At 73.5% G+C, this 109,724-nt stretch carries 113 protein-coding genes, 1 tRNA gene and 3 pseudogenes (2 of these 117 running past the window's edge); 48 read left to right on the forward strand and 69 right to left on the reverse strand.

Annotated features, from left to right (window positions below):
• Positions 1-1,134, reverse strand: the 5' portion of a protein-coding gene (locus A2CP1_RS18255; protein WP_015934730.1) for an ATP-binding protein. Its footprint begins 438 nt before the window's first position; only the first 1,134 of its 1,572 coding nucleotides appear in the window; its start codon is at positions 1,132-1,134; the stop codon falls past the left edge of the window.
• Between the two features lie 168 nt (positions 1,135-1,302).
• A complete protein-coding gene (locus A2CP1_RS18260) occupies positions 1,303-2,271 on the reverse strand; it encodes a diguanylate cyclase (protein WP_015934731.1) in 969 nt (322 codons plus the stop codon).
• A gap of 133 nt (positions 2,272-2,404) precedes the next feature.
• On the opposite strand from A2CP1_RS18260, the gene A2CP1_RS18265 reads away from it, so the two are divergent.
• Entirely contained in the window at positions 2,405-3,166 is a 762-nt protein-coding gene (locus A2CP1_RS18265) for an HAD family hydrolase (RefSeq protein WP_015934732.1), read from the forward strand.
• Positions 3,167-3,175: 9 nt separating this feature from the next.
• Here A2CP1_RS18265 and A2CP1_RS18270 read toward each other — a convergent pair whose 3' ends face one another.
• Positions 3,176-4,516 carry a hypothetical protein gene (locus A2CP1_RS18270; protein WP_015934733.1) on the reverse strand — a complete coding sequence of 447 codons (1,341 nt, stop codon included), beginning with the start codon at positions 4,514-4,516 and terminating at the stop codon, positions 3,176-3,178.
• A 58-nt stretch (positions 4,517-4,574) separates the two neighbouring features.
• Between A2CP1_RS18270 and A2CP1_RS18275 the strand changes: the two genes are divergently transcribed.
• From A2CP1_RS18275 to A2CP1_RS18290, 4 genes are all read left to right on the forward strand, one after another.
• Positions 4,575-5,132, forward strand: a complete 558-nt coding sequence (locus A2CP1_RS18275; protein ID WP_015934734.1) for a cob(I)yrinic acid a,c-diamide adenosyltransferase — start codon at positions 4,575-4,577, stop codon at positions 5,130-5,132.
• 4 nt (positions 5,133-5,136) lie between these two features.
• Positions 5,137-5,838, forward strand: coding sequence for an SDR family oxidoreductase (locus tag A2CP1_RS18280; RefSeq protein WP_015934735.1), 702 nt, complete (start codon positions 5,137-5,139; stop codon positions 5,836-5,838).
• 119 nt (positions 5,839-5,957) lie between these two features.
• Positions 5,958-6,341: an iron-sulfur cluster insertion protein ErpA gene (gene erpA / locus A2CP1_RS18285; protein WP_015934736.1), complete on the forward strand. Its 384-nt coding sequence runs from the start codon at positions 5,958-5,960 to the stop codon at positions 6,339-6,341.
• 85 nt (positions 6,342-6,426) lie between these two features.
• A complete protein-coding gene (locus A2CP1_RS18290; RefSeq protein ID WP_015934737.1) occupies positions 6,427-7,083 on the forward strand; it encodes an MBL fold metallo-hydrolase in 657 nt (218 codons plus the stop codon).
• 106 nt (positions 7,084-7,189) lie between these two features.
• On the opposite strand, the gene A2CP1_RS18295 is transcribed toward A2CP1_RS18290, so the two are convergent.
• Entirely contained in the window at positions 7,190-8,014 is an 825-nt protein-coding gene (locus A2CP1_RS18295) for an enoyl-ACP reductase FabI (RefSeq protein WP_015934738.1), read from the reverse strand.
• Positions 8,011-8,346: a tetratricopeptide repeat protein gene (locus A2CP1_RS18300; RefSeq protein WP_012527547.1), complete on the reverse strand. Its 336-nt coding sequence runs from the start codon at positions 8,344-8,346 to the stop codon at positions 8,011-8,013. The genes A2CP1_RS18295 and A2CP1_RS18300 overlap by 4 nt, the downstream gene beginning before the upstream one ends.
• 62 nt (positions 8,347-8,408) lie before the next feature.
• Between A2CP1_RS18300 and mobA the strand changes: the two genes are divergently transcribed.
• Positions 8,409-9,011, forward strand: coding sequence for a molybdenum cofactor guanylyltransferase (gene mobA, locus A2CP1_RS18305; RefSeq protein WP_015934739.1), 603 nt, complete (start codon positions 8,409-8,411; stop codon positions 9,009-9,011).
• 9 nt (positions 9,012-9,020) lie between these two features.
• Here the strand turns inward: mobA and crcB are convergent, their stop codons facing one another.
• Entirely contained in the window at positions 9,021-9,401 is a 381-nt protein-coding gene (crcB, locus tag A2CP1_RS18310) for a fluoride efflux transporter CrcB (RefSeq protein WP_015934740.1), read from the reverse strand.
• 43 nt (positions 9,402-9,444) lie between these two features.
• The gene (locus A2CP1_RS18315; protein ID WP_015934741.1) at positions 9,445-9,822 is read right to left on the reverse strand and encodes a DUF1841 family protein; all 378 of its coding nucleotides are present in this window, start codon (positions 9,820-9,822) and stop codon (positions 9,445-9,447) included.
• Positions 9,823-9,912: 90 nt separating this feature from the next.
• Between A2CP1_RS18315 and A2CP1_RS18320 the strand changes: the two genes are divergently transcribed.
• A complete protein-coding gene (locus A2CP1_RS18320) occupies positions 9,913-10,296 on the forward strand; it encodes a hypothetical protein (RefSeq protein ID WP_012527551.1) in 384 nt (127 codons plus the stop codon).
• A gap of 17 nt (positions 10,297-10,313) precedes the next feature.
• Here A2CP1_RS18320 and A2CP1_RS18325 read toward each other — a convergent pair whose 3' ends face one another.
• The 4 genes from A2CP1_RS18325 to A2CP1_RS18340 form a co-directional block, all read right to left on the reverse strand.
• Entirely contained in the window at positions 10,314-10,826 is a 513-nt protein-coding gene (locus A2CP1_RS18325; protein ID WP_015934742.1) for a hypothetical protein, read from the reverse strand.
• Between the two features lie 404 nt (positions 10,827-11,230).
• Positions 11,231-11,992 (reverse strand): class I SAM-dependent methyltransferase, encoded by a 762-nt coding sequence (locus tag A2CP1_RS18330; protein ID WP_015934743.1) that lies wholly within the window; start codon positions 11,990-11,992, stop codon positions 11,231-11,233.
• Positions 11,993-12,058: 66 nt separating this feature from the next.
• The gene (locus A2CP1_RS18335; protein WP_015934744.1) at positions 12,059-12,406 is read right to left on the reverse strand and encodes a TraR/DksA family transcriptional regulator; all 348 of its coding nucleotides are present in this window, start codon (positions 12,404-12,406) and stop codon (positions 12,059-12,061) included.
• 121 nt (positions 12,407-12,527) lie between these two features.
• Entirely contained in the window at positions 12,528-13,451 is a 924-nt protein-coding gene (locus tag A2CP1_RS18340; protein WP_015934745.1) for a pirin family protein, read from the reverse strand.
• Between the two features lie 111 nt (positions 13,452-13,562).
• Here A2CP1_RS18340 and A2CP1_RS18345 point away from each other — a divergent pair, with 111 nt between their 5' ends.
• Positions 13,563-16,430 carry a DUF748 domain-containing protein gene (locus A2CP1_RS18345; RefSeq protein ID WP_015934746.1) on the forward strand — a complete coding sequence of 956 codons (2,868 nt, stop codon included), beginning with the start codon at positions 13,563-13,565 and terminating at the stop codon, positions 16,428-16,430.
• Between the two features lie 65 nt (positions 16,431-16,495).
• Positions 16,496-17,779 carry an IS1182-like element ISAde2 family transposase gene (locus A2CP1_RS18350; RefSeq protein ID WP_012633071.1) on the forward strand — a complete coding sequence of 428 codons (1,284 nt, stop codon included), beginning with the start codon at positions 16,496-16,498 and terminating at the stop codon, positions 17,777-17,779.
• A gap of 173 nt (positions 17,780-17,952) precedes the next feature.
• On the opposite strand, the gene A2CP1_RS18355 is transcribed toward A2CP1_RS18350, so the two are convergent.
• From A2CP1_RS18355 to A2CP1_RS24095, 7 genes and pseudogenes are all read right to left on the reverse strand, one after another.
• Entirely contained in the window at positions 17,953-19,524 is a 1,572-nt protein-coding gene (locus tag A2CP1_RS18355) for a DUF3943 domain-containing protein (protein ID WP_015934747.1), read from the reverse strand.
• A gap of 156 nt (positions 19,525-19,680) precedes the next feature.
• A complete protein-coding gene (locus tag A2CP1_RS18360; protein WP_015934748.1) occupies positions 19,681-20,136 on the reverse strand; it encodes a M67 family metallopeptidase in 456 nt (151 codons plus the stop codon).
• A 13-nt stretch (positions 20,137-20,149) separates the two neighbouring features.
• Entirely contained in the window at positions 20,150-21,322 is a 1,173-nt protein-coding gene (gene moeB / locus A2CP1_RS18365; RefSeq protein WP_015934749.1) for a molybdopterin-synthase adenylyltransferase MoeB, read from the reverse strand.
• 3 nt (positions 21,323-21,325) lie between these two features.
• Positions 21,326-21,601 (reverse strand): MoaD/ThiS family protein, encoded by a 276-nt coding sequence (locus tag A2CP1_RS18370; protein ID WP_015934750.1) that lies wholly within the window; start codon positions 21,599-21,601, stop codon positions 21,326-21,328.
• Between the two features lie 133 nt (positions 21,602-21,734).
• Entirely contained in the window at positions 21,735-22,100 is a 366-nt protein-coding gene (locus A2CP1_RS18375; protein WP_015934751.1) for a metal-sensitive transcriptional regulator, read from the reverse strand.
• Positions 22,101-22,110: 10 nt separating this feature from the next.
• Positions 22,111-22,386, reverse strand: a pseudogene (locus tag A2CP1_RS18380) (heavy metal translocating P-type ATPase); the annotation flags it as partial.
• Positions 22,362-22,604 (reverse strand): annotated as a pseudogene (locus A2CP1_RS24095) (Mu transposase domain-containing protein); the annotation flags it as partial. The pseudogenes A2CP1_RS18380 and A2CP1_RS24095, both read right to left, overlap by 25 nt.
• Positions 22,605-22,660: 56 nt before the next feature.
• Here A2CP1_RS24095 and A2CP1_RS23835 point away from each other — a divergent pair.
• Positions 22,661-23,041 (forward strand): annotated as a pseudogene (locus tag A2CP1_RS23835) (transposase); the annotation flags it as partial.
• Positions 23,042-23,416: 375 nt separating this feature from the next.
• Here A2CP1_RS23835 and A2CP1_RS18390 read toward each other — a convergent pair.
• The 4 genes from A2CP1_RS18390 to A2CP1_RS18405 form a co-directional block, all read right to left on the reverse strand.
• Positions 23,417-23,629 carry a hypothetical protein gene (locus tag A2CP1_RS18390; RefSeq protein WP_150106362.1) on the reverse strand — a complete coding sequence of 71 codons (213 nt, stop codon included), beginning with the start codon at positions 23,627-23,629 and terminating at the stop codon, positions 23,417-23,419.
• A 1,388-nt stretch (positions 23,630-25,017) separates the two neighbouring features.
• Complete coding sequence (locus A2CP1_RS18395) at positions 25,018-25,383, reverse strand: metal-sensitive transcriptional regulator (RefSeq protein ID WP_015934752.1); 366 nt, start codon at positions 25,381-25,383, stop codon at positions 25,018-25,020.
• Between the two features lie 10 nt (positions 25,384-25,393).
• On the reverse strand, positions 25,394-27,811 hold the full coding sequence (locus A2CP1_RS18400) for a heavy metal translocating P-type ATPase (RefSeq protein ID WP_015934753.1): 2,418 nt from the start codon (positions 27,809-27,811) through the stop codon (positions 25,394-25,396).
• Entirely contained in the window at positions 27,808-28,200 is a 393-nt protein-coding gene (locus tag A2CP1_RS18405) for a cupredoxin domain-containing protein (protein WP_012527567.1), read from the reverse strand. The genes A2CP1_RS18400 and A2CP1_RS18405 overlap by 4 nt, the downstream gene beginning before the upstream one ends.
• Before the next feature lie 224 nt (positions 28,201-28,424).
• Between A2CP1_RS18405 and A2CP1_RS18410 the strand changes: the two genes are divergently transcribed.
• Positions 28,425-28,946: a YybH family protein gene (locus A2CP1_RS18410; protein WP_015934755.1), complete on the forward strand. Its 522-nt coding sequence runs from the start codon at positions 28,425-28,427 to the stop codon at positions 28,944-28,946.
• A 732-nt stretch (positions 28,947-29,678) separates the two neighbouring features.
• Here the strand turns inward: A2CP1_RS18410 and A2CP1_RS18415 are convergent.
• On the reverse strand, positions 29,679-30,959 hold the full coding sequence (locus tag A2CP1_RS18415; RefSeq protein WP_015934756.1) for an RNA polymerase sigma factor: 1,281 nt from the start codon (positions 30,957-30,959) through the stop codon (positions 29,679-29,681).
• Between the two features lie 28 nt (positions 30,960-30,987).
• Complete coding sequence (locus A2CP1_RS18420) at positions 30,988-31,431, reverse strand: YciI family protein (RefSeq protein ID WP_015934757.1); 444 nt, start codon at positions 31,429-31,431, stop codon at positions 30,988-30,990.
• 229 nt (positions 31,432-31,660) lie between these two features.
• Here A2CP1_RS18420 and A2CP1_RS18425 point away from each other — a divergent pair, with 229 nt between their 5' ends.
• On the forward strand, positions 31,661-32,668 hold the full coding sequence (locus tag A2CP1_RS18425) for an alkaline phosphatase family protein (protein ID WP_015934758.1): 1,008 nt from the start codon (positions 31,661-31,663) through the stop codon (positions 32,666-32,668).
• Here the strand turns inward: A2CP1_RS18425 and A2CP1_RS18430 are convergent.
• From A2CP1_RS18430 to A2CP1_RS18450, 5 genes are all read right to left on the reverse strand, one after another.
• Positions 32,652-33,575 (reverse strand): alpha/beta hydrolase, encoded by a 924-nt coding sequence (locus A2CP1_RS18430; protein ID WP_041450553.1) that lies wholly within the window; start codon positions 33,573-33,575, stop codon positions 32,652-32,654. The genes A2CP1_RS18425 and A2CP1_RS18430 overlap by 17 nt on opposite strands.
• 54 nt (positions 33,576-33,629) lie before the next feature.
• Positions 33,630-34,856, reverse strand: coding sequence for an acyltransferase family protein (locus A2CP1_RS18435; RefSeq protein ID WP_015934760.1), 1,227 nt, complete (start codon positions 34,854-34,856; stop codon positions 33,630-33,632).
• 15 nt (positions 34,857-34,871) lie between these two features.
• On the reverse strand, positions 34,872-35,975 hold the full coding sequence (locus tag A2CP1_RS18440; RefSeq protein ID WP_015934761.1) for a glycosyltransferase family 4 protein: 1,104 nt from the start codon (positions 35,973-35,975) through the stop codon (positions 34,872-34,874).
• Positions 35,976-35,997: 22 nt separating this feature from the next.
• Positions 35,998-36,183: a hypothetical protein gene (locus A2CP1_RS18445; RefSeq protein WP_012527575.1), complete on the reverse strand. Its 186-nt coding sequence runs from the start codon at positions 36,181-36,183 to the stop codon at positions 35,998-36,000.
• Positions 36,184-36,287: 104 nt separating this feature from the next.
• Positions 36,288-37,322 (reverse strand): aldo/keto reductase, encoded by a 1,035-nt coding sequence (locus A2CP1_RS18450; RefSeq protein WP_015934762.1) that lies wholly within the window; start codon positions 37,320-37,322, stop codon positions 36,288-36,290.
• Positions 37,323-37,463: 141 nt separating this feature from the next.
• Here A2CP1_RS18450 and A2CP1_RS18455 point away from each other — a divergent pair, with 141 nt between their 5' ends.
• Positions 37,464-38,417: a LysR family transcriptional regulator gene (locus tag A2CP1_RS18455; RefSeq protein ID WP_015934763.1), complete on the forward strand. Its 954-nt coding sequence runs from the start codon at positions 37,464-37,466 to the stop codon at positions 38,415-38,417.
• Between the two features lie 86 nt (positions 38,418-38,503).
• Positions 38,504-38,956, forward strand: coding sequence for a thioredoxin TrxC (gene trxC, locus A2CP1_RS18460; protein ID WP_015934764.1), 453 nt, complete (start codon positions 38,504-38,506; stop codon positions 38,954-38,956).
• Between the two features lie 3 nt (positions 38,957-38,959).
• Here trxC and A2CP1_RS18465 read toward each other — a convergent pair whose 3' ends face one another.
• The 3 genes from A2CP1_RS18465 to A2CP1_RS18475 form a co-directional block, all read right to left on the reverse strand.
• Positions 38,960-39,475 carry a L,D-transpeptidase family protein gene (locus tag A2CP1_RS18465; RefSeq protein WP_015934765.1) on the reverse strand — a complete coding sequence of 172 codons (516 nt, stop codon included), beginning with the start codon at positions 39,473-39,475 and terminating at the stop codon, positions 38,960-38,962.
• A 138-nt stretch (positions 39,476-39,613) separates the two neighbouring features.
• Positions 39,614-40,558 (reverse strand): lipid kinase, encoded by a 945-nt coding sequence (locus A2CP1_RS18470; RefSeq protein ID WP_015934766.1) that lies wholly within the window; start codon positions 40,556-40,558, stop codon positions 39,614-39,616.
• Positions 40,525-40,800 carry a hypothetical protein gene (locus A2CP1_RS18475; RefSeq protein ID WP_015934767.1) on the reverse strand — a complete coding sequence of 92 codons (276 nt, stop codon included), beginning with the start codon at positions 40,798-40,800 and terminating at the stop codon, positions 40,525-40,527. Before A2CP1_RS18475 ends, A2CP1_RS18470 begins: the two co-directional genes overlap by 34 nt.
• 225 nt (positions 40,801-41,025) lie before the next feature.
• Here A2CP1_RS18475 and A2CP1_RS18480 point away from each other — a divergent pair, with 225 nt between their 5' ends.
• A complete protein-coding gene (locus A2CP1_RS18480; RefSeq protein WP_015934768.1) occupies positions 41,026-41,748 on the forward strand; it encodes a DUF2249 domain-containing protein in 723 nt (240 codons plus the stop codon).
• Entirely contained in the window at positions 41,745-41,951 is a 207-nt protein-coding gene (locus tag A2CP1_RS18485) for a hypothetical protein (protein ID WP_015934769.1), read from the forward strand. Before A2CP1_RS18480 ends, A2CP1_RS18485 begins: the two co-directional genes overlap by 4 nt.
• 19 nt (positions 41,952-41,970) lie before the next feature.
• Here the strand turns inward: A2CP1_RS18485 and A2CP1_RS18490 are convergent, their stop codons facing one another.
• Positions 41,971-43,500: a methyl-accepting chemotaxis protein gene (locus A2CP1_RS18490; RefSeq protein ID WP_015934770.1), complete on the reverse strand. Its 1,530-nt coding sequence runs from the start codon at positions 43,498-43,500 to the stop codon at positions 41,971-41,973.
• A 312-nt stretch (positions 43,501-43,812) separates the two neighbouring features.
• Between A2CP1_RS18490 and carB the strand changes: the two genes are divergently transcribed.
• From carB to hflC, 8 genes are all read left to right on the forward strand, one after another.
• Positions 43,813-47,016 (forward strand): carbamoyl-phosphate synthase large subunit, encoded by a 3,204-nt coding sequence (gene carB / locus A2CP1_RS18495; RefSeq protein WP_015934771.1) that lies wholly within the window; start codon positions 43,813-43,815, stop codon positions 47,014-47,016.
• Between the two features lie 73 nt (positions 47,017-47,089).
• Positions 47,090-47,929: a sulfurtransferase gene (locus A2CP1_RS18500; protein WP_015934772.1), complete on the forward strand. Its 840-nt coding sequence runs from the start codon at positions 47,090-47,092 to the stop codon at positions 47,927-47,929.
• Positions 47,930-48,078: 149 nt separating this feature from the next.
• Entirely contained in the window at positions 48,079-48,468 is a 390-nt protein-coding gene (locus A2CP1_RS18505; protein WP_245529836.1) for a response regulator, read from the forward strand.
• The gene (locus A2CP1_RS18510) at positions 48,465-49,226 is read left to right on the forward strand and encodes a YaiO family outer membrane beta-barrel protein (RefSeq protein WP_015934774.1); all 762 of its coding nucleotides are present in this window, start codon (positions 48,465-48,467) and stop codon (positions 49,224-49,226) included. Before A2CP1_RS18505 ends, A2CP1_RS18510 begins: the two co-directional genes overlap by 4 nt.
• Positions 49,204-50,256, forward strand: a complete 1,053-nt coding sequence (locus A2CP1_RS18515; RefSeq protein WP_015934775.1) for a HEAT repeat domain-containing protein — start codon at positions 49,204-49,206, stop codon at positions 50,254-50,256. Before A2CP1_RS18510 ends, A2CP1_RS18515 begins: the two co-directional genes overlap by 23 nt.
• Complete coding sequence (locus A2CP1_RS18520) at positions 50,253-51,692, forward strand: glycosyltransferase family 2 protein (protein ID WP_015934776.1); 1,440 nt, start codon at positions 50,253-50,255, stop codon at positions 51,690-51,692. The genes A2CP1_RS18515 and A2CP1_RS18520 overlap by 4 nt, the downstream gene beginning before the upstream one ends.
• A 120-nt stretch (positions 51,693-51,812) precedes the next feature.
• Complete coding sequence (gene hflK / locus A2CP1_RS18525) at positions 51,813-52,865, forward strand: FtsH protease activity modulator HflK (RefSeq protein ID WP_015934777.1); 1,053 nt, start codon at positions 51,813-51,815, stop codon at positions 52,863-52,865.
• Positions 52,862-53,803, forward strand: a complete 942-nt coding sequence (gene hflC / locus A2CP1_RS18530) for a protease modulator HflC (RefSeq protein WP_015934778.1) — start codon at positions 52,862-52,864, stop codon at positions 53,801-53,803. Before hflK ends, hflC begins: the two co-directional genes overlap by 4 nt.
• Before the next feature lie 71 nt (positions 53,804-53,874).
• Here hflC and A2CP1_RS18535 read toward each other — a convergent pair whose 3' ends face one another.
• Positions 53,875-54,588, reverse strand: a complete 714-nt coding sequence (locus A2CP1_RS18535; RefSeq protein ID WP_015934779.1) for a hypothetical protein — start codon at positions 54,586-54,588, stop codon at positions 53,875-53,877.
• A gap of 238 nt (positions 54,589-54,826) precedes the next feature.
• Here A2CP1_RS18535 and A2CP1_RS18540 point away from each other — a divergent pair, with 238 nt between their 5' ends.
• The gene (locus A2CP1_RS18540; RefSeq protein ID WP_015934780.1) at positions 54,827-55,636 is read left to right on the forward strand and encodes a hypothetical protein; all 810 of its coding nucleotides are present in this window, start codon (positions 54,827-54,829) and stop codon (positions 55,634-55,636) included.
• A gap of 122 nt (positions 55,637-55,758) precedes the next feature.
• Positions 55,759-56,142, forward strand: coding sequence for a hypothetical protein (locus A2CP1_RS18545; protein ID WP_015934781.1), 384 nt, complete (start codon positions 55,759-55,761; stop codon positions 56,140-56,142).
• A gap of 137 nt (positions 56,143-56,279) precedes the next feature.
• On the opposite strand, the gene A2CP1_RS18550 is transcribed toward A2CP1_RS18545, so the two are convergent.
• On the reverse strand, positions 56,280-56,693 hold the full coding sequence (locus tag A2CP1_RS18550; protein ID WP_015934782.1) for a cytochrome c3 family protein: 414 nt from the start codon (positions 56,691-56,693) through the stop codon (positions 56,280-56,282).
• Between the two features lie 84 nt (positions 56,694-56,777).
• On the reverse strand, positions 56,778-58,460 hold the full coding sequence (locus A2CP1_RS18555) for an FAD-dependent oxidoreductase (protein ID WP_041450554.1): 1,683 nt from the start codon (positions 58,458-58,460) through the stop codon (positions 56,778-56,780).
• A gap of 641 nt (positions 58,461-59,101) precedes the next feature.
• Here A2CP1_RS18555 and A2CP1_RS18560 point away from each other — a divergent pair.
• Positions 59,102-60,289, forward strand: coding sequence for a YjgN family protein (locus A2CP1_RS18560; RefSeq protein ID WP_015934784.1), 1,188 nt, complete (start codon positions 59,102-59,104; stop codon positions 60,287-60,289).
• Entirely contained in the window at positions 60,286-61,437 is a 1,152-nt protein-coding gene (locus A2CP1_RS18565; protein ID WP_015934785.1) for a M48 family metallopeptidase, read from the forward strand. Before A2CP1_RS18560 ends, A2CP1_RS18565 begins: the two co-directional genes overlap by 4 nt.
• 19 nt (positions 61,438-61,456) lie before the next feature.
• On the opposite strand, the gene A2CP1_RS18570 is transcribed toward A2CP1_RS18565, so the two are convergent.
• The 3 genes from A2CP1_RS18570 to A2CP1_RS18580 all read right to left on the reverse strand — a co-directional run bounded on the left by A2CP1_RS18570 (position 61,457) and on the right by A2CP1_RS18580 (position 62,908).
• Positions 61,457-61,768, reverse strand: a complete 312-nt coding sequence (locus A2CP1_RS18570) for a helix-turn-helix domain-containing protein (RefSeq protein WP_015934786.1) — start codon at positions 61,766-61,768, stop codon at positions 61,457-61,459.
• Between the two features lie 183 nt (positions 61,769-61,951).
• Positions 61,952-62,218, reverse strand: coding sequence for a hypothetical protein (locus A2CP1_RS18575; protein WP_015934787.1), 267 nt, complete (start codon positions 62,216-62,218; stop codon positions 61,952-61,954).
• A gap of 129 nt (positions 62,219-62,347) precedes the next feature.
• The gene (locus A2CP1_RS18580) at positions 62,348-62,908 is read right to left on the reverse strand and encodes a recombinase family protein (RefSeq protein WP_081444555.1); all 561 of its coding nucleotides are present in this window, start codon (positions 62,906-62,908) and stop codon (positions 62,348-62,350) included.
• Positions 62,909-63,345: 437 nt separating this feature from the next.
• Here A2CP1_RS18580 and A2CP1_RS18585 point away from each other — a divergent pair, with 437 nt between their 5' ends.
• The gene (locus A2CP1_RS18585) at positions 63,346-63,651 is read left to right on the forward strand and encodes a hypothetical protein (RefSeq protein ID WP_015934789.1); all 306 of its coding nucleotides are present in this window, start codon (positions 63,346-63,348) and stop codon (positions 63,649-63,651) included.
• A gap of 41 nt (positions 63,652-63,692) precedes the next feature.
• Here the strand turns inward: A2CP1_RS18585 and istB are convergent, their stop codons facing one another.
• Complete coding sequence (istB, locus tag A2CP1_RS18590; RefSeq protein WP_012632796.1) at positions 63,693-64,472, reverse strand: IS21-like element ISAnsp5 family helper ATPase IstB; 780 nt, start codon at positions 64,470-64,472, stop codon at positions 63,693-63,695.
• Positions 64,469-65,746 (reverse strand): IS21 family transposase, encoded by a 1,278-nt coding sequence (istA, locus tag A2CP1_RS18595; RefSeq protein ID WP_012632795.1) that lies wholly within the window; start codon positions 65,744-65,746, stop codon positions 64,469-64,471. Before istA ends, istB begins: the two co-directional genes overlap by 4 nt.
• Before the next feature lie 36 nt (positions 65,747-65,782).
• Here istA and A2CP1_RS18600 point away from each other — a divergent pair, with 36 nt between their 5' ends.
• On the forward strand, positions 65,783-66,886 hold the full coding sequence (locus tag A2CP1_RS18600; RefSeq protein ID WP_015934790.1) for a hypothetical protein: 1,104 nt from the start codon (positions 65,783-65,785) through the stop codon (positions 66,884-66,886).
• A 112-nt stretch (positions 66,887-66,998) separates the two neighbouring features.
• Here A2CP1_RS18600 and A2CP1_RS18605 read toward each other — a convergent pair whose 3' ends face one another.
• Entirely contained in the window at positions 66,999-67,469 is a 471-nt protein-coding gene (locus A2CP1_RS18605; RefSeq protein ID WP_041450556.1) for a hypothetical protein, read from the reverse strand.
• A 303-nt stretch (positions 67,470-67,772) separates the two neighbouring features.
• On the opposite strand from A2CP1_RS18605, the gene A2CP1_RS18610 reads away from it, so the two are divergent.
• Positions 67,773-68,522, forward strand: a complete 750-nt coding sequence (locus A2CP1_RS18610) for an RNA-dependent RNA polymerase family protein (protein WP_015934791.1) — start codon at positions 67,773-67,775, stop codon at positions 68,520-68,522.
• Between the two features lie 253 nt (positions 68,523-68,775).
• Here the strand turns inward: A2CP1_RS18610 and A2CP1_RS18615 are convergent, their stop codons facing one another.
• Positions 68,776-69,702, reverse strand: a complete 927-nt coding sequence (locus A2CP1_RS18615) for a hypothetical protein (RefSeq protein ID WP_015934792.1) — start codon at positions 69,700-69,702, stop codon at positions 68,776-68,778.
• A complete protein-coding gene (locus A2CP1_RS18620; RefSeq protein WP_015934793.1) occupies positions 69,695-71,398 on the reverse strand; it encodes a hypothetical protein in 1,704 nt (567 codons plus the stop codon). The genes A2CP1_RS18615 and A2CP1_RS18620 overlap by 8 nt, the downstream gene beginning before the upstream one ends.
• Positions 71,399-71,529: 131 nt before the next feature.
• On the opposite strand from A2CP1_RS18620, the gene A2CP1_RS18625 reads away from it, so the two are divergent.
• The 6 genes from A2CP1_RS18625 (at position 71,530) to A2CP1_RS18645 (ending at position 76,481) form a co-directional block, all read left to right on the forward strand.
• The gene (locus tag A2CP1_RS18625) at positions 71,530-72,075 is read left to right on the forward strand and encodes a hypothetical protein (RefSeq protein WP_041450559.1); all 546 of its coding nucleotides are present in this window, start codon (positions 71,530-71,532) and stop codon (positions 72,073-72,075) included.
• Positions 72,076-72,080: 5 nt separating this feature from the next.
• Positions 72,081-72,662 (forward strand): hypothetical protein, encoded by a 582-nt coding sequence (locus tag A2CP1_RS18630; protein ID WP_041450560.1) that lies wholly within the window; start codon positions 72,081-72,083, stop codon positions 72,660-72,662.
• Positions 72,663-73,381: 719 nt separating this feature from the next.
• The gene (locus A2CP1_RS24100; RefSeq protein ID WP_081444556.1) at positions 73,382-73,657 is read left to right on the forward strand and encodes a helix-turn-helix domain-containing protein; all 276 of its coding nucleotides are present in this window, start codon (positions 73,382-73,384) and stop codon (positions 73,655-73,657) included.
• Positions 73,654-75,012, forward strand: a complete 1,359-nt coding sequence (locus A2CP1_RS18635) for a hypothetical protein (RefSeq protein ID WP_150106366.1) — start codon at positions 73,654-73,656, stop codon at positions 75,010-75,012. The genes A2CP1_RS24100 and A2CP1_RS18635 overlap by 4 nt, the downstream gene beginning before the upstream one ends.
• Before the next feature lie 40 nt (positions 75,013-75,052).
• A complete protein-coding gene (locus tag A2CP1_RS24105; RefSeq protein WP_015934796.1) occupies positions 75,053-75,238 on the forward strand; it encodes a helix-turn-helix domain-containing protein in 186 nt (61 codons plus the stop codon).
• Between the two features lie 64 nt (positions 75,239-75,302).
• On the forward strand, positions 75,303-76,481 hold the full coding sequence (locus tag A2CP1_RS18645) for a tyrosine-type recombinase/integrase (RefSeq protein ID WP_015934797.1): 1,179 nt from the start codon (positions 75,303-75,305) through the stop codon (positions 76,479-76,481).
• Positions 76,482-76,515: 34 nt separating this feature from the next.
• Here the strand turns inward: A2CP1_RS18645 and A2CP1_RS18650 are convergent.
• Positions 76,516-76,590, reverse strand: a tRNA-Gly gene (locus A2CP1_RS18650).
• 126 nt (positions 76,591-76,716) lie between these two features.
• Between A2CP1_RS18650 and A2CP1_RS18655 the strand changes: the two genes are divergently transcribed.
• Positions 76,717-77,925 carry a glycosyltransferase family 9 protein gene (locus A2CP1_RS18655; protein ID WP_245529838.1) on the forward strand — a complete coding sequence of 403 codons (1,209 nt, stop codon included), beginning with the start codon at positions 76,717-76,719 and terminating at the stop codon, positions 77,923-77,925.
• Between the two features lie 175 nt (positions 77,926-78,100).
• On the opposite strand, the gene pgsA is transcribed toward A2CP1_RS18655, so the two are convergent.
• From pgsA to A2CP1_RS18670, 3 genes are read right to left on the reverse strand one after another with little or no spacing between them, the layout of a single operon-like run.
• A complete protein-coding gene (gene pgsA, locus A2CP1_RS18660; RefSeq protein WP_015934799.1) occupies positions 78,101-78,751 on the reverse strand; it encodes a CDP-diacylglycerol--glycerol-3-phosphate 3-phosphatidyltransferase in 651 nt (216 codons plus the stop codon).
• Positions 78,748-80,028, reverse strand: coding sequence for a tetratricopeptide repeat protein (locus A2CP1_RS18665; protein WP_015934800.1), 1,281 nt, complete (start codon positions 80,026-80,028; stop codon positions 78,748-78,750). Before A2CP1_RS18665 ends, pgsA begins: the two co-directional genes overlap by 4 nt.
• 3 nt (positions 80,029-80,031) lie before the next feature.
• Positions 80,032-80,661 carry a lytic transglycosylase domain-containing protein gene (locus A2CP1_RS18670; protein ID WP_015934801.1) on the reverse strand — a complete coding sequence of 210 codons (630 nt, stop codon included), beginning with the start codon at positions 80,659-80,661 and terminating at the stop codon, positions 80,032-80,034.
• Positions 80,662-80,733: 72 nt separating this feature from the next.
• On the opposite strand from A2CP1_RS18670, the gene nadB reads away from it, so the two are divergent.
• Positions 80,734-82,341 carry an L-aspartate oxidase gene (nadB, locus tag A2CP1_RS18675; RefSeq protein WP_015934802.1) on the forward strand — a complete coding sequence of 536 codons (1,608 nt, stop codon included), beginning with the start codon at positions 80,734-80,736 and terminating at the stop codon, positions 82,339-82,341.
• Between the two features lie 61 nt (positions 82,342-82,402).
• Here the strand turns inward: nadB and A2CP1_RS18680 are convergent, their stop codons facing one another.
• The 8 genes from A2CP1_RS18680 to A2CP1_RS18715 all read right to left on the reverse strand — a co-directional run bounded on the left by A2CP1_RS18680 (position 82,403) and on the right by A2CP1_RS18715 (position 87,710).
• Positions 82,403-83,029 (reverse strand): hypothetical protein, encoded by a 627-nt coding sequence (locus A2CP1_RS18680; protein WP_015934803.1) that lies wholly within the window; start codon positions 83,027-83,029, stop codon positions 82,403-82,405.
• Positions 83,026-83,598, reverse strand: coding sequence for an orotate phosphoribosyltransferase (gene pyrE / locus A2CP1_RS18685; protein WP_015934804.1), 573 nt, complete (start codon positions 83,596-83,598; stop codon positions 83,026-83,028). Before pyrE ends, A2CP1_RS18680 begins: the two co-directional genes overlap by 4 nt.
• Positions 83,595-84,431 (reverse strand): ParB N-terminal domain-containing protein, encoded by an 837-nt coding sequence (locus A2CP1_RS18690; protein WP_015934805.1) that lies wholly within the window; start codon positions 84,429-84,431, stop codon positions 83,595-83,597. The genes pyrE and A2CP1_RS18690 overlap by 4 nt, the downstream gene beginning before the upstream one ends.
• Positions 84,432-84,521: 90 nt before the next feature.
• Entirely contained in the window at positions 84,522-85,061 is a 540-nt protein-coding gene (locus tag A2CP1_RS18695) for a bactofilin family protein (protein WP_012527617.1), read from the reverse strand.
• A gap of 3 nt (positions 85,062-85,064) precedes the next feature.
• Positions 85,065-85,433, reverse strand: coding sequence for a bactofilin family protein (locus A2CP1_RS18700; protein ID WP_012527618.1), 369 nt, complete (start codon positions 85,431-85,433; stop codon positions 85,065-85,067).
• Between the two features lie 122 nt (positions 85,434-85,555).
• A complete protein-coding gene (locus A2CP1_RS18705) occupies positions 85,556-86,428 on the reverse strand; it encodes an alpha/beta hydrolase (RefSeq protein WP_015934806.1) in 873 nt (290 codons plus the stop codon).
• Between the two features lie 32 nt (positions 86,429-86,460).
• The gene (locus A2CP1_RS18710) at positions 86,461-87,033 is read right to left on the reverse strand and encodes a ribonuclease E (RefSeq protein ID WP_015934807.1); all 573 of its coding nucleotides are present in this window, start codon (positions 87,031-87,033) and stop codon (positions 86,461-86,463) included.
• A 53-nt stretch (positions 87,034-87,086) separates the two neighbouring features.
• On the reverse strand, positions 87,087-87,710 hold the full coding sequence (locus A2CP1_RS18715) for a MerR family transcriptional regulator (protein WP_015934808.1): 624 nt from the start codon (positions 87,708-87,710) through the stop codon (positions 87,087-87,089).
• A gap of 206 nt (positions 87,711-87,916) precedes the next feature.
• Between A2CP1_RS18715 and A2CP1_RS18720 the strand changes: the two genes are divergently transcribed.
• Positions 87,917-88,729, forward strand: a complete 813-nt coding sequence (locus A2CP1_RS18720) for a carbon-nitrogen hydrolase family protein (protein WP_015934809.1) — start codon at positions 87,917-87,919, stop codon at positions 88,727-88,729.
• A gap of 8 nt (positions 88,730-88,737) precedes the next feature.
• Here the strand turns inward: A2CP1_RS18720 and A2CP1_RS18725 are convergent, their stop codons facing one another.
• The 10 genes from A2CP1_RS18725 to uppS all read right to left on the reverse strand — a co-directional run bounded on the left by A2CP1_RS18725 (position 88,738) and on the right by uppS (position 99,511).
• Positions 88,738-89,448 carry an MXAN_2562 family outer membrane beta-barrel protein gene (locus A2CP1_RS18725; RefSeq protein ID WP_015934810.1) on the reverse strand — a complete coding sequence of 237 codons (711 nt, stop codon included), beginning with the start codon at positions 89,446-89,448 and terminating at the stop codon, positions 88,738-88,740.
• Positions 89,448-90,371: a fibronectin type III domain-containing protein gene (locus A2CP1_RS18730; RefSeq protein WP_150106367.1), complete on the reverse strand. Its 924-nt coding sequence runs from the start codon at positions 90,369-90,371 to the stop codon at positions 89,448-89,450. The genes A2CP1_RS18725 and A2CP1_RS18730 overlap by 1 nt, the downstream gene beginning before the upstream one ends.
• Before the next feature lie 162 nt (positions 90,372-90,533).
• Positions 90,534-91,553, reverse strand: a complete 1,020-nt coding sequence (locus A2CP1_RS18735) for an aspartate-semialdehyde dehydrogenase (protein WP_015934812.1) — start codon at positions 91,551-91,553, stop codon at positions 90,534-90,536.
• A gap of 65 nt (positions 91,554-91,618) precedes the next feature.
• Positions 91,619-92,515 carry a TIGR01777 family oxidoreductase gene (locus A2CP1_RS18740; protein WP_015934813.1) on the reverse strand — a complete coding sequence of 299 codons (897 nt, stop codon included), beginning with the start codon at positions 92,513-92,515 and terminating at the stop codon, positions 91,619-91,621.
• Between the two features lie 116 nt (positions 92,516-92,631).
• Complete coding sequence (locus A2CP1_RS18745) at positions 92,632-94,089, reverse strand: metalloprotease (protein WP_015934814.1); 1,458 nt, start codon at positions 94,087-94,089, stop codon at positions 92,632-92,634.
• Positions 94,090-94,124: 35 nt separating this feature from the next.
• Positions 94,125-94,895, reverse strand: a complete 771-nt coding sequence (tsaB, locus tag A2CP1_RS18750) for a tRNA (adenosine(37)-N6)-threonylcarbamoyltransferase complex dimerization subunit type 1 TsaB (protein ID WP_015934815.1) — start codon at positions 94,893-94,895, stop codon at positions 94,125-94,127.
• A gap of 9 nt (positions 94,896-94,904) precedes the next feature.
• Complete coding sequence (locus A2CP1_RS18755; RefSeq protein WP_015934816.1) at positions 94,905-96,590, reverse strand: site-2 protease family protein; 1,686 nt, start codon at positions 96,588-96,590, stop codon at positions 94,905-94,907.
• An 85-nt stretch (positions 96,591-96,675) separates the two neighbouring features.
• The gene (locus tag A2CP1_RS18760) at positions 96,676-97,848 is read right to left on the reverse strand and encodes a 1-deoxy-D-xylulose-5-phosphate reductoisomerase (RefSeq protein WP_015934817.1); all 1,173 of its coding nucleotides are present in this window, start codon (positions 97,846-97,848) and stop codon (positions 96,676-96,678) included.
• A gap of 52 nt (positions 97,849-97,900) precedes the next feature.
• On the reverse strand, positions 97,901-98,746 hold the full coding sequence (locus A2CP1_RS18765) for a phosphatidate cytidylyltransferase (protein WP_015934818.1): 846 nt from the start codon (positions 98,744-98,746) through the stop codon (positions 97,901-97,903).
• Between the two features lie 9 nt (positions 98,747-98,755).
• Complete coding sequence (uppS, locus tag A2CP1_RS18770) at positions 98,756-99,511, reverse strand: polyprenyl diphosphate synthase (RefSeq protein ID WP_012527632.1); 756 nt, start codon at positions 99,509-99,511, stop codon at positions 98,756-98,758.
• A 103-nt stretch (positions 99,512-99,614) separates the two neighbouring features.
• Between uppS and A2CP1_RS18775 the strand changes: the two genes are divergently transcribed.
• Genes A2CP1_RS18775 through A2CP1_RS18785 form a run of 3 tightly spaced genes read left to right on the forward strand, consistent with a single transcriptional unit; the run spans position 99,615 to position 102,298 of the window.
• Positions 99,615-100,670, forward strand: a complete 1,056-nt coding sequence (locus A2CP1_RS18775; protein WP_015934819.1) for a serine/threonine-protein kinase — start codon at positions 99,615-99,617, stop codon at positions 100,668-100,670.
• Positions 100,671-100,708: 38 nt separating this feature from the next.
• Positions 100,709-101,386, forward strand: a complete 678-nt coding sequence (locus A2CP1_RS18780; protein ID WP_012527634.1) for a hypothetical protein — start codon at positions 100,709-100,711, stop codon at positions 101,384-101,386.
• A 12-nt stretch (positions 101,387-101,398) separates the two neighbouring features.
• Positions 101,399-102,298, forward strand: a complete 900-nt coding sequence (locus tag A2CP1_RS18785) for an ATP-binding protein (RefSeq protein WP_015934820.1) — start codon at positions 101,399-101,401, stop codon at positions 102,296-102,298.
• 9 nt (positions 102,299-102,307) lie between these two features.
• Here the strand turns inward: A2CP1_RS18785 and A2CP1_RS18790 are convergent, their stop codons facing one another.
• On the reverse strand, positions 102,308-103,471 hold the full coding sequence (locus A2CP1_RS18790) for an aspartate kinase (protein WP_015934821.1): 1,164 nt from the start codon (positions 103,469-103,471) through the stop codon (positions 102,308-102,310).
• Between the two features lie 120 nt (positions 103,472-103,591).
• Here A2CP1_RS18790 and A2CP1_RS18795 point away from each other — a divergent pair, with 120 nt between their 5' ends.
• Positions 103,592-104,197, forward strand: a complete 606-nt coding sequence (locus A2CP1_RS18795; protein ID WP_245529840.1) for a DUF4340 domain-containing protein — start codon at positions 103,592-103,594, stop codon at positions 104,195-104,197.
• 57 nt (positions 104,198-104,254) lie between these two features.
• Positions 104,255-104,521 (forward strand): DNA-directed RNA polymerase subunit omega, encoded by a 267-nt coding sequence (gene rpoZ / locus A2CP1_RS18800; RefSeq protein ID WP_011422638.1) that lies wholly within the window; start codon positions 104,255-104,257, stop codon positions 104,519-104,521.
• A gap of 57 nt (positions 104,522-104,578) precedes the next feature.
• Here the strand turns inward: rpoZ and A2CP1_RS18805 are convergent, their stop codons facing one another.
• Both A2CP1_RS18805 and A2CP1_RS18810 read right to left on the reverse strand, forming a co-directional pair.
• Positions 104,579-105,250 carry a hypothetical protein gene (locus tag A2CP1_RS18805; protein WP_012527638.1) on the reverse strand — a complete coding sequence of 224 codons (672 nt, stop codon included), beginning with the start codon at positions 105,248-105,250 and terminating at the stop codon, positions 104,579-104,581.
• Positions 105,250-105,864, reverse strand: coding sequence for a hypothetical protein (locus A2CP1_RS18810; protein ID WP_015934823.1), 615 nt, complete (start codon positions 105,862-105,864; stop codon positions 105,250-105,252). Before A2CP1_RS18810 ends, A2CP1_RS18805 begins: the two co-directional genes overlap by 1 nt.
• A gap of 400 nt (positions 105,865-106,264) precedes the next feature.
• Here A2CP1_RS18810 and groES point away from each other — a divergent pair, with 400 nt between their 5' ends.
• The 3 genes from groES to A2CP1_RS18825 all read left to right on the forward strand — a co-directional run.
• Positions 106,265-106,558: a co-chaperone GroES gene (gene groES / locus A2CP1_RS18815; protein ID WP_011422641.1), complete on the forward strand. Its 294-nt coding sequence runs from the start codon at positions 106,265-106,267 to the stop codon at positions 106,556-106,558.
• 39 nt (positions 106,559-106,597) lie between these two features.
• A complete protein-coding gene (groL, locus tag A2CP1_RS18820) occupies positions 106,598-108,241 on the forward strand; it encodes a chaperonin GroEL (protein ID WP_015934824.1) in 1,644 nt (547 codons plus the stop codon).
• A gap of 127 nt (positions 108,242-108,368) precedes the next feature.
• Positions 108,369-109,724, forward strand: the 5' portion of a protein-coding gene (locus A2CP1_RS18825; protein ID WP_015934825.1) for a tetratricopeptide repeat protein. 162 nt of this gene lie beyond the right edge of the window; the window shows 1,356 of its 1,518 coding nt (coding positions 1-1,356); the start codon lies at positions 108,369-108,371; the stop codon falls past the right edge of the window.

The following is a 109,724-nucleotide window of genomic DNA, read 5'->3' on the forward strand; positions in this document are numbered from 1 at the left end:
CAGCGCGTCGTCCACGACCTGGCGCAGGTCCACCGGGCCGCGCTCCTCCTCGCGCGGGCGGCGCGAGAAGCGGAGCAGCGACTCCACGATGCGCTTGGCGCGGTTCGCGGCGTCCTGGATGAGCCGCAGGCTCTCCATGTCCTCGGGCGAGCGCTCCTCGCGGCTCATGAGCTGCGCGAACGCCAGGATCCCGCCGAGCGGGTTGTTGATCTCGTGCGCCACGCCGCCGGCGAGCTGCCCCACCGCGGACATCTTCTCCGCGTGGAACAGGCGCCGGCTCACCTCGCGCTCGTCGGTGACGTCCTTGAACGTGACCACCAGCCCGCCGTCGCCGAACGGGAACGAGCGAATCATCCAGGTGCGGTCGCCGAACGCGAGCTCGCGCTCGGCGGTGCCGCCGCGCGGCAGGTCGCAGCAGGCCGGGCACGGGAGCACGCCGAACGCGTGCTCGCGGCAGCGGAGGCCCGCGACCTGGGTGATGGCCACGCCGGCGGCGCGGGCGAAGGCGGCGTTGGCGCGCGCGATCTCGCACCCTCCGCCCCGGAAGATCGCGAGCGGGTCGCCGATGGCGTCGAAGCTGGCGCGCCACTCCTCGGCGGCCCGCACCAGCGCGACGGAGCGCGCCGCGAGCTGGCCGTCGAGATCGCGGTTCAGCCGCTCGAGCTGCGCGTTGCGCTCGGCGAGGAGCTGCTCGAGCCGCCGGTTCTCCTCGAGCATCCAGTGCTGGTCCACCGCGCTCTGGACGGTGATGCGCAGGTGCGCGTCGTCCCAGGGCTTCCAGATGAACCGGAAGATCTCCGACCGGTTCACCGCCTCCTCGATGACCGCCGAGTCGGCGTGGCCGGTGAGGAGGACGCGCTGCACGGTGGGCCAGCGCTCCTTCACGATCCGCAGCAGCTCCACCCCGGAGGTGCCCGGCATGCGGTGGTCGGAGACCACCACCTGCACCGGCTCCCGCTCCAGCAGCGCCAGCGCGCCGCTCGCGTCGCCGGCGTCGATCACCCGGCAGCGCGATCGGCGCAGCACGCGGGCGAGCGCGCGGCGCACGTGCTCGTCGTCGTCCACCACCAGGACGGTGGAGTCGGGGCGGGCTTCCAGGGCGCCGCTGCCGGCATGGAGCTCCGGAGGTACCATCGGATGCGCCCTCGAAGGTGCACAGAGGGGTCCAGCCGGTTCACGCGGAGAGCGCCCTGTTTCCGGGCGGTTGGGCGGCTCGTTCCCCGGGTCGTTCATCGCCCCCGGGTGATACCACACCCTCCGGGTTTCTGCGTACCGGACCCGCGGTACAGCGTCACCCGCCCTCTAACGGTCGCCCGCCTCGTACCGGTACGCCTGCGCCTGGTAGAGACAAATCGTGTTCCGTCCCGCCTTCTTGGCCTGGTACAGCGCCTCGTCCGCGTACCGGACCAGCGCCTCGGGCGAGCCGATGTCCTTCGAGGGGTAGAACGCGATGCCCATCGATGCGGTCACCTGGATGCTGGTCTCGGGTCCCGTCGACCCAGCCGGAACGGGGTAGCTCCGGGCGGACAGCTCCTTCCAGATCCGCTCCGCCACCGCGAGCGCGCCCGAGAGGTGCGTCTTGGGGAGGATCACCGCGAACTCCTCGCCCCCGTAGCGCGCGCAGATGTCGGGATCGCGGGTGGAGGCCCGGAGCTGCTCGGAGGCGCCGCGCAGCACGAGGTCGCCGAACGGATGACCGTAGCGGTCGTTCACGAGCTTGAAGTGGTCCAGGTCGATCATGATGAGCGACACGGGATCCGAGTAGCGGTGGGCGCGCCGGAACTCCTCCTGCAGCCGCTCGTCGAACGCGCGCCGGTTCTTGAGGCCGGTGAGGTCGTCGGTGAGCGTCTGCTCGCGGAGCCGCCGCTGCGTCTCGCGGAGCTGGTCCTGGAGCGTCTTGATGCGGAGCATCGCCGCGCAGCGCGCCAGGATCTCCGCCTCCGCGAACGGCTTCGCGAGGAAGTCGTCGGCGCCGATGCGCAGGCCCGCGACCTTCGAGTCCAGGTCCGACTTCACCGACAGGATGATCACCGGGATGAACTGGTCCTCGGGCCGCGCCTTCACGATGCGCAGCACCTCGAGCCCGTCCATGTCCGGCAGGATCATGTCGAGCAGCACCAGGTCGGGCGGCTCGCCGCGCACCTTGCGGATCGCGTCCTTGCCGTCCGCGGCGGTGCGGACGTCGTACCCCTCGCGCTCGAGCACCCGCACCAGCCAGTCGAGCTGGGTGCGGGAGTCGTCCACCACCAGGATCTGGGCGCGCTGGGGCATCCGAGCCCGGAAACATACCTGCTTCCGCGCACCTCCGCCACGCACCGGCCGCGCGGCACGGCGCGCCGTCCCCGGCCTGCCGCCCACATCGGGAGCGTTCCTCGAGCCCCGCCCAAGGGCATAGGTTCGCCCCATGCCGGGCCGGGCGCGCATCGAGGAGCAGGGGGCGATCCTGGCCGCGGTCCTGGCCCGCGCACGGGCCGGCGCGCCGGACGGCGTGGTGGTGTTCGACCTCGACTCGACCCTGCTCGACAACCGGCCGCGACAGGCGCGCATCCTGCGCGACTACGGACGCGCGGCGGGCGTGCCCGAACTGCTCGGCGCGCGCCCGGAGCACTGGACGAGCTGGGATCTCGCGGCCGCGCTCCACGCGGCGGGGCTCCCGCCGGACGAGGTGGCTCGCCACCTGCGGCCCGCGCGCGCGTTCTGGGCCGAGCGGTTCTTCACGAGCGCCTACTGCCGGCTCGACGTGCCGCTGCCGGGGGCGGGCGGGCTCGTGCGCGCGACCGCCGAGGCCGGCGCGATCGTCGCCTACGTCACCGGGCGCCCGGTGGCGATGGAGACGGGGACGGTGGAGGTGTTCCGGGCGGCCGGCTTCCCGCTGCCGGACGGCGCCCGCGCGCACCTGCTCATGAAGCCGGACGAGGCGCTGGGCGACGAGGCCTGGAAGGCGCTCGCCCGCGGCCGCGTGGAGCGCATCGGGCCGGTGGTGGCGGCGTTCGACAACGAGCCGGCCCACGTGAACGCCTACGCGCGCGCCTGGCCGGACGCGCTCTGCGTGCACCTCGACACCGACCACTCCGGCCGGCCGGTGGAGGTGCTCGCGCGCGTCCCCTCCATCCGCGACTTCCGCCTGGCGCCCGCGGCCGCCGAGGCACCCGCCGCCGGCGCCTAGGCGCCGCGCCTACCCCAGCGCCGCCATCACGTCCTCGGGGATCACCGGGGCGAGCCCGCCGCCGCCCAGGATGTTCACGATGGGCGACGCCGCGGCGCGCACCACCGAGCCGGACGGGCGCGACGGCCCGAGGCCGCAGTACGTGGACACGTCGCGGTACAGGTCGGACCGCGAGACGCCCTCGGGCGCGATGCGGGTGGCAGGCCGCCGCTCGGCGAACACGCGCTCCTGCGCCACCCACCCGCCGGCGCGGGGATCCGCGAGCGCCTCCTCCACCGCGCGGGCCCACGCCTCCGGCGGCGTCTCGGCGCCGAGGTGCACGCTCTTGCCGCCGTAGTCCCAGCTCCGCTTCAGCACGAACCGCTCGCGCGCGGCGACGAGCCGCGCCGCCACCTCGGGGGTGAGCCGGCGCGTCCAGGGCAGGCGCGCCGCGGCGGCCCGCTCCTCGGCGTCGAGCCCGGCGCGGTCGGCCAGCGCCACGTCCTCGGCGCACTCCGACAGGCGCGCGAACAGCGCCTTCGCCTCGAGCAGCCCGTTCACCGGGTTGAGGAGCACGTACCTGCCGGGCGCGCGCAGCGCCCGCGCGAACGGATCGGCCGGGTCCACCTTGTGCGCCCAGACGTGCCGGTACAGCACGTCCCACGCGTCGGGATCGCACTCCGCCGGCACCAGGTTCTCGGCGCGGTGGCCCATCTGCCGGAAGTGCGCCGCCAGCCGCCGCAGCTCGCCGATCTGGGCGTCTCCCGGCCGGGCCACCAGCGCGATCGACGGGCGGACCCGCCCGCCCCCGCGCGCCCGGTACGTGGCCACCAGCGCCTCGCGGAGCCGCTCCATGTGGCTGCCGCAGGCCGCCACCAGCGCCTCGGCCTCGCGCGGCGTCCGGCCGCGGGCGCGCGCGGCGGCCCGGATCCAGGCGAACGCGGCCAGGTCGGCGTAGGCGGACATGGCCGGGATGGTGGCGTTCAGCTCGAGGGCCCGCGGCGCGCCGCCGCCCTCCGGCACCAGGAAGTCCACCCGCGCCATCATCACCGCGAGCGGCGCCTCCTCGAACAGGCGCGCCATCGCCTCGGCCTCGAGGCCGGAGAACGGCTCCTCCAGCGCGGCCCGATCGCGGGCGTCGCCCGAGGCCACCAGCGCCCGCGCCAGCTTCACGCTGCCCGAGAGGATCCGCTCGGCCTCCCGCGCCAGGCCGTCGAGCGCCGCGCGCGAGCGCACCTCGGGCTCCGCCAGCAGCGGGATCGGCACCACCGTCCCGTCCGGCTTCCGCACGGTGAGGCCCTCGGCCCAGGCGCGCTCGGCGGCCTCGCGGCCGATGGCGGCGAGCGCCGCTCCCTCGAAGACGTCGGTCATGCGCCGGTCCTACCGCGGGCGTTGCGGCGCGTCCATCGCCTCTGATACGCACCCTCGGGTGAAGATCTACACGAAGACCGGGGACGCCGGAGAGACCGGCCTGTTCGGCGGGCCGCGGGTGCGCAAGAGCGACGCGCGGGTCGAGGCCTACGGCGAGGTGGACGAGCTGAACGCCTGCCTGGGCACGGTGCGCGCGGTGGTGGAGGACCCGGAGATCGACGCGCAGCTCGCGCGGATCCAGGACGAGCTGTTCTGCGTCGGCGCGGAGCTCGCCACCCCGCACGGCGAGAAGGCGCGCTCGGCCATCCCGGCGGTGGAGCCGCGCTGGGCGGAGCGGCTCGAGGCGGCCATCGACGCGTGGGAGGCGGAGCTGCCGCCGCTGCGCCAGTTCGTGCTCCCCGGCGGGACCCGGACCGCCGCGCAGCTCCACCTGGCGCGCTGCGTGTGCCGCCGCGCCGAGCGCCGCGTGGTCGCGCTCGCCGCCGAGGCGGAGGTCTCGCCGGTCGCGCTCGCCTACCTGAACCGGCTCTCCGACCTCCTGTTCGTGGCGGCGCGCGTCGCGAACCACCGCGCGCGCAAGCCGGAGACCGCCTGGGACCCGCACCGCGAGAGGTGACACCGTGGCCGACCGCATCGCGCTGGTGACCGGGGCCGGGGTCCGCGTGGGCGAGGCGATCGCCCGCGCGCTGGCGAAGGACGGCTGGACCGTCGCCGCGCACTACCGCACGCACCGCCCGCGCGGCTTCGCCTCCGCGCTGCAGGCCGACCTCGCCGCCGCCGACGGGCCGGCGCAGCTCGCGGCCGCGTTCCGCGCCCGGCACCGCCGCCTCGACCTGCTGGTGAACAGCGCCTCGGTGTTCGACGCGCTCCCGCTGGCCGGCACCGACGCCGCGGCGTTCGACTCGCAGATGGACCTGAACGCGCGGGCGCCGCTCCTGCTCGTCCGGGCGCTCGCGCCGCTGCTGGCGCGGGCCCGCGGCTCCGTCGTGAACGTCATCGACGTGGGCGGCGGGCTGGTGCCGTGGAAGGGCTATGCGGCCTACGCGGCGTCGAAGGCGGCGCTGGCGCGGCTGACCGAGTGCCTGGCGCTCGAGCTGGCGCCCCGGGTGCGCGTGAACGGCGTGGCCCCCGGCACCGTGCTCTGGCCCGAGCGCTACCCCGCGGCGCAGCGGCGCGGGCTCACCGCGCGCATCCCGCTCCGGCGGCCGGGCACGCCGGAAGACGTGGCGGCCGCCGTGCGTTACCTCGCCGACGCGCCGTTCGTCACCGGCGCCGTGCTGCCGGTGGACGGAGGGCGCCACCTGTCCGGACGCGCCGGCTGAACGATCGAAAAAGTGGTGTGGGTGCGCGGTCGAACCCGCGTTGAAGCGCCCCACCCTCCCTGTTAGACTCCTTGCGCCACGTCAACGAGGGTGCGCCCCTCGATGGAGAACTCGAAGAAATGGAAGCCACCACCATCGCCGCCCCGGCCGTATCCTCCCCCGATCTGGGCATCCCGAACTTCGTCAGCCTGACCTCGAAGGCGATCGAGATGGTGAAGGACGCCATCGCGCGCGAGGGCCTCGCGGGCTACGGCATCCGCGTCGGCGTGATGGGCGGCGGCTGCGCCGGGTTCCAGTACTCGATGGACTTCGAGAAGGACCCGCGCGACGGCGACCTCTCGCTCGAGCAGGACGGCATCAAGCTCTACGTCGATCCGATGAGCTCGATGTACCTCCAGGGCGTGACCATCGACTACGTCGTGGGCCTGCAGGGCGCCGGGTTCAAGTTCAACAACCCGAACGCCCGCACCACCTGCGGCTGCGGCTCGTCCTTCTCGTACTAGGCATTCGCCTCGCCGGCCCGCGTGGCCGGGCGGTGCGCGCGGGCCGGAGGGGAGACCCTTCGGCCCTTCGCGTCTGGAGGAAGCGATGCTCGTGGTCCGCCACGCGGTGGTCGGCCCGTTCGCGGCCAACTGCTGGCTCGCCGCCTGCGGGCGCACCGGCGAGGCCGTGCTGGTCGATCCCGGCGCCGAGGTGCACCGCGCGCTCGCGCTCGCCGATCCGTCCGGCTGGCGCATCACCCGGATCTTCTGCACCCACGGCCACATCGATCACGTGGGCGGCGGCGCCGAGGCCCGCGCCGCCACCGGCGCGCCGCTGCAGATCCACGCGGCCGACGACGCCTGGCTGGCGGCGCTGCCCCGCCAGGCCGAGATGTTCGGCTTCGATCCCGTGGAGGCGCCCGAGGTGGATCACCACCACGTGGACGGCGAGGCGTTCCGGGTGGGCGACTGCGAGGCGCAGGTGATCCACACGCCGGGGCACAGCGCCGGCTCGTGCAGCCTGTGGTTCCCCGGCGAGCAGATCCTGTTCACCGGCGACACGCTCTTCGCCGGCTCGGTCGGCCGCACCGACCTCCCCGGCGGCGACTTCGACGCGCTGGAGCGCTCGATCAAGGAGCGGCTGTTCCCGCTCGGCGACGCGGTGCGCTTCCACCCGGGCCACGGGCCGGCCGGCACGCTGGGCGAGGAGCGCCGCGCCAACCCGTTCGTCGGCGAGTCGCCGCGGCGCGGCCGGTTCATCTAGCGTCCCTCGACGCCGCTCCCTCGACTCCGCGCGGCCTCGCGGCCGCGCTACGCTCGGGATGAGCGAGCGGAGTCGAAGGGTCGGGATGAGCGGACCGAGTCGAGGGCTACGACATGCTCACCACGCCCATGATGTTCTGGCCGGCGTCCACGTGGAGGATCTCGCCGGTCACGTTGCGGGCGAGGTCAGAGCACAGGTAGAGGGCGGCGCGGGCGCAGTCGTCCTGCTCGATGTTCCGGCGCAGCGGCGTCTTGTCGGCGTTCTCGCCGAGCATGGAGCGCATGCCCTTGATGCCGGCGGCGGCGAGCGTCTTGAGCGGGCCGGCGCTGATGGCGTTCACCCGGATGCCCTCCTGCCCGAGGTCCTCGGCCAGGTAGCGCGTCGAGCACTCCAGCGCGGCCTTCGCGACGCCCATCACGTTGTAGTTCCGGACCACCTTCTCGGCGCCGTAGTACGTGAGGCACACGATGGAGGCGCCCGGCTTCATCATCGGCTTGAACGCCCGGGCGAGGCCGATGAGCGAGTAGGCGGAGACGTCCAGCGCGATGCGCCAGGTCTCGCGGGTGGTGACGTCGGCGAAGCGGCCGTCGAGCGCCTCGCGCGGCGCGTAGCCGATCGAGTGCACCAGCACGTCCACCTGCGGCCAGATCTTGCCGATCTCGGCCGCGGTGCGGGCGATGTCCTCGTCCTTCGCGACGTCGCAGTCGAGGATGGCCTTCGCGCCGGCCTGCTCGGCGAGCGGGCGCACCCGCTTGCCCATCGCCTCGCCGGGATAGGTGAACGCCAGCTCGGCGCCCTCGGCGCGGAACGCCTCCGCGATGGCCCACGCGATGGACCGCTCGTTCGCGACGCCGGTGATCAGCGCGCGCTTGCCCTTCATGATCCCGCCGAGCGGGAGGTGGGCAACCGCGGTCTCGTTCTGCTCGCTCATCCTTGAGCTCCTCTGGCGCGGACCGCGTCGAGCGCCTGGGTCAGCTCGCTCACCGCGTGTCCGTCCTGCTTGCGGGTCGCCACGGCGACCCCGTCCTGGTAGGCCTGCGCCGCCTCGCCGTCACGCCCCAGCGTCTCGAGCACCTGCCCGAGCATCAGGTAGGTCGGCACGTAGTCCGGAACGCGGCGGCCGAGCTCGCGGAACTCCTGCGCCGCCTCCTCGCCGTGGCCCGCGGATCGCAGGGCCATGGCGAGGGAGTAGCGTGCGAAGGGGTCGTCCGGGCTCTTCTCGACGAACTTGCGAAACGTCTCGAGCCGCTGGTCCGGGGTCATGAGCCGGCCGTTTTAACCCGGATCACCCCATCGGTTCCAGCGCTCCGCGCTACACTCGACGCATGGCGTCGATCCGCATCGCCGGCTGCACCGGGGCGCTCGTGGCGGGCGGGAAGGCCACGCGGATGGGCGGCCTCCCCAAAGGGCTGCTCCAGGTGGACGGCGAGCCCATCGCCGCCCGCGCGCTGCGCCTGTTCCGCGCCCTGTTCGACGACGCGCTCGTGGTCGCGAACGATCCGGTGCCGTACGCCGCGCTCGGCGCGCGCGTGATCCCCGACGCCCTCCCGGGCAAGGGCGCGCCGTCCGGCGTGCACGCCGCGCTCGCCGCCGCGTCCACGCCGTGGATCTTCACCGCCGCGTGCGACATGCCCTTCCTCGCCGAGGCGCCCATCGGGTTCCTGGCCGGGCTGCGGGCCGGCGCGCCGGCGGTGGTGGTGCGCTGGGGCGGGCGGTTGCAGCCGCTGCACGCGCTCTGGTCGCGCGCCTGCCTGCCGGTGCTCGAGGCGGAGCTGCGCGCCGGGGATCCCTCGCTGCAGGGCCTCGCGCGGCGCGTGGGCGCGCGGGTGGTGGAGGAGGCGGAGTGGCGCGCGGTGGATCCGCTCGGCCGGGCGTTCGAGAACGCGAACACGCCCGAGGACGCCGCGCGGCTCGGGCTCTCGCGCTGAGCGAGCCGCTCACCCCGCCAGCCAGCGCACCAGCAGCGTGGCGGCGAACGCGGCCGCGAGGCAGCCCAGGACCGTGGCGAGCAGGTAGGCGGCGGCGGCCGCCAGCCGGCCCTGCTCCACGAGCGCGAGCGTCTCGTAGTTGAAGGACGAGTAGGTGGTGAAGCCGCCCATGACCCCGGCCGCCAGGAACAGCCGCAGGTCGGGCGGGACCGCCTCGCTCTGCAGCGAGGCGGTCATGATCCCGGCGAGCAGGAACGAGCCGGACACGTTCACGAGCAGGGTGCCGCGTGGGAAGTCCGGGCCGAACGCCCGCAGCGCCCACGCGGACGTCAGGTAGCGCGCGCCGCTCCCGAGCGCGCCGCCGAGGCAGACGAGGAGGAGGCGGGCCACGCGTCCGTTTACCGCGGCGGTGCGCTCACGGCAACCGCGCGCCTCACTCCTTGCCGGCCGCGCGCCAGCCCTCGACCGTGAGCCCGTCGAGCTCGCGGGCGTAGGTGGTGGCGTCGAACGTGCGCCCCTCCAGCGCGGCGCTGGCGGCGTTCGCGACGAGCAGGCCGACGGCGTGCACGGCCTCGTGCCGGGGCAGCCCGCCCGCCACGAGCCGCTCCAGCGCGCGGCGCGCCTCCGGCGGCTCGCCGCTCGCGAGCTGCGCCTCGACCACCAGGTGCAGGGCCGCGTGCAGGCGCGGCTTCGGCATGCGCGCGTGCGAGGCCAGGCCGGCGTGGTGCGCCTCGACGGCACGGAGGCGCTCGTCCTCGTCCGCGGCGAGCCAGGCGCTCGGGTCGGGGGCGTGATCGGCGTCGTAGTCCACGGTTCCTCCGCGGGCGGGATCCTGCTCGGGAGCGCCCGCCGGGGCAAGGCCCGCACGGCGCGCGGGCGCGCTCCGCGATACCATGCCGCCATGCCCGGACGCACGCTCGCCGCCGCCGCCCTCGCCGCCGCCCTCGCGCTCGGCTGCCGCACGCCCGAGCAGAAGCTCCTCGACACCCGCCGCGAGCTCCGCACCACGCTCGACGACCTCTACGCCGACTACCGCGAGGCGGCGGCGCCGGAGGGCGGCGAGGACGGCGGGGTGATCGGCCGGCTGTTCGGCGAGGTGGACCGGAGCTGGTTCGAGCAGCAGTGCCTGGCGCTCGGGCGCGGCGAGCGTCCGGTGGGGATGTCGGGGCGGCTGGAGACGTTCCTGCGCGAGCGGGGCAACGCGCGCGCCTGCCGGAAGGCGGCCGACCTGCAGCTGGAGATCGACGGGCTCGAGCGCGAGACCGGCGGGCGCGAGGCGAGGTAGCCCCGAGGCGGGGCGGCTCAGCCGCCGGGCAGGTGCCGCCAGACGCTCGGGTACAGCTCGCAGGGCGCGCTGCCGTCCGGGTAGCCGATGCGGCCGGCCAGCTCCTGCGCCACGCGGTCGAAGTCCATCCAGCGCGGATCGCGGTGGTCGCGGTCGCCGATCACCGCGTGGCCGATCTCGTGCACGAGCACCGTCGCCTCCACGCAGCGGAACGTGCCGATCGACGGATCGCGCGTGGTGAGGCGGATGTCGCCGTCGAAGCAGCCGAGCGCGGTCCCCATGCCGCCGCAGGTCACGAACTGCTCGTCCTGGAACGTGATGGTCCGGTGCGCGAGCGCCTTCCAGTCGCCGCCCCAGTACGCGAGCGCGGCGGACATGGTGGACTCGAGGCGGCGCGCGAAGTCGGGGTGGTGCGCGAACGGCGCGGTGGTGTCGACCACGACCGCGGTCTGGTGCACGACGAGGTCCGGCCCCCGCCCACAGGACGTGGACACCGTCAGCAGGAGCAGGGCTGGAATCGCGACGCGCACCGCACGCACCCCGTGAACCGTGGAGTGAAGCGTAGGCGTCGGTGCGTGCAGCGGGTAGCCACTGCTACCGTGACACACGACCTCCGGACGCGATCCGGGTGCGGCACCACGGGACACCGCGGCGAGGTGACACGGATCGGCGGCATCACCGGGGCGATGCGCCACGATCCCGCGGTGCGTCACGGCCTCCGCCGCGCCGATCCGCCGGCGCTTCGCGGCTCATAGCGCCTCCCGTTCGCGTGGGGCCCGTCGCGAGGCACACGATGGCGTCGCCGAGCCGGGCACACGAGGACCGAGCAGCGCAGGCGTGCCCCTAGGCACGTCGAGCAGCGCAGGGACGAGTCTGCCCGGCGCAGGCAGCCAGCGTGCGCCGCAGCAGGGCTCCACGTGAATGGGCGGCGCTGTCAGACCCGGGCGCGCACCGCGATGGCCCGGGCCGGCAGCGTGAACGCGCCGGAGGGGCGCCCCAGCCGCTCCCAGCAGCCGTCGCGGAGCAGCGCCTGCTGGCCCGGCGGCTGGGCGGCCAGGTAGGCGCCCATGGGTCCGATGCCGGCGCCCAGCGAGCGCCACAGGTCCTCGTCGAAGTCCTCGTACCGCGCCTCGACCTCCAGCGTCCCGGCGCGGATCTCGCGGAAGCCGGCGCGGGCGAACAGCGCCTGCAGCTCCGGGAGCCGCCGGAACGGGATCCGCGCGTCGTCCGGCGCGGCGGGATCGAGCGCGATGGCCGCGTCCCAGAACGCGGTCGCGAGCGCGAGCCCGCTCGCCTCGAACGTGCACGCCGCCACCACGCCGCCCGGGCGCACCACGCGGCCGAGCTCCGCCGCCATCCCGTCCGGCTCCTTCACGAACGAGAGCACGAGCTGCGAGAGCGCCGCCGCGAACGCGCGGTCCTCGAACGGCAGGGCCTCGCCGGAGGCGCGCCGCACGTCGGCGCCGGGCACGCGCGCACGGCACGCCTCCACGAACGGCTCCGAGGGATCGACCGCCGCCACCTGCGCGCTCCCGAGCCGCTCCGCGAGCGCCGCGGCGAGGTTGCCCGGGCCGCAGCCCACGTCGAGCGCGGGCCCCTCCGCCACGCCGGCGAAGTCGATGAAGCGCGGCGCGAGCGGCCGCGAGTAGCGGCCCATGAAGCGGTCGTAGGCCGCGGCGGGGACGGCGAAGGTCATGCGCCGAGGGAGCGCACGGGGCGGTGCGCCGTCAACCGGCCTCCCCTGGCGAGTCGCCTCGCCGCCTCACTCCTCGTCTTCGGCCGCGACGCGGGTCCAGGGCACCGCCGCGAGGCGCGGGTACGCGATGGGCTCGCCGGTGCGCTCGCTCACGCCGTACGTGCCCGCGTCCAGCTTCGCGAGCGCGCGCTCGATGTCGGCGAGCAGCGCGCGCTCGCGCTCCGCCACACCCAGGTGGTGGGCGGCCTCGGTCGAGCGCTGAGCGACCTCCTCCGGCTCGGTGCGCTCGCCCTCTGCCGGCACGTCCTCGACCGGCGTCGCGAGCAGGCGCTGCACGCGCCTGCGCTCCGCCTCGAGCTTCCCGCGGAGCGTCTCGAGCTGCGCCGGGGTGAGCCCCGCTGCGCTGCGCACCATGACCGTCCTCCTCTCCGGCTCCCCTCGCGCGGGGGAACGTGATCAGCATAGTCTTCCGCGCCGCGTCCGCCGCGTCCCCCGCAGGCCTGCGCCATCGCGCACCTCCGCCCGCAGCGCGCGGTCAGCGGATCCGCACCCCTGGCGGCCGCTCCGGCAGCGGGATGGGGTCCCGCTCACCGGGGATGGACGCGAACCGCCCGGCCCGCCAGTCGGCCGCTGCCTGCTCGATCCGGTCCCTGGAGCTTGAGACGAAGTTCCACCAGACGTGGCGCTCGCCGTCGATGGGCTCGCCGCCGAGCAGCAGCACGCGCGACGTCGACGGCGCGCGCAGCACCACCGGCGCCCCGCGGCGCAGCACCAGGAGCTGCCCGGCCGGGAAGCGAGCCCCGTCCGCCTCGATCTCGCCGCTCGCCACCAGGATCGTCCGCTCCTCCTGGTCCGCCGGCACCTCGAGGCGCGCACCCGCGGCGAGCGCGGCGTCCACGTAGAGCGTCTCGGAGAGGACCCTCACCGGCGAGCGCGCGCCGGCGAACGCGCCGGCGATCACCCGCAGGCGCACCCCGCCCTCCTCCAGCGTCGGGAGCGCCTCGGCGGCGACGTGCGCGAACGACGGCTCGTCCTCCTCGTGGGCGCGCGGCAGCGCCACCCAGCTCTGGATCCCGGACAGCCGGCCGCCGGCCGCCCTCGCGGCGGGCGGCGTCCGCTCGGAGTGCGCGATCCCGCGCCCGGCGGTCATCCAGTTCACCGCGCCGGGCGCGATCACCTGCACCGAGCCGAGGCTGTCGCGGTGCAGCAGCTCGCCCTCGAAGAGATACGTGACGGTGGCGAGCCCGACGTGCGGATGCGGGGCGACGTCGAGCCCGTCTCCGCCGCGGAACAGGACCGGCCCCATCTCGTCGAGGAACACGAACGGCCCCACCATCCGCCGCTGCATGGCGGGCAGCACGCGCCCGACCCTCACCCCGGCGAGCTCGCGCGTGCGCGGGACCAGCACCGTCTCGATCGCCGGCCCGGCCCGGTCCGCCCTCGCCGCATCCTCCGCCATGGCAGTCACCTCGGCGCCGGGGCGCGTGCACCGGGCCGCCGCTCCGATGGTGCGGGGTCTCCCGGATCCCCGGCTTGCGCGCCGCGCCCTCCGGAGGTTTAAGGGGCGACCATGTCCGACACCACCCCGAAGGCGCCGCGCCGCCGCCGCTGGCTCCGCGCCGCCGCCCTCCTCGGCGGGCTCCTGTGCGCGTACACCGCGCTCGGCTTCCTGGCGGCGCCGTCGCTCGTCCGCCGGGTCGCGGTGAAGCAGGCGTCGGCCGCGCTGCACCGGCCGGTCGAGATCGACCGCGTGCGGATCAACCCGCTCGCGCTCTCGGTCACGGTGGAGGGACTCCGGGTGAAGCACGGCGACGGCGCGCCGTTCGCGGCCTGGGACTCGCTCTACGTCCGGCTCGCGCCGCTCCGCCTGCTCGCCGGGGACGTCGGGTTCGCCGAGATCCGCCTGGTGCGCCCGGCCCTGCACGTGGGCCTCGACGCGCGGGGCGCGCTCACGTTCGAGGACCTGCTGGCGGGCGATCCCGCGGCGGCGAAGGCGGGCGCCCCCGCGGCCCCGGCGAAGCAGGGCGGGCTGGGGCTCTCCATCCGGCGGCTCGCGGTGGAGGAGGCGCGGGTGGTGTTCCGCGACGCCACCCGCAAGCCGGCGTTCGAGACCACCCTCGGCCCGCTCACCGTGCGCCTGGACTCCTTCCGGACGCGCGGCGGCGGCGACAGCCCGTACTCGTTCACCGGCACCACCGAGTCGGGCGAGACGTTCCGGTGGACCGGCACGGTCCGGAGCGCGCCGCTCCGCTCCTCGGGCACGCTCGCGTTCGAGCGGATCCAGCTCCCCAAGTACGCGCCCTACATCCACGACCAGGCGCCGGTGGACCTAGCCGAGGGCGTGCTCGACCTCGAGACCGCCTACGAGCTGGCGTGGGGCGCCGACGCCCGCGTGCTGCGCACGTCCGGCGGCAAGCTGACCGTGGAGCGCCTCGCGCTGGCGCCGCGCGGCCAGGCCGACGCGCCGGTGCGGCTGCCGCGGGTGGAGGTCGCCGGGATCCAGGTGGACGCGCTCGCGAAGCAGGCCTCCGTCGCGACGGTGGCGGTGCGCGGCGGCGCGGTGCGGGCGCGCCTGGAGCAGGACGGCACGCTCGAGCTGGCGCGGATGGCGCCACCGCCCTCCCCGGCCTCTCCGGAGCCCTGGCGCTGGTCGGTGGGCGCGCTGGAGGTCTCGGGCCTGGCGGTGGACGTCGAGGATCGCTCCACCGCGCGGCCCGTCCGGCTCCCGCTCACCGAGGTGGCGGTGAAGCTGGAGGGGATCCGCCCCGGCCCGGAGACGGCCTGCCCGCTCGCCGCGTCGCTCGCCTGGAACGGGCGTGGCCGGCTCGCGGTGAAGGGCGAGGTCCGCCCGTTCGGCGATCGCGGCACGCTCGCGCTCGAGGCGGAGGCGCTCGACCTCGTGCCGCTCGCGCCGTACCTCGACACGTCGCTGGTGGCGCAGCTCACCGCCGGGCGCGCCGGCGCGAAGGCCACGATCGGCTACGACCTCGCCGGCCAGGCGCCGCGCTGGACGTTCGCCGGGGACGTCCGGCTCGACGCGCTCGCGGTGGCGGAGGCCGGCAACGAGGACCTGCTCCGCTGGCGGGCGCTGGAGGTGACCGGCATCGACGCCGCCTCGACCCCGCCGCGCGCCGCGGTGCGCCGGGTGCGCCTCCTCGAGCCGCGGGTGAAGGCGTACGTCTGGGAGGACGGGGCCACCAGCGTGGCGCGCGCGCTCCGCCCGGCGTCGGCTCCGGCGGCGCCCGCGCCCGCCGGACCGGCCTGGCGCACCTCGATCGGCAGCGTGGAGGTCGCCGGGGGGCGGCTCGCCCTGGTGGACCGCTCGGTGACGCCCGCGGCGGTGGTGAACCTGACCGGCGGCCAGGCGACGGTGACGCGGCTGTCCTCGGACCCGACGGTGCGCTCCAGCGTGGACGTGCGCCTGCAGGTGGAGGGCGCCTCGCCGGTGCGCGTCACCGGCACGCTCAACCCGCTGCAGAAGGAGGCGTACACGGAGCTCGTGGTCGCCTCGGAGGGCGTGGACCTGTCGCCGCTCGGCCCGTACGCCGGCAAGTTCCTGGGCTACGGCCTGCAGAAGGGGAAGCTCGACCTCGATCTCAAGTACACGGTGGTGAACCGCGCGCTCACCTCCACCAACGTGGTCCGGGTCAACCAGCTCACGCTGGGTGACAAGACCGAGAGCCCGGACGCGACCAAGGTCCCGGTGCGGCTGGCGCTGGCGCTCCTGCAGGACCGAGAGGGCGTGATCCTGCTCGACGTGCCGGTGGAGGGGAACCTCGACGACCCCGAGTTCCGCCTGGGCAAGGTGATCTGGCGCACCATCCTGAACGTGCTCGTGAAGGTCGCCACCTCGCCGTTCACCGCGCTCGCGTCGCTGGTGGGCGGCGACCAGGCCGACCTGTCGCTGGTGGAGTTCACCCCGGGCACCGCCGAGCCGCTGCCGGCCGCGAAGGAGCGCATCGCGCTGCTGGCGAGGTCGCTCGGGCAGCGGCCCACGCTCGGCCTCGAGCTGGAGGGCTCCGCCGACGCGGCCCAGGACGGCGCCGCGCTGCGCCGCGCCGCGCTGGAGCGCGCGCTCCGCCGGGCCAGGGCCGAGACGCTCCGCACCGCGCCGGCGAGCCTGGACGAGGTGACGCTCGGCGCGGAGGAGCGCGTGCGGCTGGTGAAGGCGGCCTACCACGCGGCGTTCCCCGCCGCGCCGCCCGCGCAGAAGGGCGAGGCCGCGCCGGCGCCCACGCCGCAGGAGATGGAGGAGCGGCTCGCGGCGGCGGCCCAGGTGCCGGAGGACGCGTACCGGGCGCTCGCGGCCGAGCGGGCGCAGCGCGCGCGGGAGGCGCTCATCGCGGCCGGCCTGGACCAGGCGCGGCTCTTCCTCGCGCAGGGCGGCGAGCGCGCCCGCAAGGAGGGCGGCGCGCGCGTCTACTTCAGCGTGCGCTGAGAGAGCGTGAAGGAATCGGCCGGTGCCCCATGGACTGGGGCCGCCGGCCGTGATCTTCTCGGGGCGTGAGCGAACACGACGCGCCGCGGGTGGTGAGGCCGGTCCGAAATCAACTCTCGCTGCAGCCGACGGACCTCGAAGCGCTGGTCCCGGACGAGCACCCGGTTCGCGCCATCTGGACGTTGGTCGAGCGGCTGGACCTGTCGGCGTTCTACGACGAGATCGCGTCGCGCGGCAGCAATGCTGGGCGGCCAGCAACGGACCCGGCGGTGCTGCTCGCGCTGTGGCTGTTCGCCAACTCGGAGGGCGTGGGGAGCGCGCGGTTGCTCGAGCGGCTGTGCGAGCGGGACGCGCCCTACCGCTGGATCTGCGGCGGGGTGCCGGTGAACCACCATACGCTCGCCGACTTTCGCGTGGAGCACGGGAAGAAGCTCGACCGGCTCATGACGCAGGTGCTGGCCGCGCTCATGAAGGAAGGCGTGGTGCAGCTCCGGCGCGTGGCGCAGGACGGGATGAAGGTCCGGGCGAGCGCCGGCGCGGCGAGCTTCCGGCGTCGTCAGTCACTGGAGCGCTGCCGCAAAGAAGCCGAGGAACAGGTCCGAAAGCTCAGGCGCGAGATCGAGAGCGATCCGTCAGCTTCGACGAAGCGTGTTCAGGCTGCGAAGGAGCGGGCCGCGCAAGCTCGGCTCGATGCCGTCGAGGCCGCACTTGCGGAGGTCGAAGTCGTCGAGAAGCAGCGCGTCGAGCGAGACGAGAAGAAGCCCTCGGACGCGAGGCGTCGCGGCGAGATCCGCGTCAGCACCACGGACGCGGAGAGCCGCGTGATGAAGATGGCGGACGGTGGGTTCCGGCCCGCCTACAACGTGCAGTTCGCGACGGACGAGAGCGGTGTCATCGTGGGCACCGACGTCACGAACAACGGTACCGACCAGCCGCACGTCGTGCCGATGCTCGACGAGATCCGGCGCCGAACGGGCGAGACGCCACGCGAGTACCTGGTCGACGGTGGCTTCGTGACGCTCGACAACATCGAGGCCATCGCAGAGCGGGGCGCGACTCCGTATGCGCCGCTGCCGAAGCCGAAGAGCAAAGCCGTCGATCCGCACGCTCCGAAGCGCAACGACACACCTGCGATCGGGGCCTGGCGCGTGCGGATGGGGACAGAGGACGCCAAGCGCGTCTACGTGCAGCGCGGCGTCCTCGCCGAGAGGACGAACGCAGATCTCCGTGTGCACCGGCGACTCGACCGGCTGAACGTCCGAGGGCTGGTAAAGGTGAAGACGATCGTGCTGCTCGCCGCGATCAGCTTCAACATCATGCGTCTCGTCGCGAGCAGACTCTCGGCCTAATCGCCTCCGGACGGGACTCCCGGCGCCGGACCGAGCTCCGCCGGCTGAACGAGCCCTCCGACGCCCCTGCGTCCCCGAAGGTGGGCGCGTCTCGACCCCGGGCGCCTGCCCGCGCCGCTTCCCTCAGCGCGGACGGATTACTTCACGGTCCCTGAGCCCGCGCCGGGGGACCGCTACAGCTCGACGGCCCAGTCCGCGGCGCGCGGGGCGACGCCGCCCTGGATCACCCAGGAGACCTGGAACGCCCAGCCGGCCTCGCGCACCGGGCCGCTCGCGTCGGCGCTGGCGTGGCGGAGGTGGCGGCTCACGTCCACCGCCACCGCGTGGGCGCCGAGGACGCGCACCGACCCGCGCGCGCCCAGCTCGGCGATGCGCTCGTCGCCGGCCACCTCGCCCTCGCCGAAGATCAGGTACTGGCGCGCGACCGCGCCCAGGCGGGCGCGCGTGCCGGCCACGAGGTCGAGGCCCGCCAGCGCCTGCGCGCCGGGACCGATCCGGTAGTCGCGGCCCTTGCCGTCGTCGCCGCGGTCCACCGTGCCGGCCGCGCCGAGGATCACGGCCGCGCCGACGAGGTCGCCCTCCAGCGCGAGGCCGCCGCCCAGGTCGGCGCGCGCGCTCGCGCCGGCGCCGAGCGCGCTGGTGGAGACGTGGAAGCGCTGCGGCGTGTCGAAGTCGAACAGCAGGAACAGCCCGTACAGCCCGCGCGCCGGGGCCGCCTCGAAGGAGCGGCCCGCGAGCAGGCCGCGCGCCCGCACCGTGGCGTCCGGGTCGCGCGCGAAGCCGTAGCGCGCCTCCAGCACGAAGTGGTCGAACGGCTGCTCCAGCTCCAGGTCGGGATCGCCCGGCAGGCCCCAGGCGAAGTCGAGCCCCACCCCGCCGCCCCAGGTGCCGCGGTCGCCGGTCGCGTCACCGGTCGCGCCGCCCATGGCGAGCGCCCAGCGCGAGGAGGTGGCGCGCTCCGGGCGCGTGGGCCCGAGCAGGCGCCGGTTCACCGCGCCCATGGGCGAGAGCACCGACGCGGCCACGCCGTTCCAGGTCCCGCCCTCCGCGCGCAGCGCGTCGGAGAAGCGCCCCAGGATCTCGCCCAGCACCATGCCGGCCACCGTGGTGGTGACCTGGTCGTTGCGCGAGGGCCGCTCGGTCTCGCCGGCGATCTCCCACAGGCCGCTGGCCGCGAACGCGTAGGCGGACGAGACCCAGAAGCCCTGGCCGGCCGAGCGCGCCGCCGAGAAGGCCCAGGTCCCCTGGTACGGGTGGCCGAACTGGTTCACCCAGAACTGGTCGTCGTCGAGCACCCACCGGCTGCGCAGGTTGCGGCCGATCGAGTCGCCGGAGATGTCGGCCCACGGGGCGGCGCCCACCCAGCGGTTCCAGCCCATCATCGCCAGGTTGACCGAGAGCGACTCGACCGCGGGTACCGTCCAGCGCGAGGCCGAGCCGCGGCGCGGGAGCGGGTCGTGCCAGGAGTCCTCGGGCAGCGTGCCCACGCCGGGCCCGTCCTCCCGCGGCGGGATGCGCAGGTCGGGAAGGCCGGCCGCGAGCCCTTCGCGCGCGGGCGCCACCCCGGCCGCCGCGACGCCGCGGGCGCTCCGGGAGGCGGGCGCGGGCGGCTTCAATCCCGTCCGGCCCTGCACCGCCAGCGGCGTGGCCGCGGACGCCTCGGCGGCCGGGGTGGCGTGGGGGGCGGCCAGGCAGGCGATCGCGGCGATCGCGGCGAGGGCGGCGTGGGGGCGACGATTCTGCACGCCCGCGGCCTGTGCAAGCGGGCTGCCGCGCGGAAAGCCGCGTGATCTCGGAGGGGTCGAACCGGGCTGTCGGAATTCCACCAGCGCGAGTGAGCGCCGGTGTCGCCGCGCCGGCGGGCGCGCTTGCGCGCCATCAAGCGCGCGGCGGGGCTCCGCTCAGGCGAGCGCGGACTCGACGAAGTCGCCGCCCTGGAAGCGGAAGCGCCTCGCCTCGGTGACCTTCCCGGCCCGGACGCCGAACACCAGGTACTCCGCGCCGGGCACCACCGGCACGCCGTCGGCGAGCGCGTCGGCGCGGTCCTTCGCGGAGAAGGTCGCGCCCACGTCGACGTGCGAGTGCCACACCGCCAGCACCTCGCCGCCCTCGGCGTCGAGCGCCTGGAGGAGCCGGAGGTGCGCGTGCGGGTCCATGAGGTAGCTGTCGCGGCTCGACCGCGGGAAGCCGAGCGGATCGACGGCGTGGTAGCGGTCGGCCGCGTTGGGGATGGGCTCGACCTCCAGCACGCCGCGGCGCCGCACCACGAACCCGCACACCTCGCGCCCCGGGTCCGCCTCGCACAGCGCCGCGATGCGCGCGAGCAGCGCCGCGCCGTATTCGATCGGGACGCTCACCGGGCGGTCCGGCCTAGTAGCGCGGGACGGAGGGATCGATCTCCTCCGACCAGCGGAGGATCCCGCCCTCGAGGTTCCACACGCGCCGGAAGCCGGCCTCCTGGAGCTGGCGGACCGCCCTCGCGCTGCGCGCGCCGCTCTTGCAGTAGAGGACGAGGTCGCGCGCGCTGTCGAAGGTGCGGAGCGCCTCGGCGAAGGTGGAGAGCGGCGCCAGGCGCGCGCCCTCGATGCGGCCGATCTCCCACTCGTGCGGCTCGCGCACGTCGATCAGGTCGAAGTCCTCCCCGCGCCGGCGGCGCGCGTCCAGCTCGCCGGCGGTGATGCTCGGGACGCCGTCCGCCGCCTGCTCCGTCTCGTCGCCGCGGATCCCGCAGAACTGCTGGTAGTCGATGAGCGCCTGGATCTCGCGCGTGCCGCAGGCCGGGCAGCGCGGATCCTTCCGGAGCTTCACGGTGCGGAACTGCATCCCGAGCGCGTCCACCAGCAGCAGGCGGCCCACCAGCGGCTCCCCCACCCCGGTGATGAGCTTCACCGCCTCGGTCGCCTGCACCAGGCCCACCAGGCCCGGCAGGATCCCGAGCACGCCGCCCTCGGCGCAGGAGGGCACCATCCCCGGCGGCGGCGGCTCGGGGTACAGGCAGCGGTAGCAGGGACCGTCGGCGGTGCAGAACACGGTGGACTGCCCCTCGAAGCGAAAGATCGACCCGTAGACGTTGGGCTTGCCGAGCAGCACGCAGGCGTCGTTCACCAGGTACCGGGTGGCGAAGTTGTCGGTCCCGTCCACCACCAGGTCGTAGCCGGAGAGGATCTCGAGCGCGTTCTCGGACGTGAGCCAGGCGTCGTGCGCGATCACCTTCACGTGCGGGTTCACGTCGCGGATGCGCTCGCGCGCCGACTCGAGCTTCTTGCGGCCGACGTCCTTCGTGCCGTGGAGCACCTGCCGCTGGAGGTTGGTGACGTCCACCACGTCGGCCTCGACGATGCCGAGCGTGCCCACGCCGGCGGCGGCCAGGTACAGCGCGTTGGGCGAGCCGAGCCCGCCCGCGCCCACCAGGAGCACGCGCGCGGCCTTCAGGCGCCGCTGCCCCTCCACCCCGACCTCCGGGATGATGAGGTGGCGGCTGTAGCGGAGGATCTCCTCGTTCGAGAGCTCGGGGAGCTCGGAGGCGGGGCGGCCGATGGACATGGGCTACCCTCCCGCGATCGCGGGGACGACCACGATCTCGGCGCCGTCCGGCACCGGCGTGGCGAAGCCCTGCTGGAACCGGATGTCCTCCTCGTCGAGGTAGAACATCACGTACGGATACGGCTCGCCCCGCGCGTCGCGCAGCCGGGTGCCGAGCGCGGGGAAGCGGCCGGCCACCTCGGCGACGACCTCGCCCACGGTGGCGCCGCGCACCTCGTGGACGGTGGTGCCGCCGGCGGCCGCTGCCAGGACCGTGGGCAGCCTCAGGGTTGCGGACATTCGCTCGTTCCTCTCACGTCGTCGCCGGGGCCGCGGGCGCGCACCCGGCGCGGACCGTACACCAACGCCCCCGATCTTGCCGACCCCGGGGGCCCCGGGCACGAAGATCCGCGGCCCGGGCAGGCAGGCGGCGTCAGCGGACCTGCCGGTACATGAGATCCAGCAGCTCGTCGTACATCGCGTCGGCCTCGGGCCCACCGGCCTGGATGGCGTTCGTGGCGCAGTGCTTCAGGTGGTTGCGCATCAGCTCGCGCCCCACCGCCCGCAGCGCCTCGTGCACCGAGGCGATCTGGGTGAGGACGTCGGCGCAGTAGCGCCCCTCCTCCACCATCCGCTGCAGCCCGCGCACCTGGCCCTCGATGCGGCGCAGGCGCTTCAGGTTCGCCTCCTTGCCGGCCGCGTCCACCGCCACCGCCCGCCCGCCCGGCCCGACGTGCTCGCCGGTGGCGCACGCGCAGGCGGCGAGCGCCGCGGTCCCCTTGCTCTCCTTCGTCGCCATCGCGTGCTCCTCAGGCCCCGCGGAACCGCCGCAGGCGCAGGCTGTTCGTCACCACGCTCACGCTGCTGAACGCCATCGCCGCGCTCGCCAGCACCGGCGAGAGCATCAGCCCGAACGCCGGGAACAGCACGCCCGCGGCCACCGGGATCCCGACCACGTTGTACGCGAACGCCCAGAACAGGTTCTGGCGCATGGTCCGCATGGTGCGCCGCGAGAGCGCGACCGCGTCGGCCACCGCGCGCAGGTCCGCCCGCATCAGCGTCACGTCGGCGGCCTCCAGCGCAGGTGGGCGCGCGGCCTGTGCGCCTTGCGCGTGGTGTACTTCCCCTTCGCGTAGCTGCGGGCGTAGCTTTCGAGCCGCGTGCCCCGGTGGAAGATCTCGACGGTCGTTTCGGTGAACCGCAGGTCGAGCCGCTCGCCGGTGTACGAGAGGTGGGCGCTGTAGAAGTGGTCGTCGTGCGCGACGTGGCAGAAGAGCTCGACCTTCGGCTGGCCCCCCGCTTGGGCGTACTCGAAGGGCCCGCACCGGCAGCGGCTTCAGCGCCGCGCGTTCGATCTCCACAGCGTTCGTCGCGGAGGCGTACCTGCTCGGCGTCTCGACGCGGAAGGTCGAGGACCTTGCAGACATTCGGCGTCGAGCAGCTGTCGAAGAGCCAAGTGTCGCAGCTTTCGAAGGAGCTCGACGGCGTCGTGGAGAGCTTCCGGCACCGCCCGTTGTCCGGGCCGTACAAGTACGTCTGACTCGATGCCCTCCAGATGAAGTGCCGCGAGGAGGGGCGTACTGTGAACGTCGCGTGTCTCCTCGGCGTCGGCGTGAACAGCGACGGCCGCCGCGAAATCCTCAGTCTCGACATCGTGACCGCCGAGGACGGCGCCGGCTGGCGTTCCTGCGCGGGCTGCGAGCGCGTGGGCTGAAGGGCGTCGAAATGACCATCGACGACCGCAAGGAGGAGACCGACGAACCCAAGGCGCTCGCCCCACCGAAGAAGAACGCCGCGTAGCCAGTCAAACCAGATGACGCGACGTACACCCCTTGACGGGCCGTGGCCGCGCCTGCGACCAAGTGGCGCACCGTCAGTGATTGATACTGTGCGTGCAGTTCCGTATCCTCGCCTCGTCTTCTGCATCGGCGCGAAACATATCGCCACGGCGAAGCCCCTGCGGAAACTGCCGCGAGTCTCGAGCAAGGTCCTGGAGGACGCATGCCGCACCGCCATCACCGGTAGGTCGTTCGGGTCGTCTTAACCATCATGACCGGCTTGCTCGCCACCGTCAGCGAGAGCGCGGCGGATGACAGTTTTTCGAACGCGGCTGACTCAGCGCTTCGAGCCGGCCCTAGTCGACCCACGACCGTCCCGCCAGACTTCCTGGTAACTCCCTTCGGCTATTTTCACCCCGACTGCGTAATCGAGATAGCCGATGATGAAGAAGCCGCCGATGATGAGATCCGACGAAGGGACGGCTCCGCGCGGCGCGTCCTCGACGCATGTAAACATCCAGCCTACGATCAATTTGGAAACGAGCGTCACGCAAACAGCCAAGGACCCAATGACTCCGGCCGTTCGCTCCTATTCCCGCCTACCATAGAGTGGGCTTGGGTGGAGTACGCATACAGCACCACCGCCGGGCCTGTCGGCTGGCTCTCCGCCACCTGGACCGTCCCAGACGCTCCTCCAGTTTCCGGTTCGCAGGTCGTGTATCTCTTCCCGGGGGCCCAGGCCACCACCTCAATGGATTTCATACTTCAGCCGGTCCTTGGCTGGAACGCTGCGAGCGATCACCGCTAGGACGATTGCCAGTTGGAATTGTTGCCGGAACGGTAACAGCCTGCATAGCGCGCTGCTGCCGGTAACCCCTGGGACTGCACTCGCCGGATACGTGTGGGGCAGCAACTGCAATATGCAGACCGGGGTATGCACGAGCGCACAGGTGCAAACCACCATCGCCAACGGAGCGAGCACGACCCTGAACACCTCCTCCTACGGATATGCCATGGACTGGCTCGTTGCGGGCGCGCTGGAGGTGTACCACCTGGACGACTGTCGCAAGTTCCCGGCAGGCCGAGGCGTGACCTTTGGGAACCTCAGCTTCAATGCCGTCGGGGGCGGTACCGTCGTCCCTGTTTGGACAACCGCGGTGGCGTCCGCGCTTGCGCCCGAATGCAATTATTCCGTGACAAACAACCCGGCGAGTTCCAGCGTCACGCTAAACTGGTGCACCCCGGCCTCACCAACCTGCAACGGGATCACCTGCGGAGCCATGCCAGACGGCTGCGGCGGATCTTTCTGGTGTGGATGTTCAGGCACCGGCTCCAAGTGCTTTGATAAGGAAGGCTGGTGGTACTCAGGAATGGAGTGCGTAGACCATCGGTGCGTTCCGATCTCATGTGAATGACTCTGCCACGCGTCATGTCCATTCTCTGTCTTCGATGACGCGAGCGCAGCGGACATCCAATTTCGCATGAGCCGCGTCGTCCGCGGGGGTTCCATGCCTCGAGCATCGATGATTGCCGGATGTGTAATTGTATCGTTGGCTTGCGGCAGTTCGGGTGACTCGCTCCATCATCGCTGTCTTGCGATCACGGCAGCGTATGAGGCCGCGTTGCCGGCCGCGCTCGCGTGCGATCCGTCGGGACCAGACCCGTGCACCGTCGGGCGACCCTCCGTGATGGCGCTTCAGGACGCCGACGGCGTCGTTCACCCCGAGGCATTGTGCCTTGCACCCTGCTACCACTCGGTGAACTCCCGCAACGTCTCCGGATTGGACGCGCTGCTGGCCGAATACGATTCAGCGGGTTGCGCCTATGCCGCATGCTGGTGCCAGCCGCTGCCGGTTCGGTGCGACGCATCCGGTACGTGTTACGGACTGATACCACCATGATGCTGGCGCCTCTCGAGCGTCGCGCCGCGCTGACGCGTCAGCGGACCTGCCGGTACATGAGGTCGAGCAGCTCGTCGTACATCGCGTCGGCCTCGGGGCCGCCGGCCTGGATGGCGGTCGTGGCGCAGTGCTTCAGGTGGTTGCGCATCAGCTCGCGACCGACCGACCGCAGCGCCTCGTGCACCGAGGCGATCTGCGTGAGGACGTCGGCGCAGTAGCGCCCCTCCTCCACCATCCGCTGCAGCCCGCGCACCTGGCCCTCGATGCGGCGCAGGCGCTTCAGGTTCGCCTCCCTGCCGGCCGCGTCCACCGCCACCGCCCGCCCGCCCGGCCCGACGTGCTCGCCGGTGGCGCACGCGCAGGCGGCGAGCGCCGCGGTCCCCTTGCTCTCCTTCGTCGCCATCGCGCCCTCCTCAGGCCCCGCGGAACCGCCTCAGCCGCAGGCTGTTCGTCACCACGCTCACGCTGCTGAACGCCATCGCCGCGCTCGCCAGCACCGGCGAGAGCATCAGCCCGAACGCCGGGAACAGCACGCCCGCGGCCACCGGGATCCCGACCACGTTGTACGCGAACGCCCAGAACAGGTTCTGACGCATGGTCCGCATGGTGCGCCGCGAGAGCGCGATCGCGTCCGCCACCGCGCGCAGGTCCGGCCGCATCAGCGTCACGTCGGCGGCCTCCAGCGCCACGTCGGTGCCGCTGCCCATGGCGATGCCGATCTCGGCCCGGGCCAGCGCCGGCGCGTCGTTGATCCCGTCGCCCACCATGGCCACCACCCTGCCCTCCGCCTGCAGCCGCTCCACCTCGGCCACCTTGCCCTCCGGCAGCACGCCCGCCACCACCCGCTCCACGCCCGCGGCCCGGGCCACGGCCTCGGCGCTGCGGCGCACGTCGCCGGTGAGCATGACCACCTCGAGGCCCATGCGGCGCAGCCGCGCCACCGCGTCCCGCGAGGTCGGCCGCAGCTCGTCCGCGACCGCGAGCAGCCCGGCCAGCCGCCCGTCCACCGCCGCGAACACGGCGGTGCGGGCCTTCGCGGCGAGCTCGCCCGCCTCGGCCTCCAGCGGCGCGGTCGAGACGCCCTCCGCCTCGAGCAGCGCCGCGTTGCCCACCACCACGCGCCGCCCGCCGACGAGGCCCCGGGCCCCGCGCCCGGTGACGGACTCGAACGCGTCCACCTGCGGCACGGCGGTGCCCCGGGCCGTCGCGTGCGCCGCGATGGCCGCCGCGAGCGGGTGCTCGCTGGCGCGCTCCACCGCCGCCACGAGGCCCACCAGCGCGTCCTCGTCCACCGGCGCGCCAGGCGCGAGCCGCACCTCCGTCACCGCCGGCTTGCCCAGCGTGAGCGTGCCGGTCTTGTCGAGCACCACCGTGTCCACCGCGTGCGCCCGCTCCAGCGCCTCGCCGCCCTTCAGCAGGACGCCCAGCTCGGCGCCCTTGCCGGTCGCGACCATCACCGCGGTCGGGACCGCGAGGCCCATGGCGCACGGGCAGGCGATGACCAGCACCGCCACCGCGGCCACCAGCGCCCGCACCGCGGGCGCGGCGTCGGCGGCCACGAACCAGACCACGAACGTGGCGATGGAGATGGAGAGCACCACCGGCACGAAGATGCCGCTGATGCGGTCGGCCAGCTTCTGGATGGGCGCGCGCGAGCCCTGCGCCTCGCGCATGAGCTTCACCACGTGCGCGAGCACCGTGTCCGCGCCCACGCCGGTGGCGCGGTAGCGGAAGGAGCCGGTCCCGTTCACGGTCGCGCCGATGACGCGGTCGCCGGCGCGCTTCTCGACCGGCAGCGGCTCGCCGGTGAGCATCGACTCGTCCACCGCGCTCGTGCCGGAGACGAGCTCCCCGTCCACCGGCAGCCGCTCGCCGGGGCGCACCACCACCACGTCGCCCTCGCGCACGTCCTCCACCGGCACGTCCACCTCGGCGCCGCCGCGCACCACGCGCGCGGCGCGGGGCTGGAGCTGCATGAGCTTCCGGAGCGCGACCGAGGTCTGCCGCTTTGCGCGCGCCTCCATGGTGTTGCCCACCAGGATGAGCGCGATGATGAGGACGACCGCCTCGTAGTACACGTCCGGCGGGACGCCGCGCGACGTGAAGAAGCCCGGCGCGACGGTGGCGGCCAGCGAGAGCAGGTACGCCGCGCCGGTGCCGACCGCGACGAGCGTGTTCATGTCGGCGGAGTGGTGGCGGAACGCCGCCCAGGCGCGGGTGTAGAAGTGCCGGCCGGCCCACGCCATCACCGCGGTGGTGAGCGCGAGCAGCCCGTACGAGAGCACCTGCTCCGGGATCGCGTAGAGCCAGGGGAGCGCGCGCTCCAGCACCGGGTCGAGCACCCGCATGCTCCAGCGCATGAACGGATCGGTGGGCGCGCCGAGGCCGTGGTGCGCGTGCGCCGCCATGAGCGGCATGGACGCGACCATCGCCACCGCGCCGGCGGCGAGCGCCACCAGGGCGCGGGCGCGCAGCTCGCGGAACTCCTTCGCGCGGGCGGCGTCCTGCTGCTCGAGCGCGTCGGCGCCGGGCTCGGACAGCGCGGCGCCGTAGCCGGTGGAGCGCACCCGCTCGATGAGCGCCTCGGGCGCGGCCACCGCCGGGTCGTAGGAGATGGCCGCCTCGGCGGTCATGAGGTTGACGCTGGCGTCGAGCACGCCCGGCGCGCCGGAGAGCGCCTTCTGCACGCGGGCCTGGCACGCGGCGCAGGTCATGCCCGAGACGTTGATGGTGACGCGCGCGCGGCGATCGGCGGGGCTCGCCTCGACCGCGACGCCGGGGGAGGTGGCGGGCTCGCGCCCGCGGACGGTGGAGTCGGCGGAGGTGCTCATCGCGCGTCCTCCACCACCAGGCTGCCGCGCAGCATGCTCATGCCGCAGGTGAACTCGTACGTGCCGGCCTTCGCGGCGGGCAGGTCCACCGTCGTCCGCTCGTGCGCGGGCAGGAAGCGGCGGACGCCGAACTCGGGGATCACCACCTCCTCCGAGCAGCTCGACTCCTCGCGCCGGTCGAACACCAGGCGCGCGGGCTGCCCGGCCCGGAGCCGGACGCGCGAGGGCGAGTAGCCGCCCTCCACCCGGATCACCGCCTGCTGCACGCCGGCCGCCCCGACCTTCGCCTCGGAGGCGCCCTTCCGCTTCTCGGCCAGGAAGAAGTACCAGTTCACCCACGCGATGGCGGCGACGCCGCCAGCGACCACCAGGATTTCCAGAAGATCCACGATTCGCTCCCGGGGCGGCATCATACCCCCGCCCCCTATCCTTCGACGCCCGGAACATAAATAGGGGGAGGGGGTATGTCAACCGGGTGGGCCGACCCCCGTCCGGGGGGGGGCGCCGGAGTTCGCCTTCCGGCGCGCCCCGATCCGCTCCGGCGGTCGCCCGCCGGCCCGCGTATCACCGCGCGGCCGCACGCCGTCCCGGCGGGCGGCGCCGGAGGATCGTCATGAGGGTGTCCCGCGCTGCTGGCCTGCTGTCCTTGCTGCTCGCCGTTCCCGCGCTGCCCGCGTTCGCCGAGGACGCGTCGCTCCCACCGGATCTCGAGAAGACCGTCCGCGAGTTCGAGGCCGCGTTCGGCGCGCAGGACGCGAGCCGCGTGGGCGCGCTGTTCGACGAGGAGGGCACGTTCATCAACCCCATGGGCCAGCACGCGGTCGGGCGCGAGCAGATCACCGCGCAGTTCCGCAGCGACTTCGAGCGCGTGCTGAAGGGCGTCCACAACGAGCTTGCGGTCGAGCGCGTCCGGCTCCTCGGCGACCTCGCGCTCCTCGACGTGCGGCAGACGCTCTCCGGCGGCCACCCGCCGCCCGGCGCGCCGCGGCCCTGGGTCGCCCACGCCGTGGTGCTGGCGCGCCGGACCGACGGCGCGTGGCGGCTGCTCGACGTCCGCCCGTACTTCTTCCTCCACGGCGCCGGTCCGGGCGGGAAGGCCCCCGGCGCGCAGCGCAAGGCGCCGCCGCCCCGGTAGCGTCCGGGCAGGGCCGCCTACGCGGGGCCGTGGGATCGTGGAAGCCGAGGCACCGAGCGGGCCAGCCGCTCGCGCCTCGAAGCCGCCAGGACGCTCCCGGTCCGCAGCGCGGACGCCCTCGCCCGCGACCGCGACTGTCAGCGCAGGCGCAGCCCGCGACGATCCCCCTCTCGCGCGCGTATCCAGCCGGCGTGCGCGGCGAGCGTGTCCGAGGCCGCGCGTCGCGTCAGCGATAGCCGAGCCCGGCTGGTCTGGTCGCGTCGCGAGGCACACGATGGCGTCGCCGAGCCGGGCACACGAGGACCGAGCAGCGCAGGCGTGCCCGTAGGCACGTCGAGCAGCGCAGGGACGAGTCTGCCCGGCGCAGGCAGCCAGCGTGCGCCGCAGCAGCGACCCAGACCGGCCGGTCTCGGCGCAGCGCGGCCGAGTTCGCGAGCGCGCCCTGGTGTATCGGACGCGATCCGCGCGCGTCCTACGACCGAAGTCCCGCGCCGAGCATTCCTTCTCCACGTCGCGGGAGCGGGCGAGGGCGGGAGCGCACACGAGGACCCGCACCCACTGCCACCCGGCTTCGAGTCACGCGGTCCGGCGAGCATCCCCGCCCGCCCTTCGACAGGCTCAGGGCGAGCGGACTCCAGAACGCCACCCGTCGACACGCTCACGTCGACAAGCTCACGGTGAGCGGCCTTCAGCGCCCCCCGCCTCCACGCCCTCACGACCCCCGGCTTCGAATCACGCGCCCTTCGCGGCGCGCCCACAGGCCGCCGCCCGCTCGAGGAGGAGCGCGCGCTCGCGGGCGTTGCGGGTCATGCCGGCGGCGCGCTCCAGCTCGGCGCGGGCCTCCTCGAGGCGACCGAGGCGGGAGAGCAGCTCGCCGCGGACGCTCGGCAGGAGGTGGTACCGGCGCAGCGACGGCTCGTCGGCGATCGCGTCCACCAGCTCGAGCCCCGCCGCCGGGCCGAACGCCATCGCCACGGCCACCGCCCGGTTCAGCTCGATGACCGGCGACGGCGTCAGCTCGGCCAGCGCGTCGTAGAGCGCGGCGATGCGCGGCCAGTCGGTCAGGGCGGCGGTGCGGGCGCGGGCGTGGCACGCCGCGATGGCCGCCTGCAGCGCGTACGGGCCGAGCCCGCCGCCCAGCCCCTCGGCGCGCTCCAGCGCCGCCAGCCCGCGCTGGATGAGCAGGCGATCCCACCGGCTCCGGTCCTGGTCCAGCAGCAGCACCGGCTCGCCCGACGGCCCGACCCGCGCCGCCGCCCGCGAGGCCTGCAGCTCCATGAGCGCGGCCAGCCCGTGGACCTCCGCCGCGTCGGGCACGAGCGCCTGCAGCATGCGGCCGAGCCGGAGCGCGTCCTCGCACAGCGCCGGGCGCATCCAGTCGTCGCCGGCGGTGGCGGTGTAGCCCTCGTTGAACACGAGGTAGACGACCTCGAGCACCGACTCCAGGCGCGCCTGGAGGTCCGCACCGCGCGGCACCTCGAACGGCACCCGCGCCTCCGCGAGCGTGCGCTTCGCCCGCACGATCCGCTGCGCCACCGTGGGCTCGGGCAGGAGGAACGCGCGGGCGATCTCCTCGGTGGTGAGGCCGCCCAGCAGGCGCAGCGTGAGCGCGGTGCGCGCCTCGCGCGAGAGCACCGGGTGGCAGGCGATGAACAGGAGCCGCAGGAGATCGTCGCGCACCGGCTCGTCCACCGCCGCGTCGGGCGCCGGCGGGGCCGTGGGGCCGAGCGCCTCCGGGTCCGGGCCGAGCGCCTCGTGCTTGCGGTCCACCATGCGCCTCCGGCGCAGCTCGTCCACCGCGCGGCGCTTCGCGGTGGCCATGAGCCAGGCGCCCGGGCTCTCCGGTACGCCCGACTCCGGCCACCGCTCCAGCGCCGCGACCAGCGCGTCCTGCGCCAGCTCCTCCGCCAGCCCCACGTCGCGCACCATCCGCGCCAGCCCGGCGATGAGCCGGGGCGCCTCGATGCGGAACACCGCGTGCACCGCGCGGTGCGCGTCCGCGCGGGCGGTCACCCGGCGCGCCTCCGCGCCGCCGGTCCCGTCACCGGCTCGCCGCGTTGCGCTTGGCGCGCTCGAAGATCTCCGCCTCCTTGGCGGCGTCCTCCGACGAGAGCACCTCCGGCGGGAAGTCCGCGGCCTCGGCCACCTGCCGCAGCTCCAGCTCGCCCTCGGCGCCCTCTCCCATCGGGTTCGGGCAGCGCCGGGCCCAGGCGACGGCCTCCTCCTTCGACTTCACCTGGATCATCCAGAAGCCGGCCACCAGCTCCTTCGCCTCGGCGAACGGCCCGTCCACCACCTCGACCTTGCCCTTCGAGAACCTCACCCGGGCGCCCTTCGAGGACGGGAGCAGCCCGTCGCCCGCGAGCAGCACGCCCGCGTTCACCAGCTCCTCGTTGTACCGGGTCATCGCCTGGATCAGCTCGCGGCTCGGCGGCGCTCCTGCCTCGCTGTCCGGGCTGGCCTTCACGATCATCATGAACCGCATGGTGTCTCTCCGTGGTCCGGGTTGTGGCGCGGGCCGGACGGCCGGGCCGCCGCGCTCCGTGCCTCTATCGCGTCGACGTTCCGAGAGCCGCCGGATCGACGGGTGCGACCGTCCCAGAGGGGGCCGGTGCGCGCCCCGCGAGGTGCAGGGTTCACGGATCGGCGTTCCCGCGCGGGCCCGCAGGGCCGGCCGCGTTGCGCGCCGCCGCTGCGGCGCCCAGTAAACGTCCGTGCACACCCCCGCCCCCCGGAGCGCGCCGCGGCCGCCGCTCCACCGTCTCCGCTCCCGTCCGACGCTGCTCGCCGCGCTCCTCCCGCTCGCCCTCGCCTGCGCGCAGACCCGCGACACCAGCCATGACGCCTGCCCGCCCCAGGCCCCGGCGCTCGCGACCGGCGGCGCGCCGCACGCGCTCAGGACCGTGTTCGTGATCGTGATGGAGAACCAGGACTGGTCCGACGTCGCCGGCAACCCGTCTGCACCCTACGTGAACGGCACGCTGCTGCCCGCGTTCGCGCACGCGGTGGACTACCGGACCGGCGGGCTGCACCCCAGCCTCGGCAACTACGTGTGGCTCGAGGCCGGCGACCCGCTGGGCATCCACTTCGACGCGCCGCCCGCGGACGTGCCGCTGCCGGTGACCTGCCACCTCGCGACCTACCTCGAGGACGTCGGGCTCACGTGGAAGGCGTACGCGGAGGGCATCGCCGGCGACACCTGCCCGCTCGTGAACGAGGGGAAGTACGCGGTGCGCCACGACCCGTTCGTCTACTTCGAGGACGTCTCCGGGCACCCGTTCGACCCGCACAGCGCCCGCTGCATCGCGCACGTGCGGCCCTTCGAGGAGCTGGCCGCGGACCTCGCCGCCGGCACCGTGCCCCGGTACTCTTTCATCATCCCGGACGTCTGCGACGACGGGCACGACGCCTGCCCGCCGCTGAACGATCCCGTCGCGCAGCAGGACGCGTTCCTGGCGCGCGAGGTGCCGGCCATCATGGACAGCGCCGCCTACCGCGACGGCGGCGTCATCCTGGTGGTCTGGGACGAGGGCCACCGGGGCGACCACCCCATCGGCCTCATCGCGGTGTCGCCGCTCGCGAAGCCCGGCTACGCCGCGCCCGGCGCGTACACGCACGGCTCCACCGTGCGCACCGTGCAGGAGATCCTGGGCGTCACGCCGCTGCTGCGGTCCGCCGCCACCTCGGCGAGCCTGTCCGACCTGTTCACGGCCTACCCGTAGCGGCCGCGATCGGCGCCTCGGCGATCGGCGCACGCGCCGTCTGCACCCGCAGCCGGCGGTCCAGGAAGCCGCCCACGCGCCGCTCGTACTCGGTCCGGGCGAACGCGTGGAGGTCCACGTGGCCGGCGCCGGGCACCTCCCAGAGCGCCTTCGGCGCGCGGGCGCTCCGGTACAGCGCCCGCGACTCGGCGAGCGGCGTGTACGGATCCGCCGCGCCGGCGAGCACGAGGAGCGGCGCCGTCTGGGCGCCGATGCGGTCCACCGGGCGGAGGTCGGCCGCGCGGACGCCCTGGCGCGGGAGCATCAGCCGCTCGACGAGCGGCGCGAGCAGCCCGCCGAGCGGGCCGAGCCAGGCCCGCGCCCGGTTGCGGATGGCGGCGTCGATGGTCGGGTAGACCGACTCGAGCACCAGCGCGTCCACCTTCAGCGGGACCGGGCCGAGCAGCGCCGCCGCGCCGCCCATCGAGATGCCGATCACGCCGATCCGCTCGCCCGGCAGCGCCGCGCGCAGCCACTCCACCGCGGCGCGCGCGTCGCGGCTCTCCAGCGCGCCGTAGGTCGTCTGGGCCGAGCCGCTCGCGCCGTGCCCGCGGAAGTCGATGGCGAGCACCGAGTACCCCACCGCGGCGAGGAAGCGGGCGCGCCCGGCCATCTCGGCGGCGCTCGCGCCGATGCCGTGCAGCAGCAGGACGGCGCCCGCGCCCGGGTGCCCGCGCGCGAGCCAGCCGCGGATCGTGCTCCCGGAGCCGCTCCGCAGCTCGACCGGCCGCGCGTCGAGCTCCGCGGGCGCCGGCGGCGCGCGCCCGGCGCGGGCCGGCGCGCTCATGCCGACCGCGGTCGCGATGGAGAGCAGGACGCCGAGGCGGCGAAGGCGGGTGGGCCGGGAGGTGGAGCGCGTCGGGGTCAAGGAGGCGTGGGGTGCGTCCGGAGCAGCCGGCTCCAGGCGGCGCCGTCCGCGCCGCTACAGCTCATCTCTAGCCAGCGGGATCGTCCCGCGCACGGCGGCCCGGCGTCGCGAACGGAGCCCGAACACCACCCGGAGCGGCTCCCAGGCGGCGACCCACCAGCACAGGCCGAGGCTGATGGCGAGCGAGGCGGCGGCGAGCCCGAGGAACGCGACCGGCAGGCCGGCGGAGTCGGCGCCCCGCTGCACCATCGCGGCGGCGAGGCCGACGATCACGCCGTGGTGGAGCACGTAGAACGGGTAGACGAGCGCGCTGGCGCGCTGGAGCGCCTCGCCGTCGTCGCGCGCGAGACACCGGCGCGCGCCGCCGAGCAGCGCCACCAGCCAGCACCACGACGCGCCGCCGTACCCGCCCCACAGCAGCACGCCGCCGGCCGAGCGGGCGGCCGGCAGGCGCGCGAGCACGTCCCCCGGCCACGCCCACGCGCAGAGCCCCACCGACACGGCGGCCGCGACGACCAGCGCCAGCCGCCAGTGGCGATCGAGCGCGGCGGCGAAGCCGGGCTCCGCCGCCACCGCGAAGCCCCACAGGAACGCGGGGAGCAGCAGCCCGCGGTTCGACCAGTCGTAGGCGAGCGGCGCGAAGCGCGGCGCCGCGGTCGCGGTGGCGATCCGGATTGCGACCGCCGGCAGCACCAGCCAGGCGAGGCCGGCGGGCCCCTGGCACGGCGCGGCCAGGCGCGCGAGCAGCCGGCGGCCTGCGGGGCGGCGCAGCGCGGCGAGGAGCGGCGCGGTCGCGAGCGAGAACGCGAGCAGGAACACCAGGAACCAGAGGTTGTGCCAGGCGAAGTTCCCCTCCGGATAGATGCCCTCGAAGAAGTGCGGGTAGAACGCGAGCAGCGATCCGTCGAACCGGCCCTGGAGGCGCCGCTCCACCCAGACCTGCGGCGGCACGAGCACGAGGATCCCGAGCGCGAGCGGCAGCCCGAGGCGGAGCAGGCGCTCGCGCGCGTAGCGGGCGGGCGAGCGGTGACGCAGCGCGAGCCAGGCCGCCTCGCCGGCGAGCGCCATGAAGAGCGGCATGATCCACGGCGCAGGGAAGAACACGAGCTCGCCCAGCCACTTGCTGCGCAGCGCGCTCTGCACGTGCCAGGTGTCCCAGGGGTTGAACGGCTCGGCGGCGTGCACCAGGAACACCGCCAGCATCCCGAGCACGCGCAGCCAGTCGAGATCCGCGCGCCGCGGCTCGCTCCGGTACCCCGTCGGCGTGACCGCGCTGCGCATCGCCGGGACCGCTCCTCAGACCACCTGCTGATACAGGTCGAGCACGCGCCGCGCCACGATGGGCCACGCGTAGCGGGCCGCGGTGGCGCGCCCCCGCGCGCCGAGCGCGGCGGCGCGCGCCGGGTCGTGCGCCAGCGCCTCGAGCGCGTCGGCCCACGCGTCGGGATCGTCCGGAGGGAGCAGGCGGCCCTCCTCGCCGTCGTGCAGCACCTCCCGGAACCCGTCGATGTCGGACGCGAGCACCGGGCGCCCGGCCGCCATGGCCTCGAGCAGCGTCACGCCGAAGGAGGCCACGCTGGTCGGGGCGCAGTAGACGTGCGCGGCCGCGTACCAGTCCGCCCGCCCCTCGATCACCGCCCCGGCGAACACCACGTCCTCGACGAGATCCCGCGGGACCATCCGCTCGTACCGGCGGCGGAGTGGACCGTCGCCCAGGACCAGCAGCCGCGACGGGACGCGGGCCCGCAGCCGGGCGAACGCGCGCAGCATGCGGTCGAGCCCGTTCCGCGGCTCGAGCCGCCCGACCCAGAGCACGTTGAAGCGGCCGTCGTCGAAGCGCGCCGGCCGGCGGCCCTGACCGAAGCCCTCCGCGTCCACGCCGTTCGGGACGATCTGCACGTCGTCGCGGATCCCGGCGGCGAGCGACGCGGCCGCGTGCGAGACGGCCAGCACCAGGTCGAGCCGGCCGAGGTAGCGCCGCTCCAGGCCGCCCGCCAGGCGCGAGCCGAGGCCGGGAGTGTAGTGGGTGTGGAGGGTGCCGGCGACGGGGCCGCGGGCGTGCTGCAGCGCCAGCCAGGGCAGCACCGGGGTGATGGGGCAGTGGACGTGCAGGACGTCGAAGCGCTCGCGGTCGAGCGCGTCGCGCATGGCCCGCGAGAGGCCGAGGCCGACCGAGACGCGGCCGAACCCGCCGTTCAGGAAGAACGGGCGGCTGCGCGCGAGCCGGAGCACGTCGGGACCGCTCGCCTCCGGCGACGGCGGCGGCAGGTCCGGCATCTCGCTGGTGAGGATCTTCACCGCGTGACCGAGGCGCCGCGCCTCCCGAGCGAAGTGGTGGACGTGCTCCTGAACCCCGCCGATGCTCGGGTAGTAGTACTCGGTGACGATCCCGATCTTCACGCGCGCTCCCCCCGCCCGGCGGTCATGACGAGGTGGCGCGCCGGCCCGCCTCGGCGTCGGGCAGCGGGGCGCCGGCGCCCTCCTCGCGCGGCTTGCGCCCGCGCGCGCCGGTGGGCCGCCGGAGCAGGATCGGGAGCATGGCGAGCGCCGCCCCCGGGAGCGCGCGCAGGTTCAGCCAGGCGACTTGGACCAGCGACCGCGCCTTCATGGGACCCCCCGCGCGCGCTGCCCCGCCAGTGTTTCATCGAAGGCGGCGCGAGGCAGCGGCCCCGAAGGAGCCGCGCCCATTCGCGCACGCGCAGGCGGACGCCGTCAGACGGATGGAGGGGAGAGTCGCGCGAAGCCCTCCTGGCGCCGGTAGGGCCAGTACGGATAGGGGGCCGGCACCGCGCTCGCGGCGTCGAGCGCCGCGACCTGCGCCGGCGTGAGCGCCCACCCCACGGCGCCGAGGTTGTCCCGCAGCTGCTCCTCGGTGCGCGCGCCGATCACCACGGTCGACACCGTCGGGCGGCGGAGCAGCCAGTTGAGCGCGACCTGCGGGACGGTCCGGCCGGTCTCCGCGGCCACCGCCTCGAGCGCGTCGACGACGCGGTACAGCAGCGGCTCGTCCACCGGCGGGCCGTAGTCGGCGGTCTGGTGGAGCCGGCTCACGGCGGGGAGCGGCTGGCCGCGGCGGATCTTCCCCGTGAGCCGCCCCCAGCCGAGCGGGCTCCAGACCATCGCGCCGACGCCCTGATCCTGCGCAAGCGGCATGAGCTCCCACTCGTAGTCCCGCCCGACGAGTGAGTAGTACACCTGGTGCACCACGTGGCGCGGCCACCCGCGGCGGTCCGCCTCCGCCAGCGACTTCATGAGCTGCCAGCCCGAGAAGTTGGAGGCCCCCACGTAGCGCACCTTCCCGGCGCGGACCAGGTCGTCGAGCGTGGAGAGCACCTCCTCCACCGGGGTGCGGGCGTCGAACGCGTGGAGCTGCAGCAGGTCGATCCGATCGGTGCGAAGGCGCCGCAGCGCCGCCTCGCACGCGCGCACGAGGCGCAGCCGCGACGTGCCCGCGTCGTTCGGCCCGTCGCCGGTGGGGAGCCCGGTCTTGGTGGAGATGAGCGCGCGATCCCGCCGCCCCTCCAGCGCGGCGCCGAGCACCTCCTCCGATGCGCCCGAGGAGTAGACGTCCGCGGTGTCGAACAGCGTGACGCCCGCGTCCAGACACATGTCCACCATGCGCCTCGCCCCTGCGACGTCGATCGTCCCCCAGGCGCTGAACAGCGGCCCCGCCCCGCCGAACGTGCCGGCGCCGAAGCTCAGCGCCGGGACCTCCAGCCCCGATGCTCCCAGTCTCCTGTGCTCCACGATGACTCCCGTCCCGGTGGTTGGCGCGCCGCGCGTGGCCACGAGCCCTGGCCGGCCTGCGCGTCGCGCGGAAAGGATGCGCGGCGCCCCCCCTCCCCGCTAGCACTCTCCAGGCACAACACCTGTGAACCGAGCTCATCGATGGCCCATGGCGACGGCAACCGGCTGTACGAGATGGAGGCGTTCGCGGCCGTCGCGGAGCTGGGCGGCTTCTCCGCCGCCGGGCGCGCGCTCGGGAAGACCCCCTCCGCGCTGAACAAGCTGGTCGCGCGCCTCGAGGCGCGGCTCGGGGCGCGGCTGCTCACGCGCACCACGCGCGCGGTCCGGCTCACCGCCGAGGGCGAGGCGTTTCACCAGCGGGCGCTCCGGATCCTGGCGGAGGTGGAGGAGGCCGAGAGCGAGGCACGGGGCGGCGCGCCGCGCGGCCGGGTGCGCGTGAACGCGAACCTCCCGTTCGGCGTGCACTGCCTGCTGCCGGTGGTGCGGAGCTTCCTCGAGGCGAACCCGGGCGTCACGCTCGACCTGGTGCTCACCGACGAGGTGGTCGACCTGGTGGAGCGGCGCGCCGACGTCGCCATCCGCGTGGGCCCGCTGCGCGCCTCCGGGCTGCTCGCGCGCAAGCTGGGCGAGAGCCCGGTGGCCGTGGTCGCGTCACCCGACTACCTCGCGCGCCGCGGGACGCCGCACACGCCGGCCGACCTCGGCGCGCACGAGCGGATCGGCTTCACGTTCGCGCGCACCCTCCAGGACTGGCCGTTCCGCCAGGGCGGCGAGGAGGTGCGGGTGCCGGTGCGCGGCGCCGTGCGCGCGGGCGACGGCGAGACTGCGCGGCGGCTGGCGCTCGCGGGCGCGGGCCTCGCGCGCCTCGCGCTCTTCCAGGTCACGGACGACCTCGAGGCAGGGCGCCTCGTGCGCGTCCTCGAGGCGTTCGAGCCCGGAGACGCCCTCGAGATCCACGCGCTGTTCCTGGGCCCCGCCGGCTCGGTGCCGGCGCGGGTCCGCGCGTTCGTGGAGTTCCTCGCATCCGCCCTGGGCAGCGGGCGCGGCGCCGGGGCGCGGGCCGGCCGCTCTCGCGAGGGGGCGTCGGGGCGGTGAACCGGCCCGGGGCGCGGCCGGCGGCGCGAGCAGGCCGCTGCACCGGGCGCGTTTGACACGGCCGGCGTCGGACGCATGTTCTGCTCATGGCCTCGCCCCTCATCTACCGGTGCGCCCGCTGCGGCGCGATGAACCGCCTCGCCCCGCTCACGCCGGGGCGCGAACCCGTCTGCGGCAAGTGCAAGGCGGACCTCGACACCAGCGGGGCCCCCGGCCACGCCGACCTCGCGGCGCTGGAGCGCGCGGTCGGGAGCAGCCCGGCGCCCGTGCTGGTGGACTTCTGGGCGCCGTGGTGCGCCCCGTGCCGCGCCTTCGCGCCGGTGCTCGAGCGGCTCGCGCGCGAGCAGGCCGGGCGGCTGGTGGTGCTGAAGGTGGACACCGAGGCGAGCCCGGCGGCCGGCGCGCGCTTCGGGATCCAGGCCATCCCCACGCTCGTCGTGTTCCGCGACGGCAAGGAGGTGGACCGGGTCTCGGGCGCGCTGCCGTACGAGGAGCTGCGCCGGTTCACCACGGCCGCGACGCTCGGCGTGGCGGGCTGAGCCTCAGCGCAGCACCACGCCCGGCCGGCGTCGCTCCACGAAGGCGGCCACCGCCGCGACCTCGCGGTCGGACCCGAGCGCCACGCAGCCGGCGGTCCAGTCCGCCCAGGTGTTGAGCCGTCCCGCCCAGCGCATCGCCCGCGCCGGCCCGTGGATGCCGACGTTGCTGCCGGTGCGCCCGGCGCGCCGCTGCTCCGCCGTCGGGTAGCCGATGGGGATGAAGGTGCCGAAGCCGGCGGAGGGCCGCGGCGTACCCAGCGCGTACGCGCCGAGGGGCGTCCGGCGATCGCCCTCGGCGCGCTTCTCCGTCCCGGCGCTGCCGAGCGCCACCGGGAAGACCGCGGCCGCGGCGCCGGCCTCGCAGAGCGCCAGGCGATGCTCGGCGGTGTCCACGAGGATCAGCGCGTCCACCGGCGGGCAGCCGGGCCGCGCGGGGCGATGCGCGCACGCGAGCAGGAACGCGAGCGGCGGGACGAGGAGGAGCGAGACCACGGCGGTGCGCAGGGCGAGCGGGGTCATGGCGCCGGTGGCATCGCAAGCTCCGGGCCGCCCCCGCCCGGCGTCCAGGGCCGCGGGAACACGGGAGAACCGGCGGAGCGTGTCCCCTCGGCCACACGTTGCGTGTACCGCGGGCCGCAGCGGCGCGGCGTCGCGGCCCTAGGGCGCGAGCACCGCGAGCTGCCCGGGTGAAACCCGGAACTCGGCCGGCGTGGACCCGGCCAGCTCGCCGTCCGCGTCGATCTCGAGCGGCGGGTCGGTCCAGAGCGCGGCGCGCGTCGCGCGCACGTGGAGCACGCCCGGGTGCTCGAGGTGGCGTCCGCGGAGGAGCAGGAGGGCGTAGCGCGCGAGGCCGGCGAGGTCGCGCAGGCGGTCGCGCAGCCGCGGCGCGCCCGGGGAGGAGGCCGTGGTGAGCACGTACACGTCCAGGAGGTGGTCGTCGGCGCGGGCGCGCGGCGCGATGAGCCGGCCGCCGCCGTGGTAGCGGCCGTTCCCCACCACCACCTGCAGCGCGCGCAGCTCCTCGGTTCGCCCGTCCACCTCGAGCCGCGCCCGGAACGGCGGCTGGCCCGCGGCGGCGGCGCCCGCCACCGGGTACGCGAGCGTCCCGGCGCGCCGCTTGAGGCCGTCGTCGAGCCGCCGCGTCAGCTCGGACGACGCGCCCACGCTGGCCGCGTTCAGGAACGCGCGCCCGCCGGCCCAGCCCACGTCCACCCGGCGCACGCGCCCGCGCGCGATCACCCGCGCCGCGCCCGCGAGGTCGTCCGGGATGCGCAGCGTGCGCGCGAAGTCGTTCGCGGTGCCGAGCGGGAGCACCCCGAGCGCCGCGCCGGTGCCGGCGAGCGCGGACGCCGCCGCGGCGAGCGACCCGTCCCCGCCGCCCACGATGACGCGCGCCGCCCCCGCCGCGACCGCCGCCTCGACCGCCTCCCTCAGCGCTCCCGGCTCGATCGCGCGCGCCTCGGCGAGGACCACCCCGGCCCCCTCCAGCGCGGCGCGCGCGGCGGACAGCGCCGCGTCGCCCTTCCGCGCGGCGGCGTTCACGAGCAGCACCGCCTCGCCGCCGGCGCTCAGCCCCGGGTGCGCCGGCGCTCGGCGAGCCACAGGAACAGCTCCTCCAGCTCGGTGTCGCTCGTCCCCGGCTCGGCCGCGCGCGCCACCTCGTCGAGCAGCCCGCGCTCGCGCGCCCGGTCGAGCAGCGGCCGGTCGATCTCCGCGCCCGCGGCGAACACCACCAGCCCGGTTTCGTCACGCACGTCCGCGGCGAGCCGGCGGCCGATCAGCGTCCGGGAGAGCAGCGCCTCCTCCGCCCGCGTGAATGCCCTCTCGAGCACGGAGCCGTCCATCCGCGCAATCTGGGGCCGCCCGGCGCAGCGGGCAGCGAGCGGTCGCGCGTTCCAGTTCGAGACGCCCTGGAACACGCCCGGTCCCGCTGGGGGCGGAGCGCGCCGCGCGCTCGGCCACGAAACTGCTGTCGCGCAAGCACTCCGTGACGAGCGCCGCCCGGGCATGAGGGGCACGGCCCGTGCAGTCCGGGTTTCCGTCCCCGCACTTCGACAGGAGCGAACCGAATGCCCCAGCAGCCCCGCGTGATCGATCTCCGAGCCCTCCCGCCGCAGGTGCGGCACGGCCTCGTCTTCCAGTGCTTCGACGCGCTGCCGACCGGCGACTCGATGGTGATCGTGAACGATCACGATCCCATGCCGCTCCTCCAGCAGTTCCGGTTCGTCCGGCCCGGCGAAGCGCAGCACGAGTACCTCGAGCAGGGTCCCGCCGCGTGGCAGGTCCGGATCGAGCGCAAGGCGCCGGGCCGGCAGGCCGCCGCGCCCGCCGGCGGCGCGCCGGACAGCGTGACCGGCTACCTCGAGGCGGACCACCGCCGGCTCGACGCGATCCTGCCCGAGGTGGAGCGGCTCGCCGCGGCGGGCGAGTACCGAGACGCCGCGCGGCGCTTCGCCGAGTTCACGTCCGGCCTCGATCGCCACATCGACGCCGAGGAGCAGGTCCTGTTCCCCACGTTCGAGGACGCCACCGGCATGGCGTCCGGGCCGACCCAGGTGATGCGCATGGAGCACGTGCAGATCCGGGAGCGGATGCGCGAGGCCGCCGGGTCGCTGGATCGCGAGGACGCCGGCGGCCTGGCCGCCGCGGTGGGCGGGCTCACGCAGGTCCTGTCGGTCCACAACATGAAGGAGGAGCACATGCTCTACCCGATGTCCGATCGCGCCGTACAGGGCGAGGCGCACCGGCAGCTCGTCCAGCGCCTGCGGGCCGTCACCGAGGCCACGCCATGACCGGCCGCCGCTGGAACCCCGCGGACGGCCATCCGGTCGCCCCCGAGCAGCTGCCGCCGCGCCACGGCGCCGTCCACCCCGACGGCAGCGAGGAGCGGCCGCTGTGGGCGCCGAGCGAGGGGCCCTGCCGCACCGAGACCGGCGGCGCCGGCGGCGAGCCGGACGGGCGCGGGCTGCCCATCCGCAGGGTGAGCTGGGACTGACGGGCGTCGGGGCCGGCGCTCAGCCGGCGCGCGGCCCGTCCTCGCGCACCCGGAAGAAGCCGACCACCTGCAGGAGCGCCTCGGCCTGCGAGGCCATCTCCTCGGCGGTGCCGGAGAGCTCCTCCGCCGCCGAGGCGTTGCGCTGCGTCACCTGGTCCACGATCGCCATGGCCTTCGAGACCTGCGCGACCCCGACCGCCTGCTGCTGGGACGCGGCGGCCACCTCCTGCACCAGATCGGCGGTCCGCTGGATGGCGGGCACCAGCTCGGCGATGAGCTCGCCGCTGCGCTCCGCCACGTGCACGCTCGAGCCGGCCACCTCGCCGATCTCCTTCGCCGCGCGCTGCGCGCGCTCGGCGAGCTTGCGCACCTCGGTCGCGACCACCGCGAAGCCCCGCCCGTGCTCGCCGGCGCGCGCCGCCTCGATGGCGGCGTTCAGCGCGAGCAGGTTGGTCTGGTACGCGATCTCCTCGACGATGGAGATCTGCCCGGCGATGGAGCGCATGGCGGCGACCGACTCGGCCACCGCCTTGCCGCCCACGTCGGTGTTGCGCGCCCCCAGGCTCGCCATCTGCTCGGTCTGACGCGCGTTCTCGGCGTTCTGCGCGATCGACGCGCTCATCTCCTCCAGCGAGGAGGTGGCCTCCTCGGCGCTCGCCGCCTGCTCGCCGGTGCCCTGCGACAGCGACTGCGAGGTGCTCGCGACCTGCGCCGAGGCGGCGGTGAGCGCCTCCGCGCCGCTTCGGACGTCGCCGATCACCTCGGCCAGCTTCTCGCCCATCTCGCGCATCGCGCGCTGGAGCGCGCCGATCTCGTCGTGGGACGTGACCTGCACCGGGTCGCGCAGGTCTCCGCCCGCGATGCGCTTCGCCGCGCCGATCGCCCCCCGGAGCGGCCCGGTGATGCTGCGGGTGATCCACACCGCCAGCACCACCGCGAGCAGCACCGCGGCCACGCCCATCGCCAGCGTCGTGGTCCGCGCCGCGTCGTGGTCCGCCTCCACGGCCGCGGCGGCGGTCCGCACGTGCACGCCCTCGTGGGCGAAGAACGCCGCCCAGGCGCGGTGGACGTCCTCGAGGAGCGGGAGGACCTCGGCGCGGGCCAGCGCGCGCGCCTCCTCCAGGTGGCCCTGCTCGAGCAGCGCCTGCGCCCGCTCGAACGCCGCCGCGAAGGTCCGCCGCGCCGCGGCCACCTGCTCCATCGCATCGATGCCGGGCTCGCACCGGAACGAGCGCACGCGCCGCGACAGCGCGTCCACCAGCCCGTCGGCGTCGCGGTCGGCTGCGTCCGCGGCGGCCGCCGCGCTCCGGGCGCCCTCGAGGTCGGCCGCCAGGAACACCGCCGAGACCAGGGCCGTCTCGCGGCCGATCTGCTCCAGGCCCTTCACCCCCTGCTCCGTCTCCTCCCAGCGCGGGCCCGCCACCGCGTCGATCGCGTCCTTCTGGCTCGAGAGCCGCTGCAGGCCCAGCCACGCGACGATCCCCAGGATGGCGATCAGCGCGGCGAAGACGCCCCCGAGGCGCTCGCCGATCCCGACGTTCTTCGTCACGTTGACGTCCTCCCTGGGCAGGCGCCGCCCCGGCGGTGGGGCGGGCGCCCGGACGCGTTGCAACCCACGGTCCGTCCCGACGTCACGGTGGGTGAAGAGCGCGCGGCGGGAATCCCCAGCGAGGCCGCGCGCCTCGCGCGCCGTGCGCCGGGGCGCGCCCTACGGTCGCACCGGTCCCGGGCGGACCCCGGGTCCGCGCGGTCCCGCACCGGACGGTGAGCTTCTCCACGCCCGCCCGCCGCGCGCGGGCCGCCGGATCCCAGCCCGCCGTGGCATCATCCGGCCCCCGCCCACCCCATCGACGGAGCTCGCATGCCTCGCCGCGACGACGTGAAGACGGTCCTGATCATCGGCTCCGGCCCGATCGTCATCGGCCAGGCCTGCGAGTTCGACTACTCGGGCACGCAGGCCTGCAAGGCGCTGCGCAAGCTCGGCTACCGGATCGTCCTCGTCAACTCCAACCCGGCCACCATCATGACGGACCCGGGGATGGCGGACGCGACCTACGTCGAGCCGCTCGACGTGGAGACGCTCACCCGGATCATCGAGAAGGAGCGCCCCGACGCGCTGCTCCCGAACCTGGGCGGCCAGACCGGCCTGAACCTCTCCTCCGAGCTCGCGCGCAAGGGCGTCCTCGACCGGTACGGCGTGCGCGTCATCGGCGTGAACCTCGAGGCCATCCGTCGCGGCGAGGATCGCGAGACGTTCAAGGAGACCATGACGCGCCTCGGGATCGAGACGGCGCGCAGCGAGATCGCGACCACGCTGGACCAGGCCATGGCCGCGGGCCAGCGGCTCGGCTTCCCGCTGGTGGTGCGGCCCGCGTACACCATGGGCGGCACCGGCGGCGGCTTCGCCTACAACGTCGAGGAGCTGGAGGAGATCGCCGCGCGCGGCCTGCTCGCGAGCCCGGTGTCGCAGGTGCTGGTGGAGGAGTCGGTGCTCGGCTGGGAGGAGCTCGAGCTCGAGGTGGTCCGCGACGCCAAGGGCAGGAAGATCACCGTCTGCTTCATCGAGAACGTGGACGCGATGGGCGTCCACACCGGCGACTCCTACTGCACCGCGCCGATGCTGACGATCTCGCCGGAGCTCCAGGCGAGGCTCCAGGACCAGGCCTACCGCATCGTGGACGCGATCGAGGTGATCGGCGGGACGAACGTCCAGTTCGCCCACGACCCGCGCACCGGGCGCGTGATCGTCATCGAGATCAACCCGCGCACCTCGCGCTCGTCCGCGCTCGCGTCCAAGGCGACCGGGTTCCCCATCGCGCTCGTCTCTTCGATGCTCGCCGCCGGCCTGACGCTGGACGAGATCCCGTACTGGCGCGACGGGACGCTCGACCGGTACACGCCGTCCGGCGACTACGTGGTGGTGAAGTTCTCGCGCTGGGCGTTCGAGAAGTTCAGGGGCGTGCAGGACCGGCTCGGCACGCAGATGCGCGCGGTCGGCGAGGTGATGTCGATCGGCAAGAGCTACAAGGAGGCGTTCCAGAAGGCGATCCGCTCGCTCGAGAACGGCCGGCCCGGCCTGGGCTTCGCGAAGGACTTCCACGCGCTGCCGCTGGAGGAGCTGCTGGAGCGGCTGCGCGAGCCCACCAGCGAGCGCCAGTTCCTGCTCTACGAGGCGATCCGCAAGGGCGCCGACCTCGACCTGCTGCAGCAGCGCACGCACATCAAGCGCTGGTTCCTCGAGCAGATGAAGGAGCTGGTCGCGCTGGAGGAGGAGCTGCTCCGGCACGCGGGCCGGCTGCCGCCGGACGACCTGCTGGTGCGCGCCAAGCAGGACGGGTTCGCGGACCGCTACCTGGCGCGGCTGCTCCGGGTGTCCGAGGCGGAGGTCCGCGAGCGGCGCACCGCGCTCGGCGTGGTGGAGGGCTGGGAGGCGGTCCCGGTCTCCGGCGTGCAGGACGCCGCCTACTACTTCTCGACCTACCGGGCGCCGGACGCGGTGCCGGCGCGGGCCGGCGCGAAGAAGATCATGGTGCTGGGCGGCGGTCCGAACCGCATCGGGCAGGGCATCGAGTTCGACTACTGCTGCGTGCACACCGCGTTCGCGCTGCGCGACGCCGGCTACCAGTCGATCATGGTGAACTGCAACCCGGAGACGGTCTCGACCGACTACGACACCGCCGACCGGCTGTACTTCGAGCCGGTGACGGTCGAGGACGTGCTCTCCATCTACCGCAAGGAGCGCCCGGACGGCGTGATGGTGCAGTTCGGCGGGCAGACGCCGCTCGACATCGCCCGCCAGCTCGAGGAGGCCGGCGTCCGCATCCTGGGCACCTCGCCCGAGACCATCGACCTCGCCGAGGACCGCGAGCGCTTCAGCGCCGTGGTGCGCAAGCTCGGGATCCCGCAGCCGGAGTCGGGGCTGGCGCGCGACCAGGACGAGGCGCTCGCGCTGGCGCGGCGCATGGGCTACCCGCTCATCGTCCGGCCCTCCTACGTGCTCGGCGGCCGCGGCATGGAGGTCGTGCACGACGAGGAGACGCTGCGCGAGTACGTGCGCAAGGCGGTGGACGTGTCGCCGGAGCGGCCGCTCTACGTGGACCGCTTCCTGGTGGACGCGGTGGAGACCGAGGCGGACGCCATCTGCGACGGCACCGACGCGTTCGTGCCCGCGGTGATGGAGCACATCGAGCTCGCCGGCGTGCACTCCGGCGACTCCGCCTGCGTGATCCCGCCGGTGAACGTCGCGCCCGAGCACCTCGCCACGATCGAGGACTACACCCGCCGCCTGGCCCTCGAGCTGGGCGTGATCGGGCTCATCAACGTCCAGTACGCCATCGCGGGCGGCACCGTGTACGTGCTCGAGGCGAACCCGCGCGCCAGCCGGACCGTGCCGCTCGTCAGCAAGGTCTGCGACCTCCCCATGGCCCGCATCGCCGCCCAGGTGGTGCTGGGCACGCGGCTGAAGGACCTGCGGCTCGAGCGCCGCAAGCCGGGCTACTTCGGCGTGAAGGAGGCGGTGTTCCCGTTCTACATGTTCCCGGAGGTGGACCCGGTGCTCGGGCCCGAGATGCGCTCCACCGGCGAGGTGCTGGGGCTGGCCCGGAGCCCGGGGCTCGCGTTCTACAAGGCGCAGCAGGCCACCCGCTCGCCGCTTCCCCTCGCCGGGACCGTGCTCGTCACCGTGGCCGAGGCCGACAAGCCGCGGGTGGCGGCGGCGATCCGGGAGCTCGCCGGCATGGGCTTCCGGGTCAAGGCGACGCGCGGCACGCGCGACTTCCTGGCCGGGCAGGGCATCGAGGCCGAGCTGGTGCTGAAGCTGCACGAGGGGCGGCCCAACCTCGCCGACGCGCTCCTGAACGGCGAGGTGAGCCTGCTCGTCAACACGCCCGCCGGGAAGCAGAGCACGCACGACGACTCGTACATCCGCAAGGCCGCCATCCGCGCCGGGGTCCCGTACGTCACCACCGCGGCGGCCGCGGTGATGACGGCGAAGGGCATCGCGGCGCGCCGCGCCGGCGCGGAGGGCGTGCGGAGCCTGCAGGAGTACCACGCGACGCTCCGGTGAGCGGCGCGCGACCGCACGGGGCCGGGCGCCGCGGGCGCCTCGCGCGGCACGCGCGGCGTGCTAGAGGGGAGGCATGCGCTTCGGCCCGCTCATCCCCGCCCCGGCCCTGCTCACCTCGCTCCAGGACGTCCGGCTGCTCGACGCCCGCCCCGGCCTCGAGGCCTACGCCGCGGGGCACCTCCAGGGCGCCCTCCACGCCGACCTGAACGTCCACCTCAGCACCGCGTCGGCCCCCGGGTTCGATCCGGCCCGCGGCGGCCGCCACCCGCTGCCCGAGCCGGCCGCCTGGGCCGCGCAGCTCGGCGCGTGGGGCATCGGGCCGGACACCCGCGTCGTGGTCTACGACGCGGCGGGCGGCCAGAACGCCGCCGCGCGTCTCTGGTGGATGCTGCGGGCGTTCGGCCACGCGCAGGTCGCGGTGCTGGACGGCGGGTTCCAGGCGGCGCGGGACGTCGGCGTCCCGGTGACCACCGCAGCGCCGGCGCCGGCGCCTGCGCCGCGGGCGTATCCGGCCGCGCGCTGGTCGCTCCCCATCCTCTCGATCGACGAGGTCACGAGCCGGCTCGGGGATCCGGCGTGGAAGGTGCTCGACGTCCGCGCGCGCGAGCGCTGGCGCGGCGAGACGGAGACGCTCGATCCCGTGGCCGGCCGCATCCCCGGCACGCTGAACCTCCCCTCCGCCGAGAACCTCGGCCCCGACGGCCGGTTCCTCGCGCCCGAGGCGCTGCGCCGGAAGTACCTGGCGCTGCTCGGCGGCACCCCGCCCGAGCACCTCGTGGTGCACTGCGGATCCGGCGTGACCGCCTGTCACACGCTGCTCGCGCTGGACGCCGCCGGCCTCGGCGGCGCCGCGCTCTACGTGGGCTCGTTCAGCGAGTGGTGCCGCAGCGGACGGCCGATCGGGAAGGGGTGATCGGACGCGCGCGAGGGCGCACGCACCGTCGGTACGCGCCCTCACCCGCGCTCCCGGCACGCAGCGTGAATGATGTAAGCCTCGAACGCACACCGCACCCCACGACCACGCGATACCCTCGCAGGCCCGCTGCGGGCACAGTCCTCGCCGTGGACACGCGTGCGGGATACCGCCCTCCCCGCCGGATCACGGTGGTCGAGGACGACGAGAACATCGCCGGCCTGCTGGCGTTCCTGCTGGAGCGCGAGGGGTTCGCGCCCGAGGTCGTGGGCGACGGCCGCGCCGCCCTGGAGCACGCGGCCCGCCACGAGCCGGCGAGCGCGGTGGTGCTGGATCAGCTCCTGCCCTGTCGCAACGGCCTCTCGGTCGCCACCGCGCTCCGCGCCGATCCGCGCTGGGGCGAGGTGCCCATCCTGCTCCTCGGCGCGACGCGCTCCATCGGCGGCGGCGCCGCGCGGGTGGACGCCTGGCTCGAGAAGCCGTTCGATCCGGGCGCGCTCATCACCGAGCTGAAGCGGCTCGCGAAGGACCGGCCGTGAGGCGCGTGCTCGCGGCGCTCGCCCTGCTCGTCCCGGTCGCCGTCCCCGCCGTCGCCGCCGCGTCCACGGTCGAGCTGAGCCAGGGCGCCGAGGCGCTCTCCGGCGATCGTCCGGCCTGGCGCACCACCGCGCTCGACCTCGCCTGGGTCGCCGATCGCGACCGCGCGCTCGCCGCGGGCGGCAGCCTGCGCGAGGCCTCGCGCTTCCGCGAGGACGACGTGGAGGCGGCGATCTGGGCCCAGGCCCCGGTCGCCGGGTTCGTGCTCGGGGTCGAGGGCTCGGCCAGCCCGACCTGGGAGTTCCTCCCGCGGTGGTCGGCCGGCGCGCGCGCCGAGCGCGGGCTGGGCGCGGGCTGGGTCGCCTCGCTGGGCGGTCGCCTGCTCCGCTACGACGGCGAGCTGGGGGCGAGCACCGTCGCGCTGACCACGGCCGGCCTGGAGCGGTACTTCGGGCGCTGGCGCACGGCCGCCAGCGGCACCGCCGCGGGCCTGCACGGTGCGTGGAGCGGCAGCGGCCGGCTCGCGCTCGATCTCTACTACGGCGAGCGCGGGCGGGTGGGCGTGTCCGTCGCCGCCGGGCGCGAGCTGGAGTCGCTGGGCGGCGGGGCGGTGCTCCGCACCGACGTGCTCGGCGCCGCGCTCACCGGTGCCCATCCGCTCTCGGCCACGTGGGCGGTCACCTGGGACCTGACCGCGCAGCGGCAGGGGGACCTCTACACTCGGGTGGGAGGGCGCCTTGGCGTTCGCCGGAGCTTTTGAGCCGGTGGTCCGGGCCGCCTGGGCGACCGGGCTGCTCACCGTGCTGCTGAGCGCCGTGCTCGTCGCGCGCGTGCTCGGCATGCGCCGGCGGCTGGCGCGGGCGGAGGCAAGGCGCCAGGACGTGGTCGCGCGCTGGCGGCCGGTCCTGTTCGAGGCGATCGCCGGCGGCAGCCCGCGCCTGCCCGCCCTGCCGCCCGAGGACGAGGACGCGTTCCTGCTGCTCTGGGTCCAGCTCCTCGACGGCATCCGCGGCGAGCCCCTCGAGCGGCTGGCCCGGGTCGGCGACGCGCTCGGCGCGCGGGCGCTCGCCGGCGCCCGGCTGCGCCGCGAGGACGCGCTCGGGCACGTGCTGGCGCTGCGGACGCTCGGCTATCTCGGGCGCGCGGAGGATCGCGCCGAGGTGCTGCGCTGGCTCGACGACCCGCGCTCCTACCTGTCCCTCGCGGCGGCCCGCGCGCTGGTGCGGATCGATCCCGAGGGCGCGCCGGCCGAGCTGCTGCCGCGGCTGGCCCGGCGGGCCGACTGGCCGGTGCCGCTGTTCGCGAGCGTCCTCGGGGAGGCGAGCCCGCCGCGCGTGTCGGAGCGCTTCGCCGCGCTCTGCGCCGCCCTGCCCGGTCCCGCGCTGGTGCGCCTGCTCCCGCTCGCGTCCATCGTGGACGCGCACCGGGTGGAGCCGATCCTGGCCGCGCTGCTCGAGCGCGCCGACGAGCCCGAGGTCCTTGCCGCGGCGCTGCGCCAGGTGCGGAGCCCGGCGCTCCTCGACGCCGCCCGCCGCGCCGCGCGGCACGCGTCGTGGTCGGTCCGGGTGCAGGCGGCCGCCGCGCTCGGGCGCGTGGGCGAGCGGGCCGATCGCGAGCTGCTGGCCGGCCTCCTGCGGGACGCGGAGTGGTGGGTCCGCTACCGCGCCGCGCAGGCGCTCGCCGCCCGGCCGTACGGCACCTCGCAGGAGGTGCTCGCGCTGGCCGAGGCGTCCGGCGACCGCTACGCGCGCGACATCGTCCGGCAGGCGCTCGCGGAGGTGCGGTCGTGACGCTGCTCCGGCTCATCGAGGTCGTGCAGTGGGCGTTCCTCGCCTACTTCGTCGCGCTCACCGTGTCGTACCTCGCGCTCAACCTCGTCTCGCTGCGGGTCATCGCGCGCGACGCGGACGCGCGCGCCTCGCTCCTCCTGCCCCGGTTCTTCTCCCGGCTCGAGCCGCCGGTGAGCATCATCGTCCCGGCGTTCAACGAGGAGGAGACCATCGCCGGCACCATCCGGTGCCTGCTCCAGCTCGAGTACCCCGAGCTCGAGATCGTGGTGGTGAACGACGGGTCCACCGACCGCACGCTCGAGGTCCTCACCCGCGAGTTCGAGCTGGTGCCGTTCCCCGAGGCGTACCGCATCTCGGTGCCCTCCACGCCGGTCCGGCGGGTGTTCCGGTCGCTCCGCCACCGCAACGTGCGCGTGCTCGACAAGTCGAACGGCGGCAAGGCGGACGCCATGAACGCGGGCATCAACGCCGCCCGGTACCCGCTGTTCTGCGCGGTGGACGGCGACTCGGTGCTGCAGCGCGACAGCGTGGCGCGGGTGGTCCGGCCGTTCCTGGAGGACCCTTCCACCATCGCCTGCGGCGGCACCATCCGCGTGCTGAACGGCTGCAGGGTGGTGGACGGGTTCGTCGAGGAGATCGGGATGCCGCGCGGCTGGGTCGCCCGGGTGCAGGTGCTCGAGTACCTGCGGGCGTTCCTGTTCGGCCGGCTGGGCTGGGCGCCGGTGAACGCGCTCCCCAACGTCTCCGGCGCGTTCGGGATGTTCCGCCGCACCGCCGTCATCGAGGCCGGCGGCTACCGGACCGACACCGTCGGCGAGGACATGGAGCTCGTGCTGCGGCTGCACCGCCTCTACCGGCTCTCCGGCCGCCCCTACCGCATCTCGTTCGTGCCCGACCCGATCTGCTGGACCGAGGTGCCGGACACGCTCGCCGCGCTCCGCAGGCAGCGCGTCCGCTGGCACCGCGGCCTGCTCGAGGCCATCGCCGGCAACCGCGGGCTCCTGTTCCACCGCCGCGGCGGCGCCGCCGGCTGGCTCACCGTGCCGAACCTGCTCTTCTTCGAGGCGTTCGGTCCCGTCGTCGAGGTGGCCGGGTACGTGGTGATCGGCGCCGCCTGGGCGCTCGGCGTCATCTCCTGGAGCTCGTTCGCGGCGTTCTTCGTCGCCGCGCTCGGGGTCGCGACGCTGCTCTCCGCGAACGCGCTGCTCCTCGAGGAGAAGTCGTTCCACGTGTACCAGCGCCCGAAGCAGCTCGCGGCGCTCATCGGCGCGGTGCTGGTCGAGAACCTCGGCCTCCGCCAGCTCACCGCCTTCTGGCGGATCTCCGGGATGCTGAGCTGGCTGTTCCGCCGGCCCATCGCCTGGGGCTCGCCCGCGACCGCCGCCGCGGCAGACGCCGAGGCGCGCGACGACGAGGACGCCGGGCGGGCGGCGTAGCCGCGTCCGCGGGTGGGCCGGGGCGGCTCGCCCCACCGTGAACCCCGGCCGCCGCCCCGCGTCACCGGACGTGCGCCTCGCCGGCTTGCATTTTGGGTGGAACCGGGCGAAGCCAGATGGATGGAATCGAGCCCTCGGGTCGTGGACGGACCGCAGAAGCCGGGACCGGGTGACTTCTGGCGAGGGCTGTGGAGCGCGCTGGGCGGGCGGCTGCCGCTCGTGATCGCCGCGCTGGTGGCGCTCGTCGGCGTGACCACGTCCTACGTCCAGGTGGAGCCGGACGAGGTCGGGGTCATCCTCCGCCTCGGCCGCTTCATCGGGACCGTCGAGCCCGGACCGCACTTCCGCATCCCGTTCGGCGTCGACCGCATCACCAAGGTCCCGGTGCAGCGGCAGCTCAAGGCCGAGTTCGGCTTCCGCACCGAGCACCTCGACGGGCGGACCACCTACCAGCCGGAGAAGCCGGAGCTGGTGCGCGAGTCGCTCATGCTGACCGGCGACCTGAACGTCGCGGTGGTGGAGTGGATCGTCCAGTACAAGATCAAGGATCCGTACCAGTACCTGTTCAAGGTGAAGAACGTCGAGGCGATGCTGCGGGACATCTCCGAGGCGTCGATGCGCGCGGTGGTCGGGGACCACTCGGTGAACGAGGTGCTCACCACCGGCCGCCAGCGGGTCGCGACCGAGGCGAAGGCGCTGCTGCAGGGGCTCGCGGATCGCTACGAGACCGGCGTGGACATCCAGCAGGTGGTGCTGCAGGACGTGAACCCGCCCGACCCGGTGAAGCCGTCCTTCAACGAGGTCAACCAGGCCTTCCAGGAGAAGGAGCGCGCCATCAACGAGGCGTACGCCGACCTGAACCGCGAGATCCCGCGCGCGCGGGGCGAGGCGGAGGAGACGCTGCGCGCCGCCGAGGGCTACGCCATCGAGCGCGTGAACCGCGCCCGGGGCGAGGCCGACCGCTTCGTCCGCATCCACGAGGAGTACCGCAAGGCGCCCGACGTGACGCGCCGGCGCATGTACCTCGAGACGCTCGCCGAGGTGCTCCAGCGCACGCGGCAGAAGGTCGTGGTGGACGAGTCGCACAAGGGCGTCACGCCCATGCTGTGGATGAACGGCGCCGGCGCACCGCCCGCGGCGGGCGCCGCGGCGCAGGTGAAGGGGCAGCCATGACCCGCGCAGCCGTCGTGACGGCCGTCCTCGCCGTCGTGGCCGTCTTCGCCGTGACCGCGAGCACGTACACCCTCACCGAGAACGAGCAGGCGGTGATCACCCGCTTCGGCGAGCCGCGGGGCGAGCCCATCACCGAGCCCGGCCTGCACTTCAAGCTCCCGTTCGCCGACACCGTGAACCGGTTCGACCGGCGCTGGCTGGACTGGCGTGGCGATCCGAACCAGATCCCCACCAAGGACAAGAAGTACATCTGGGTGGACACGTTCGGCCGGTGGCGCATCGTGGACCCGCTGCGCTTCTTCCAGCGGCTCCGGGACGAGCGCAATGCGCAGTCGCGGCTCGACGACATCATCGACGGCGAGACGCGCAACGCCATCGCCTCGTTCGCGCTCATCGAAGCCGTGCGCACCACGAACCGCACCTTCGAGGACGACGAGTACTCCGCCGAGCTCGGCGGCGCCGAGGCGCTCGAGACCGTGCAGGCGGGGCGCGACCGGCTCACCCGGCAGATCCGCGATCGCGCCGCCGAGGTGGTGAAGGAGTTCGGCGTCGAGCTCGTGGACGTCCAGATCCGGCGGATCAACTACGTCAACGAGGTGCAGGTGAAGGTGTTCGACCGAATGATCTCCGAGCGGCGCCGCATCGCGGAGCGCTCCCGGTCGGAGGGCATGGGCCGGGCGGCGGAGATCCGCGGCCAGCGCGAGCGCGACCTGAAGGCGATCCGCTCCGAGGCGTACCGCAAGGCGCAGGAGGTGTCCGGCAAGGCCGACGCCGAGGCGACCCGGATCTACGCGGCCGCCTTCGGCCGGGACCCCGAGTTCTTCCAGTTCCTGCGGACGCTCGAGGCCTACCCGCGCACCGTGGACGCCTCCACCTCGCTGTTCCTCGGCACCGACACCGAGTTCTACCGGTACCTCCGCAGCTCGAAGAAGCAGTGAGCGGACCGCGCGGCTCGTGGACCCGCGCCCCGCCCCGGTCCCGTTCACGAGCGCTTCGGCGCGTGCGCCGCCTACGGCCGGAACCCGGACCAGAGCACCTGGACCCCGACCCCGGTGCCCCTCACGGCGACATAGAGGCTCTCGCCGGAGCGCACCGCGAGTCGAGCTCCGGTGATGGTGACGGGCGCCCACGCCGCCTCGACGTATCGCCCGCCGGCATCGGACTGGCCGATGGCGCCGCCGCCATCGAGACGGATCCCCCATCGAGGCGCCGCCAGCGGATCGGTTGCGCTCCTGACGGAGAGCGTGGCCGTGGGTGGGTCCGCGAACAGCGCGGGCCTGTCCGGTCGCACCAGCACATCCGTGAGGACGAAGGGGCCGTCGATCAGCCTGGCGCACGGTTCACCTCCTGTGCAGGTCGATGCAGTGGCGCCATTCCACGTCCCCGTCTCGATCCGCTCGGGATCGAGCTCCGGACGCGGCAGCGAGACCACGACCGGCGTGTCGCCCGCAGCCACGGTGACCGGTCCCTGGATCCCGGCGACCGTGACCGGGGTGGCGATGCCGGCGACGGTGATCGGGCTGGCGATGTCGGCGACCGTGATCGGCGCCGTCACCTGAGCGACGGTGACGGGGCTCGAGACGGAGGCGACCTCCACCGGCGCCGCGACCGACGAGACCTCGATGGGCGAGCTGACGACGACGGAACCGGAGACCCTCTCGGTCCCCTGGGAGCAGCCCACGGCGAGGGCCGCGACGGCTGCAAGCAGCAGAGCTCGTGGCATCGAATCTCCCGAAGCGCCACGTTCTCACTTTTCGTATGGCCGGTCAACGAGTCAAGCCAGCGCGCGCGCATCTCCCGCGGACGTTGTCGAGCTTGTCGGCCGCGGAGACGAGGAGGACGTCCGCCGGCTCCCGGACGCGGGCGAGGTCCGCCGCCTTCCTCGGGTTCCCGCCGCCATCGAACCCCACGGCCGGACACGGCGCGCGTCCGCCCGCGGCAGTGCCCAACCTCTGGAGGTGATGCGCCCTGCCCTCGCGCTCGCCCTCGCGCTGCTGGCGCCGTCCGCCGGGGCGGTCGAGGTGCGCTCGCCTCCGGGCGCGCTGCACGGGTTCCCGTCGATGAGCGATCGGTCGGGTGCGGTCATCGCCGACGGGGAGCTCGTGCAGGAGCGGCGCGGCGAGCGGCTGTTCGTGCGCGCGCGGTGGGTGTTCCCGGGCGGCCGGCTCGCCGAGGAGACGGCGGAGTTCGCGCTCTCCCCCGAGCTCGCCCAGGAGCGATACGCCTGGGTGGAGACGGATGGCAGCGGCGAGCTGCGCCGCTTCGAGGTGGACTTCGCGACCGGGCGCGCGCGCTCCGCGGTGCGCGGGAAGCACGGGGTCGAGCGCGAGGACGAGGGCCTCGAGGTGCCGCGAGGCCGCGCCTTCGCCGGCTACGGCGTCGCGCTCGCCGCGAGCCAGCTCGCGCTCGACGAGGGCGCGTCGGCAAAGATCACGTTCGTCGCATTCACACCGAAGCCTCGAACCGTGACGCTCGAGATCCGGAACGACGGCAACGCGCCGATCGAGGCCGCCAGCCGAAGCATCCCGTGCGTTCGCTACACGCTGCACCCGAAGCTGCCCTTCCCCGTCTCGGTCTTCGTGAGGGCGCCCGACTCGTACCTGTGGCTCACGCGCGCCGAGCCGCGGGCGCTCGTCCGGGCGGAGCAGAACCTCGCCGCCAAGGACGACCCTCGCGTCACCATCGACGTCATCCCGCGTGGCCCGGCGCGAGGCCACCCGCCGGTCCAGGCGCACACGCCGCCGCGTGACCGGCCGGGACGAGCACGTTGACCGGCTGGGCTCGCCGAGGCGGAACGGTTTGCGCGGGTGTGTCGAAGTGTTTCTCTCGTTGAACCGCCTCGCGTCCGTGCCCATGGTCTCGTCGTCCGCGGGGCGTGGACGAGGAGGATGCCATGGCGCGCGTGGCGCGTTGGTTCCTGGCGGTGGAAGCGGCCGCGTTCCTGTCGGCCGCCGGCGTGCATTCGGGCGTGCTCTGGCGCGGCCACGAGCATGCCCGGGCGGCGACCGCCGAGACGGTGATCGGGCTCGAGCTGGCGGCGGCGCTGCTCGCGACGGTCGCCCGGCCGGCATCGACCCGGCGCTTCGCGGTCGGGGCGCAGGCGTTCGCGCTGCTCGGCACCGCCGTGGGGCTCTTCACGATCGCGATCGGGATCGGGCCGCGTACCGCGCCCGACCTCGCGTTCCACGCCGCCGTGATCGTGCTGCTGGTGGCTGGCCTGCTCCGGCTGTCGCGCGAGCGCCTCGCCGGGCGGCCGGTCCGGGGGAGCGCGGTGTGAGCGGGCGCCGACGGACGCCTGCGCTCGGCGGCGCTGCGGCCGTCCTTCCCGGCGCCCCGAGACCAAGCGGCGCCCCGCCCCTCGGGGGAGAGGGGGCGGGGCGCCGCCGCGCTGCACAGGCGTGACGCGGATCCTGCTCAGGGCACCTGGAACGCGAAGTTGTGGCAGGGCAGGCAGAAGTTCTCCGACTGCCGGTGCTGGTGGTGGCACGCGTTGCAGTCGAGCTCGGTGCCGTAGTGCCGGTTCTCGTGCGGGTTGCGCGGCTTCACGCCGGCCGTCTGCACCGCGAGCGCCTTGGTGGGGTGGCAGCTCACGCACCGGTCCATCTCCACGGGCGCGGCCTTCGCCGCCTTCACGTGGCACTGGGCGCACTTCACGCCCGCCGCCGCGTGGACCCTGGCGAGGGCGTCGGCCTTCGCCTGGGCGGCGGGAGCGGCCTTGGGTGTGGCGGCCGTCACCGCGTCGGCCGCCGAGGCCTGCGCCGCGACGAGGCCGCCGAGGAGCGAGGCGAGCGAGAGGGCGAAGAGCTTCCGCCGGGACATCCAGTTCATGTCGTCTCCAGTGACGTGCGGGGCGCGAACGCGAGGCGCCCTGCGCGTCGGAATGAATTCAGTCGCGCGGGGTCCCGTCGCCGATCACAGCTTCGCGACGTGACGGCCGGTCAGGTAGCCGAACGTGTAGCAGCGGCCGAGGGACAGCCCGAACACCGTGAGCGGATAGTCGGTGCCGCCGTAGAACCCGGCGCCGAGGTTGCCGACCAGGAACAGGCCCGGGATCTTCCTGCCGTCCGCGTCGAGCGCCTGGTGCTGCTCGTCGACCAGGAGGCCGGAGCAGATGGCGGAGACCCGCACCTTGCGGTGGATGCCGTAGAACGGCGGCTTCTCGACCGGGGCGAGCCTGTCGGCCGGCTTGCCGAAGTCGGCGTCCTGACCCTGGCGGCAGAGCTCGTTGTACCGCTTCACCGTCGCGACGAGCGTCGAGGGGTCGACCTCGATCTTGCGGGCGAGCGCCTCGAGCGTGTCCGCCACGTGCGTGTTGACGAGGGACTCGAACACGCCCTTCTTCGGGCCCGGGTCGTCGGGCATGTAGTTCTTCAGCCCCTCGGGCGGCACGAGCTTGCCCGGCCAGCTCGCCGCTTGCGTCATGTAGTTCGAGTCGAAGATCTGCGAGTAGTGGCCCGCGTTCTTCTCGTCGCGCAGGTAGTTGTTGATGAGCGACATCTCGACCGTCTCGTTCACGAACCGCTTGCCCTCGCGGTCCACGGCCAGGAACGGCATGTCGCACATCGACGCGGGGCCCGCGTCGAAGTCGTGCAGCATCTTGGTGTGGCCGATCGGCTCGATGACGCCGCCCGCCCAGTACGCCATCACGAAGCCGTCGCCGGTCTTGTCCAGCTGCTTCCGCCCGAGGTGCTTCAGGTCCGGGAGGAAGTAATTGCTCATCGCCTCGTTGTTCTGGTAGTCGCCGGTCGCGAGGATGACGCCCTTCCTGGCGAGGAACCGGTGGTACCGGTGGTCCTTGCCCTTCGCGATGACGCCCTTCACCTCGCCGGTCCGGTCCTGCACGAGCTGGGCGGCGGGCGTGCCGTAGAAGAACCGGACGCCCGCCTTCTCGGCGACGGTGGCGAGGGCGCGCATGCCGTCACCGGTCGTGTACGGCTTAGGCCCGAAGAACGAGGTGACGTAGTTCAGGGTGTAGCCGTTCACCTTCAGGATGGCGCGCTGCTGCAGGTTGCCCTGGTCGATCACCTGCGCGCCGCCGCGCTTGGCGCGGTCGATCACCCAGGAGACCGCCTCTCCGGAGTTGTACGCCCACTGCCGGATGAGCTTGGGGTTGGGACGGTGCGCGTTGTCCGCGAGGAGCTTCGCGACCAGCGCCTCGACGCCGGCCTTGTCGCTCTTCGCGAGGTCGATGCCGGTGCCCGAGTTGCCCTGGGAGATCGCGAACGGCGCCTTCTGGATCACCGCGACCGACGCGCCGTGCTCCGCCGCCGAGAGCGCCGCCGGGACGCCCGCGGCGCCCGCGCCCACCACGACCACGTCGAAGGTCTGCGTGGTGGCGATGTCCTTCTCCGCGATGGGCTTCGGCTTCGGCATGAACGAGAGCGTCGCGCCGCCGTCGGAGCTCTTCGCGTAGGCGAGCCCCTTGTCCGCCGCGCTGGCGGGTCCCGCCGAGAGCCCGGTGGCCCCGAGGACGCCCGCGCCCGCCGCGCCGACCGCCGCGCGCCGCAGGAAGCTGCGGCGCGAGAGGCCGCGCTCGAGCACGTCCTTCGTGTAGGGGTCCAGCGCTCCTGAACCGTGCGACCTGTCCTTGCTCATGCCGCCTTCCTTCTGGATGGGGGTTCGGACGTCGCCTCTGAGCAGCAGGCGTGCCATGGCGACCGGCGGCGCAACCCCGCGTGGATCCGGGCGCACGGGCCCTCCCATCCAGGGGCGCGACCCTCAGTCCGAGAATCCGGTTCTCGGATCGAGAACCCGGCGCGACAGTTCGACGTGCGACCCGCCGCCGCGCCGCCTGCGCCGAGCGGTCGCGCGCGCTCGGGGCCCGGCCACGCTCCGGTGCATCGCCGGCGGGCGCACGGCGCACGCGCGGCCCACCAGCCGTGCGATGACACGACACGTCCACCGGCTTCCCCGCGCCGAACTCGAGGGCGTTCCCCACCAGGTTCGCCACGATCTGCTCGAGGCGCGATCCCACTCACCCGCAGGGAAGAAGTCTCCGATGGCGACGCCTGGGATTCTGGCTCGGCGCCACCGCAGGGCACGGATGTGATCCATCACCCTCCTCCGGCGCCCCGCTCACGACGTCGGCAGCGATCCACCGAAGCTGGCGCGAGGAGCACACCTTGCCCATGTGCGCTGAGTGAAGTTCCCCGTAGGCTTCGTACGACTCTCCGTGATAACGCTGTGGGCTCCGCGTCGGCGGCCGCCCTGGCCCGCGGCGGATCGAGGGACCACCCATGACCGAGTTCGCCGCGTCGATGCCCGCAGCACCGGCCGATGCCTTCCCGACCGGGTCTGCACCGCGGCCCCAGCCGCTGCCGATCCGGTTCACCGGGTCGGGCGGAGAGTACTTCCGGATCTGGATCGTCAACCTGCTCCTCACCCTCGTGACCCTCGGGGTCTGGTCCGCGTGGGCGAAGGTCCGCAAGACGCGCTACTTCTGGAGCAACACGCAGGTCGCCGGCGCGGCGTTCCAGTACCACGGGAACCCCGGCGCGATCCTGCGCGGCCGGCTGCTCGCCGGTGCCGTCTTCCTCGCGTACTCGGTGGCCGGGCGCATCTCGGTCGCCGCGGGGCTGGTGGCCGGCGTGGTGCTCGTGCTGCTCGGCCCCTGGCTCTTCCACGCGTCCATGCGCTTCAAGCTCGCGAACACGAGCTGGCGGGGGCTGCGGTTCGGGTTCGACTCCACCGCCGGGCGGGCGTACGCGGTGTTCGCGCCGGGCATGGTTCTCGGGGTGCTCTTCATCGGCGCGCTCGCAACGATCCAGCGGATCGCGCCCGGCGAGCAGGCGAACCCCTTGCCGTTCGTCGTCGCAGAGTTCGCGCTGTTCGCTTTCTGGCCCTGGCTGCATGCGCGGCTGAAGGCGTACCAGCACGGCCGCGCGCAGTACGGGAACCTCGCGTTCGAGTTCGAGCCGTCCACCCGCGCGTTCTACGGCGTCTACGGCAAGGCCTTTCTCTTCACGCTGCCCTTCCTCCTGCTGCTGGGGATCGTCATCGGCGGCATCGGCCTCGCCGCGCGTGGCGGCAACGACCCGGGGACGATGACGCGCGCGCTCGTCCCGATCATGGTCGCCACCTACGCCGTGCTCGGCCTCTCGTACGCCGTCGTCGGCGCGATCTTCACCGCACGCCTGCAGCGGCTCGTCTGGACCCGGACGCACGCGGGCCCGGTGCGCTTCGCGACGAGCATCACGGCGCGCGGCCTCATGCGCGTCTGGATCGTCAACGGGGTCCTGACGCTCCTCACGCTCGGCGTGTACTGGCCGTGGGCCGCGGTGGCGATCGCGCGCTACCGGCTCGAGTGCATGACGCTCGAGGCCGGGGCGCCGCTCGAGACCATCGCGGCGGGGAGACTGGCAACGGAAGGCTCCGCGACGGGCGAGGGCGCGGTCGATCTGTTCGGGTGGGACATCGGCCTGTGAGCGAGACCGTCCTCGAAGGCCTCCTCTTCGACGGACGAAGCGCCGCCGCGACGCCGGTCCGGATCGCGATCGCCGGGGGCGTCCTCACGGTCACGACGCCCGAGGGCGCGCACCTCTCCGAGCAGGGCCTCTCCCTGCTCACCGTGACCGAGGCGTTCGCCACGGCGCCTCGGCAGATCCGCCTGCCCGGCGGCGCGGTGATCGAGGTGGCGGACGGCACCGCCCTCACCGCAGCGCTCGCCGCGGCGGGCCGGCGCCCTGACCTCGTGGATCGGCTCGAGGCGCGCTGGCGCGCCGCGCTCGCCGCCGTCGTCGCGTGCGTCGGGGTCATCGTCGCGGCATACGTCTACGGCCTCCCCGCTGCCGCGGGCTGGATCGCCCGGGCGCTGCCGGCGAGCGCCGAGCGGCGGCTCGGGGACGGCGTCCTCGAGCTCCTCGACGGCCACCTGCTCCGGCCCACCGCGCTCTCGGAGGAGGAGCAGCGCGCGGCGCAAGCCCGGGTCGACGAGGCGGCGCGGCTCGGCGCGCCCGCGGTGACGTACCGTCTCGTCTTCCGGTCCGCCGGGTTCGGGCCCAGCATGAACGCCTTCGCGCTCCCCGGCGGCACCGTGGTCCTGCTCGATGGCCTGGTGCGCGGCACCGCGAGCGACGATCGCCTCGTCGCGATCGTCGGCCACGAGCTCGGGCACGTGGCCCGACGCCACTCCGTGCAGGCGCTCCTGAAGAGCGCCGGCGTCGGCGCCGCGGCGAGCCTCCTCTGGGGCGACTTCTCCGGCCAGGCCGCGGCGATCCCGGCCACGCTCGCGATGTTCGACTACTCGCGCGACGCCGAGCGCGAGGCCGACGAGGACGCGGTCCGCTTCCTGCGCGCGGCCGGCCGCTCCGCCCTGCCGATGGTGGAAGCGCTGTGCCTGCTCCAGTGCGTCGAACGCGAGGCTTCGCTGGGCGCGATGCCGAGGCTCCTCTCCACGCACCCGAAGGTCGCAGAGCGGATCCAGCACGTGCGCGAGCTCGGCCGCGTCGATCCCTCCTACCGCTGCCCCGGGCCGCCGCCGGCGGGTTCGCCCGGCAGTCGGGATGGCGACGACGGCGAGGACGAGCCGGGGACATGCGGAACGCCGGGAGCGCCGCGGACCAGCATCGACTGAGCGCCGCGCGCGCGCGCGCTCACACTCCGCGAAGACGGACCACCTTGCCGTGTACGCGCGCGACGACTTCGAGCTCGCCTCCGAGCCCCTCCACGTACCTCCGCAGCGTCGAGAGGAGATGATCCTCCCTCCGTTCCGCGCGCGACAGCTCCGACTGCTTCATCTTGACGGCGCGGGCGACCTGCTCCTGGGTCTTGCCGGCAGCCTGCCGGAGCTCGCGCAGATTCATCTCGAGGATCTCGCGCTCGGCGACCCGCTCCGCCTCGGCGATCTCCTCGCGCGTGAAGAGCTTCTTCTCGATCTGCTTCCAGCTCTTCGTCTTGGCCTTCATCTCTCGCCGTCCTTCTCCAGGTGCTCGAGGTGCGCCTCCCAGAGTTGCTCGGCCCTCGGGATGGCCCGTTCGCCCAGGACGAAGGCATGCCTTCTCTACCGATCCCCTCGGACGTCGCCCTGCGCGCTGGATCTCGGCGAGCCAGGGCAGTAGAGACGAACGCGGCTCGTCCGCCCGCGGAGCCTACTCCGGCTCCCCTGAACCGACCCCCTCGTAGACCTGGAAGCTGCTTGCCATCCAGTGCTCCCGGTCGCGCTCGGCGCTGACCATCTTGGCGATCGCGGCCTCCGCCACCTCGCGCGAGGGGAAGACAGCCACCAGCGAAAGCTCTTCCCCCGGCTCGAAATCGAAGGGATCCACTGCGACGACGCCGTAGGAGCCGCGAGGGATTCGGGCGCACACCGCGTCCATCGCAGCGAGCCGGCGGAGCAGCGGACTGGGTTCGTTCAAGACGCCTCCTACGCGGTCGACAACCGATCGGCTTTCGACCGCTGATCGAGGGTCAAGCGGCCGCTGAAATCACTCCCGATTCTGAGCGTGGTTCCAGCACCGGTTCTGGAACGGGCGCCGAGGCCTCCTTCAGCGCCCGGTGGAGAGTCGCCTTTCCGACGCCCAGCTCCCGCGCGATCGCCTGAAGTCCCTTCCCTTCTGCGCGGAGGGTGAGCGCCTTTGCCACGTCGACCTCGACCCGAGTGCGCCCGACTTGGCCCCTCTGCGGCGCGCAGCCGCGATCCCGGCCTTCGTTCTCTCGACCAGGACGCCCTTCTCGAACTCCGCGAACGCGCTGACGAGGTGGAGCAGAAGCCGGCCCTGGGGAGTCGTGGTGTCGAACGGTTCCGTCACGGATACGAACCCGATCCCGAGAGCCGCCAGCTCGTCCAGGTGAACGACCATCGCCTTCAGCGAACGGAAGAGCCGATCCGCCCGGTAGACGACCACGAGGTCGAACGCGCCCCGGCGGGCGCCCGCCATCAGGCGCTCCAGCTCCGGGCGGCGGTCGCGTGAACCCGACACGCCGCGGTCGACGAACGAATCGACCAGCTCCCAGCCCCGGCGCTCGATCAGGAGGGCCGTCTCGTCCGCCTGGAGTTCTGGGTTCTGGTCCGAGGTCGAGACGCGAAGATACCGGACGGCGCGCAGGGGCTTGGCGAGAAGCGGTCACGGCGTTCCCTCCACGCTATTTACCGCATCTTTTATTCTGATTTGTCAAAAGGAAGACGAACCGGTAACCTGGCGCTTCTGGAGGTCCCCTGATGACCGAGCGTCGTCGCCCTGGCCGGCCCCGCAAGCACGGAGCGCACAAGGTGGTCACGTGCCGGCTCCCCCTCGAACTACACCGCGCCCTTGGGCACCTCGCGGTCGATCGCGGGGTGCCGCTCAACGACATCATCGTCGAGGGGCTGCGGGACTTCTGGGCGAGGAGCCCGGACCGGAAGAAGTACGCGCACCTGCTGCCGCATCTCTCCGGCCAGGCCGAGTAGACCTCCCCACCGTTCGTGGGCCAGACGCCTCCCGCTTTCACGTCCAGCTGATAGCGTAGGGCGCGCAGCGCCATCGCGTTCGGGAGGGCCACCAACATGAGCAACCAGACCGTTCTCGGGGTCCATCTCGTCTGCCACGCCAACGAGAACATCGTCGAGTTGCCTAACGGCAGGTTCGAGAGCCGCCGCTGGGCTCTGAGCCGCAGCTACTTGAAGCCTGGCCAGCTATACGTGGCACTTCACGAGAGCCACTCGAATTCCTCGTACCGGCAAGGCGTGCTGGAGAGTTGGGCAGACGACGAGCAGGTGCCAGGCCGTGTCGTCCTCACGGTCCGTGCGACGCAGACCCCGCTTACCTGGACCGGCCGAGGCGAGCGCGTGTCAAACGACAGGGGGAATTGACCCCCAAACGACAGAACTTCTGACCCCCTCCGCCTCGGGGTTCAGTTCGCCTTCTCGGCCCTGCCGAGCAGGCCCGCCTTGCGCTTCTGCTTCAGCCTGTAGCTCTCGCCCTGGATCATCAGCGTGAAGCTGTGGTGCAGGAGCCGGTCGAGGATCGCGGCGGCGAGGATCTCGTCCCCGAACACGGTGCCCCACTGCGTGACGACCTGGTTCGTCGTGATGATCATCGCGCCCTTCTCGTACCGCCTCGCGATGAGCTGGAAGAACAGGTGCGCACTGCGCTTCTCGAACGGCAGGTACCCCAGCTCGTCCACGACGAGCAGCTTGGGCTTCGCGTAGAACGCGAGCCGCTCCGCGAGCTGGCCCTCGGTCTCGGCCTTCGAGAGCGCGCCCAGCAACGCCGTCGCGCTCGTGAAGAGCACGGTGTAGCCGGCTTCGACTGCGGCGCGCCCGAGCCCGATGGCGAGGTGCGTCTTGCCGACGCCGGGCGGGCCGAACACGAGCACGTTCTCCGCGTTCGCGACGTACCGGCTGACGGCGAGCTCGCGGACGAGCTTCTGGTCGACGCTCGGCTGGAACTTGAAGTCGAAGTCGTCGAGGGTCTTCACCGCGGGGAAGTGCGCGATCTGGATGCCCATCGCGACGCGCTTCCGCTGCTTCGCCCCGACCTCCTCGCGCAGGATCGTGTCGAGGAAGTCGAGGTACGTCGGCTCGCCCCGTGCCGCGGTCGAAAGCAACGCGTCGAGCTGCTCGCCGATGCGCCCGAGGCGGAGCCGGCCGAGGCTCTCGAGGACGCGAGCCCGCGTGATCTCGGTGCTCACGCGGCACCGCCGATCACGGCCGCGTAGTCGTCGAGCGTCCGTCCGAGCGCGGCGAGCGGCTGCGCGATGGGAACGAGGTTCTCAGCCGCAGGCCGGCGCCAGAGGCCGTCGAGGTGGGCCGGGTCGATCACCCGCGCGTGCGGCTCGAACGAGCGCGCGTGAACCGCTACGACGTCGCGGCCGTGGAAGATGCGAACCTCGTCGGCGGTGACGAGCGCCTCGACGCGGTCGCGCACGAGGCGGTGCGGAACGCTGTAGCGGACCGTGTCGATGTCGATGAGCGAGTCGTTCGCGACGCGCCGCTGCAGGCGACGGCCGTGCGTCGGGAGCGGCCGCGCGGGCAGCGACCTCAGTGCCTCGCGCTCGTCGCGCTCGAAGCGTTTCGCAGGGGCCTCGTGCGTCGTCCCGTGCACGCGGCCGTCCACGAGGAGCTGCCACGCGGATAGGTGGTCCTGCAGGTGCGCGAACGAGTTAAACCGCCGACCGGCGATCGCGTTTCGCTTCACGTACTTCACGCCGGACTCGGTCTTACCCTTGGTCCTGGCGCGGTATGGCTGGCAGGCGCGCGGCTGAACATCCCAATCGCGGCAGAACGCGACATACGCCGGGTGGAAGATCACGGTCTGCGCCTCTCGGTTGCGGCCGGCGACGAGGCAGCGCGTGTTGTCGCCGAGAACCTCGAGCGGCACGCCGCCGAAGTGGCGGAACGCCGACGCGATCCCGTCGAGCCACTCGCCCTGACGCTCGTGCAGGAACGCCTTCACGAAGATCCGCCGCGAGTAGCTCAACACCGCGGCCAGGAAGTGCACCGTCACGCGCTCGTCGGCGATCCAGACCTGGCGCTCGCCGAAGTCGATCTGCATCTGCCGGCCCGGCGCGGTCTCGAACCGGACCGTCGCAACGTCGGCGGCGCGCTGCTCGCGCCGGCGGTCCGCCACGGCACGCTGCACGGTCCTCACGCTCGCCTCAACGCCGCGCTCACCGAGCATCTGCGCGACGACCACGGCGTTGCCCTCGGCCTCGCCCTCGAATAGCGCGACCGCTTCAGCTCGCCGGACGTCGTCGAGCCGCTGCTGTGAAGGGTGCCGTTGGAGATCGGCCACCGCGCCGCGCAGGTACCGACGCACCGTGTTGCGAGCCACGCCGAGTTCGCGCGCGATCCGCTTCGCGCCCCAGCCCTTACCCGCGAGGTCACGCATCTGCCTGACCGCCTCCGCCTCGACCATCGGCACCTCCGTCGTCGGGGGTGCCACGAATCCCATCTCGCTGCCCATCTCCGCCTCCTTGCTGAGGGCAGAGGGGGTCAGAAGTTGTGTCGCAAGGGGGTCAGTTATCCTGTCGCTCTACAGCGCGAGAAGAGCAAGGGTGTCTCGGGAGACCCGGAGGCGCTCCGGAACTGGAGTCTCGCCTGTGGCCCGACCACGTACCTCGCTCGTATCTGCTGGAACTCCAAGGGGTGGCGCTGTGCCACGGGCGAGGCCCGCGGGCTCGAACTCCAGCCAAGCTTCGTCTCAACGAATGGCTTTGGACACGAAGAGTGGCTGTTCAACAACCTATGGGAGATCGACGGCTGGCGGTACGGATTCCTCCAGCCGGTAAACCGCGCCTGGGACAGTCATCAGGGCGAGGTCATCGACGTTGGGCTCTACACGAAAGACCCCGCCAAGCGCCGGCTCTGGGTCGGTCGCATCCGACGCGCGGAGGTCCTGACCGAACAGCAGGCGCGCACCGCTCACGCGGAGTTCGAGAGGCGAGGGCTGCTGAGGAAGATGCGGGACGAGGTCACCGCCATCGGAGGGGACACGTCAACTTTGGAATCGGTATCCCACAGCTTCGCCCCTTTCAACATCCGATTCCTAGCGAGTGACTTGGAGATCGCGGACCCGCCCGAAGCGCTTCCCGCGGACCATCGGGTGTGGAGCCTTCACCGATACGTGTTGACCTCTGCTGGCGAGGGGGACTTCGGCCTCGGCGGCAGCGCAGGCACGCGCAACCGCAGGCCAGAGCACTTCGATCCCAGGAGTCCTACTGGCCCGACAGAGGTCGAGGCCCGGCACAACCAGCTCCAGAATCACCTGTTCGATCTCTTGGACCAGAAGTACGGGTGCGCCGTCGTCATGGAGAGGAACCGGGTCGACATCGTTGTCGAGCACCCGGATCTTCACGCTTTCATCGAGGTCAAGTCCGATCCCGAAGCCCGGCTCGCGCTGCGCCATGCCATCGGGCAGCTCCTTGAATATGCTTGGTACGAGCGCCCCGACTCCCCGCGCCCGGAGCTGATCGTCGCTGCTCCGGCGCCGCTCACACCAGCCGCGCGGGCGTACATCGATCGCATCCGCGATAAGGAGGGACTGCGGATTCGGTACTTCCAGGTCACGCTGGAGACGAGTGACCTGGCAGGACTCACGTCCTGAACTGGCGAGGGAACCTCGGATCGCCAGCGCAGGACCGCGTGATCGCCGTCGACGCACCGTTCATGAAGGCGACAGCGCATCGACGACGGCGCCGCGAACGACGCGGGCTCGATCAACCGCGATGCGGGCGAGAAGTGCCTGGACGGAACGCGCCCGAACTGGTGACGGTGAGCCCCAACCCCTCCAAGTACGCGCGAAGCGCTGCCCAGTCTCGCTCAGTCGGCTTCCACCGGTGGAGACGGTCATGGCGGGTCAGGGCCTTCCGGTAGCCGTCGATCCTCACGACCGGTGCGCGGCGATCAAGGCGCCGGTGCTCTTCAAGCGGCGCCCAGAATTCCCGGAACTTGTAGTCCTGGTCGACCATTCCATCGGCGAGCGTCCGGTACTTCGGGAACATCACTCCGTCGACCGCGACGACCTGGCGGCCCTCGGTCCATGTCTCCAGCTCGACAAGGTGCACGAAGCGACCGCTGGCAGGCCGTAGCGGCGCCTGCTGGCGCGTGAATGCGCTGACAGCGGAAACCGCGATCGGCCGGAACATCCCTTCGCGGTCGCGCACGAGGTATCGAATCGAGGGGCGCATCGGTCCTCACATCCTACTCGCCGGCCGCCCGAAGCCGTGCGGCTGTTGACAGCGTCGAGATTGCCTCCTAGACCGCGAGCCGTAGCGCATCGCTGGCCCGGGCCAACGGCCTGGAGTGCCTCCCCCACAACACGAAGGACGGAAGGTCCGACTCGGATCGGAGCGGCCGTGTAGTGCCGGTTCGGAGGAGCGAGATGGCAGTCGATCGAATGGATGACCTCGGCGCGACGGTGCGTGTCCTCTCGCACGAGACTCGCCGAGGGTCACGCAACCGGGTTGCGCGACCGCTTGCGGTCCTGGGTCGTGACCACGAAGGCGCTCTTCCGCAGGGACCGACTGGCGAAGGCGGTTGAACGGACGAAGCCGCGGGTGATCTTCCCGTGGCGGGACAGGCTGCACACCTGGGCCACCGCCGACACCGAGTTCGCGGCCGCGTTGGAGATCCCGATCTCCTCCCACGCGGTGGTCCGGAACGGGCGCGTCGTCGCGGAGCCGCGCGTCCTGATTCCGGAGTGCATGACGACCACTGGCGAGGGCTCGAAGCGCCGGCTGCGCGCGCTACTCGAACCAAGCCTCGATGCCGCCGGAATGATCAGCGCCCGCGAGCCGGCCTCTCAGCCTGATGACGCGATCGAGACACTCGTGGATGAGGACCGGATCGCCTACCTCGAGAGCTTCCGCGTCCGGCTGCTCCAGAGCATGGTGCTACTGACGCTAGAGCCGCTGACAAACGGCATGTGGCTGCCCGGGTGCCACGCCTACGTCAGCGACCGGTCGATCTACACCGCTGTTCGGATGGCGCTCCAGAACGTGCGCGCCGGCCGGCACTGGGTGATTAAGGCGGACATCCAGAAGTTCTTCGAGAGCCCCACGGCGGAAACAGTCGACCTCGTGATCCGTCATGAGCTGCCGCAGGTCACCGGGCGGCTTCGGGATCTGATCCTCTGGTTCTTGTACCCGAACATCATTCGCGACGTGAAGCGGGAGGCGGTGATGCTGCTCGACGCGGTGGCCCCCGAGCGCGCGGGCACCAGGCGGGCACCAGCGGCGTAGCCAAGAAAAAACCCCCGGCCGAAGCCGGGGGTTAGATGGAGCGGGAAAAGGGATTTGAACCCGCTGGTACGCCGTGGCGCAACCGTCCGACGACGCTCGCCATTTCTCGTAACGCCTCGGTGTGCCAGCGGTTTCCCGCTTTCCTCCCGCGAACGCTAGCCGCCACCAGTTGACAGGAACCGACCAGAGCCGTGGAGGCGGGGTTGGAGGCCCGTCCGCACCGTGCTGGTCGGCCGCGCGGCCTTGGGCTCGGTCACGAATCGGGCCGCCCCGGCGCTTGCGCAGGGCCAGATTCGAGAGTGTCTGGCGCGGGGCCCGCGGTTGGTGCGGCCGGAGCTCCGGGGCCGCGCGCCCGCTTTCCGTCTAGCGGGATGATGCGAGTCACCGCGGCACTGTAGAGTCCCGCAGGGTCACTCAGGTCACCCATGTCCTCGCGCGAGTAGAAGAGCGCGAGCGCCTGCTCAAACCGACCACGATCCGCTTCCCACCGGCCTACGATCAACTCGTCCTTGGCCCATCGCAGCACAACACTCTCAAAGAGAAAAGAGTTGAACGCTCTGACAACGTTCTGACACGCCTTCGCGGCTGCGTGGAGCTCCGCGAGCCGTACGCGCACGTGCTGCCGACCCTTGCCGTCTAGCTTGAGCGCTCGCGCGTTCCCCGCGCTCAGCTCTCCGCGCGAGTGCGCAGCGGCGTGACGCAGCTGACACACCGATTCGAACTCAGCGATGGCCGTCGCCACGGACGAGCCGTCCGGAACGTCGACGTTGAGTACTTTCTTGGTTCTGCTCTTGATCTCGGTGCGAGAGGCGAAACTCGTACCCTCAAAGAGTCCGAGGGGAAGCTCCTCTCCTTGGTAGTAGTCGACAGCACCGAACGCGACGAGCTGGTCAGCAGCGTGCGCCCGAGACAGCGGACAAACCTGGATGGTGCGTGCGAGGACCGATCGAAAGAACTGTTCGACACCTGAAACAAGACCGAGGATCAGAACGCGACCGAGCACATCGTTGGCCTCCAGCGCGTCCTGAGTTCCGATCGTGATGACCTTGCGTGCATACGCGTAGTACTCATCGATCGGACTCTCGGTAGCTTTCGCCGCTGGCGCGCAGAACTTGCCGCAGTCAAGCGCTAGCGCCTCTTCAGAAGAGCACACCTTCGGCCATGGCTGTCGGCTAGACACTCACGAACTCCAGTGCTGCGTTCCGGATACGAGCCGCCCAAACCCGCCCGATGTACGGCACGGAACGAAGCTTCTGCGTGTCCTCGTCCAACAGCACATCTTGCACGGTTCTGATGTTGGTATTCGACAGAAGCCCGTCCTTCTTCTTCTTCGTAAGTGGCAGCGCGGAGATGGGAGCGCGGAGCAGGTCTTCGTATACAGACGATTCGACCAACTCCTTGCCGCACTTCACGCAGAAGGAAGCATCCGGCGACACCCTCGATGCGCCGCAACTTGGACAAGGCGCGAGATTCAGAACGCAACGCCGCTGGTAATCCTCGCCCAGCAAGGACGCGCCCCGCGCACGCACGAACGCATGTGCCGAGCGCTGCCGCAGCGCTGTGATCGCCGCCAGGGTTGCTGGGGCGCGACCCAAGCTCAGGGCATTCTCACTAAGCACCATTGCGTAGTGGAGAACGTACCTCTGGAACCGGCCCTTAACTCCGCGCGACACGGGCTCGATCTTGCGAACGATACCGGCGTATTCGAGCATCGCGAGAATCGTCGACAGCTCCGAGTCGATCGGCTCCTGGAGCGCGATAACAGTCGCCTTGCGAGTGTTGGACTTGTTCTTGTTGTATTGGCGCAGAGCCTTCACGAACGCCGTCTGAAGTTCCTCACCAACATCTAGCAAGTTCTTGTATCGAGGCAACTTTGCCTTCAGCGCCTCGAAGATGCCGCGAACAATAGCGGCGTGAGCCGCGATCGCCTTGTCAGCGCTCTGCCGCGTAGGCTTCACGGAGGCATCCTCCTCAACGCCCAGAATCTGCGAGAGCATGAGTAGGAAGCCCCTGGGCAGGCCGAAACACGCGAGAGCTAGGTAGTCGATGAGTTCGCTCTTGCCGGCTAGGCGGTTACGGAGCTCGCCAGGGACGCGCCGCTCATACATGTCCCGCATCATTTCCAGATAGCCTGCGTCTTCGGGCTGGTACCACGCCTCTACGAGCTCGGCCTCATGACCTACCTGGAAATAAGGCGAGTAGCTTGTGATCCCGGGGTACACGGCGGCCTTCGCCGACACTACCCGTGAGCGCATTTCGCGGAAGATCTCGAAGAAATCGCGCTGCTGCTCAGGCGAGAATGCATGTGCCGCGTCATCGAGCAGGAGCACACAGCGCCGCATTCCACATGCCGCCGTCCAGCGCTCAAGCAGCGCCAGAAGCGCTGATGGAGCGATCGGCTTAGGTAGTTCCTTCGGCGGACTTCCTGTCTCTAGCGCCTGAATGAAGCCTTTCGCCTCGCGTGCGAGCGCGGCGACATCGGGCGGCTCTTCTCGCTCGGCCTCTCGTAACGCGCTTGCGGTGCCATCGACGATCTTTAGCGCCACCCACTGCCGAAACAGCTGAGGCGCGTCGGATCGACGATGGAACAAGGGCTCAAGCGCGAGCGATCGCGAGTAGTTTACGTACACCGGTAGTGCATCATCGCCCCCGAGCAAGTCGTAGTAGGCCTTCTTCAACAGGGTCGACTTGCCGCTACCACGAGGGCCGCTGAGCAGCTTTGCTCCAGGCATCTTGAGCTTCGCGATGATGTGCCGATCGCGTGCGCCCTCGGCGGTCCAGGACATCAGCTCGTTCTTCGAGAGATTCTCTGCGCGTTCCTCGAAGACGCTTGCCAGGTTTTCCTGTTGAACAGCTTGAGTCTGAACGGATGGCATCTTCTTGCTTCCCTCGCTCGCTGCTTGGAAGTGCGGCTGCGAAGACCCCGCGCACGCCTCGTTCCGGGCCCCGGTGAGCTCACCCTGTCGGCGACGAAGGATACACCGGCGGGCTCACGGAAGCTCTTTCGGTGAACAGCATGGTCGGGGGCGCCGTGGACGCACGGCGGTCTGGTACCCTCGTCATCATGGGTTATTGGTGGGAGACGAACGCAGCGGCTGGTGAGCGCTTCTGGTGCGAGATCACGGACCGGCCAGACGTGGGCGCCGACCTGAAGTGCCCTCAGACCAACGAGAGTGGGAAACCGTACTGGTCGTACTCGTTCATCGGGTCCGTGGCACCGGGCGACGTGGTGTTCCACTACTCCACGAACAGCCGCAGCTTCGTTGGTGCGTCCGTGGCGGGTGGTCCTGTCGAGTCGCGGCCCATCGTCTGGGCGCCTCACGGCACTGTCGGGCGCAGCAAAGGCGAGGAGCGCCAGGCTCGGCCGGGGTGGTGGCTGCCGCTCTACGGATACCGTCCTGCGTCCGAGCCGCTGACGCTGGACGAGCTCCAGGCGCCCGAGGAACAGGCCTGGATCCGCGCGTGGCTTGCCGACACGCAAGAGCGATTCGGAGCCACGGGCGCGCCGCTGCAGCCTATCCGAAGCTGCTGCGCGCAGCGCAGGGCTACCTGACGAAGATGCCGCGCGTCTTCGTTGAGCGCTGGCCGAAGTTGGGGAAGTTGGTCGACGCTCTGGACGGCGTGCGCGCAAACCTGGAAGCGCTCGGAGAGGTGATGCCGCCGAAGCTTCCGAACGCACCTTCGCCAGGCGTGTTCCGGCCGAAGAGCGCCGAGGACTACCGCGCGCAGATCCAGGGAGGCTTCCAGGTCCGGTCCCGCAAGCACGAAGCTCTCGTCAGGATCGCAGGCGAGCTTTTGCTACGAAAGGCGACCGTCACGACGCCTCACCCGGTCGACCTCCGCATGACGAGTCCCGTTCCCGTCATCTTCGAGGCAAAGACCGTCGGAAGCCGTGGGCCGGGAGCAGCGATCCGAGAGGCTGTGGGGCAGCTCTACGAGTACCGATACTTCATCGGGCCGCGGGACGCGCGTCTGTGCGTGCTGTTGGACGACGATCCCGGCGCCGTGCTCGTCCAGTACGTCGAGGACGAGCTCGGACTGATGATCGCGTGGCTCGCGGACGGCGTACTGCGCGCAGGCCCCGTTACTTCCGATTCGCTGAGGTCGGCGGGCATCGACCTCGCGCAGCTGGCCGCTTAGGCTGTCGCACCTCGCGAAGCGACTTGGCGTTTCGCGCATCGTGCTCTCGGCGCAAGCGGCGGCGGCAAAGGCGACGACGACCGCCGATGGCAGCGGCGCCGGGCGACGGCGCCGGGCGACGGCGCCGGGCGATGGTGGCGGGCAATGGTGGCGGGCGATGGTGGCGGGCGATGGTGGCGGGCGACGGGCGGCGGCGACGGGCGGCGGCGACGGGCGGCGGCGGCGGGCGGCGGGCGGCGGGCGACGGGCGGCGGGCGACGGGCGACGGGCGACGGGCGACGACGGACGACGACGGACGACGGACGACGGACGACGGCGATGGACGACCGCGGCGACGGCGATGGGCGACCGCGGCGACGGACGACGGACGGCGCCGTCGGTCGACGGCGGCGACGGCGGACCCGCGGCAACGGACGACGGACGGCGCCGTGGCGGTCGACGGCGGCCACGGCGGACCCGCGGCGACGGCCGACGCGCGCGACGCTCGACCGAGCGGCGATGCTCGACCCGGTGGCGACGGTTGACGGGCAGCGGTGCTCGACTGGCGACGCTAGAGGCCGCCGGGTCGAGCTGCGCTCAGAGAATGCGCGCGTCGTCCCGATCGTAATTCGCTTCTGAGGACGGCGAGCTCCACCACCAAGAAGATTCTTGTAGCGCTACTGATCGATCACCCTACGCTTAGGAGTCCTCACGACTGAGCCGTTGGCTCCGGAGGACTTGTGGAACCGATCTCCAGCTCCATTTCGACGCTTCGACTCCTTCGCCTCACCGCAGGGTTGCCCCAGTTCGTTCTTGCGAAGAGAGCCAACATGGCCGCTTCGCGCCTGTCGGTCATCGAGCGCGGGTACGATGAGCCCACAGAAGCGGAGCAGGCACAACTTGCACGCGCGCTGGGCGTTCCTCAGGAAGCGCTATTCCCCGATCAGCGGCCGAGCCCTATCGCAACGACGCCGGGTACCAAGGCCGCTCACGATAGCGAGCGGGCGCCGCGATGACGACCGCGCGCCGTACTCTCCACGTTCGTTCGCCTGTGGTCGCGGTGTGTAACACGCGACCCGATACCGTCACCGCTACGGAGGCAAGCTCCCAAGAACTCAAGGCACCTGTGCGGACGGGTGACGCGAGAAGTGCCGTCGAAACCAGCCTAGACGGCGATGCGGGGGTCAGCGTCATCGCCTCCGGAATCGACACTCTGTACCTGTTCTCGCACGCCCCCGTCTTTCGCACAGAGTTCAGGCGCCTCGAGGACGCACAGCAGCTGGCCCGAGCCAACCCGAACCGCCTGGCGAAGGGTCCCACCCTCGACATCGCGGGACACTACTTCGCGATGAACCGCCATGGCGCCCGCACTGCGCCCTATCTGCTGGACAGCGAGCACGCGACCCTGCTGGTGAATCCACACGCGGCATCGACGTTCCCGACGTTCACCGCCGAGCTGCGAGCCATCTACCTCTGGCAGAAGGGCGCACGATTCGTCGCCGAGCAGGCCGAGGAGATCGCCAGCCAACTGCTCGTTCGCATGACACCCGAGGACGCGCGACTGCACGTCGGGCGTGTGGACCTGGCCGTCGACTTCCAGGGATGGCAACCACGCGAGGGCGATGGGCCAGAGTTCGTCACCCGGGCGCACGACCGCACGTCGCATGTTCAGCGGAAGGTCTTCACCGGCTTCATGTTCGGGCACGGCGACGTCGCAGGGCGGCTGTACTGCAAGAGCATCGAAATCGAGCGAAGCCAGAAGAAATGGTTCCGGAACATCTGGGCCGCGTCCAAGGCTTACGATCCAAAGCGTCCAGTCTGGCGACTCGAATTCCAGCTCCGCAGGCCCGCCATCGTGAGCATGGAGCTCGATGGCGAGCACGGGCCGCTCGATACCTGGGAGGACGTGCTCGAAAGTTCGGGCGCCCTCTGGCGGTATCTCACCCGCAAATGGCTGGCGCTGAAGCACCGCACGAAGCAGTCGCGGCAGAACTTCCACCCGGCGTGGGATGCTCTCGCGCGGCTCGGATTCAGCACGGGACCGTGGGAAGGCACGGAGGCGGACCTGTACCGCATCCACCGCCAGGACAGCGCGGAGCGTGCCACCGGGCAGATCGCCGGATATCTCGCGCGCGGCCTTGCCGAGCACATGTTCCATGAGTCGACGGACGAGCTCGTACAACCGAGCCTGGACGACGCGCTGCCTGCCATCGTGGAACGGGTGCGCCTGCACACCAAGCGTCGTGGCCGCTCCGTGGAGGAGCGCGCGCAGGAGCGTGTGGCGAGCTGGCTCGCGACCGCTGAGTCCATGACCATGAACGAGTCGCTCAGGATGCGTGAACCCGGCGACGACGACGGGGACGAAACATGACGACGCGCACGTATCGGGGCACACGTGCCGGAGACCGACTGTGACCGGCCCCACCCCGCCCCTGACTGAATGGCTCACGGCTGACGAAGCGACTGCGTACCTGCGCTTCCCGAGCCGCGATGCGCTGTACCAGGCCGTGCACCGCGGACAGATCCCCGTCCGCCGCATCGGGCGGCGGCTCCGCTTCCGGCGCTCCGAGCTGGACGCCCACCTCAAGGCCGCGTGACACCGTCCTCCACCAGCACGGTAGACTCCGGGTCGGCGTGCGTCGTCGGGGGAGGTCCCTGACGATGGCTGTGAAGGTCCGAGAGTACCGTCGGCGCGGCAAGCCGATGGGATGTTGGGAGGCGGACGTGCGGCTTCCGCTGCCGAGCGGCGAGTTCTATCGGGAACGGGTGCGTGTGCCCGTCTCCGGGAAGACGAGCGCGAAGCGGTGGGCGGACGCACGCGAAGCAGAAGTGATCAGCCTTGCGCGGAGTGGTCTCGATGCCGAGGCGATCCACGCGAAGCTGAACGGCAAGGGAGCGGCGAACGAGGCGCGGGTTCCGACCCTCGCCGAATTCGAGAAGCAGTTCATCGAGCACGCGAGGGCGAACCGGCAGAAGGCGAGCACGGTGTACGCGAAGGAGTCCATCCTCCGCGTCCACCTGGTCCCGGTCCTCGGGACGAAGCGGCTCGACGAGATCACCGAAGCGGACGTCCAGGCGCTCAAGGTGACACTCGCCGAGCACCGGCCGAAAACGGTCAACAACGTGCTCGCCACGCTCTCGAAGCTCCTGCGCGTGGCGAAGCGGCTCGGGGTCATCGACGCGGTGCCGGTCGAATCCTTCGAGCTCGTCAAGGCTCCGCTCGCCGCCGTGCCGTTCTACACGTTCGAGGAGTACGCGGTCCTCGTCGCTGCCGCTCGGCGACTCGACCCGCGCATCCTCGCGGCGGTGCTCCTTGGCGGGAACGCTGGCCTCCGTGCTGGCGAGGTGGTGGCGCTGGAGCTACCGGACGTGCGCCGGGCGAACGCCCGGATCACGATCGAGCGTCAGGCGTGGCGTGGAGTCGTGGATACGCCCAAGGGTGGCAAGGGCCGGGTCGTCCCGATGACCGATGCCCTCAAGGCCGCGCTCGCGGCCGTGCGCCACCTTCGCGGTGCCCGCGTGCTCGTGCAGGACGACGGGTCCGACCTGACGGCGAAGGTCCTCCGGGGATGGATGAAGAGTGCCCAGCGGCTCGCGGGGCTCAGGCCGACGGGCAACTTCCACATCCTGCGCCACACGTTCTGCTCGCACCTCGCGATGCGGGGCGCCCCGGCGAAGGTGATCCAGGAGCTGGCGGGGCACACGCACCTCTCCACGACGATGCGGTACATGCACCTCGCGGAGGGGCACAAGGAGCAGGCGATCAGGCTGCTCGATGACAGGCCCGTCACCGCACCGGCAGCAGGCGTGGAGGCCAGGTTGGAGGCGGTGGAGGGCTGAAAAGAAAAACCCCCGGCCGAAGCCGGGGGTTAGATGGAGCGGGAAAAGGGATTTGAACCCTCGACCCTCGCCTTGGCAAGGCGATGCTCTACCACTGAGCTATTCCCGCAAGAAGGCTCGCGAAGGTGGAGGTTTATAGAGGGACCGCCCGAGGGGTGTCAAGCGGGTTTCGGCACGCCTCGAACACGCCCTCGCGACGGGCCTCGGCGGGCCCACGGTGTATCATCCGCGCCCCGTGCCGGACCCGGTCATCGCCCCCTCGCCCTCCCCCGTCCCGCCTCCCCCGCCGGCTCCGCCGCGCGGGTTCTTCGCGCGGCTGCGCAAGCAACGCGAGGACGCGCGACGGCAGGCGCAGGTGGGCGGCGGACGGCAGCGGGGGCCGGTGGGCGACCTCTTCCGCGCGCTCGGGCGCGGGCTGGCGCTGGGGCTCGCGAACCTGGTGCTCCCCCGTCCGCGGGCGCCGGTGCCGGCGCCCGCGACGATCCGCCGGCTGCTCGTCATCCGCGTGGACGAGCGGGTGGGCAACCAGCTCCTCACCACCCCGCTCCTCCGCGCGCTGAAGCTGGGCCTGCCGCGGACCGAGCTCCACCTGCTGGCGCCGAAGCAGGGCCTCCTCGTCGCCTCGCCGCACGTGGACCGGTTCCACCTCTGGCAGAAGCGCGACGCGTTCCGCGCCCCGCTCCGGCAGCTGGGGCAGCTGCGTGCGCTCCGGCGCGAGCGGTTCGACGTGGTCCTCGAGGCGGGTCACTGGTCCGCCTGGTCGCTCACCGCCTCGATCCTCGCCCGGCTGCTGGGTGGCCGGCGCGCCATCGTGGGCCACGACCGCGGGGAAGCGGCACGCTTCCTCTCGCACCCGGTGCCGCACGATCCGGCGAGCGTCGCGGAGGTCCCGGCGAAGCTGGAGCTGCTCGCGCCGCTGGGGCTGCCGGCGCGCGGCCTGGAGCTGGAGACGGGGCTGGGGCGCGACCTCGCGGCCGCCGACGCGGCGCTGGCGGCGGCGGGCATCTCGGGCCCGTTCGCGCTGCTGAACCCGGGCGCGCGCCTGGCGGACCGGCGCTGGCCGGCGGAGTCCTACGCGGCGGTGGCGCGGGGGCTCTCCGAGCGCGGCCTCCGCGTGCTGGTGGTCTGGGGCCCGGGCGAGGAAGGGCTGGCGGCGGCCATCGTGGAGGGCTCGGGCGCGCGGCTCGCGCCGCCGACCGACCTCGACCGGCTCGCGGGGCTGATGCGGCGGGCGCGGCTGGTGGTCTCGAACAACAGCGGCCCGATGCACCTCGCGGTCGCGGTGGGCGCGCCGACGGTGGGCGTGTTCTTCCGCGGCGACTCGGCGCGCTGGGGCCACGCGATCCCGGCGTTCGCGGCGGCGGAGGTGCGGAGCGACGCGGAGGCGCCGGCGGTGCTGGCGGCGTGCGACCGGGTGCTCTCGCTCGACGCGCGGCGCGGGTGACGGTCCCTCGACTCCGGTCACGGCCTGACGGCCGTGACCTACGCTCGGGATGAGCGCCGGGTCGATGCTCGGGATGAGCGCGGGGTTGACGCTCGGGATGAGCGGGGCACCGCTCGGGATGAGCGGGGCACCGCTCGGGATGAGCGGGCCAGGCTTGGGATGAGCGGGGCAGGATCTACCCGCGCGACGTGCGGCGGTTCGGGCGGACGTCCTCGGAGGCCTGCGCCTCGCCCTCGCGGCGGTACACGGCGCGGATGAAGTTCGCGAAGTAGCTCACCGCGGACCAGACCGAGAAGAACAGCGAGATGTAGATGAGCCAGGTGCCGACCCGGTTCGCGTCGAGGTCGAACGAGAAGACGAGCGCGTCGATCGGGTAGGTGTAGTGCAGCAGCAGGAACGTGATGCCGGCCACCTGGAACGCGGTCTTGTGCTTCCCCTCCTGCCCGGCGGCGATGACGATCCCCTCGCTCATGGCGATGGTGCGCAGGCCGGTCACGATGAACTCGCGCGCCAGCACCACGATGCACACCCACGCGGCCACGCGGCCGAGGTGCACGAGCATCACCAGCGCCGCCATGACGATGAGCTTGTCGGCGAGCGGGTCGAGGAACTTGCCGATGACGGTGACGAGGTTCTTGCGCCGCGCCACCCAGCCGTCGAGGAAGTCGGTGGCGCCGGTCACCGCGTACAGCACCGCGGCGATGAAGCTGTCCACCCGCGACTCGTAGTAGGTGAACCACAGGAACACGGGGATGAGCGCGATCCGCGTGAGGGTGATCGCGTTCGGGAGGTTGAGCGCCTCCCGGCGCAGCGAGCGCGCGCTCACGGGGCGCTCCCGCCGACGGCGGCGTCGGGATCCGCGAGGACGCGCCCCTCGCCGGAGAGCTCCACCACCGCCGTGCCGGCGCCGTCCTCGGCGAGCCCCACCAGCCGCGGCGTGAGCGCCCCGGTCCACCCGACCAGCGCCGCGAGCGGCAGGCGCACGGCCGCCGACGTGGACGCCTCGAGCGCGAGCGGCGCGCCGGCGGTGACGAGCAGCATGCCGCCGCGGCCGCGCAGGTGGACCAGGCTCAGCTCGGCGCCGCTGGTGGACGGCACCCGGCCGTTCTCGAACGCGAGCCCGTCCTCGAACCCGAACACGGCCTCCTCGCGGAGGTAGACCGCCTCGCCGTCCAGCTCGAGCGCGGTGAACCGGCGCCCGGACGCCGCGTACAGCAGCGCCCCCTCCCCGGACGCGCGGTGCATCCGGGTGGCGCCCTCGCCGAAGGGCCGCTCGGTGGCGCGGCCGCGGAAGCGCATCAGCTCGCCGCCGAGCGTCACCTCGCCCCGGACCGCGAACAGGCCGTCGAGCCGGACCCGGACCGTCCCGCGGACGGTCACGGTCAGGAGGCCGTCACGGACCGTGAACGGGGCCGCGGGTGCGGCGGGCACGAGCCGGGCGTCTCCCCACGCGGCGAGCGTGGGCACCGCGGCGGCGGACGGCTCGGCCTCCGGCGCGGGCGGCGGCACGACGCGCAGCACCGGCACGCTGCCGGGGACGGGGGTGACGTAGGGCTCGGGCGCGGGGGGCTCGCCGGCCGCGGGCGTCGGCGCCTCGGGCGGCGCGGGCGGGGGCGGGACGGTCCAGCCGCTGGCGACGAGCTCGTCGCAGCGCGCCACCATGTGGTCGCTGCCGGCCTTGCGGAACCACTCCCGCGCGCCGGCGGGATCGCCGGACTCGAGCAGCGCGAGGCCGAGATAGCCCATGGCCTTGCGGTGGTCGGGGTTGAGGTCGAGCGCGATCTCGAGCTGCCGCCGCGCCTCCTCGTGGTGCTTCGCCTTCAGGAACGCGAGGCCGAGGTTGACGCGCGCGGCGGGCTCCACCGGGTTCTCGTCCACCAGCCGCTGCCACGCGATGGCGGCGTCGTCGAACTGGCCCTGGCGGTAGCAGGCCTGGCCGAGCAGCGCGAGCACCTTCGCGTCCTTGGGGCCGAGATCGAGCGCGCGCTCCAGCGCGGCGCGGGCCCGGTCGGCGTCCCCCTGCGCGAGCAGCTCCGTGCCGCGCGCCAGGTGGAAGGCGAGCTCGTCGTCGACGCCGTCGCCGCCGTCCGCGCGCCGCGCCACGGCTCACCGCCCTGCCTTGTAGGCCTCGTACAGCGCCACCACCTTGCGCACGTACTCCCGGGTCTCCGGGATGTTCGGCACGCCGTCGCCCGCGCGCCGGACCGCCTCGGGCCCGGCGTTGTACGCGGCGAGCGTCTTCACCATGTCGCCGGCGTACTGGTTCGCGAGGATGCGCAGGTAGCGCGCGCCGCCCTCGATGTTCTCGGCGGGCTCGTACGCGTCGCCCACGTACATGTCGCGGGCGGTGCCGGGCATGAGCTGCATGAGCCCCATGGCGCCCTTCTCCGAGACGGCCCGGTGATCGAAGTTCGACTCGACCGCCATCACCGCGAGGAGCAGCGCCTCGGGGAGGTTGTACTTCGTCGCGGCGGCCCGGATGTGCTCGCGGTACCGCGCCTGCGCCTCGGAGCGAGGGAGCGGCCGGGCGCGCGCCTGCGCCTTGCCTCCGCGGTACACCCCGCCGCCGTCCTTCAGCCGCGCGATGCGGCGGAAGCGCGGATCGCTGGGCGCGTTCGAGAAGTGCGCCACGCCGTCGGAGTCGACGTACGAATACAGATCGCTCGCCCGCGCGGCCGGAGCCGCCAGGACGGCGCCCAGCAGGGCGAACCTGGCGAGGTAGGGACGGACGGACATCGTCGAAAAAGTTACCAGCAGCACGCTCGGCCGGACAACTTTATTCCCGGAGCGCGTGCTACATCAAACGCCATGACCACACTGCCTGCACGAGAGAACGTGGACTTCCTGGTCCTTGGTGGTGGTGTCGCGGGGCTGACCTTCGCGCTCGAGGCGGCCGATCACGGATCGGTGCTGGTGCTGACGAAGCGGCAGCGCTCGGAGGGCTCGACGCAGTACGCGCAGGGGGGCATCGCGGGCGTGCTGGGCGCGGACGACGCGCCGGAGCTGCACGTCCAGGACACCCTGGTCGCCGGCGCCGGGCTGTGCAAGCGCGAGGCGGTCGAGGTCACGGTCCGCGAGGGACCGGACCGGCTGCGCTGGCTCATCGGCATCGGCGTCGAGTTCGACCGCGAGGCCCCCGACAAGCTCCACCTCACCCGCGAGGGCGGCCACTCGCGGCGTCGCATCGCGCACGCGAAGGACACCACCGGCCGCGAGGTGGAGCGGGCGCTGCTCGCCGCCTGCGACGCGAAGGGCATCCGGATCGTCGAGGACCAGGTCGCGATCGACGTCATCACGAGCGGCAAGCTCGGCCTGGGCGGCCCGAACCGCGCGCTCGGCGCCTACGTGCTCGACCGCGCCTCCGGCGACATCACCACGGTGACGGCGGGCGTGACGGTGCTCGCCACCGGCGGCGGCGGGAAGGTCTACCTCTACACCTCGAACCCGGACGTCGCGACGGGCGACGGGGTGGCGATGGCGTACCGGGCCGGCGCGACCATCGCGAACATGGAGTTCTTCCAGTTCCACCCCACCTGCCTGTTCCACCCGCAGGCGAAGAGCTTCCTCATCTCCGAGGCGTGCCGCGGCGAGGGCGGCATCCTCCGCAACGGCGCCGGCGAGGCGTTCATGTCGCGCTACGATCCGCGCAAGGAGCTGGCGCCGCGCGACATCGTGGCCCGCTCCATCGACGCCGAGATGAAGCGGCGCGGCGACGAGAGCGCGTTCCTCGACATGACGCACCTGCCGAAGAGCTTCCTCATCGAGCACTTCCCGAACATCTACGCCACCTGCAAGGAGTTCGGGATCGACATGGCGGTGCAGCCGATCCCGGTGGTGCCGGCGGCGCACTACATGTGCGGCGGCGTGGTGACCGACCTCATGGGCCGCACCTCGCTGCCGCGGCTGTTCGCGATCGGCGAGACGTCCTGCACCGGCCTGCACGGCGCGAACCGGCTCGCCTCCAACTCGCTGCTGGAGGGGCTGGTGTTCGGGCGCCGCGCCGCGCTGAGCGCCGTGGACGAGCTCGGCCACGTGGGCGGCACGCTCCCGACGATCCCGGACTGGAACCCCGGGGCCGCGCTCGCGCCCGAGGAAGGCGTGGTGGTCACGCACAACTGGGACGAGGTCCGCCGGCTGATGTGGAACTACGTCGGCATCGTCCGCACGCAGAAGCGCCTGGAGCGCGCGCGCACCCGGCTCGCGCTGCTGCGCGCGGAGATCCGCGAGTACTACTGGGAGTACCGGCTCACCCCGGACCTGGTGGAGCTGCGGAACCTCGCCGACGTGGCGATGCTGATCGTGGAGTGCGCGCGGCAGCGCAAGGAGTCGCGCGGCCTCCACTACCTGCTCGACCACCCGAAGCCCGACGACCGCTGGCTGCGCGACACGGTGATCACGCGCGGCGATCTCGAGTGAGCGGCCGCGCCGGTCCGCGCCCGGGCCCGCGCGCGCGGGCCCGCGGCGCGCCGCAGGCCGCCTACAGGTCGGGATCCGACTCGAGCCGCGACGGCTCGGGCACGACGCCGAAGTCGAGGTCCATCCGGCCGAGGGCGCTCGTGATCGCGAGCACGTAGGGCCGGCCCTCCAGCGGCGGCGACGCGCTCGGGAAGCGCACCCGGTACACCACGTCGAACGTGCCCACGTACGGGAACAGCCCGGTCAGCGTGGCGTCCACGTCCAGCACCTCGACCTTCGCCGCGAGCAGCTCGCCCTCGTCGGTCCGCACCGCGACGCGCCAGATGCTCCTCGGCGCGTCGAGGTCGTTCTGCTTGCCGTTCGCGGTGTAGAGCGCGAGCAGGAACTCCTCGCCGGCGGCGGCCTCGGCGCGCTCGGTGGCGAGCCGGGCGTCGAGCTCGGCGGCGGTCCACCCGAGCCACGCGGCCAGCCGGCGGACGCGCGCCTCGCGCTCGGGGAGGCCCAGGTGCGTGGCGGTGGCGGTGGCGCGGTGCTCGAGGCCGTCGTAAAGGGTCGCCCGCCGCGTGGCGGCGGCGCGCAGGTCGGACCACTCGCCCTCGCGCGGCCCGGGGACGGGCTGGCGCGGGTGGAACGGACAGCCGGCGAGCGCCAGCGCGAGCGCGGCGGCGGCGAGCGCGCGCAGCCTCATGACATGAAGTCCGCGCGGGTGAACAGCGCCTGCAGCGGCACGCCCTGGGCCTCGATGGCCTCGCGCCCGCCCTCCTGCCGGTCCACCAGCGCCAGGCACGCCACCGGGACCAGGTGCTCGGCCCGGCAGCGCTCGATCGCCTTCAGCGCCGAGCCGCCGGTGGTCACCACGTCCTCGATCACCGCCACCCGGCTGCCGTCGGGGAGGGTCTTGCGCCCCTCGATCCACTGGCCGGTGCCGTGGCCCTTCGGCTCCTTGCGCACGATGAACGCGTCCACCGGGTCACCGGCGCCGGCGCCGGGGAGGAAGCTGGTGAGCGCCACCGCGCTCGCGATCGGGTCCGCGCCGAGCGTGAGCCCGCCCACGCCGCGCACCGGCGGCGTGAGGCCGCGCACGCGCTCGAGCAGCAGCCGCCCGATGAGGACGTGCCCCTCGGCGGTGAGCGCGGTGCGCTTGCAGTCGATGTAGAAGTCGCTCTCCTTGCCGGAGGCGAGGACCACCTTGCGGCGCTCGAACGACAGGCTGCGCAGGAGCTCGAGCAGCCGCGCGCGATCCCGTTCCAGGCTCATGGTTCGTCCTCCCTGCGCTCGAGGTGGGGGAGCAGCTCGGCCATCCAGCGGACCTGCTCGAGCACCGCGCGGCGGCCGTCGGCCGGCAGCTCGCGCCAGGACTCGAACGCCACCGCCAGGTCCGAGTTCACCTGGTACAGCCGCGCGGCCACGTCCGCAACGAGCTCCTCGGGGGTGACCTCCTCCGCCCCGGCCTCGGCCTCGGCGGCCGCCCCTCCCTCACCGGGCTCGGGCGAGGCCGCGGGCGCGGCGACCGCCTCGAGGTGGTGCGGCGCCGGCTCCGGCTCGAGGCCGCCGTCGTCGTCGGGGGCGGGCCCGGCCGCCTCGGCGGCGGGCCCGGCGGTGAGGAACTCGAAGAATCGCTCGCGCAGCTCGGGCTCCACCGGCGCGCGCACCAGCGCGTCGTCGAGCAGCTCCTCGGCCCAGGGCGCGACGCCGGTCTGCTCCAGCCGCTCGCGCAGCAGGCGCAGGCCGTCGCGGTCGAGCGGCTCGGTGAGGAGCGCCTGGCCGAGCGCGAGGCCCCACGCGTCGTCGTCGTCGAGCGTCGTGTGCAGCCGCGCCAGCACCCGGCCGCGCATCAGCATGCGCAGCGCGGCGATGCGCCGGAACCCGGCCACCACCTGGAACCGCGGCCCCTCGGTGCCGGCGCCGGGCAGCGGCCGCAGCTCGACGGGCACGAGCTGCCCGAGGCGGCCGATCGACGCGGCCAGGGCCGAGACGTCGGCCTCCTCGCGGACGCGGAACGTTGCGTCCAGCGCGAGCGCCGAGAGCGGTACGAACTCGACGGCGCCCGTCGCATGGGCGGGCGCCGCGGTGCGCGGTTCGAGCTCCACGTCCACCTCCGCTCGATCCGCGCGGGGCCCGCGGGCCGGGCGGGGGCCGGGTCGCGACCCGGTCCCCTCCCATTCCGCGCGGGATCGGGACTACTTCCGCTTGACGATCACCTTGCGCTTCACCGCGCCCATGGCGACCGGCGCCGGCGGAGCGGGCGGCTTCGGAGCGGACGGCTCCTCCACCTTGCGGATCTCGGGCCGCGGGGCCGGCATGGCCGGGCGCGGCGCGGGGCGCAGCGCGGGACGGGCCGGGGCCGCCGCGACCGCGCGGGCGGCGCGGGCCTCGGGCTCGGCCTCGATCTCCACCTCGCCCATGTCGATGCGGCCGCGGAAGCTGGCGCCGTCCACGATGATGACGCGGGGCGCCTGGATGTCGCCGATCATCCGGCCTTCCCGGGTGATCTCGACCGACTCGGTGGCGGTCACGTTGCCGACCACCGCGCCCGCGATCACGCAGTTGCGGACCTGGACCTCGGCCTTGACCGTGCCGGTGGGCTCCACCACCAGGGTCTTGGTGAGGGTCAGCGTCCCCTCGACGCGGCCGCGGACCGTCAGGTCCTCGTCGCCGTTGAGGGAACCGCTGATGAGGATCGACTCGCCGATGATGGTGCTGCCGTCAGTGGTCGCCACGGCTCACTTCCCCTTCGTCTCACGGACTTCCATGTCCACGTTGCCCTTGAACAGGGCGCCATCGGCGATCAGGATGCGCGGCGCGCGAATGTCGCCGACCACCTTGCAATCGGCCTTCAGCTCGACCTTGTCGCTCGCGTTGATGTTGCCCGTCACCTGGCCCGACACCTCGACGTTCGCCGTCTCGATGTCCGCCTCGATGACGCCCGACGACTCGACGAAGAGGCTCTCTCGCAGGCTGATGCGGCCCTTGACGGTGCCCTGGATCACCAGGTCCTCGTCGCCCGAGATCTCGCCGTCGATGACGATCGAGCTTCCGATGACCGTGTGCGCGCCGGCGCGCGACGCCGGGACCTTCTCGATGCCAGCCATGTTCCGCAGCCCTCCACGAGCCTGTGGTGATCCCCCGATGAACATCGGTTCGTAAGACCCGCGCAGGATAGAGGTCCGTTCGAGGGCCAGTCAACAGGGTGTTCCGCGCACACACGCAGCGTTCAACGCGGCGCGCGTGCCGAGAGCCAGGCGACCGCCTCGGCGATCGGGCGGGCGCGCTCGGCCTCGTTCAGCACCTCGTGTCGGAACCCCGCGTACACCTCGAGCCGCTTGTCGTCGCTGCGCGCCGCGGAGACGAAGGCGCGCGTCGCGTCGAGCCCCACCACGCGGTCCGCCCCGGCCGCGAGCACGAGCAGCGGCGCCGTCCACTCGCCCGCCCGCCGCGCCACCTCGGCCTGCGCGCGCCGCGCCTCCTCGAACCAGCGCGGCGTCGTCACGCGCCCGTAGAGCGGGTCGCGGGCGGTCCAGCGCTGCAGGTCCGGATCCGAGGTGAGGTCGACGGGATCGAGGCCGGAGGAGATGGGCAGCCAGGGCACGAGCCGGCCCAGGGTGCGGGCCGCGAGGAGCTTCGCGAGCGGCGCCCGGGTGGCGAGCGCGTAGAACGGCGAGGTGAGCACGAACCCGGTCACGTGCCGCCCCCGGCTCAACCCCCACAGCGTCGCGATCAAGGCGCCCTGGCTGTGCGCCAGCACGAACAGCCGCTCGCCGGCGACGCCGTCCTGCGCGAGCTTGGCCACGAGCGCGTCGAGGTCGGCGAGGTAGTCGGCGAACGCGTCCACGTGCCAGCGCCGGCCGTCGGACTGGCCGTGGCCGCGGAAGTCGAGCAGCGCCACCTGGAAGCCGGCGCGCACCAGCGCGGCGGTGATCCCGGCGTAGCGGCCGCAGTGATCGCCCCCGCCGTGCAGCACCGCCACCGTGGCGCGCGGCGCCGGCGGCGTGAAGCGCTGCCAGTACAGGCGCAGGTGATCGGCCGAGTTGATGAACCCTTCCTCGTGCCTCGCCTCGGCGTCGGACGGGAAGGAGGGGAGCGGCATCGGCGGGACGCTAGCGGCCGGGGGCGGCGGGGTCAAGGCGCGCCCGCGGTCCGGGCCCAGGCCCGCACGCGCTCGGCCGCGACCTCGTCGCCCGCCTCCAGGTACGCGTCCACCAGCCGGCGCCAGGGCTCCGGATCCGGCCGCTCGCCGGCGCGCCCGAGCGCCTCCTCGACCCGGATGGCCCTGCGCAGCTCCTCGAGCTCGCGCTCGCGCTCCCCGCGGCCGGCGGCGAGGTCGGCGAGCAGCAGGTGCGCCTGCGAGGCCGCCGGACCGCCCGCGGCGAGCGCCACCGCGCGCCGGGCCTCGCCCTCGGCCAGCTCCTCCTGCCCGGCCCGGGCGAGCGCCTCCGCCAGCGAGGCGTGCAGCTCCGGGCTGGCCTCGTCGTAGGCGACCGCGCGCCGGAGCGCCGCCACCGCGCCGGCATCGTCGCCGGCGCCGCGCGCGCGGCGGGCCTCGAGGTAGTGCGCGATGGCGCGCGGGGAGACGAACCGCGCGGCGGGCGTCGGCGTGCCCTGGCCGGCGGCGGCCGCGGGACGCGCGCCGGCGCACCCGGCGCCGAGGGTGGCGAGGAGCGCGGCGGCGAGCGGGAAGGCGAGCGGACGCATGGCGGCCCGCGGTGCGGGCGGAGCTGGAGGATACCGGCGGGCGGGCCCCCGGTTCAATCCGGGTCGTCGGCGCGCCTGACGCGGGGCCGCCGGCCGCTGCGCGCCTTCAGCGGCGCCGGCCCGCCGGCGCGGAGCGCCGCGTCCACCGCGGCGGGGAGCGCGCCGTCGACGAGCGGCCGCGTCACCGCCGCGGCGCAGCCGGCCTCGCGGAGCGGCTCGCCCCAGTCGACGTGGGCGACGGCCACCACCGGTACGCCGGTCAGCTCGCGGTCCGCCTGGAACGCGCGCAGCGTCTCGCCCCCGTCCGGCCCTGTCGCATGCAGCACCACCGCGTCCGGCGCGAAGCGCGCCGCCGCGGCCCCGGCCGCGAACCCCGGGGCGGCCTGCTCCACCGCGTACCCGGCCACCGCGAGCTGGCGCGCCGTCCCCTCGCGCGCCGGGCCGGGCTCCGCCACCACCAGCACCTTGCGGCGCGCCGGCGCCGCGCCGGACAGCTCCTCGGGCACCGGCATCCCGTGCCGGAGCATGAACGCGGCCAGCTCCTCGCGCGCGATGCGCCGGTGGCCGCCGGGCGTCCGGTGCGCCTTCAGGCGCCGGGCCTCGATCCAGTTCACCACCGTGGGCAGCGAGACGCCGAGGAGCCGGGCCGCCTCGAACGTCGTGTAGAAGCCGGGCATGCGCGGCAAGTCTAGACGTCCGCTCATCGTTCGTGAACGGTCAGCGAGCGAAGCGAGCCCGCCGGGGCGGCGGCGCGGAAGCGGCGCAGCCGCTCGCGCCGGCGCAAGGGACCCGGCGAGCAGGGTGGGGCGGGGCGCAGCCCCGTCAGATCGTCCCGCGCCCCCCGGGCGTGCCAGGGCCCGCCCGGGAATGCTAAGGAGAGCCCATGGCTGCTCCCACCTACCTGCTCGGCGCGGTGCAGATGACGTCCACCGCGGACCGCTCCCGGAATCTCGAGACCGCGGTCCGGCTGGTGAACGAGGCGGCGGACCTCGGCGCCCGGCTCATCGGCCTGCCCGAGAACTTCGCGTACATGGGGCCCGAGGAGGGCCGCCGGGCCGGTGCCGAGACGCTGGAGGGGCCCACGGTGAGGGCGCTCTCCGAGGTGGCGCGGCGGCGCGGCGTGTACGTGCTGGCCGGGTCGATCGCGGAGAAGGTGGACGACCCGGGCAAGACCGCCAACACGAGCGTGCTCATCGCGGACGACGGCCGGGTGGCGGCCGCGTACCGCAAGATCCACCTGTTCGACGTGTCCATCCCCGACGGCGCGCGCTACGCCGAGTCCGAGGTGGTGGTGCCGGGCGACAAGGTCGTGATCGCGCCCACGCCGCTCGGGCGCGTCGGGCTCACCGTCTGCTACGACCTGCGCTTCCCGGAGCTGTACCGGAAGCTGGCCGGGCTCGGCGCCGAGGTGATCACCATCCCCGCCGCGTTCACGCTGTTCACCGGCAAGGACCACTGGGAGGTCCTGCTCCGCGCGCGCGCCATCGAGAACCTGGCCTACGTGATGGCGCCGGCGCAGGTGGGCCGCCACTCCGCCAGCCGGCAGACGTTCGGCAACGCGATGATCGTGGACCCGTGGGGCGTGGTCCTCGCCCGCTGCCCCGACGGCGAGGGCGTGTGCGTGGCCCCGTTCCGCCGCGAGCGGCTGGAGCAGGTGCGCCAGGAGCTCCCGGCGCTGAAGCACCGGAAGCTCTAGGCGAACGCCTAAAACACGAACATCAGGCCCCCGGCCATCGCCAGGTCCTTGTTCGACAGGTCCCAGCTCTTCTTCGAGCCGAAGTCGTCCACCTTCGCCTGCGTGACGTCGAAGAACAGGTAGGTGTGGTTGATGCCGGTCTCGCGGTCGAGATCGCGGGCGCTGCCCGGGTCGACGATGTCGAGCAAGAGCGCCACGCCGGCGGTCCAGGACCAGCCGTTGGTGGCGCCGGACTCGACCGACTTGCCGCGGCCGTCGGTCACCCACCAGTTGTAGCGCTCGGCCGCGAGGCGCGCGTACGGCGCGAGCGGCACGTGCCACTGCTCGGCCATCCAGTCGAAGCGGTAGGTGAGCGTGAGGCTGGTGGGGATGATGTTGAAGGTGGTCTTGTCGCCCGAGCGCACCGGCGTGCCGGAGACGTCCACGATGCCCTTGCCCGCGTCGCGGAAGTAGCCGCTGCGGAACCCGGCCTCGAGGACGCCGACGCCGGAGTAGAGCGCGTAGCCCATGCCGGCGCGGAACATCCAGCCCTTCCCGCCGCCGAACACCTGCTCGTAGGGGCCGGGCTTCGCGAAGCCGGAGTCCACGTCGGGCGTGTAGTTGCCGGCGCCGAGCTCGATCGAGCCGCGCTTCGGCGAGGGCTGCGCGCGCGCCGGCCCGGGGGCGGCGAGGAGCGCCGCCGCGGCGAGGGCCGCGAGCGTCAGGGTGGCGGAGCGCATCACGGCTTCCTCCTGCGGAGCGCCGCGAGCGCGGCGGCGCCGATCATGGCGAGCGCGCCGGTGCCGCCCGCGCCGCAGCCGCCGGAGTCGGTGCCGCCCCGCGCCTTGTACTGCTCCCAGAAGTCGGAGACCGGCACGGGGGTGGCGCTCACGGTGGCGGAGGGATCGCTCGGGTTGCCCGACTCGGTGTACGCGACCACCTGGACGTCGTAGGTGACGCCGTTGGTGAGCCCGCCGAGGCGCAGGCTGGTCCCGGTGACCCGCTTCGAGGGTACGGTGTCGGTGGTGCCGGCCGGGGTGGCGCGCACCTGGTACTCCTCGGTCCGCTCGGCGCCGCCGGTTCCGTTCTCCCAGTTCACGTTGAGCGCGTTCTCGCCCGGCGTGACGCTGACGTTCACCGGGGTGGCGGGCTTCGCGGTGCTGAGCGTCACGGAGCCCTGCGCGAAGCCGCGCCGCGTGCCGCTCGAGTCGTACCAGTGCACGCAGATGTAGATGGTCTTCACCTGGGCCGTGCAGGCCTGCAGCCCCACCGCGTTCACGATGGTGACGGGGTCGAACGCCTGGGGCGTGAGCACGGCGGCGTCGTCGGCGGGGAGGCTCGCGATCTGACCGGCCTGGATGCCGTTCGTCGTGTCGTTGCTCTCGGCGCAGTAGCCCTGGTTCGTGCCGGTGGTGTTGTACGCACCCTGCGTGGCGGCGAAGATCTGGTACCGGCCGCGGGTCTCGAACGTGCCGCTCTTCACCTGGATCTGCCAGATGAGGTTGAGCGGCGCGGTATCGGCAGCGCCGATGCACTGCGCGGCGTTGATGTACTTGTCTTCCGGCTGCTTGCTGGGCAGCACCTGGCCCGCGGTCGGGTTGGTCTGACCGGCCGCCAGCAAGGGGGCCGCGAGGAGTGTGGCGGCGAGGATCGCGCGTCTCATGACGCGCGGATTGTGCAAGTGGAGCGCCACCCGGGCAAGCATGCGTTCGCGAGGGGCGGCGCGTGGTTGCGCCGCGCCGCCGTGTGGCAGGACGCCCCGGACCGCCAAATTGGCAAAGGCTCTGCGGCCCTGCCGGCGAGGGTGACAAAATGGCAGCGCGCGCTAGAGCAGCGCGGCCAGCCGCTCCAGGATCTGCACCAGGTTGGTGGCCGCGCCCTTGCGCAGCTCGTCCGACACCACCATCAGCTCGAGCCCGCGCTCCTGCGAGCGGTCGTCGCGGAGGCGCCCGACCAGCACCGCGTCGTCGTTCACCGCCAGCATGGGCATCGGGTAGACGCCCTCCGCGGGCGCGTCGAGCACCTTCACGCCGGGCGAGCGGCGGAGCAGGTCGCGGGCCGCGGCCGCGGGGAGCGCCCTCGCGGTGGACGCGGTCACCACCGCCGCCTGCCCGTAGAACACCGGCACGCGCAGCGCGGTGGCGGCGACGCGCAGCCCGGGCGCGCCGAGCACCTTGCGCAGCTCGGTGGCGAGCCCGTCCTCCGCGTCGGTGCGGCCGTCCTCGAGGAACGCGCCCACCTGCGGGACCAGGTTGAACGCCAGCCGGTGCGGGACCGCGACGCCCGCCTCGGGCTCGCGCCCGTTCATGAGATCCATCGCCTCGCGCTCGAGCTGCTGGAGGGCGCGATGGCCGGCGGAGGCCGCCGGCTCGAGCAGCGTCGCCACCACCCGGTCCAGCCCGGCGGCCGCGTGCAGCGGCGCGAGCACCACCGAGAGCGCCGCCGCGGCGCCGCCCGGGCTCGCCACCACCCCGCGCGCGCGGAAGCCGTCCACCGCGGCGCCGTTCACCTCCGGCACCACCAGCGGCACGTCCGCCTCCAGCCGGAACGCCGGCGAGGCGTCCACCACCGCGCAGCCCTCCGCCCAGGCGCGCGGCGCCCACTCCCGCGCCACCGCGGCCGGCGCGCAGAAGATGGCGGCGTCCACGCCGCGGAACGCGCCCTCGGCCGGCGCCGCCACCGGCAGCTCGGCCCCGGCGTGCTCGAGGCGTGTGCCGGCGGAGCGCGCCGACGCGAGCAGCGTCAGGCGCGAGAGCGGCAGGCTGGACTCGCCCAGCGCGTCGAGCACCGCGCGGCCGACCAGGCCGGTGGCGCCGACGAGGGCGACGGAGATGGGCTTCGACATGACGGCGTTCCTCCGGGAGGCAGGGGGGCGGAACCTAGCGGCCCGCCGCGGCGGCGGCAAGCGCGCTACCGCGCGAGCAGATCCGCGAGCGCGGCGTCCAGGTCCGGGAAGCGGAACCGGTAGCCGAGCTCGAGCGCGCGGCGCGGCACCACCCGCTGGCTCGCCAGGACCACCTCGGCCATCTCGCCCACCGCGAGCCGGATGGCGAGCTCGGGCGTGCGCAGGAGCGCAGGCCGGTGCAGGACGCGCCCGACCGCCTGCGCCAGGTCGCGGTTCCGCGCCGGCGCGGGCGCGGCGGCGTTGAGCGGGCCGGCGGCGCGCGCGTCCTCGAGCGCGAGGAGCGCGAGGCCGACCTCGTCGTCGAGGTGGATCCAGGGCTGCCAGAAGTCGCCGCGCCCGAGCGGCCCGCCCGCGAGCAGCCGGAACGGCTGCACCAGCCGCGGCAGCGCCCCGCCCTCGCGCGCGAGCACGATGCCGGTGCGCAGCCAGACGACCCGCGCGCGCGCCTCGGCCGGCCGCGCCGCCGCCTCCCAGGCCTGGCTGACCTCGGCGAGGAACCCCTCCCCCGGCCCGGCGCCCTCGTCGAGCACCTGGTCGCCGCGCGCGCCGTAGAAGCCCACCGCGCTCCCCGACACGAGCACCCGCGGCCCGCCCGCCCGGAACACCGCGGCGATGCGCTCGGTGGAGCGCACCCGGCTGTCGCGGATGCGCCGCTTCTTCGCGGCGGTCCAGCGCCCCTCCACCGGCTCGCCGGCGAGGTGCACGCAGGCGTCGCAGCCGGCCAGCACCTCCTCCCAGTCGCCCGGCGCCGACGGGTCGCCCTCCACCACCCGCACGGCGGGCGGCAGCCCCGCGCGCGCGGCGGAGCGGGTGAGCGCGGTGACGGCGTGGCCGCGGGCGAGCAGCGCCGCCGCGACCGGCCGCCCGATGAGCCCGGTGGCGCCGGTGAGGAAGACGTGCATGCGGGGATTGTAGACGGCGGCGCGGGCGCGTGGCCCGCCGCCAGGCGGGGGGGCCCGCGCGGCAGGGCCGGGCGCCGCGAAGCTCCGCTTATGTGGCGGGGCGCAGCCCCGTCCGCTCAACTCAGCAGCTGCGCCGCCACGTTCGCGCCCGGGACGTGCGCCATGAAGTGCACGAGCGCGAGGAGCCCGCCGGCGAGGGCCGCGTAGGCGATCCCCCACGCGGCGATCTGCCGCGGCGACATGGGGGCGGCGCGTGCCGCCTTCTCGAGCCGCTCCAGGCCGCGCAGCCACATGGGCTCGGAGGGCGAGCCGAGCGGCGGCCCGACCACCGCGCGCAGGTAGCGGAAGTGCTCCGGCCCGAAGCGCGCGCGCTCGGGGAGGAGCCGCAGCGCCCGGCCGCCGGCGCGCGACTGCGCCTCGCCCATCAGCTCCATCGCGCCGAGCAGCGCCACCAGCCACACCAGCCCGTAGCCGAGCGCGCTCCCGACCGCCACCGCGCCGCCCAGGCCGAGCACGGTGAGCGCGAGGCCGAGCGAGGACGAGAACGAGTACGCGAGCGCCTGCATGAGCCGGCCGCCATCGAGCGGCGACACCGGGATGAGGTTGAACAGGTTGATGATCGCCCACCAGGACGCGACCGCGGCGAAGATGGGCTGGCCCGTCCACAGCCACAGCCCCGCCGGCACCAGCGCGAACACGGAGCCCCAGATCGGCCCGGAGAGCGCCACGTAGGCCTGCTGCCAGCGCGAGGTGAACGCGTCCTCGGTGACCGCCACCGCGCCGAGGAACGGCACGAAGTACATGCCGCGCACCTGCATCCCGGTGCGGCGCATCGCGTGGACGTGGCCGTACTCGTGCACGAAGAGCTGCAGCAGGAGCGCGAGCGCGAACTTCCAGGAGAAGATGACGCCGTACGCCGCGGCCGACGCGGCCGCCCAGCCGAGGTTGGCGGTCTTGAGCGCCTTCAGCACCGTGCCGCCCAGCTTCGCGAGGACCCCCAGGAACCCGACGCTGGCGCGGCGGTCGCCGGGGCGCGCCGGCGCCGCGGCCGCGCCGGGCTCGGTCACGGGCTGCGGCGGCGGCGCGAGCAGGCTCGCGGGCAAGGCGAACCAGGCCGGCGCCCGCTGGACCACGAGCGCGAGCAGCAGCGCCGCGTCGCGGAGGTCGGTCACCTCCACGTCGTCGCCGTCGAGGCCGCGCACCGGCGCGCAGGGCGGCGCGCCGGCCAGATCGGCGAACGCGAACGAGCGGCCGCGCGCGTCGGCCAGGATGGCGTAGCGCTGCGGCGGGCCGACCGGGCGCGGGCTCTGCCCGAAGCCGACGCGCACGTCCGACCAGCGGGCGTCGAGGCCGTCCTCGCGGCCGAGCACGCGCAGGCCCTCCTCGCTCGCCACCGCGCGCAGGCCGGTGACCTGGCGCACGCCGAGCGCGACCGCGGCGGCGGCGCCGCCGAACAGCGCCGCGAGCACGGGCGGGATGCCGGCGAGCAGGCCGACGAGCGCGCCGCCCACCGCGCCCAGCAGGAGGGACGGGAGCACGGCGCGTGCGGCGGGACGGAAGACGGCGGGTTCCATGGCGATCACCGGGGGCCGGGGGGGACGCAGGCCGCTCAAGGCCGCTGCGCGCCCGGCCCGAGGCCGTGGGGAAACTTGAGCTCCGCCTCGCTGGCGCGGACGTAGTGCGGCTCGAGCGCGAACAGCGCCTGCGCGTCGTACGGGCGGGAGCGGAGCGCGGGGGCGGCGAGCGCCGCGACGGCGCCCGCGGGCGGGGCGACCGGGGCGCCGGCGAGGCGGGCCAGGCGGCCCTCCAGCATCTCCGCGTACGCGGCGAGCCCCTCGCCGAGCGCGAGCGCGTCCGCGCCGCCGGGCAGCGTCGCGAGCCGCTCGAGGAGCGCGCCGGGGGCGAGCGCGGCGTCCGGCGCCACCGCCTCCACCGCGCCGCCCGCGACCCGGTAGAAGCCGGCGTAAACCTCGCCCTTCTTCGCGTCGAGCAGCGGCACGAGCAGCGCGCCGTCCGGCGCCGCGGGGGCCGCGCCGAGCGCGAGCGCCGCGAGGCTGGACGCGCCGGCGATGGGCCGCCGGCTCGCGTAGGCGAGCCCCTTCCACGTGGCGAGGCCGATGCGCAGGCCGGTGAACGAGCCGGGGCCGATGCCGATCGCGTAGCCCTCGACGTCGGGCAGCGTCAGCCCCTCGGCGGTGAGCAGGTCGGTGAGCGCCGAGGGGAGCCGCGCGCCGTGGCCGCCGGTCCGGCCCGGCGCGGGCTTCGTCGCGGCGTGCTCGGTGCGCTCGCAGCGGACGCGCACCGGCCCGCCGGCCGGGTCGAGGTCGACGAGGGCGCAGGACAGCGTGAGGGTGGCGGTGTCGAGGGCGGCGACGAGCACGGGCCGGTTCTACTCCATCGGCCGCATGAGGCGCACGATGTCGTTCTTGAACACGAACAGCATGAGCGTGAACAGCAGCACGATGCCGACGATGTTCGCGAGCTCGCGCGTCCGCACCGAGAGCGGCCGCCGGGTGACGCCCTCCAGCGCCGCCTGCGCGATGTGGCCGCCGTCGAGCACCGGGATGGGCAGCAGGTTCATCAGGCCGAGGTTCACGCTGATGAGCGCCATCTTGAACAGGAACGAGCCCCAGCCCTCCTCCGCCGCCTCCGAGGCGATGGAGAACAGCATGATGGGCCCGCCCACCGTCTTGAAGCTGATGTCGCCGGTGACGATGCGGACGATGCCGAGCACGGTGAGCCGCACCACCTCGTGGAGCTGCCGCCAGGCGAGCTGGAACGCCTCCACCGCGCCGCGCGCGAGCGGCACCTGCTCCGCCAGCAGCGCCAGCGGATCGACCGCGTCGCGCTGGTCCGGCTGGAAGCCCAGCACCAGGCGCTGCGCCGGCTCGCCGGTGATCTCGTCACGGTAGGTCTCGTTCGCCGGCACGAGCGCCACCGTGCGGCCGTCGGCGAGCCCGAGCTGCACCGGGGTCCCGGCCTTCAGGAAGTCGCGCCCGAACGCGTTCAGGTCCCGCAGGAACGAGCGGACCGGCTTGCCGTTCACCGAGGCGATGGCGTCGCCGCGGCGCAGCCCCGCCTTCTCGGCCGGGCTGCCCGGGACCACGGTGGCGATGAACGTGGACACCGCCGGGTCCGCCACCGCGAACGTGCGCTCGCCGGCGGCGCAGGTGGGCACCTGCGGGAGCGAGACCGCGCGGTGGTCGGCGAGCGCGACGCCCGGGAGCGTCCGCGGCGACTCCCGCACCACCTCGAGGTCGAGCGGGCCGCAGCGCGCCGCGGCCACCGCGTGCTCGAGGTCGCCCGCGTGGCGCACCGCCTTCCCGCCGGCGGCGATCACGAGGTCGAACGGCTCGAGCGGGCCGGCGAGGCCGGGCCGCACCGGGGCCACCACCGCGCTCGGATACGTCGGCGTCACGCCGATCACGCCGCGCCGCGTGGACTCGATGGGGTTCGACTCCTGCTCGCTCGCCGGGGTGATGGTGAGCGCCCGCTGCGCGCCGTCCCGCTCGATCCGGAAGGTGAGCGGCTCGCCGGGGTGCGGCGACACGAGGTCGCGCAGGTCGGAGAAGTAGCGCACCGGGTCGGCGGCCTGGCCGGGCGCGGCCACGCTCAGGATGCGATCGCCGGGCTGCATGCCGGCCTCCGCGGCCGGGGTCCCGGGCGCGACGGTGCCGACCACCGGGCCGGGGGCCGGCTCCCCGTTCTGGGCGAGCGCCAGCGCGACGTAGATGACGCCGGGGAAGATCAGGTTCGCGGCCGGACCGGCCACCGCGATGAGCAGGCGCTTCCAGGGCCGCTGCTCGAGGAAGCCGCGGCCGGCGTCCTCCGGGGCCACCGCCTCGGAGGGATCGTCGCCGGCCATCTTCACGTAGCCGCCGAGCGGCAGCAGCGCGATCCGGTACTCGGTCTCGCCGCGCTGGACCCCGAACAGGCGGGGCCCGAAGCCGATCGAGAAGCGGACGACCTTCACGCCCATGAGCTTCGCGACCACGAAGTGGCCGAGCTCGTGGACGAAGATGAGCCCCCCGAGGAGGAGGACGATGGAACCGATCTTCAGGAGGAGGTCCGGCATTCTTTTTTACTTAGCACCGGGACGCCGGACACGCTCGCCTGCCCGGTCGGCGGGGGAGGCGGCGGGGCGGATTGCCCCGGGCGCCCTATCGGCTCGCCGGAGCGTGCGCGCGCGCACCGACGCGCTTCTCGGCCTCGCGCCGGCCGTGCTCGCTCGCGGCGAGCGCCTGCTCCACCGAGCGCACCGGCTCGACCACGTGCGCCTCGAGCACGTCCGCGCAGACCTCGGCGATCTCGGTGAAGCTGCAGCGGCGCGCCAGGAACGCGGCCACGGCGGCCTCGTCGGCGCCGGAGAGCACCGCCGGCGCGGTGCCGCCCAGCTCGAGCGCGCGGTACGCCAGCGTGTAGGCCGGGAAGCGCGCCGGATCCGGCGGCTCGAAGGTGAGCTTCCCGAGCCGCCCGAGGTCGAGCGGCGGCAGGTCGAGCGGCATGCGCTCGGGGTGGCCCATCGCGTAGCTGATCGGCCCGCGCATGTCGGAGATCCCGAGCTGCGCCACGATGGAGCCGTCCACGTACTCGACCATCGAGTGCACCACCGACTCCGGGTGCACGACGATGTCGATGCGCTGCTGCTCCACCCCGAACAGCCAGCGCGCCTCGATGACCTCGAGCCCCTTGTTCATCAGGGTGGCCGAGTCGATGGTGATCTTGTCGCCCATCGACCAGTTCGGATGCTTGAGGGCGCGCTCGGGCGTGACCGTGGCGAGCTCCGCCTCGGGCGTGCAGCGCAGCGGCCCACCGGACGCGGTGAGGATGAGGCGCCGCACCTCGCCGCGGTTGTGGCCGACGAGCGACTGGTGGATGGCGCTGTGCTCGGAGTCGACCGGCAGGATGGCGACGCCCTTCGCGGCGGCGCGGGCCATGAGCAGCTCGCCCGCGAGCACCATCGACTCCTTGTTCGCGAGCCCCACCGGCTTGCCCGCCTCGATGGCCGCCGCGGTGGAGCGCAGCCCGGCGCCTCCCGAGATGGCCGCGAGCACGAACGCGGCGTCGGGGTGGCTCGCGACCGCCACCGCGCCCGCGTCGCCGGAGAGCACCTCGGTGCCGGGGGGCGCCTCGGCGCGGACCGCGCGGGCGGCCGCCTCGTCGCACACCGAGACCACCCGCGGGCGGAAGCGGCGGATCTGCTCGAGCAGGCGCGGCGCGTTGCGGCCGGCGGCGAGGCCCACCACCTCGAAGCGGTCGGGGAAGCGCCCCACCACGTCGAGTGCCTGGACGCCGATGGAGCCGGTGGACCCGAGGATGGCGACGCGCTTCACGGGCTCCTCTCTACCACGCCGGCCGGCCCCGCGCCGCCGCGGGCGGGGGGCGCTACCCGGACTGAAGGACGTGCGCGACCGCGTACACCCAGGGAGACACGAACAGGAGCGCGTCGATGCGGTCGAGCAGTCCGCCGTGGCCCGGGATGATCTTGCCCGAGTCCTTCACCCCCGCGGCGCGCTTCACCATCGACTCGGCCAGATCCCCGAGCGGCCCGAGCACCGCGCCCCCCACGCCGATGAGGATCGCGTGGGCCACCGACAGGTCCGCGGCGAGCGCGGGCAGGAGCGCCCGGGTGACGAGCGCCCCGACGATCGAGCCCACCGCGCCGCCCGCGAAGCCCTCCCAGGTCTTCTTGGGAGAGATGCGCTCGTACATCTTGTGCTTCCCGAACGCGTGGCCGGCGAAGTAGGCGAACGTGTCGTTCCCCCAGGTCACCACGAACGCCAGGATCACCCACTCCACCCCGAAGCGCAGCCGCAGCGCGACCACCGAGGCGAGCAGGACGCCGCAGTAGAGCCAGGAGAGCGCGACCGCGGACAGCGAGCGGGGGATCTCCTCGAGCGGCCCCCGCCGGAAGAGGTGGAGCGTGAACAGCGCGACCGTGGCGCCGGCCAGCGCGAGCCAGGTCCAGCCCGGCATCAGCTCGCCGCCCTCGCCGAACGCGGCCGCGAGCGGGATCGCCCCGCCGACCGCGATGCCGAACGCCTCGGCGAGGCCCAGCCCCGCGAACATGAGGATGAGCTCGCTCGACGCCACCGCGCCGGCGGCCGCCGCGAGCAGCGCGAACGGGAGGCCGCCGAGGATGGTGATCCACACCGCGAGCGGGAACAGCACCACCGCCGACGCGACGCGCAGGCGCAGGTTCTGGCGGTTCTTCGGGTCGAGGGCGCCCATCGCGACCGGTCACCCGCGCTCGGGGCGCGCGACCTGGGCGCCGGTGAGGCCGAAGCGCCGCTCGCGGGCCTGGAAGCTCGCGATGGCCTCGAGCAGCGCCGCGTCGCGGAAGTCGGGCCAGAGCACCTCCGAGAAGTAGAGCTCGGCGTAGGCGCACTGCCACAGCAGGAAGTTGGAGATGCGGCGCTCGCCGCTGGTCCGCACCAGCAGGTCCAGCTCCGGCAGCCCGCGCGTCCACAGCGCGGCCTCGAGGTCGTCGGCGTCCAGCGCCGGGCCGCGCGCGGCGGCGGCGGCGCGGGCCGCGTGGACGAGCTCCTGCCGCCCGCCGTACGAGAGCGCGAGCGTGAGCACCATCCGATCGTTGCCGGCGGTCTCGGCGCGCGCCGCGTCCAGCCGCTCGCGCACGAAGCCGGGCAGGCGGTCCAGCTCGCCGATGGCGTTCAGCCGGATGCCGTTCTGCATCATCTCGGCGCGCTCGCTCTCGAGGTAGTCGGCGAGCAGCTGCATGAGCGCGCCCACCTCCTCGTCCGGCCGCGCCCAGTTCTCGGCGCTGAACGCGTACAGGGTGAGCGCCTCGAGCCCGACCCGGCGCGCGGTCCGGGTCACCGCCCGGACCGCCTCCGACCCCTCCCGGTGACCGGCCACCCGCGGGAGCCCGCGGGTCTCCGCCCAGCGCCCGTTTCCGTCCATGATGATGGCGACGTGGCGCGGCAGGGGGCGTGCGCGCACGCGTGCCTCGAGCTGTTCGACCGTGGGGTCCGCCATCGCGCGCGCTTATAGCACGGCGCGGCACAGGGGCGAGCCCGGACGGGCGGGGGGTCGAGGGCGCGGTTTGACCCCTGCGACGCCGGCCCCTTATGCTCGATCGGTGCCCCCGCACCGCGTCGGCTCGTACGAGATCGTCTCCGTCGTCGGACGCGGCGGGATCGGCACCGTCTACCGCGCGCGCCACCTGGAGACCGGCGAGCTGGCCGCGGTGAAGCTGCTCGGGCCCGCACCCGCGGTGGACGCGACCGCCGCCCGGCGGCTGGCGCGCGAGTACGAGGTGCTGCGCACCCTGCATCATCCGAACGTGGTGCGCGTCTTCGACGCGGGGGTCACCGAGGGCTACTCGTACCTGGCCATGGAGCTGGTGGAGGGGCTCGACCTCCGCGCGTACCTCTCGCCCGCCCTCGACGCGGACCCGAGCCTGGCCGCCGACGCGGAGCCGTTCGCGCTGGACGCGATCACCGGCTCCACCGGCGAGCCCGGGCCCGACGCGATCCGCGCGCTCGCCGCCATGATGGACGAGCCGGAGACCGAGGAGCTCGGCGTGCTCGCGCCGCGCCCGGCCAGCGGCGACGACGAGGACCTGGCCGCCTGCGCCCGCGTCGCGCCGCTCTCGGAGGAGCAGCGGGCCGCGCTGAACCGGCCGGTGCGCGTGGCGCGGATGCGCGGCGTGCTGGAGCAGGTGGTGGACGCGCTCGAGTACGTCCACGGCCGGGGCCTGGTGCACCGCGACCTGAAGCCGTCGAACGTGATGGTGGACGACACGCGGCGCGCGCGGCTCATGGACTTCGGGCTGGTGAAGCTGGAGGCGGAGCGGGACGTCGACGACGCGCTCACCCAGGCCGGGCACATCGTCGGGACCTACCGCTACATGTCGCCCGAGCAGGCGCAGGGGCACCCGGTGGACGCGCGCAGCGACCTCTACAGCCTGGGCGTGATCCTCTACGAGCTGCTCGCGGGCGTGCCGCCGTTCTCGGCGCGCGACCCGGTGGCGCTGTGGCACGAGATCCTGGACCTGCCGCCGCCGCCGTTCGCGGAGGTGAACCCGGGCGCGGATCCGGCGCTGGTGCGCCTCGCGCTGCACCTGCTCGAGAAGGACCCGGCGCGCCGGCCGCAGACCGCGGCCGAGGTGCGGCGGGCGCTCGCCGCCCGGTGAGCGCTCGCTGACGGACGCGCGCGGTACCCTCCCCGGCGATGTCGGACCTCCCCCAGGGCGCGCTCGGCTACCACGCGGTGGTCACCGAGTACTTCCTCGGCCTCCGCGGGAACGGGCTGCTCGTGTCCCCGCTCGACGAGGAGCTGATCGCGCGCTGGGAGCGGCGCGGCGTCCCTCTGGCGGTGGTCTGCCGCGGGCTGCGCCGCGGGCTCGAGGACGCCGCCGAGCGTCGCGCGCCCGGCGCCTCGCCGCCGCGCTCCATCCGCGCGCTCCGCTTCGCGGTGGAGGACGAGTGGCGCGCGTACCAGGGCGGGCGCGTCGGCGACGCGCCGGCGCCGCCGGGCGAGGCCGAGGCCGCCGAGGCGCGCCTCCGCGCCGCGCGCGAGCTGGTGGCCGGCGCGGGGCGCGACGCCGACGAGGCGCAGCGCGAGGGGTACCGCGCCGCGTGGCGCGCGCTCGCGACCGCCGACGCGCACGAGGGGTCGCCGCTCGAGCGGGTGGAGGCGGCGCTCGCCGCGGCCGACGCGCGCATCCTCCACGCCTGGCTCGCCACCCTCCCCCGCGCGGAGCGGGCCGCGCTCGGGCCGCGCATCCGGCTGCTCGCCGGGCCGCGATCCCGCGGCGCGAGCCGGCGCGCGCACCGGGACGCGCTCCGGGCGCACCTCTCCGATCTGGCCCGGAGGGCGGGGCTCACCTGCCTCCGGGGTTCGGTGTAGACTCCCGCGCCCATGCCGGACCCCGTGGACAACGCCAACGCCAGCGCCAGCGCCTGCGCCGACTGCGGCGGCTCAGGATACGTCGTGGAGCAGATCCTCGGCGCGACCGCCCGCGCGCGCCGCTGCGCCTGCCAGGCGAGCTGCCCGCGCTGCGAGGAGACCGGCTACGTTCTCGTGCCGCAGGGCGGCTCGACGGTGGCCCAGGTGTGCAGCTGCCGGCACCTCGACGAGCGGATCGCGGTGTTCAACCAGATCGCGATCCCGGCCGCGGTGGCGAGGGCCTCCTTCGAGACCTTCAAGAGCTGGTCGCCCGACCACGCCCGCGCCCGCGCGGTGGCGGAGGACTTCGCGCGCAAGTTCCGGCGCGACGCGCCCACCAAGGGCTACCTGCTCTACGGCCGCCCCGGCGCCGGCAAGACCCACCTGCTCGTCGCCACGCTGCGCTGGCTCGCGCTCGAGAAGGGCGTGTCCGGGCGGTACGTGGAGTTCATGCTGCTGCTGTCCGAGATCAAGGCCGGCTTCGACGCGAACCGCAGCCACATGGACATCCTGCGGCCGCTGCTCTCGGTGCCGGTGCTCGCCATCGACGAGCTGGGCAAGGAGCGCGGCACCGAGTGGGAGCGCTCCATGCTCGACGAGCTCATCAGCCGGCGCTTCAACTCCGGGCTCGCCACGCTCTTCGCCACCAACTACTTCCTGCGCCCGGACGAGAACCCGGTGCGCGAGGAGCCGGGCAAGCACGTCCGGACCGCGTCGCCCGAGTGGCGGCGCGACGCCGAGGCGATGACGCTCGCCCAGCGCGTGGGCGACCGCATCTACTCGCGCCTGAACGAGATGTGCACGTTCGTGAAGCTCGACCCCGGCCACGACCTGCGCAAGGACCGCGCCGGCTCGGGCGGCTTCTGGGGCTAGGCCCGGCGCCTACCCGACGAGCTGCTCGTGCAGCCGCCGGGCGGCGTCCTTCAGGACCGCGGCGTCGCAGTAGGCGGTCACGCGCAGCGGCGAGGTGAACAGCGCCCGCGGCCGCGCGCCCAGCTCGGCCAGCGTCGCCGCCACCGCGCGCAGCACCCGGTGGCCGGCCGAGATCCCGGTCCCCACCACCGACACCGCGCCGATGGCCTCGTCCTCGGCGGCGAGCCCGGGCACCTCGGCGGCGAGCTGCGCGCGCAGCACCGGCCAGTCGTGCACGTTCTCGAGGTCGAGCGCCACGCCGGCGCGCTCGCCGGGCGCCGCGATCTCCAGCGCCACCGCGCCGTGCCGCTCCAGGATCCCGAGCACGTCGCCGAGCCGCGCCGCCGGGAACCCCAGCAGCGCCAGGCCCTTCTGCACGGCCACCCCGGCGATCCGCTCCGGGTGCGCGCCGCCCTTCACCACCGTCTCCTCGGGGCCGCCGAAGGTGGACCGGGCGTGGATGGCGATGCCGCGCTCCTTCGCGAACTCCACCGCCTGCGCGTTCAGCACCTTCGCGCCCGCCGCGGCCAGCTCCTGCATCTCCTCGTAGGAGAGCGCGTCGAGGCGCGCCGCCGAGGGGACCACCCGCGGGTCGGCGGTGAACACGCCGGCCACGTCGGAGTAGATCTCGCAGTCGGCGCCGAGCGCCGCCGCGAGCGCCACCGCGGTGGTGTCCGAGCCGCCGCGGCCGAGCGTGGTGACCTCCTTGCGCGTGGACACGCCCTGGTAGCCGGCCACGATCACCACCTTCCCCTTCGCCAGCTCCTCCTGCACGCGGAACGCGCGCACCTCGAGGATGCGGGCGGCGGAGTGGCTGTCGGTGGTGATGATCCCCGACTGGCTGCCGGTGAAGCTGATGGCCGGGACGCCCAGGTCGTTGAGCGCCATCGAGAGCAGCGCCATCGAGATGCGCTCGCCGGCGCTGAGCAGCATGTCCAGCTCGCGCCGGGCCGGCGCGGGCGAGATCTGCTTCGCGAGCGCGAGCAGGTCGTCGGTGGTGTCGCCCATGGCGGAGACCACCACGCAGACGTCCTTCCCGGCGCGGCGCGCGGCGGCGACCTTCTCCGCCACCTTGCGCATCTTCTCGACGGTCCCGACCGACGAGCCGCCGTACTTCTGGACCACCACGGGCATTCGGGCACCTCCGGCGCGCGGAGGATGCCGCGACCCGGGGTCGCGGGCAAGTGGGCGCCCCGCGCCGCACGGCCCGTCGCGCCGCTCGCCACCGCCCGGGCCCTGTGGCACGTTGCCCAGGTGTCGCGCCGCGCCCTCCTCCTGCTCGCCCTCGCGCTGGCCGTGCTCGCCGGGGCCATCGCGCTCATCGCCACCACCGGCGTGCGCCTGCGCGGCCGCGAGCGCGCGGCCGGCGGCACGCGCGGCGGGGCGGTGGTGGACCTCGCGCCGGGGCAGGTGATCGCGATCGAGGTCGCGGCGGGCGGGCGCGCCGTGCGCGTCGTCCGGCGGGGCGGCGGGTGGGCACGCGCAGGCGACGGCGCGGCGGTGGATCCGTCGGCGGCCGGCGAGCTCCTCGAGGCGATGGGCGCGCTCCGCCGGCGCGCCACGCTGGGCCCGTCGGGCGAGCGGGGCGGGGTGTTCGATCCGTACGGTCTGCAGGCGCCGCGCGCCCGGGTGGCGCTCGGGCTCGAGGGCGGCGGGACGGCGCGGCTGGAGCTGGGCGGCGGGACCGGCGCCGACGGCGCCGCGTTCGTGCGGGCGCCGGACGGCCAGGTGGTGGCGGTGGCCGACGATGCGGCCGCGCGCGTGGAGGCGGCGATCGGGCGGCTGCTCGTGCTCGGCGGGGCTCCCCCGCCCGCGCAGGCGCCGGCGCCCGCGGCGGAGCCCCGTCCCTTCCGAGGTTGACCCGCCCTCCCCGTCCGCTTATGTTCCGCCCTTCGCGTCGAACCGAAGGAGAAGCGCATGGCCCGCGTCACCGTCGAAGACTGCCTCCCCATGGTGGACAACCGCTTCGCGCTCGTGCTGCTCGCGACCAAGCGGACCCGCCAGCTCATGGCCGGCGCCCGCCCGCTGCAGGCGGCGAGCAAGAACAAGCCGCCGGTCCTGGCGCTGCGCGAGATCGCCACGGGCAAGGTCCGCTTCGACCGCTCGGTCCGCGACGCGCTCTCCGGCAAGTTCGACAAGGAGAAGGTCAACATCCCCGCCGGCCAGACGCGGACGCTGCGCTAGCGCGACCGCCGCCGCAGGGACTCCGAGGGGCGCGCCACGTGGCGCGCCCTTTCGCGTTCACTGGAGCGTGCGCGTGCCCAGGTACCCGAGCTTCTCGCCGCCGCCGAGCCGGTAGGAGCGGCGCAGCTCCCGCAGCAGGCCTTCCACGTCGGCCTCCTCCACGTACCGCCCCTCCAGCCAGCGCGCGTAGCCGCCGCCCAGCCGGTTCGCCTCGCGGTACCGGTGCAGCTCCTCGCCCCCGAGGTGGGCGTGGTACGCGACGCGCTCGAACAGGCGGCGCCGCAGCGCCGGGCTCATCCGCCGCAGCCCGCGCCGCCACAGGTGCAGCACCAGCAGCGCGAACTTGTCCACCTCCGCCTGCACCTCGAGCTCGAGCAGCGACACCGGCCGGCCCTCGGCCGCGCGCGTCGCGAGGTAGACGAAGTGCGAGACGCCCTCGGCCGCGCAGGCGAGCCGGCCGAGCGCGCCGCGCGCGGTGAGGCGCGGGCGCGGATCGTGCGGGTCCGCGGCGGCGGCGGCGCGCATCACCTCGTCCGCGAGGTACAGGCCGAGCGCGACGCCGTCCTGCTCCTCGACCACCAGCAGCTCCTCGGGCGCGCGTGGCGCGCGACCGGCCGCGCGCGCGGCCGCCTCGCCCATCACGAACGCGTGCACCCGGGGCGCCTCGACGCCGTAGATGGCCTCGAGCTCGTCCTGCAGGAACGCGAGCGTCTCGTCGGCGCGGCCCATCAGTGCTTCAGCCCCCGCGGCGGCGCGCCCGGTCCGCCGAACAGGGCCACGCCGCGCGCGCGCAGCCGATCGGCGACGCGCTCGGAACGGGTCGCGAGGAAGCGCTCGTAGAGGCGCAGGAGGCCGCGGTTCGAGCGCAGGTCGGACAGCTCCGCGATCTCGGCGAACAGGTCCACGAAGTCGCCGAAGCGGCCCGCCAGCTCCTCGTAGAGCCCGTCGAGGCCGGGCCGGCGCTCGGTGCCGGCGAGCGTGCCGTACGCGCGCTCGCCCATGGCGATGTAGTAGTCCACGTCGACGAGCGAGCGCGCCAGCGAGTCGCCGAAGAACCCCGCGACGAACAGCGCCGTGTCCCCGAGGCGCCGGAGCTCCCGGGCGCGCGCGGCCCGGTCGGCCTGCAGCGCCTTCACCAGGATGAGCGCGAGCGGCTCGGCGCGGACGGCGCCGTCGGCGTCCTCCACGAACAGGCGCTCCTTCTCGAGGAAGCCGGTGAGGAGGTTCACCAGGTAGAACTCGGTGACCTCCTCGACCTTCATGCGGCGATGGGAGAGCGCATCGGCGATCGCCTCCCGGAACCACTCCTGCGCGGTCTTGCCGACGAGGATCGTGTCGCTCACTGGGTCGCGGCCCTCCTCGGTGGGTGGCCCCGCGGGCGGCTGGACGGCTCGCCGCAGGGGCGCCCTCCTACCCTGAACGGTAATCTCCGCCGCGCCGGAGGCGCAACCCCGCGCCGTGACGGCGCTTTCACCCACCCGGCCGCACCTGCGGCAGCCGGAGGATGCGACTGCCAGCCGCACCTTCGGCACTCGATCGGGTCGACTGCCAGCCCCGAAATAAAACGTTCGTTATTCCGAAAGGATACGCATTCACCCCGCTCGCTTGACACCCCCGAGGCCGTGGTTAGGATACGCGCGCCGCTGGCAGTCGGAGCACTCGACTGCCAGCCGGCTCCAACGACCTTCGAACCCTCCCGCCGCGCGTTGGCGGGGGAGGCCAGAGCCACAAGGAGGACACACCATGACGAAGATCCGTCCGCTGCAGGACCGCCTCATCGTGAAGCGGGTGCAGGAGGAGGAGAAGACCAAGGGCGGGATCATCATCCCGGACTCGGCCAAGGAGAAGCCCATCGAGGGCAAGGTGATCGCCGCGGGCAACGGCAAGGTCCTCGAGGACGGCAAGGTCCGCCCGCTCGACGTCAAGGCCGGCGACCGCGTCCTCTTCTCCAAGTACGCCGGCACCGAGGTCAAGATCGACGGCGAGGAGCACCTGATCATGCGCGAGGAGGACATCCTCGGCGTGATCGAAGGCTAGCGCCCGCAGCCCCTCTCACGGAACACGGAGCTCAAAGACATGGCAGCCAAGGAAATCGTCTTCGACCAGAAGGCCCGCGACGCGATCCTCAAGGGCGTGAACACGCTCGCCGACGCGGTGAAGGTGACCCTCGGGCCGAAGGGCCGGAACGTGGTCATCGAGAAGAGCTTCGGCTCCCCGACCATCACCAAGGACGGCGTGACGGTCGCGAAGGAGATCGAGCTCGAGAACAAGTTCGAGAACATGGGCGCGCAGATGGTGAAGGAGGTCGCCTCCAAGACCTCCGACGTGGCCGGTGACGGCACCACCACCGCGACCGTGCTCGCCCAGGCCATCTACCGCGAGGGCTCGAAGCTCGTCGCGGCCGGCCACAACCCGATGGACGTGAAGCGCGGCATCGACAAGGCCGTCGAGGCCATCGTGGGCGAGCTGAAGAAGCTCTCCAAGCCGACGAAGGACCACAAGGAGATCGCCCAGGTCGGCATCATCTCCGCCAACGGCGACACCACCATCGGCAACATCATCGCCGAGGCGATGGAGAAGGTCGGCAAGGAGGGCGTCATCACCGTCGAGGAGGCCAAGGGCCTCGAGACGACGCTCGACGTGGTCGAGGGCATGCAGTTCGACCGCGGCTACCTCTCGCCGTACTTCGTGACCGACGCGGAGCGCATGGAGGCGGTCCTCGAGGACGCCTACATCCTCATCAACGAGAAGAAGATCTCGAACATGAAGGACCTGCTCCCGCTGCTGGAGCAGATCGCGCGCTCGGGCAAGCCGCTCATCATCGTGGCCGAGGAGGTCGAGGGTGAGGCGCTGGCGACGCTGGTCGTCAACAAGCTGCGCGGCACGCTGCACGTCTGCGCGGTGAAGGCCCCGGGCTTCGGCGACCGCCGCAAGGCCATGCTGGAGGACATCGCGATCCTCACCGGCGGCCGCATGATCGCCGAGGAGCTCGGCCTCAAGCTCGAGCAGGTCACGCTGAAGGACCTCGGCCGCGCCAAGCGCGTCACGGTGGACAAGGACAACACCACCATCGTCGACGGCGCCGGCAAGAAGGAGGACATCGAGGCCCGGGTGAAGACCATCCGCGCGCAGATCGAGGAGACCACCTCCGACTACGACCGCGAGAAGCTCCAGGAGCGCCTCGCGAAGCTGGTGGGCGGCGTGGCGGTCATCAACGTCGGCGCGGCCACCGAGACCGAGATGAAGGAGAAGAAGGCCCGCGTCGAGGACGCGCTCCACGCGACCCGCGCGGCCGTCGAGGAGGGCATCGTCCCCGGCGGCGGCGTGGCGTACCTGCGCTGCGTGAAGGCGCTCGAGGGCGTGAAGGTGAACGAGGGCGAGAAGGTCGGCCTCGACATCGTCCGCCGCGCCATCGAGGAGCCGCTCCGCCAGATCTCCGGCAACGGCGGCTACGAGGGCTCGATCGTGGTGAACAAGGTGAAGGAGGCGAAGGAGGCCGCGTTCGGCTTCAACGCCGCCACGGGCGAGTACGAGGACCTGGTGAAGGCCGGCGTCATCGACCCGACCAAGGTCTCGCGCTCCGCGCTGCAGAACGCGGCGTCGGTCGCCTCGCTGATGCTCACCACCATGGCGATGGTCGCCGAGAAGCCGAAGGAGGAGGCTGCGGCCCCCGCCGGCGGCGGCATGGGCGGCATGGGCGGGATGGGCGGCATGATGTAGGCCGTCCCGTCCTCCCGGACGGAACCGAGGGGTCGCCGGTGCGCCGGCGGCCCCTCTTCTTTTCGTGATGACGGCAGCTTCGCTCAGCGTGTGGACGCCGCGCGCGCGCGGTTGGTACCGTGGGTGGATGCGCCACCCGCCCCTGCCGGCCACCGCGTGGGCCCCGATGGTCGCGATCGCGCTCGCCTCCCTCTCCGGCTGCGCCGGCGCCGGTTCGTTCCGCTGCCCGGAGCAGGGCGGACGGGACTGGCACGAGCTCCGGACCGAGCACGTGGTGCTCCAGACGGACCTCCCGTCGTGGAAGGCGAAGGAGCTCGCGGGCGAGCTCGAGCGCATGTTCGTCGTCGTGCGCAGCGGACTCTTCCGCAACCCGCCGCCCGCGCCCGGCCTGCTGCGCGTGGTGGCCCTCGTGTCCGAGAGCGACTTGAAGCGCTTCGCGCCGAGGGGCGCCGCCGCGTACTACCACCGGCCCGAGTTCTCCGGGCCTGTCGTGGTCATGCCCGGCACGCTCGGCGAGGCGCAGCGGAGGGTGATCGCGCACGAGGTCACCCTCCACCTCACGGCGCAGCTCTTCGCGCGTCAGCCGCCCTGGTTCCGGGAGGGGCTCGCCAGCTTCATGGAGTCGATGGGCACCGAGGGCTCGCCAACCCTGGGCGGCGCGCCGGAGCACTGGTCCTGGTTGGCCAGCGCCCACCACGGTCGAGGCATGCGGGCGGCCGACGTCCTCACCGCGAGCAGGTTCGACGATCGCACCGGCGCCGCGTATGCGGAGTCGTGGGCCCTGGTGCACTTCCTCGTGAACCGGGAGCCGGAGCGGTTCCGCGCGCTGCAGGTACGCTTCGCGCGCGGGCAGGATCCCACCGCCGCATGGCGGGAGGTCTTCCCGGAGTGGGACCCCGCTGCCAAGGACCGCGCGCGGACGCTGGACGAGGCGCTGGACCGGTACCTGAACCACGGCGGGAAGTACACGTCTCGCCCGGTCCGGCTGCCCCCCGCGCCGCGGGCGACGGATCGGACGATGACCGCCGCCGAGGTGCACGCGGCGCGCCTCGCGCTGCTCTGGGAGGCAAGGTGGGTCCGGAACGACGCTTCCTGGATTCGCGCCGAGGCGGAGCACGCGCTCACGCACGACCCGGGTCATGTCGACGCCCTGGCGCTGCTCGCGGCCTCGGCGAAGGCCGGCGAGGCCCTCCGCCTGATGGAGCGCGCCACCGCCGCGCACCCGGAGGACGGCCGCGCCTGGCTGGCGCTCGCCGCCTTTGTCCCCGCGGGCCAGGAGGAGCGGCGGCTCGCGGCGCTGCAGAGGGCGGTCGCGGCCGACGGCACGAGCGCCGCGGCGCTCAGCATCCTCTCCGCGGCGCTGCTCGCGGCCGGGCGCTCCGGCGAGGCGCTGCCGCTCGCCCGGCGGGCGGTCGCGCTCGAGCCCTGGAAGGGCTACGCGCTCGTCACGCTCTCCCGCGTGCTCGAGGACCTGGGCCAGTGC

Origin of the sequence: Anaeromyxobacter dehalogenans 2CP-1 (assembly GCF_000022145.1) — a bacterium.
GTDB classification, from domain to species: Bacteria; Myxococcota; Myxococcia; order Myxococcales; family Anaeromyxobacteraceae; genus Anaeromyxobacter; species Anaeromyxobacter dehalogenans.

What these genes read in the sequence shown, in the direction of transcription:
- A2CP1_RS18260 (WP_015934731.1), bottom strand. Translation starts at nt 2,271, where the DNA reads ATGCCCCAGCGCGCCCAGATCCTGGTGGTGGACGACTCCCGCACCCAG.
- A2CP1_RS18265 (WP_015934732.1), top strand. Translation starts at nt 2,405, where the DNA reads ATGCCGGGCCGGGCGCGCATCGAGGAGCAGGGGGCGATCCTGGCCGCG.
- A2CP1_RS18270 (WP_015934733.1), bottom strand. Translation starts at nt 4,516, where the DNA reads ATGACCGACGTCTTCGAGGGAGCGGCGCTCGCCGCCATCGGCCGCGAG.
- erpA (WP_015934736.1), top strand. Translation starts at nt 5,958, where the DNA reads ATGGAAGCCACCACCATCGCCGCCCCGGCCGTATCCTCCCCCGATCTG.
- A2CP1_RS18290 (WP_015934737.1), top strand. Translation starts at nt 6,427, where the DNA reads ATGCTCGTGGTCCGCCACGCGGTGGTCGGCCCGTTCGCGGCCAACTGC.
- A2CP1_RS18295 (WP_015934738.1), bottom strand. Translation starts at nt 8,014, where the DNA reads ATGAGCGAGCAGAACGAGACCGCGGTTGCCCACCTCCCGCTCGGCGGG.
- A2CP1_RS18300 (WP_012527547.1), bottom strand. Translation starts at nt 8,346, where the DNA reads ATGACCCCGGACCAGCGGCTCGAGACGTTTCGCAAGTTCGTCGAGAAG.
- mobA (WP_015934739.1), top strand. Translation starts at nt 8,409, where the DNA reads ATGGCGTCGATCCGCATCGCCGGCTGCACCGGGGCGCTCGTGGCGGGC.
- A2CP1_RS18320 (WP_012527551.1), top strand. Translation starts at nt 9,913, where the DNA reads ATGCCCGGACGCACGCTCGCCGCCGCCGCCCTCGCCGCCGCCCTCGCG.
- A2CP1_RS18330 (WP_015934743.1), bottom strand. Translation starts at nt 11,992, where the DNA reads ATGACCTTCGCCGTCCCCGCCGCGGCCTACGACCGCTTCATGGGCCGC.
- A2CP1_RS18335 (WP_015934744.1), bottom strand. Translation starts at nt 12,406, where the DNA reads ATGGTGCGCAGCGCAGCGGGGCTCACCCCGGCGCAGCTCGAGACGCTC.
- A2CP1_RS18340 (WP_015934745.1), bottom strand. Translation starts at nt 13,451, where the DNA reads ATGGCGGAGGATGCGGCGAGGGCGGACCGGGCCGGGCCGGCGATCGAG.
- A2CP1_RS18345 (WP_015934746.1), top strand. Translation starts at nt 13,563, where the DNA reads ATGTCCGACACCACCCCGAAGGCGCCGCGCCGCCGCCGCTGGCTCCGC.
- moeB (WP_015934749.1), bottom strand. Translation starts at nt 21,322, where the DNA reads ATGTCCATCGGCCGCCCCGCCTCCGAGCTCCCCGAGCTCTCGAACGAG.
- A2CP1_RS18370 (WP_015934750.1), bottom strand. Translation starts at nt 21,601, where the DNA reads ATGTCCGCAACCCTGAGGCTGCCCACGGTCCTGGCAGCGGCCGCCGGC.
- A2CP1_RS18375 (WP_015934751.1), bottom strand. Translation starts at nt 22,100, where the DNA reads ATGGCGACGAAGGAGAGCAAGGGGACCGCGGCGCTCGCCGCCTGCGCG.
- A2CP1_RS18395 (WP_015934752.1), bottom strand. Translation starts at nt 25,383, where the DNA reads ATGGCGACGAAGGAGAGCAAGGGGACCGCGGCGCTCGCCGCCTGCGCG.
- A2CP1_RS18400 (WP_015934753.1), bottom strand. Translation starts at nt 27,811, where the DNA reads ATGAGCACCTCCGCCGACTCCACCGTCCGCGGGCGCGAGCCCGCCACC.
- A2CP1_RS18410 (WP_015934755.1), top strand. Translation starts at nt 28,425, where the DNA reads ATGAGGGTGTCCCGCGCTGCTGGCCTGCTGTCCTTGCTGCTCGCCGTT.
- A2CP1_RS18420 (WP_015934757.1), bottom strand. Translation starts at nt 31,431, where the DNA reads ATGCGGTTCATGATGATCGTGAAGGCCAGCCCGGACAGCGAGGCAGGA.
- A2CP1_RS18435 (WP_015934760.1), bottom strand. Translation starts at nt 34,856, where the DNA reads ATGCGCAGCGCGGTCACGCCGACGGGGTACCGGAGCGAGCCGCGGCGC.
- A2CP1_RS18445 (WP_012527575.1), bottom strand. Translation starts at nt 36,183, where the DNA reads ATGAAGGCGCGGTCGCTGGTCCAAGTCGCCTGGCTGAACCTGCGCGCG.
- A2CP1_RS18455 (WP_015934763.1), top strand. Translation starts at nt 37,464, where the DNA reads ATGGCCCATGGCGACGGCAACCGGCTGTACGAGATGGAGGCGTTCGCG.
- trxC (WP_015934764.1), top strand. Translation starts at nt 38,504, where the DNA reads ATGGCCTCGCCCCTCATCTACCGGTGCGCCCGCTGCGGCGCGATGAAC.
- A2CP1_RS18465 (WP_015934765.1), bottom strand. Translation starts at nt 39,475, where the DNA reads ATGACCCCGCTCGCCCTGCGCACCGCCGTGGTCTCGCTCCTCCTCGTC.
- A2CP1_RS18475 (WP_015934767.1), bottom strand. Translation starts at nt 40,800, where the DNA reads ATGGACGGCTCCGTGCTCGAGAGGGCATTCACGCGGGCGGAGGAGGCG.
- A2CP1_RS18480 (WP_015934768.1), top strand. Translation starts at nt 41,026, where the DNA reads ATGCCCCAGCAGCCCCGCGTGATCGATCTCCGAGCCCTCCCGCCGCAG.
- A2CP1_RS18485 (WP_015934769.1), top strand. Translation starts at nt 41,745, where the DNA reads ATGACCGGCCGCCGCTGGAACCCCGCGGACGGCCATCCGGTCGCCCCC.
- carB (WP_015934771.1), top strand. Translation starts at nt 43,813, where the DNA reads ATGCCTCGCCGCGACGACGTGAAGACGGTCCTGATCATCGGCTCCGGC.
- A2CP1_RS18500 (WP_015934772.1), top strand. Translation starts at nt 47,090, where the DNA reads ATGCGCTTCGGCCCGCTCATCCCCGCCCCGGCCCTGCTCACCTCGCTC.
- hflK (WP_015934777.1), top strand. Translation starts at nt 51,813, where the DNA reads ATGGAATCGAGCCCTCGGGTCGTGGACGGACCGCAGAAGCCGGGACCG.
- hflC (WP_015934778.1), top strand. Translation starts at nt 52,862, where the DNA reads ATGACCCGCGCAGCCGTCGTGACGGCCGTCCTCGCCGTCGTGGCCGTC.
- A2CP1_RS18535 (WP_015934779.1), bottom strand. Translation starts at nt 54,588, where the DNA reads ATGCCACGAGCTCTGCTGCTTGCAGCCGTCGCGGCCCTCGCCGTGGGC.
- A2CP1_RS18540 (WP_015934780.1), top strand. Translation starts at nt 54,827, where the DNA reads ATGCGCCCTGCCCTCGCGCTCGCCCTCGCGCTGCTGGCGCCGTCCGCC.
- A2CP1_RS18545 (WP_015934781.1), top strand. Translation starts at nt 55,759, where the DNA reads ATGGCGCGCGTGGCGCGTTGGTTCCTGGCGGTGGAAGCGGCCGCGTTC.
- A2CP1_RS18550 (WP_015934782.1), bottom strand. Translation starts at nt 56,693, where the DNA reads ATGAACTGGATGTCCCGGCGGAAGCTCTTCGCCCTCTCGCTCGCCTCG.
- A2CP1_RS18555 (WP_041450554.1), bottom strand. Translation starts at nt 58,460, where the DNA reads ATGAGCAAGGACAGGTCGCACGGTTCAGGAGCGCTGGACCCCTACACG.
- A2CP1_RS18560 (WP_015934784.1), top strand. Translation starts at nt 59,102, where the DNA reads ATGACCGAGTTCGCCGCGTCGATGCCCGCAGCACCGGCCGATGCCTTC.
- A2CP1_RS18570 (WP_015934786.1), bottom strand. Translation starts at nt 61,768, where the DNA reads ATGAAGGCCAAGACGAAGAGCTGGAAGCAGATCGAGAAGAAGCTCTTC.
- A2CP1_RS18585 (WP_015934789.1), top strand. Translation starts at nt 63,346, where the DNA reads ATGAGCAACCAGACCGTTCTCGGGGTCCATCTCGTCTGCCACGCCAAC.
- istA (WP_012632795.1), bottom strand. Translation starts at nt 65,746, where the DNA reads ATGGGCAGCGAGATGGGATTCGTGGCACCCCCGACGACGGAGGTGCCG.
- A2CP1_RS18605 (WP_041450556.1), bottom strand. Translation starts at nt 67,469, where the DNA reads ATGCGCCCCTCGATTCGATACCTCGTGCGCGACCGCGAAGGGATGTTC.
- A2CP1_RS18620 (WP_015934793.1), bottom strand. Translation starts at nt 71,398, where the DNA reads ATGCCATCCGTTCAGACTCAAGCTGTTCAACAGGAAAACCTGGCAAGC.
- A2CP1_RS18630 (WP_041450560.1), top strand. Translation starts at nt 72,081, where the DNA reads ATGCCGCGCGTCTTCGTTGAGCGCTGGCCGAAGTTGGGGAAGTTGGTC.
- A2CP1_RS18635 (WP_150106366.1), top strand. Translation starts at nt 73,654, where the DNA reads ATGACGACCGCGCGCCGTACTCTCCACGTTCGTTCGCCTGTGGTCGCG.
- A2CP1_RS18645 (WP_015934797.1), top strand. Translation starts at nt 75,303, where the DNA reads ATGGCTGTGAAGGTCCGAGAGTACCGTCGGCGCGGCAAGCCGATGGGA.
- A2CP1_RS18670 (WP_015934801.1), bottom strand. Translation starts at nt 80,661, where the DNA reads ATGTCCGTCCGTCCCTACCTCGCCAGGTTCGCCCTGCTGGGCGCCGTC.
- nadB (WP_015934802.1), top strand. Translation starts at nt 80,734, where the DNA reads ATGACCACACTGCCTGCACGAGAGAACGTGGACTTCCTGGTCCTTGGT.
- A2CP1_RS18680 (WP_015934803.1), bottom strand. Translation starts at nt 83,029, where the DNA reads ATGAGGCTGCGCGCGCTCGCCGCCGCCGCGCTCGCGCTGGCGCTCGCC.
- pyrE (WP_015934804.1), bottom strand. Translation starts at nt 83,598, where the DNA reads ATGAGCCTGGAACGGGATCGCGCGCGGCTGCTCGAGCTCCTGCGCAGC.
- A2CP1_RS18700 (WP_012527618.1), bottom strand. Translation starts at nt 85,433, where the DNA reads ATGGCTGGCATCGAGAAGGTCCCGGCGTCGCGCGCCGGCGCGCACACG.
- A2CP1_RS18705 (WP_015934806.1), bottom strand. Translation starts at nt 86,428, where the DNA reads ATGCCGCTCCCCTCCTTCCCGTCCGACGCCGAGGCGAGGCACGAGGAA.
- A2CP1_RS18710 (WP_015934807.1), bottom strand. Translation starts at nt 87,033, where the DNA reads ATGCGTCCGCTCGCCTTCCCGCTCGCCGCCGCGCTCCTCGCCACCCTC.
- A2CP1_RS18715 (WP_015934808.1), bottom strand. Translation starts at nt 87,710, where the DNA reads ATGCCCGGCTTCTACACGACGTTCGAGGCGGCCCGGCTCCTCGGCGTC.
- A2CP1_RS18720 (WP_015934809.1), top strand. Translation starts at nt 87,917, where the DNA reads ATGGCTGCTCCCACCTACCTGCTCGGCGCGGTGCAGATGACGTCCACC.
- A2CP1_RS18725 (WP_015934810.1), bottom strand. Translation starts at nt 89,448, where the DNA reads ATGCGCTCCGCCACCCTGACGCTCGCGGCCCTCGCCGCGGCGGCGCTC.
- A2CP1_RS18730 (WP_150106367.1), bottom strand. Translation starts at nt 90,371, where the DNA reads ATGAGACGCGCGATCCTCGCCGCCACACTCCTCGCGGCCCCCTTGCTG.
- A2CP1_RS18735 (WP_015934812.1), bottom strand. Translation starts at nt 91,553, where the DNA reads ATGTCGAAGCCCATCTCCGTCGCCCTCGTCGGCGCCACCGGCCTGGTC.
- A2CP1_RS18740 (WP_015934813.1), bottom strand. Translation starts at nt 92,515, where the DNA reads ATGCACGTCTTCCTCACCGGCGCCACCGGGCTCATCGGGCGGCCGGTC.
- A2CP1_RS18745 (WP_015934814.1), bottom strand. Translation starts at nt 94,089, where the DNA reads ATGGAACCCGCCGTCTTCCGTCCCGCCGCACGCGCCGTGCTCCCGTCC.
- A2CP1_RS18755 (WP_015934816.1), bottom strand. Translation starts at nt 96,590, where the DNA reads ATGCCGGACCTCCTCCTGAAGATCGGTTCCATCGTCCTCCTCCTCGGG.
- A2CP1_RS18765 (WP_015934818.1), bottom strand. Translation starts at nt 98,746, where the DNA reads ATGGGCGCCCTCGACCCGAAGAACCGCCAGAACCTGCGCCTGCGCGTC.
- uppS (WP_012527632.1), bottom strand. Translation starts at nt 99,511, where the DNA reads ATGGCGGACCCCACGGTCGAACAGCTCGAGGCACGCGTGCGCGCACGC.
- A2CP1_RS18780 (WP_012527634.1), top strand. Translation starts at nt 100,709, where the DNA reads ATGTCGGACCTCCCCCAGGGCGCGCTCGGCTACCACGCGGTGGTCACC.
- A2CP1_RS18785 (WP_015934820.1), top strand. Translation starts at nt 101,399, where the DNA reads ATGCCGGACCCCGTGGACAACGCCAACGCCAGCGCCAGCGCCTGCGCC.
- A2CP1_RS18790 (WP_015934821.1), bottom strand. Translation starts at nt 103,471, where the DNA reads ATGCCCGTGGTGGTCCAGAAGTACGGCGGCTCGTCGGTCGGGACCGTC.
- rpoZ (WP_011422638.1), top strand. Translation starts at nt 104,255, where the DNA reads ATGGCCCGCGTCACCGTCGAAGACTGCCTCCCCATGGTGGACAACCGC.
- A2CP1_RS18805 (WP_012527638.1), bottom strand. Translation starts at nt 105,250, where the DNA reads ATGGGCCGCGCCGACGAGACGCTCGCGTTCCTGCAGGACGAGCTCGAG.
- groES (WP_011422641.1), top strand. Translation starts at nt 106,265, where the DNA reads ATGACGAAGATCCGTCCGCTGCAGGACCGCCTCATCGTGAAGCGGGTG.
- groL (WP_015934824.1), top strand. Translation starts at nt 106,598, where the DNA reads ATGGCAGCCAAGGAAATCGTCTTCGACCAGAAGGCCCGCGACGCGATC.